This window comes from Mesorhizobium sp. WSM4842 (genome assembly GCF_055901575.1).
This window is the reverse complement of the sequence record NZ_CM148372.1, coordinates 2,910,574-3,025,916: the sequence shown is the minus strand read 5'-3', so window position 1 is coordinate 3,025,916 and position 115,343 is coordinate 2,910,574. Positions and strand designations below refer to the sequence as shown.

97 protein-coding genes and 1 pseudogene (1 of these 98 running past the window's edge) are annotated in these 115,343 nt (G+C 61.6%); 57 read left to right on the top strand and 41 right to left on the bottom strand.

Annotated elements, in window-relative coordinates; all coding sequences use genetic code 11:
- The 3 genes in view from rpe to gph are tightly spaced (at most 22 nt apart) and all read left to right on the top strand, a layout consistent with a single transcriptional unit that may run on beyond the window.
- On the top strand, positions 1-610 hold the 3' portion of the coding sequence (gene rpe, locus AC0NIE_RS14610; protein WP_473485482.1) for a ribulose-phosphate 3-epimerase. Its footprint begins 77 nt before the window's first position; 610 of the gene's 687 nt are visible here — the last part of the coding sequence; its start codon lies off the left edge, out of view; the stop codon is at positions 608-610.
- A 22-nt stretch (positions 611-632) separates the two neighbouring features.
- Positions 633-1,190, top strand: a complete 558-nt coding sequence (locus tag AC0NIE_RS14605; protein WP_123148281.1) for a thioredoxin family protein — start codon at positions 633-635, stop codon at positions 1,188-1,190.
- Positions 1,187-1,888 (top strand): phosphoglycolate phosphatase, encoded by a 702-nt coding sequence (gene gph / locus AC0NIE_RS14600; protein WP_474047108.1) that lies wholly within the window; start codon positions 1,187-1,189, stop codon positions 1,886-1,888. The genes AC0NIE_RS14605 and gph overlap by 4 nt, the downstream gene beginning before the upstream one ends.
- 111 nt (positions 1,889-1,999) lie before the next feature.
- On the opposite strand, the gene AC0NIE_RS14595 is transcribed toward gph, so the two are convergent.
- The gene (locus tag AC0NIE_RS14595; protein ID WP_473485480.1) at positions 2,000-2,380 is read right to left on the bottom strand and encodes a c-type cytochrome; all 381 of its coding nucleotides are present in this window, start codon (positions 2,378-2,380) and stop codon (positions 2,000-2,002) included.
- Between the two features lie 508 nt (positions 2,381-2,888).
- Between AC0NIE_RS14595 and AC0NIE_RS14590 the strand changes: the two genes are divergently transcribed.
- The 8 genes from AC0NIE_RS14590 to AC0NIE_RS14555 all read left to right on the top strand — a co-directional run bounded on the left by AC0NIE_RS14590 (position 2,889) and on the right by AC0NIE_RS14555 (position 10,686).
- Positions 2,889-4,511, top strand: a complete 1,623-nt coding sequence (locus AC0NIE_RS14590; protein WP_473485479.1) for a DUF1254 domain-containing protein — start codon at positions 2,889-2,891, stop codon at positions 4,509-4,511.
- 56 nt (positions 4,512-4,567) lie between these two features.
- The gene (locus AC0NIE_RS14585) at positions 4,568-5,446 is read left to right on the top strand and encodes an alpha/beta fold hydrolase (RefSeq protein WP_473485478.1); all 879 of its coding nucleotides are present in this window, start codon (positions 4,568-4,570) and stop codon (positions 5,444-5,446) included.
- Between the two features lie 469 nt (positions 5,447-5,915).
- Positions 5,916-6,125 carry a hypothetical protein gene (locus tag AC0NIE_RS14580; RefSeq protein WP_473485477.1) on the top strand — a complete coding sequence of 70 codons (210 nt, stop codon included), beginning with the start codon at positions 5,916-5,918 and terminating at the stop codon, positions 6,123-6,125.
- Between the two features lie 39 nt (positions 6,126-6,164).
- A complete protein-coding gene (locus AC0NIE_RS14575; RefSeq protein ID WP_473485476.1) occupies positions 6,165-7,169 on the top strand; it encodes an ABC transporter substrate-binding protein in 1,005 nt (334 codons plus the stop codon).
- Positions 7,166-7,993 carry an ABC transporter permease gene (locus tag AC0NIE_RS14570; protein ID WP_473485475.1) on the top strand — a complete coding sequence of 276 codons (828 nt, stop codon included), beginning with the start codon at positions 7,166-7,168 and terminating at the stop codon, positions 7,991-7,993. The genes AC0NIE_RS14575 and AC0NIE_RS14570 overlap by 4 nt, the downstream gene beginning before the upstream one ends.
- A complete protein-coding gene (locus tag AC0NIE_RS14565; RefSeq protein WP_473485614.1) occupies positions 7,962-8,702 on the top strand; it encodes an ABC transporter ATP-binding protein in 741 nt (246 codons plus the stop codon). Before AC0NIE_RS14570 ends, AC0NIE_RS14565 begins: the two co-directional genes overlap by 32 nt.
- Before the next feature lie 37 nt (positions 8,703-8,739).
- Entirely contained in the window at positions 8,740-9,711 is a 972-nt protein-coding gene (locus tag AC0NIE_RS14560) for a quinoprotein relay system zinc metallohydrolase 2 (protein WP_473485474.1), read from the top strand.
- A gap of 117 nt (positions 9,712-9,828) precedes the next feature.
- A complete protein-coding gene (locus AC0NIE_RS14555; protein ID WP_473485473.1) occupies positions 9,829-10,686 on the top strand; it encodes a quinoprotein dehydrogenase-associated SoxYZ-like carrier in 858 nt (285 codons plus the stop codon).
- Between the two features lie 187 nt (positions 10,687-10,873).
- Here AC0NIE_RS14555 and AC0NIE_RS14550 read toward each other — a convergent pair whose 3' ends face one another.
- Complete coding sequence (locus AC0NIE_RS14550) at positions 10,874-11,227, bottom strand: hypothetical protein (RefSeq protein WP_123148288.1); 354 nt, start codon at positions 11,225-11,227, stop codon at positions 10,874-10,876.
- Between the two features lie 674 nt (positions 11,228-11,901).
- Between AC0NIE_RS14550 and AC0NIE_RS14545 the strand changes: the two genes are divergently transcribed.
- The 4 genes from AC0NIE_RS14545 to AC0NIE_RS14530 all read left to right on the top strand — a co-directional run bounded on the left by AC0NIE_RS14545 (position 11,902) and on the right by AC0NIE_RS14530 (position 15,941).
- Positions 11,902-13,803 carry a methanol/ethanol family PQQ-dependent dehydrogenase gene (locus AC0NIE_RS14545; protein WP_473485472.1) on the top strand — a complete coding sequence of 634 codons (1,902 nt, stop codon included), beginning with the start codon at positions 11,902-11,904 and terminating at the stop codon, positions 13,801-13,803.
- 180 nt (positions 13,804-13,983) lie between these two features.
- Positions 13,984-14,508 (top strand): c-type cytochrome, methanol metabolism-related, encoded by a 525-nt coding sequence (locus tag AC0NIE_RS14540; protein ID WP_473485471.1) that lies wholly within the window; start codon positions 13,984-13,986, stop codon positions 14,506-14,508.
- 1 nt (position 14,509) lies between these two features.
- Entirely contained in the window at positions 14,510-15,373 is an 864-nt protein-coding gene (locus tag AC0NIE_RS14535) for a quinoprotein dehydrogenase-associated putative ABC transporter substrate-binding protein (protein ID WP_473485470.1), read from the top strand.
- A 10-nt stretch (positions 15,374-15,383) separates the two neighbouring features.
- Entirely contained in the window at positions 15,384-15,941 is a 558-nt protein-coding gene (locus AC0NIE_RS14530) for a PQQ-dependent catabolism-associated CXXCW motif protein (RefSeq protein ID WP_473485469.1), read from the top strand.
- Positions 15,942-15,998: 57 nt separating this feature from the next.
- On the opposite strand, the gene AC0NIE_RS14525 is transcribed toward AC0NIE_RS14530, so the two are convergent.
- The gene (locus AC0NIE_RS14525) at positions 15,999-16,136 is read right to left on the bottom strand and encodes a hypothetical protein (RefSeq protein ID WP_165848570.1); all 138 of its coding nucleotides are present in this window, start codon (positions 16,134-16,136) and stop codon (positions 15,999-16,001) included.
- A gap of 220 nt (positions 16,137-16,356) precedes the next feature.
- On the opposite strand from AC0NIE_RS14525, the gene pqqB reads away from it, so the two are divergent.
- From pqqB to pqqE, 4 genes are read left to right on the top strand one after another with little or no spacing between them, the layout of a single operon-like run.
- On the top strand, positions 16,357-17,295 hold the full coding sequence (pqqB, locus tag AC0NIE_RS14520) for a pyrroloquinoline quinone biosynthesis protein PqqB (RefSeq protein WP_473485468.1): 939 nt from the start codon (positions 16,357-16,359) through the stop codon (positions 17,293-17,295).
- Entirely contained in the window at positions 17,292-18,050 is a 759-nt protein-coding gene (pqqC, locus tag AC0NIE_RS14515; RefSeq protein ID WP_473485467.1) for a pyrroloquinoline-quinone synthase PqqC, read from the top strand. Before pqqB ends, pqqC begins: the two co-directional genes overlap by 4 nt.
- Entirely contained in the window at positions 18,047-18,343 is a 297-nt protein-coding gene (gene pqqD, locus AC0NIE_RS14510; RefSeq protein WP_473485466.1) for a pyrroloquinoline quinone biosynthesis peptide chaperone PqqD, read from the top strand. The genes pqqC and pqqD overlap by 4 nt, the downstream gene beginning before the upstream one ends.
- Positions 18,340-19,461, top strand: coding sequence for a pyrroloquinoline quinone biosynthesis protein PqqE (gene pqqE, locus AC0NIE_RS14505; protein WP_473485465.1), 1,122 nt, complete (start codon positions 18,340-18,342; stop codon positions 19,459-19,461). The genes pqqD and pqqE overlap by 4 nt, the downstream gene beginning before the upstream one ends.
- Positions 19,462-19,470: 9 nt before the next feature.
- On the opposite strand, the gene folP is transcribed toward pqqE, so the two are convergent.
- Positions 19,471-20,304, bottom strand: coding sequence for a dihydropteroate synthase (gene folP, locus AC0NIE_RS14500; protein ID WP_473485464.1), 834 nt, complete (start codon positions 20,302-20,304; stop codon positions 19,471-19,473).
- 106 nt (positions 20,305-20,410) lie between these two features.
- Here folP and AC0NIE_RS14495 point away from each other — a divergent pair, with 106 nt between their 5' ends.
- From AC0NIE_RS14495 to AC0NIE_RS14470, 6 genes are all read left to right on the top strand, one after another.
- The gene (locus AC0NIE_RS14495; RefSeq protein ID WP_473485463.1) at positions 20,411-20,887 is read left to right on the top strand and encodes an SRPBCC family protein; all 477 of its coding nucleotides are present in this window, start codon (positions 20,411-20,413) and stop codon (positions 20,885-20,887) included.
- Positions 20,888-20,911: 24 nt separating this feature from the next.
- Positions 20,912-21,328 (top strand): GFA family protein, encoded by a 417-nt coding sequence (locus AC0NIE_RS14490; RefSeq protein WP_473485462.1) that lies wholly within the window; start codon positions 20,912-20,914, stop codon positions 21,326-21,328.
- Positions 21,329-21,718: 390 nt separating this feature from the next.
- The gene (locus AC0NIE_RS14485; RefSeq protein ID WP_473485461.1) at positions 21,719-23,245 is read left to right on the top strand and encodes a Wadjet anti-phage system protein JetA family protein; all 1,527 of its coding nucleotides are present in this window, start codon (positions 21,719-21,721) and stop codon (positions 23,243-23,245) included.
- On the top strand, positions 23,235-23,885 hold the full coding sequence (locus AC0NIE_RS14480; RefSeq protein ID WP_473485460.1) for a DUF4194 domain-containing protein: 651 nt from the start codon (positions 23,235-23,237) through the stop codon (positions 23,883-23,885). The genes AC0NIE_RS14485 and AC0NIE_RS14480 overlap by 11 nt, the downstream gene beginning before the upstream one ends.
- Positions 23,882-27,346, top strand: a complete 3,465-nt coding sequence (locus tag AC0NIE_RS14475) for an SbcC/MukB-like Walker B domain-containing protein (RefSeq protein WP_473485459.1) — start codon at positions 23,882-23,884, stop codon at positions 27,344-27,346. Before AC0NIE_RS14480 ends, AC0NIE_RS14475 begins: the two co-directional genes overlap by 4 nt.
- On the top strand, positions 27,343-28,497 hold the full coding sequence (locus tag AC0NIE_RS14470) for a Wadjet anti-phage system protein JetD domain-containing protein (protein WP_473485458.1): 1,155 nt from the start codon (positions 27,343-27,345) through the stop codon (positions 28,495-28,497). The genes AC0NIE_RS14475 and AC0NIE_RS14470 overlap by 4 nt, the downstream gene beginning before the upstream one ends.
- A gap of 52 nt (positions 28,498-28,549) precedes the next feature.
- On the opposite strand, the gene AC0NIE_RS14465 is transcribed toward AC0NIE_RS14470, so the two are convergent.
- Positions 28,550-29,269 carry a DUF899 domain-containing protein gene (locus AC0NIE_RS14465; RefSeq protein WP_473485457.1) on the bottom strand — a complete coding sequence of 240 codons (720 nt, stop codon included), beginning with the start codon at positions 29,267-29,269 and terminating at the stop codon, positions 28,550-28,552.
- A gap of 454 nt (positions 29,270-29,723) precedes the next feature.
- On the opposite strand from AC0NIE_RS14465, the gene AC0NIE_RS14460 reads away from it, so the two are divergent.
- The gene (locus AC0NIE_RS14460) at positions 29,724-30,308 is read left to right on the top strand and encodes a GNAT family N-acetyltransferase (RefSeq protein WP_473485456.1); all 585 of its coding nucleotides are present in this window, start codon (positions 29,724-29,726) and stop codon (positions 30,306-30,308) included.
- 123 nt (positions 30,309-30,431) lie between these two features.
- Here AC0NIE_RS14460 and AC0NIE_RS14455 read toward each other — a convergent pair whose 3' ends face one another.
- Positions 30,432-31,370: a carbon-nitrogen hydrolase family protein gene (locus AC0NIE_RS14455; protein ID WP_473485455.1), complete on the bottom strand. Its 939-nt coding sequence runs from the start codon at positions 31,368-31,370 to the stop codon at positions 30,432-30,434.
- A gap of 276 nt (positions 31,371-31,646) precedes the next feature.
- Between AC0NIE_RS14455 and AC0NIE_RS14450 the strand changes: the two genes are divergently transcribed.
- The 3 genes from AC0NIE_RS14450 to AC0NIE_RS14440 are packed head-to-tail and all read left to right on the top strand — an operon-like array spanning position 31,647 to position 35,009.
- Positions 31,647-34,205 (top strand): ATP-binding protein, encoded by a 2,559-nt coding sequence (locus AC0NIE_RS14450; RefSeq protein ID WP_473485454.1) that lies wholly within the window; start codon positions 31,647-31,649, stop codon positions 34,203-34,205.
- A 44-nt stretch (positions 34,206-34,249) separates the two neighbouring features.
- Positions 34,250-34,729 carry a hypothetical protein gene (locus tag AC0NIE_RS14445; RefSeq protein ID WP_473485453.1) on the top strand — a complete coding sequence of 160 codons (480 nt, stop codon included), beginning with the start codon at positions 34,250-34,252 and terminating at the stop codon, positions 34,727-34,729.
- Between the two features lie 25 nt (positions 34,730-34,754).
- Complete coding sequence (locus AC0NIE_RS14440; protein ID WP_128180888.1) at positions 34,755-35,009, top strand: nickel-binding protein; 255 nt, start codon at positions 34,755-34,757, stop codon at positions 35,007-35,009.
- 205 nt (positions 35,010-35,214) lie between these two features.
- Here the strand turns inward: AC0NIE_RS14440 and AC0NIE_RS14435 are convergent, their stop codons facing one another.
- Positions 35,215-36,249, bottom strand: a complete 1,035-nt coding sequence (locus tag AC0NIE_RS14435) for an S-adenosylmethionine:tRNA ribosyltransferase-isomerase (RefSeq protein WP_473485452.1) — start codon at positions 36,247-36,249, stop codon at positions 35,215-35,217.
- Complete coding sequence (locus AC0NIE_RS14430; protein WP_473485451.1) at positions 36,246-36,968, bottom strand: SDR family NAD(P)-dependent oxidoreductase; 723 nt, start codon at positions 36,966-36,968, stop codon at positions 36,246-36,248. Before AC0NIE_RS14430 ends, AC0NIE_RS14435 begins: the two co-directional genes overlap by 4 nt.
- 86 nt (positions 36,969-37,054) lie before the next feature.
- Between AC0NIE_RS14430 and soxR the strand changes: the two genes are divergently transcribed.
- Positions 37,055-37,489, top strand: a complete 435-nt coding sequence (soxR, locus tag AC0NIE_RS14425; RefSeq protein WP_029350281.1) for a redox-sensitive transcriptional activator SoxR — start codon at positions 37,055-37,057, stop codon at positions 37,487-37,489.
- Positions 37,490-37,739: 250 nt separating this feature from the next.
- On the opposite strand, the gene AC0NIE_RS14420 is transcribed toward soxR, so the two are convergent.
- From AC0NIE_RS14420 to AC0NIE_RS14395, 6 genes are all read right to left on the bottom strand, one after another.
- The gene (locus tag AC0NIE_RS14420) at positions 37,740-38,576 is read right to left on the bottom strand and encodes a 3-oxoadipate:acetyl-CoA acetyltransferase (RefSeq protein WP_473485450.1); all 837 of its coding nucleotides are present in this window, start codon (positions 38,574-38,576) and stop codon (positions 37,740-37,742) included.
- Between the two features lie 9 nt (positions 38,577-38,585).
- Positions 38,586-39,020, bottom strand: coding sequence for a type II 3-dehydroquinate dehydratase (locus tag AC0NIE_RS14415; RefSeq protein WP_473485449.1), 435 nt, complete (start codon positions 39,018-39,020; stop codon positions 38,586-38,588).
- On the bottom strand, positions 39,017-40,327 hold the full coding sequence (locus tag AC0NIE_RS14410) for a TRAP transporter large permease (RefSeq protein ID WP_473485448.1): 1,311 nt from the start codon (positions 40,325-40,327) through the stop codon (positions 39,017-39,019). Before AC0NIE_RS14410 ends, AC0NIE_RS14415 begins: the two co-directional genes overlap by 4 nt.
- Positions 40,324-40,842: a TRAP transporter small permease gene (locus AC0NIE_RS14405; protein ID WP_473485447.1), complete on the bottom strand. Its 519-nt coding sequence runs from the start codon at positions 40,840-40,842 to the stop codon at positions 40,324-40,326. Before AC0NIE_RS14405 ends, AC0NIE_RS14410 begins: the two co-directional genes overlap by 4 nt.
- An 80-nt stretch (positions 40,843-40,922) precedes the next feature.
- The gene (dctP, locus tag AC0NIE_RS14400) at positions 40,923-41,909 is read right to left on the bottom strand and encodes a TRAP transporter substrate-binding protein DctP (RefSeq protein ID WP_473485446.1); all 987 of its coding nucleotides are present in this window, start codon (positions 41,907-41,909) and stop codon (positions 40,923-40,925) included.
- 48 nt (positions 41,910-41,957) lie between these two features.
- Positions 41,958-42,866 (bottom strand): shikimate dehydrogenase, encoded by a 909-nt coding sequence (locus AC0NIE_RS14395; RefSeq protein ID WP_473485445.1) that lies wholly within the window; start codon positions 42,864-42,866, stop codon positions 41,958-41,960.
- A gap of 177 nt (positions 42,867-43,043) precedes the next feature.
- Between AC0NIE_RS14395 and AC0NIE_RS14390 the strand changes: the two genes are divergently transcribed.
- The 7 genes from AC0NIE_RS14390 to AC0NIE_RS14360 all read left to right on the top strand — a co-directional run bounded on the left by AC0NIE_RS14390 (position 43,044) and on the right by AC0NIE_RS14360 (position 49,339).
- Positions 43,044-43,730 carry a TetR/AcrR family transcriptional regulator gene (locus tag AC0NIE_RS14390; RefSeq protein WP_473485444.1) on the top strand — a complete coding sequence of 229 codons (687 nt, stop codon included), beginning with the start codon at positions 43,044-43,046 and terminating at the stop codon, positions 43,728-43,730.
- Between the two features lie 85 nt (positions 43,731-43,815).
- On the top strand, positions 43,816-45,708 hold the full coding sequence (locus tag AC0NIE_RS14385) for a bifunctional sugar phosphate isomerase/epimerase/4-hydroxyphenylpyruvate dioxygenase family protein (protein ID WP_473485443.1): 1,893 nt from the start codon (positions 43,816-43,818) through the stop codon (positions 45,706-45,708).
- A 5-nt stretch (positions 45,709-45,713) separates the two neighbouring features.
- On the top strand, positions 45,714-46,514 hold the full coding sequence (gene pcaD, locus AC0NIE_RS14380; protein WP_473485613.1) for a 3-oxoadipate enol-lactonase: 801 nt from the start codon (positions 45,714-45,716) through the stop codon (positions 46,512-46,514).
- Positions 46,511-46,915 carry a 4-carboxymuconolactone decarboxylase gene (gene pcaC, locus AC0NIE_RS14375; RefSeq protein ID WP_473485442.1) on the top strand — a complete coding sequence of 135 codons (405 nt, stop codon included), beginning with the start codon at positions 46,511-46,513 and terminating at the stop codon, positions 46,913-46,915. Before pcaD ends, pcaC begins: the two co-directional genes overlap by 4 nt.
- Positions 46,912-47,670 (top strand): protocatechuate 3,4-dioxygenase subunit beta, encoded by a 759-nt coding sequence (pcaH, locus tag AC0NIE_RS14370; RefSeq protein ID WP_473485441.1) that lies wholly within the window; start codon positions 46,912-46,914, stop codon positions 47,668-47,670. The genes pcaC and pcaH overlap by 4 nt, the downstream gene beginning before the upstream one ends.
- Positions 47,670-48,284 (top strand): protocatechuate 3,4-dioxygenase subunit alpha, encoded by a 615-nt coding sequence (gene pcaG, locus AC0NIE_RS14365; protein WP_473485440.1) that lies wholly within the window; start codon positions 47,670-47,672, stop codon positions 48,282-48,284. The genes pcaH and pcaG overlap by 1 nt, the downstream gene beginning before the upstream one ends.
- Positions 48,281-49,339, top strand: a complete 1,059-nt coding sequence (locus AC0NIE_RS14360; RefSeq protein ID WP_473485439.1) for a 3-carboxy-cis,cis-muconate cycloisomerase — start codon at positions 48,281-48,283, stop codon at positions 49,337-49,339. The genes pcaG and AC0NIE_RS14360 overlap by 4 nt, the downstream gene beginning before the upstream one ends.
- A gap of 195 nt (positions 49,340-49,534) precedes the next feature.
- Here the strand turns inward: AC0NIE_RS14360 and AC0NIE_RS14355 are convergent, their stop codons facing one another.
- Entirely contained in the window at positions 49,535-50,659 is a 1,125-nt protein-coding gene (locus tag AC0NIE_RS14355) for a Gfo/Idh/MocA family protein (RefSeq protein WP_473485438.1), read from the bottom strand.
- 9 nt (positions 50,660-50,668) lie between these two features.
- On the bottom strand, positions 50,669-51,346 hold the full coding sequence (locus tag AC0NIE_RS14350) for a GntR family transcriptional regulator (RefSeq protein ID WP_473485612.1): 678 nt from the start codon (positions 51,344-51,346) through the stop codon (positions 50,669-50,671).
- Between the two features lie 139 nt (positions 51,347-51,485).
- On the opposite strand from AC0NIE_RS14350, the gene AC0NIE_RS14345 reads away from it, so the two are divergent.
- Both AC0NIE_RS14345 and AC0NIE_RS14340 read left to right on the top strand, forming a co-directional pair.
- Positions 51,486-52,643, top strand: coding sequence for an LLM class flavin-dependent oxidoreductase (locus AC0NIE_RS14345; protein ID WP_473485437.1), 1,158 nt, complete (start codon positions 51,486-51,488; stop codon positions 52,641-52,643).
- Positions 52,644-52,710: 67 nt separating this feature from the next.
- Positions 52,711-53,256 carry a flavin reductase family protein gene (locus tag AC0NIE_RS14340; protein ID WP_473485436.1) on the top strand — a complete coding sequence of 182 codons (546 nt, stop codon included), beginning with the start codon at positions 52,711-52,713 and terminating at the stop codon, positions 53,254-53,256.
- A 38-nt stretch (positions 53,257-53,294) separates the two neighbouring features.
- Here AC0NIE_RS14340 and AC0NIE_RS14335 read toward each other — a convergent pair whose 3' ends face one another.
- Positions 53,295-54,338 (bottom strand): LacI family DNA-binding transcriptional regulator, encoded by a 1,044-nt coding sequence (locus AC0NIE_RS14335; protein ID WP_473485435.1) that lies wholly within the window; start codon positions 54,336-54,338, stop codon positions 53,295-53,297.
- Between the two features lie 120 nt (positions 54,339-54,458).
- On the opposite strand from AC0NIE_RS14335, the gene bglB reads away from it, so the two are divergent.
- The 8 genes from bglB to AC0NIE_RS14295 all read left to right on the top strand — a co-directional run bounded on the left by bglB (position 54,459) and on the right by AC0NIE_RS14295 (position 66,492).
- Positions 54,459-55,547 carry a beta-galactosidase BglB gene (gene bglB, locus AC0NIE_RS14330; protein ID WP_473485434.1) on the top strand — a complete coding sequence of 363 codons (1,089 nt, stop codon included), beginning with the start codon at positions 54,459-54,461 and terminating at the stop codon, positions 55,545-55,547.
- Entirely contained in the window at positions 55,544-56,380 is an 837-nt protein-coding gene (gene kduI, locus AC0NIE_RS14325; RefSeq protein ID WP_473485433.1) for a 5-dehydro-4-deoxy-D-glucuronate isomerase, read from the top strand. The genes bglB and kduI overlap by 4 nt, the downstream gene beginning before the upstream one ends.
- Complete coding sequence (locus AC0NIE_RS14320) at positions 56,377-58,902, top strand: hypothetical protein (protein ID WP_473485432.1); 2,526 nt, start codon at positions 56,377-56,379, stop codon at positions 58,900-58,902. The genes kduI and AC0NIE_RS14320 overlap by 4 nt, the downstream gene beginning before the upstream one ends.
- A gap of 82 nt (positions 58,903-58,984) precedes the next feature.
- Positions 58,985-60,247, top strand: coding sequence for an ABC transporter substrate-binding protein (locus tag AC0NIE_RS14315; RefSeq protein WP_473485431.1), 1,263 nt, complete (start codon positions 58,985-58,987; stop codon positions 60,245-60,247).
- 15 nt (positions 60,248-60,262) lie between these two features.
- Entirely contained in the window at positions 60,263-61,288 is a 1,026-nt protein-coding gene (locus tag AC0NIE_RS14310) for a carbohydrate ABC transporter permease (protein ID WP_473485430.1), read from the top strand.
- Positions 61,285-62,337, top strand: a complete 1,053-nt coding sequence (locus tag AC0NIE_RS14305; protein WP_473485429.1) for a carbohydrate ABC transporter permease — start codon at positions 61,285-61,287, stop codon at positions 62,335-62,337. The genes AC0NIE_RS14310 and AC0NIE_RS14305 overlap by 4 nt, the downstream gene beginning before the upstream one ends.
- Before the next feature lie 8 nt (positions 62,338-62,345).
- Positions 62,346-63,428 (top strand): ABC transporter ATP-binding protein, encoded by a 1,083-nt coding sequence (locus AC0NIE_RS14300; protein WP_473485428.1) that lies wholly within the window; start codon positions 62,346-62,348, stop codon positions 63,426-63,428.
- A gap of 973 nt (positions 63,429-64,401) precedes the next feature.
- Positions 64,402-66,492 carry a mechanosensitive ion channel family protein gene (locus AC0NIE_RS14295; protein ID WP_473485427.1) on the top strand — a complete coding sequence of 697 codons (2,091 nt, stop codon included), beginning with the start codon at positions 64,402-64,404 and terminating at the stop codon, positions 66,490-66,492.
- A 684-nt stretch (positions 66,493-67,176) separates the two neighbouring features.
- On the opposite strand, the gene AC0NIE_RS14290 is transcribed toward AC0NIE_RS14295, so the two are convergent.
- Complete coding sequence (locus AC0NIE_RS14290; RefSeq protein WP_143747964.1) at positions 67,177-67,332, bottom strand: YjiS-like domain-containing protein; 156 nt, start codon at positions 67,330-67,332, stop codon at positions 67,177-67,179.
- Positions 67,333-67,566: 234 nt separating this feature from the next.
- Between AC0NIE_RS14290 and AC0NIE_RS14285 the strand changes: the two genes are divergently transcribed.
- Both AC0NIE_RS14285 and AC0NIE_RS14280 read left to right on the top strand, forming a co-directional pair.
- Positions 67,567-68,436: a LysR family transcriptional regulator gene (locus AC0NIE_RS14285; RefSeq protein ID WP_473485426.1), complete on the top strand. Its 870-nt coding sequence runs from the start codon at positions 67,567-67,569 to the stop codon at positions 68,434-68,436.
- Positions 68,437-68,696: 260 nt separating this feature from the next.
- Entirely contained in the window at positions 68,697-68,948 is a 252-nt protein-coding gene (locus tag AC0NIE_RS14280) for a DUF6074 family protein (protein WP_473485425.1), read from the top strand.
- Positions 68,949-69,197: 249 nt separating this feature from the next.
- On the opposite strand, the gene AC0NIE_RS14275 is transcribed toward AC0NIE_RS14280, so the two are convergent.
- Complete coding sequence (locus AC0NIE_RS14275) at positions 69,198-70,463, bottom strand: calcium-binding protein (protein ID WP_473485424.1); 1,266 nt, start codon at positions 70,461-70,463, stop codon at positions 69,198-69,200.
- A gap of 1,263 nt (positions 70,464-71,726) precedes the next feature.
- Between AC0NIE_RS14275 and AC0NIE_RS14270 the strand changes: the two genes are divergently transcribed.
- Positions 71,727-72,950 (top strand): glucoamylase family protein, encoded by a 1,224-nt coding sequence (locus tag AC0NIE_RS14270; protein WP_473485423.1) that lies wholly within the window; start codon positions 71,727-71,729, stop codon positions 72,948-72,950.
- Positions 72,947-73,651, top strand: a complete 705-nt coding sequence (locus AC0NIE_RS14265; RefSeq protein WP_473485422.1) for a transglutaminase-like cysteine peptidase — start codon at positions 72,947-72,949, stop codon at positions 73,649-73,651. Before AC0NIE_RS14270 ends, AC0NIE_RS14265 begins: the two co-directional genes overlap by 4 nt.
- A gap of 587 nt (positions 73,652-74,238) precedes the next feature.
- Here the strand turns inward: AC0NIE_RS14265 and AC0NIE_RS14260 are convergent.
- From AC0NIE_RS14260 to AC0NIE_RS14210, 11 genes are all read right to left on the bottom strand, one after another.
- The gene (locus tag AC0NIE_RS14260) at positions 74,239-74,862 is read right to left on the bottom strand and encodes a malonic semialdehyde reductase (RefSeq protein WP_473485421.1); all 624 of its coding nucleotides are present in this window, start codon (positions 74,860-74,862) and stop codon (positions 74,239-74,241) included.
- 183 nt (positions 74,863-75,045) lie between these two features.
- On the bottom strand, positions 75,046-75,639 hold the full coding sequence (locus AC0NIE_RS14255; RefSeq protein ID WP_473485420.1) for a Pycsar system effector family protein: 594 nt from the start codon (positions 75,637-75,639) through the stop codon (positions 75,046-75,048).
- Positions 75,640-75,652: 13 nt separating this feature from the next.
- Entirely contained in the window at positions 75,653-78,748 is a 3,096-nt protein-coding gene (locus AC0NIE_RS14250; protein WP_473485419.1) for an efflux RND transporter permease subunit, read from the bottom strand.
- Positions 78,748-79,830 carry an efflux RND transporter periplasmic adaptor subunit gene (locus AC0NIE_RS14245; protein ID WP_473485418.1) on the bottom strand — a complete coding sequence of 361 codons (1,083 nt, stop codon included), beginning with the start codon at positions 79,828-79,830 and terminating at the stop codon, positions 78,748-78,750. Before AC0NIE_RS14245 ends, AC0NIE_RS14250 begins: the two co-directional genes overlap by 1 nt.
- 500 nt (positions 79,831-80,330) lie before the next feature.
- On the bottom strand, positions 80,331-80,957 hold the full coding sequence (locus AC0NIE_RS14240; RefSeq protein ID WP_473485417.1) for a response regulator transcription factor: 627 nt from the start codon (positions 80,955-80,957) through the stop codon (positions 80,331-80,333).
- Positions 80,958-81,012: 55 nt separating this feature from the next.
- On the bottom strand, positions 81,013-86,973 hold the full coding sequence (locus AC0NIE_RS14235) for an AAA family ATPase (protein ID WP_473485416.1): 5,961 nt from the start codon (positions 86,971-86,973) through the stop codon (positions 81,013-81,015).
- 749 nt (positions 86,974-87,722) lie between these two features.
- The gene (locus AC0NIE_RS14230; protein ID WP_473485415.1) at positions 87,723-88,052 is read right to left on the bottom strand and encodes a hypothetical protein; all 330 of its coding nucleotides are present in this window, start codon (positions 88,050-88,052) and stop codon (positions 87,723-87,725) included.
- A 595-nt stretch (positions 88,053-88,647) separates the two neighbouring features.
- Positions 88,648-89,400: an ATP-binding protein gene (locus tag AC0NIE_RS14225; RefSeq protein ID WP_473485414.1), complete on the bottom strand. Its 753-nt coding sequence runs from the start codon at positions 89,398-89,400 to the stop codon at positions 88,648-88,650.
- A 132-nt stretch (positions 89,401-89,532) separates the two neighbouring features.
- Positions 89,533-90,360 (bottom strand): 3-hydroxybutyrate dehydrogenase, encoded by an 828-nt coding sequence (locus tag AC0NIE_RS14220; RefSeq protein WP_473485413.1) that lies wholly within the window; start codon positions 90,358-90,360, stop codon positions 89,533-89,535.
- Positions 90,344-91,129 (bottom strand): acetoacetate decarboxylase, encoded by a 786-nt coding sequence (locus tag AC0NIE_RS14215; RefSeq protein WP_473485412.1) that lies wholly within the window; start codon positions 91,127-91,129, stop codon positions 90,344-90,346. Before AC0NIE_RS14215 ends, AC0NIE_RS14220 begins: the two co-directional genes overlap by 17 nt.
- Before the next feature lie 88 nt (positions 91,130-91,217).
- Positions 91,218-92,390: a patatin-like phospholipase family protein gene (locus AC0NIE_RS14210; RefSeq protein ID WP_473485411.1), complete on the bottom strand. Its 1,173-nt coding sequence runs from the start codon at positions 92,388-92,390 to the stop codon at positions 91,218-91,220.
- Positions 92,391-92,537: 147 nt separating this feature from the next.
- On the opposite strand from AC0NIE_RS14210, the gene AC0NIE_RS14205 reads away from it, so the two are divergent.
- On the top strand, positions 92,538-93,131 hold the full coding sequence (locus AC0NIE_RS14205) for a TetR/AcrR family transcriptional regulator (RefSeq protein ID WP_473485410.1): 594 nt from the start codon (positions 92,538-92,540) through the stop codon (positions 93,129-93,131).
- 110 nt (positions 93,132-93,241) lie between these two features.
- On the opposite strand, the gene AC0NIE_RS14200 is transcribed toward AC0NIE_RS14205, so the two are convergent.
- Complete coding sequence (locus AC0NIE_RS14200) at positions 93,242-94,264, bottom strand: alcohol dehydrogenase catalytic domain-containing protein (RefSeq protein ID WP_473485409.1); 1,023 nt, start codon at positions 94,262-94,264, stop codon at positions 93,242-93,244.
- Positions 94,265-94,669: 405 nt separating this feature from the next.
- Between AC0NIE_RS14200 and AC0NIE_RS14195 the strand changes: the two genes are divergently transcribed.
- Positions 94,670-94,906, top strand: a complete 237-nt coding sequence (locus tag AC0NIE_RS14195; protein ID WP_473485611.1) for a fumarylacetoacetate hydrolase family protein — start codon at positions 94,670-94,672, stop codon at positions 94,904-94,906.
- 93 nt (positions 94,907-94,999) lie between these two features.
- Here AC0NIE_RS14195 and AC0NIE_RS14190 read toward each other — a convergent pair whose 3' ends face one another.
- Together AC0NIE_RS14190 and AC0NIE_RS14185 are read right to left on the bottom strand one after the other, a co-directional pair.
- The gene (locus AC0NIE_RS14190) at positions 95,000-95,701 is read right to left on the bottom strand and encodes a TetR/AcrR family transcriptional regulator (protein WP_473485408.1); all 702 of its coding nucleotides are present in this window, start codon (positions 95,699-95,701) and stop codon (positions 95,000-95,002) included.
- A gap of 119 nt (positions 95,702-95,820) precedes the next feature.
- Complete coding sequence (locus AC0NIE_RS14185) at positions 95,821-97,008, bottom strand: alpha/beta hydrolase (RefSeq protein ID WP_473485610.1); 1,188 nt, start codon at positions 97,006-97,008, stop codon at positions 95,821-95,823.
- 348 nt (positions 97,009-97,356) lie between these two features.
- On the opposite strand from AC0NIE_RS14185, the gene AC0NIE_RS14180 reads away from it, so the two are divergent.
- On the top strand, positions 97,357-97,533 hold the full coding sequence (locus AC0NIE_RS14180) for a hypothetical protein (RefSeq protein WP_473485407.1): 177 nt from the start codon (positions 97,357-97,359) through the stop codon (positions 97,531-97,533).
- A gap of 339 nt (positions 97,534-97,872) precedes the next feature.
- Here the strand turns inward: AC0NIE_RS14180 and AC0NIE_RS14175 are convergent, their stop codons facing one another.
- A complete protein-coding gene (locus tag AC0NIE_RS14175) occupies positions 97,873-98,574 on the bottom strand; it encodes an alpha/beta fold hydrolase (RefSeq protein ID WP_473485406.1) in 702 nt (233 codons plus the stop codon).
- Positions 98,575-98,761: 187 nt separating this feature from the next.
- Between AC0NIE_RS14175 and AC0NIE_RS14170 the strand changes: the two genes are divergently transcribed.
- Entirely contained in the window at positions 98,762-100,321 is a 1,560-nt protein-coding gene (locus AC0NIE_RS14170; RefSeq protein ID WP_473485405.1) for a winged helix-turn-helix domain-containing tetratricopeptide repeat protein, read from the top strand.
- A gap of 865 nt (positions 100,322-101,186) precedes the next feature.
- Here AC0NIE_RS14170 and AC0NIE_RS14165 read toward each other — a convergent pair.
- The 7 genes and pseudogenes from AC0NIE_RS14165 to AC0NIE_RS14135 form a co-directional block, all read right to left on the bottom strand.
- Entirely contained in the window at positions 101,187-102,179 is a 993-nt protein-coding gene (locus AC0NIE_RS14165; RefSeq protein WP_473485404.1) for an FAD binding domain-containing protein, read from the bottom strand.
- Positions 102,180-102,201: 22 nt separating this feature from the next.
- Positions 102,202-104,610 (bottom strand): xanthine dehydrogenase family protein molybdopterin-binding subunit, encoded by a 2,409-nt coding sequence (locus AC0NIE_RS14160; protein ID WP_473485403.1) that lies wholly within the window; start codon positions 104,608-104,610, stop codon positions 102,202-102,204.
- Positions 104,610-105,269 carry a 2Fe-2S iron-sulfur cluster-binding protein gene (locus AC0NIE_RS14155; protein ID WP_473485402.1) on the bottom strand — a complete coding sequence of 220 codons (660 nt, stop codon included), beginning with the start codon at positions 105,267-105,269 and terminating at the stop codon, positions 104,610-104,612. Before AC0NIE_RS14155 ends, AC0NIE_RS14160 begins: the two co-directional genes overlap by 1 nt.
- 487 nt (positions 105,270-105,756) lie before the next feature.
- Positions 105,757-106,323 (bottom strand): type II toxin-antitoxin system VapC family toxin, encoded by a 567-nt coding sequence (locus AC0NIE_RS14150; protein WP_473485401.1) that lies wholly within the window; start codon positions 106,321-106,323, stop codon positions 105,757-105,759.
- Positions 106,313-106,603, bottom strand: a complete 291-nt coding sequence (locus tag AC0NIE_RS14145; protein WP_473485400.1) for a hypothetical protein — start codon at positions 106,601-106,603, stop codon at positions 106,313-106,315. The genes AC0NIE_RS14150 and AC0NIE_RS14145 overlap by 11 nt, the downstream gene beginning before the upstream one ends.
- A 245-nt stretch (positions 106,604-106,848) precedes the next feature.
- Positions 106,849-109,020 (bottom strand): 2OG-Fe(II) oxygenase, encoded by a 2,172-nt coding sequence (locus AC0NIE_RS14140; protein ID WP_473485399.1) that lies wholly within the window; start codon positions 109,018-109,020, stop codon positions 106,849-106,851.
- A gap of 350 nt (positions 109,021-109,370) precedes the next feature.
- Positions 109,371-109,564, bottom strand: a pseudogene (locus AC0NIE_RS14135) (transposase); the annotation flags it as partial.
- 853 nt (positions 109,565-110,417) lie between these two features.
- Between AC0NIE_RS14135 and AC0NIE_RS14130 the strand changes: the two are divergent.
- Together AC0NIE_RS14130 and AC0NIE_RS14125 are read left to right on the top strand one after the other, a co-directional pair.
- Positions 110,418-111,629: an efflux RND transporter periplasmic adaptor subunit gene (locus AC0NIE_RS14130; RefSeq protein WP_474047073.1), complete on the top strand. Its 1,212-nt coding sequence runs from the start codon at positions 110,418-110,420 to the stop codon at positions 111,627-111,629.
- Positions 111,626-114,808 carry an efflux RND transporter permease subunit gene (locus AC0NIE_RS14125; protein ID WP_473489129.1) on the top strand — a complete coding sequence of 1,061 codons (3,183 nt, stop codon included), beginning with the start codon at positions 111,626-111,628 and terminating at the stop codon, positions 114,806-114,808. Before AC0NIE_RS14130 ends, AC0NIE_RS14125 begins: the two co-directional genes overlap by 4 nt.
- The last annotated feature ends 535 nt before the right edge of the window (positions 114,809-115,343 follow it).

The window sequence follows — 115,343 nt, the reverse complement described above, 5'->3', positions numbered from 1 at the left end:
CGTCCGGGCGGGCGCCGACTGGATCCATCTCGACGTGATGGACGGCCATTTCGTGCCCAACATCACCTTCGGTCCGCCGGTGATCAAGGCGATCCGTGATCGAACGGACAAGATCTTCGACTGCCACCTGATGATCGCGCCGGCCGACGCCTATCTCGCCGCCTTCGCCGATGCCGGCTGCGACATCATCACGGTGCATGCCGAGGCCGGGCCGCATCTCGACCGTTCGCTGCAGGCGATCAGGAATCTCGGCAGGAAGGCCGGCGTGTCGCTGAACCCGTCGACGCCGGAAAGCGTCATCGAATATGTGCTCGACCGGCTCGATCTGGTGCTTCTGATGACCGTCAATCCGGGTTTCGGTGGCCAGGCGTTCATTCCGGCTGTCGTCGACAAGGTCAGGCGGGTCAAGGCACTGATCGGCAGCCGCCCGATCGACATCGAGATCGACGGCGGCGTCACGCCCGAGACCGCTCCGCTGGTCAGCGCGGCCGGCGCCAATGTGCTGGTCGCCGGCTCGGCCATCTTCAAGGGCGGCACCGAAGCTGCCTATCGCGCCAATATCGGCGCGATCAGGCAGGCGGCCGACGGGGCGATCCGGAAAGCCGCGTAAAACCATTTCATCGGAGGAAACCTTGGCGGCAATCCCACCTGTCTGCGATTTCGGCTGGCAAGCCATCGATGCCGTTTTGCCCGGCGTCGACGGCAAATCGCATTCGATCTTCAGCCACGCCGGCCCGAACGGGCTGGTCGTGGCCTTCATCTGCAACCATTGCCCTTATGTGAAGGCGGCGATTTCCCGCATCGTCCGCGATGCCAACGACCTCAAGCCCGAAGGCATCGGCTTTGTCGCGATCAATTCCAACGATGCCGACGCCTATCCGGATGATTCCTTCGACAACATGAAGCTCTTCGCCAGGACGAACGGCTTCACTTTCCCCTACCTCCACGACGAGCGCCAGACGGTGGCACGTGCCTATGGAGCCGTTTGCACTCCGGATTTCTTCGGGCTCAACAGCGACTTGACGCTGCAATATCGCGGCCGGCTGGACGCGGCGCGACGCGACGCCGGACCGCCCGGACTGAGACGCGACCTGTTCGAGGCGATGAAGCAAATTGCCAGAACCGGCGACGGACCGCTGGACCAGATCGCTTCGATCGGCTGCTCGATCAAATGGAAGGACGCCGCATGAACGTCGGCATGAGTAGGCCGTTTCGATCGTCGAAAGCGATCCTGTTCGATCTCGACGGCACGCTGGTCGATTCGGCGCCTGATATAACGGCCGCCGTCAACGAGTTGCTGGCCAGCCGCGATCTGCCGCCGCTGCGCCCGGTGCAGGTTAAGGCGTTGATCGGCGGCGGCGTCAGGAAACTGGTCGAGCGAGCCTTCGCCGCTTCCGGTACGCCGCTCCTCGGCAGCGCGCTTGACGAGGCCAACCGCGCCATGACGCCGATCTACCGCAGACATCTGACCGGCCTGACGACGCTGATGCCTGGCGTCAGGGAGGTTCTCACCCACTTCCACTTGAGCGGAATAGCCATGGGCGTGGTGACCAACAAGCCGCAGTTGGCGGCTCGCGAAATCCTGCTGCATTTTGGGCTGACGGAACATCTCGGCGCGATCGTCGGCGGAGACGCGGTGACATGCCTGAAACCGGCGCCCGACGCTCTGCTGCTGGCGCTCGACCAGCTTCAGGTCGAGCCTCGCGACACGCTGATGGTCGGAGACAGCAGCGCCGACGTGGCCGCCGCCCGCGCCGCCGGCATGCCCGTCATTCTGCTGCGCGGCGGCTACAGCCAAATTGCCGTTGAAGAGCTCGGCGCCGACCTCGTTTGCGATGGCTTGCTCGATCTGCCTTCCGCCATGCGGAGGCTGCAAGACGCCCGTTGACCGGCGGCGCCGGCCATCAGCGCGGGCGCCGGCCGAACGCAGTTAGAACGGCCGGCGAAGTAACGCTACTTCCTGCGGAAGAACCGGGTTACTTCCTGCGGAAGAACCGGGTTACTTGGAGTATTGCTTCAGATAGGCGATGACGTTGGCGAGATCCTCGTCTTTCTTGAGACCGGGAAACGCCATCTTCGTGCCTTTGATCATGGCCTTGGGATCGCGAAGATAGGTCGTCAGCGTGGCTTCGTCCCATTTGACGCCGGATTTACCCGCCTCGGTCATGGGCTTGGAATATTTGAAACCCGGATGCGTGCCGGCCGTCCGGCCGATAACACCGCTCAATGACGGACCGATCTTGTTCTTGTCCTCGTCGACGACGTGGCAGGCCTTGCATTTGGCGAAGACCTTCTCACCCGCGGCGGCATCCTGTGCCTGCGATTGGTTTGTGACAAAGGTCGCAACGGACACGACGGCGAAAAATGCGATTGCACGCATGGCATTTCCTCATTGATCGTCAAGGTGCCCTGGACGATTTGCGCACGCCGTTGTTTTGATCATCGGCATGCGTCGTTTTATGGCAGAGCGAAAGCTTCTCCCTTGTGGAGTTGCGGCGCCTGCATCTTGGAAGCTACCCGGCAGATGAGCGATGTCAACCATGCAGCGGTTCGCAGAACGCAAGACAGGCAATCGCTTCAGACAAATGACGGCGTCCAACCCCATGGTGAAATGACCAATTGTCGATGCCGGCAGGGTGATGACGGGCAGTACAAACCTGAAGCGATTACCGTGTTGCGACCTCGGGTAGTGCCTCAGTTTGAATTTCGGCTCACGACCCAATGTCGACATTCGTCGAGATCAAGAGATGGCAGTCGGACGCGGCTCTTGGATCAAATATGATTCTGCTGCGAGCGTAACTCTCTCTAAGCCGTAGCCTACCGTAATTTACCTTGCCGGCAGTTCGCATATGCCGCAACGTAAGGTGGTACCCCCAGGAGGAACGGCCATGAAGCTCTCAAGACGCACCCGGCTGATGATATTTCTTGCGGCATCCAGTTTCCTCGCCGGCGCGTTTGAGGTTACTGCCCAAACAGCCGCCGAAATTCCACCCTCACTGGTTACTCCCGACAAGGTCGAGTCGCCTCTTGGCACGCTCGACTTCAAGGACGGCGTGCCGAGCAAAGCGACGGCCGAGAAACTCTACGACAACCTCGACTTCACCTACGCCTACCGCTCCTTCATGGACAATCTGCGTGGCGTCAGCATTCAGGGCTTCCGCAAGGGTCTGGAAAGCGTTGGCGTCAAGGACAACGAGGTCATTGTTTTCGAAGAGTTGATGGATGCCAAGTCGCTGTTCCTGACCGCGAATGCCGATACGATCTACGTGATGGGCACCCTCGATCTCAACAAGGGACCGGTGGTGCTGGAGACTCCGCCCAAGTTTCTCGGCGCTGTGCAGGACGCCTGGTTCCGGTGGGTCATCGACCTCGGCGGGCCTGGGCCCGACCGCGGAGAAGGCGGCAAATATCTGATCGTCGGGCCGGACTACACGGGTCCACTGCCGCAAGGCGGATTCTTCGTCGCGCACGCCCGCACCAATTCCATCGTGTGGTTCGGCCGGTCGTTCCTGGAAAACAACGATCCCAAGCCGGCGGTCGAAGTAATCAAGAAGTTCACCAAGGTCTATCCTTACGAAGTCGGCGGTGTCGGCACTCCCGTCGCCGACTTCCTGGCCGGCAAGACCAAGCTCGGCAAGATCGCCCCGCCCCCGCCGACCGTGTTCCACAACGGAAGCGGCAAGGTGATGAACACCCTTCCGCCGAATGATTGGAGCTTCTACGAAATGCTCAACGAGGTTGTGCAGAACGAGCCAGCCACCTCGCTCGACCCGGAGCTGATGGGCCCGATCGCGGCGATCGGCATCGTCAAGGGCAAACCGTTTGCACCCGACGAGCGCATGAAAAAGATCATGACCGAGGCGCTGGCCGTCGCCAACGCAACCTCGCGCAGCCTGTTCATTTCCCCGCGCGATCCCAACTGGTTCTACTATCCCAACTCAGCCTGGATGAATTACTTGTTCCAGACCGGTTACGAGTTCGAGACGCCGATCCCTGAAATAACGCCCGAGGGTGTCAAGCCCTATCCAGCCACCGGCTATCGCACCATGGATGCGCGCACCAATTTCTTCTACGGCATCACCGGCATCACGCCCGGCATGGCTATGCGCCTGACTGGTATCGGGTCGCAGTATCTGTTTGCCTTCACGGATGCCGACAAGAACTACTTTGACGGCGCCAAGACCTACAAGGTGACCTTGCCGAAGGACATTCCGGAAGCAAACTTCTGGTCGTTCACGCTCTACGACAACATGACTCGCTCGATGCTCGACACGCCGCAAGGCTATCCGCGCGCCGGCAGCCAGAGCTTCCCTTCGCCTGCAGCCGAGGCCGCTGCCGACGGCTCCACGACCATCTACTTCGGCCCGACCCAGCCCGACGGCGTCGCTCGGGGCAACTGGATCCAGACCGACCCGAAGAAAGGCTGGTTTACGCTTCTGCGCCTCTACAGCCCGCTTGAGCCATTCTTCACCAAGCAATGGCGGCCGAGTGAGATCGAACTGGTCCAGTGACGGCCGCTGACTGTTGAAGGATCGTATCCCTTAACCCTGCACGGGAGTGTGCTCACATGAACCCGACAAGGCACTTGGCAAAGCTCGCCCTGTTTATCGCCTGGCTGGCGCTACCGATATCGGCAACGGTTGCCCGAGCGCAGACTGTCGAAACGGGCCTCGTCGAGCTGACGGACTCAAAGATCGAGTATTTCAGCCGGGGAGAAGGCGAACCCATAGTCTTGCTGCCGGGCGGAACCCTGACCGTGGGCTACCTGGATGGCCTGGCCGATGCCCTCGCCAAGGCCGGCCATCGGGTGGTCGGCATCAACTTCCGGGGTTCGGGCAAGAGCACGGGTCCAAGCGAGGGTGTCACGCTTCAGACGATGGCGGACGATGTCGCGGGAGTGATCAAGGCCCTCAACCTTGAGCCGGTGAACGTGGCTGGCAACGACTTCGGCAATCGCGTTGCGCGTATGTTGGCCGCGTCTCATCCCGAGCTGACGCGCAGCGTCATTTTGTTGGCCGCTGGCGGGAAGGTCCAACCCGCACCGCCCGCGGCCAAAGCCTTGGGGATTATCTTCAACCCCGCATCCACAGACGCCGATATCCTGGCGGTCTTTCCATACCTGGTTTCCAACCCTGCCGATTCCGCCCGCGTCTGGAAGCTTTTCAAGCCGTCTCTCGATCCGGGAGCGGCGGCTATCGAAAGGGCGGCTGCGGAAAGCACTCCGCTAGACGCTTGGTGGGCGCCTCCGGGAGAAACCAAATATCTGATCCTGCAGGGAGCGGAGGATCAGATCGCGCGCCCTGAAAACGGCGAGCAGCTTCAGAAGGAACTCGGCGACCGGGCGACGCTCGTCAATGTCTCGGGGGCGGCGCACCTCCTGCCCTTGGAACAGCCCGAGGAAGCCGCGTCTCGAATAGTCGACTTCCTCCGAAAACTTGACGGCTAGTGCCATCTATCCTCATGCCGTAGTGCAGTATGCCGGGTGCGTGCGAGGGGATCTTGCGCGCTGACGCTGTGGTCGCTTTTGGCACGAAGCGGAAGTTGGCCAGTGACCGCTTTCGACCCACAGCCGAAATTCAAACTGAGACACTCCCGACCTCGCGATCGATTGCTTTTTGCCGGCACTTATGCTACTAATCTCGACATGGTGCTGATTTGCGCCAACGACCCGCCCCCGAGGCGGGTTTTTTGTTTCAGGCTTCGGCAGCGCCCTTCCCGCGGTTCAGACGAGCTCGGCTCCGGTAGACCCCATTCTTTCGCCTTTATTGACGGCCATCAGGCGAACGCGTAGCCTCAAACCAATCCGGTTTTCCATGGGCACCTCGGGACTCCGGCAGTTGGCGATTTTGTCCAGGCTCGCCGATCGGGCCGGATCTCGCCGAAGCGGGCGTCTTCAAGCGCGCAAGAGGTGCTGAATGGATATGGTCGACCTCATATTGACGGTTTGCCTGATTGCCAATCCGGGCAATTGCCGAGACGAACATCTCTATTTCGAGAGCCGCGGCTCTCTGGTCCAATGTATGATGCTGGCGCCCAGCGAAATCGCGAAATGGTCGCAGCAACACCCGACCCTCACGGTCAAGCGCTGGAAATGCGCTTTCCCGAACAAGGACCGTGCGATCTGATCGGCGCCCCGGTCTATTACGGCCCCGGGAGGAGACATCATGATGATTTCGCGTCGAGCAACGCTCCGGCTGGCAGCTCTTGGAACAGCCGCGGCTCTTGTCCCAAGGCCGTCCTTCGCCACGACCCCCTCCTTCGCAACGGCCAGGGTTCGCATTGGTGTGCTGAAGTTCGGCACCGTGAGCTGGGCGCTTGACACGCTGAAGCAGCACAAGTTCGACACAGCCAACGGCATCGATCTGCAGATCATCGACTTCGCCGGCGAGGATGCAACCAACGTCGCCATGCTGGCCGGCGCGATCGACATCATCGTCTCCGACTGGCTGTGGGTCTCGCGCCAGCGCTCGGAAGGCGTCGACCTAACATTGGTCCCCTATTCGACCGCCGTCGGGGCGATCATGGTGAAGGAGGCGGCGCCGATCCGCACGATCATCGATCTCAAGGGAAAAAAGACCGGCGTCGCCGGCGGGCCTCTCGATAAAAGCTGGCTGCTGATCCAGGCGCTGGCCAGACGCGATCACGGTCTCGACCTGCCGGCAACCAGCGACATCGTCTTTGGCGCGCCGCCGCTGATTTCGGAAAAGGCGATGCAAGGCGAACTCGATGCGGTGCTCAATTTCTGGCATTTTTGCGCCCGGCTCGAGGCCAACGGCTTTCGTCGGCTGATCGGCGCCGATGATGCGGCGAAAGCGCTCGGGGCCTCGGGCGCCGTATCGGCGCTCGGCTATGTCTTTCATGACAAATGGGCGAACGAAAATCCGGCCGCTATCAGGGGCTTCATCAAGGCTTCGGCGCAGTCCAAGGACTTGCTGGCCAGATCCGACGACGAGTGGCTGCGCCTTGCGCCGATTATCCGCGCACAAGGCAAGGAATTGGCCAAACTGCGTGACCGCTATCGCGAGGGCATTCCGAGACGCCCCGTCGCCGAGGATGCGGCCGACGCGGGAAAACTCTACCGCGTGCTGGCCGAGATCGGCGGCGACAAGCTGGTCGGCCGCGCGCCCGAGATGGCGCCCGGCACGTTCTGGCAGGAGCTGCCGAAATGACCGCACCTGACACCGGCGATCGCCCGCCTGGCGCCGCAGCCGACATCTCCAGCCAATCCGGCCTTGCGGCGGCGCTGACACCCGTGCTGACGGTCGCGGTCTCTCTGCTCGGGCTTTGTCTGCTGTGGGGTCTTGCGGCAAATGCCTGGCCGAGCCGGGCCTTTCCTGGGCCGGGGCGGGTCTGGCAGGTGCTGCTCGCAGAGGCGGCGAACGGCGACCTTTTCTACCATCTCGGCGCGACCCTCGGCCGGGTTGCCGCAGCCTATGTCGTCGCGATGGTCGTTGGCTCGGTCATCGGCGTTCTCCTCGGCAGCCACCGCAGGGCAGACCGGTTCTTCAGCCCCTGGCTGGTCCTGTTTCTCAACATTCCCGCGCTGGTCGTCATCGTGCTTGCCTACATCTGGTTCGGCCTCAACGAGGCGGCGGCGATTGGCGCCGTTGCCGTCAACAAGATCCCCAATGTCGTGGTGACGATGCGCGAAGGCGCCAGGGCGCTTGATCCGAGCTACGGCGAAATGGCCGCTGTCTACCGCTTCGGTCCCCTCGAACGCATCCGCCATGTCCTGCTGCCGCAATTGCAGCCCTATCTTGCCGCCGCCTCACGATCCGGCATCGCCCTCATCTGGAAGATCGTCCTCGTGGTCGAACTGCTCGGCCGCTCCAACGGTGTCGGCTTCCAGATCTATCTTTATTTCCAGCTTTTCGACGTCGCCGCCATTCTTGCCTACACGCTGGCTTTCGTTGCGGTGATGCTTGTCATCGAACTCCTTCTGGTGCAGCCCATTGAACGACATGCAACCCGTTGGCGCCGTCGTCCCGCTTAGGGTCGCCATCGCCGAAAAGACCTTCAGGTCCGCGCAAGGCGTCTCGATCACGGCGCTCCAGAACCTTTCCTTCGAGGTCCGGCAAGGCGAATTCGCCTGTCTGCTGGGACCGTCGGGCTGCGGCAAGACCACGACGCTGCGCATCCTGCTTGGATTGGACAAAGACTTTTCCGGCTCATTTCAACTGCCTGAAGGCGGCTCCAACCGGATCGCCGCCGTGTTCCAGGAGCCGATCTTGCTGCCATGGCGGACGGTGGAGCAGAATGTCAGGCTGGCGCTGCCGAAAAGCCTGAGAACGAAGAATCTCGACGGGCTGTTCGACACGCTCGGCCTCGCCGGCATGCGCTCGCTCTATCCGGCGGAGCTTTCGCTCGGCCTTGCGCGCCGGGCAGCACTTGCCAGGGCCTTCGCCACCGAACCGGCGGTGCTTTTCCTGGACGAACCCTTTGCCTCGCTCGACGAACGGACTGCCGAGCGGCTTCGGCACCTGCTTTTGACCGTGTGGTCGGCGCGGCCTACGACCGCCCTGATGGTAACGCACAATCTCCGCGAGGCGCTGATGCTGTCGGACCGCATCATCGTTCTCGCACAGCGGCCAGCCCATGTGCTCGGCATGTTCGACGTAAGGCTGCCGCGGCAATATCGCAATCCACAGGTGATGAGCGACCTTTTGCGGTCGTTCCACCAAAAATTTCCGGGCGTGGCCTGATCGCCTTACAGTTCGGAATGCATATCGGGGGGAAGCCATGCCGATCGATAGGCTACGACGTAAACTTGTGAATGGCTTCGCCTGCACGGCGGTCAGTGCCGCGATGCTGCCCTGTTGCCCCGGGCGGGCCGCTCTCGCCGCTGCCGGCGGCCTTGAATTCAAGCTCAGGAAAATCGCCGACGGCGTCTTCGCTTTCCAGGGCGTCGATGAATTGATGAGCGCCGCCAACCAGGGCGCGATTTCGAACCTGGGCGTCGTCGTCGGGACCGACGCCGTTGCCGTCATCGACAGCGGCGGCAGCCTGATCGAGGCGAACGCCCTCATCGCCGCGATCGAAAAGATAAGCGCCAAGCCGGTTCGCTACCTGATCAACACCCACATGCACCCCGACCACATCTTCGGCAATGCGGCGTTCCGGGAGATCGGCGCGACCATCGTCGGCCATAACAATCTGCCGCGCGCTCTGGAGGCACGCGGCGCGTTCTACCTGCAAAGCTTTCGCGATCAGATCGGCGACGCGCTCATGAAAGGGATCGAGATCATCCCGCCGACGATGCTGGTCGATGATCGCCTGCAACTTGACCTCGGCGGGCGCATGCTCGAATTGCAGGCATGGAAGGCGGCTCACACCGACAACGACCTGACCGTCTTCGACAGCGCGACCCGCACGCTGTTCGCCGGCGATCTCGTGTTCATAGGTTCCTTGCCGACGCTCGACGGATCGCTGCTTGGCTGGCTGCGCCAGATGGATGCGCTGGCCGCGATCGGCGCCGCGCGCGTCGTGCCGGGTCATGGCCCGGTGCCGGCCGACTGGCCTGAGGCACTGACGGCGGAGCGGCGCTATTTCGAAGTTCTGGCGCGCGATATTCGCAAGGCGATCACCGACGGGGTGCCGCTCAGCGAGGCGGTCAAAACCGCCGGCCTGAGAGAACGGGGCAATTGGCAGCTGTTCGACGACTACAACGAGCGCAATGCAACGGCCGCCTTTGCCGAACTCGAATGGGAATAGATCACACCGACAAGCGCTGGACGTGATCAGGTGGACCGATTTGCCAACACATGGTCGAGGGCTTATCCTTCGACATCGGCCTGGGCACCACCTCTCTGACATTGGTGGAGGCATGAAATGCAGAACCACGCTTACACGAGCCGGCAACTCGCCTTGCCGCTCGCAGCCGTCTTCGCCGCGATCATCCTCGGCACGTTCTTTGGCTCCTCCGGAGCCGGCCACGCCCAGCAAACAACCGCATCTTCGGACAGGATCTGGCAGGATTTGAAAGGCGACGTGTTCGGCGATCGGGCAATTCTGGTCGATACCGGCGTCGTCAGGGTCGAGGCGCCGAAGCGGGCGCAGGATGCCGCGATCGTGCCGGTCGACATCTACATCGACCCGGCCAAGGCGCCCGACGGCATCAAATCCGTCACCTTGATCATCGACGTCAATCCAGCACCGGTGGCGGCGACGTTCCAGATCGGCAAGGACGCCGGCGTGACGCATCTATCGACGCGCGTGCGCGTCAACGACTATTCCTATTTGCGCGCCATAGCAGAGACGCAGGGCGGCGAACTCCACATGGCGCAGACCTTCGTCAAGGCGTCAGGCGGATGCTCCGCCCCGGCGGTCAAGAACCAGGACGAGGCGATGGCGACGATGGGGCAGATGAAGCTGCGCCAATTCCCACCGCAAGAGACGATGACAAAGGCGCAGGAATTGCAGCTGATGATCCGGCATCCGAACAATTCGGGCCTGCAGCGGAATCCACAGACCCAGTATTTCATCCCCGCGCATTTTGTTCAGAAACTGTCGATCTCGCAGGCAGACCGGCCGATCCTCTCGATGGAAGGTGGAATATCGATTTCGGAAGATCCCAATTTCCGGTTCGATTTCACCGCGCACGGCACTGGCGACATCCAGGTCGAAGCGATCGATACCGACGGCAAGGTATTTCGCAATCAATGGCCACTGGAGGCTACAGGACTCTGAAGCCTCGAAATCGCATACAGCGGTTGTCTCCCCCGTCGCCGCTCTTACCAGGGCACGCTCTAAAGCGCGTCGCGTTTGACCGGCCTCATGCGACGCGCTTTAGGTTGTTGTTTTATACATGTCGTTATCGCAAAACCGCTGCACACCCTCGGTTCAAGCCCGAGGGCATGCTTTTGCGCGACATGCATTAAAAGCAGCGCACGTCGGCTTCCGCCTGCGCGCGCTTCAGTTCCGTGCTTGCGGCTTTTGCCGGCGCGCTTTCGCGAAACAGTCCCGAACGCTCCCCTGTCGTCAGGGACATGCTCTTGAAGGTCTCGGCCCTTTCATAATCCTCGAATGGAAGGATCGAGGCGATGACGTCGATCGAGCAGGAACAGTTCTCCAGCGCCTGACGTGTCTGGCCATTCGTCTGCATGCAGCCGAGCACATAGTCGACAATCGTCGCCGTCGGATAATCTCCGGCGGCGCCGGCCGGATTTGCGAAGGCCAGGGCCGATGCAAGCAACAGCGGCAAGGTCGAAAAGCCGACATATCTGAGCATGGGGAACCCTCCGATTGGCCTGGACGCGATAGATCGAGCCCGATGGATCGAGACAGGATCACCGCACCAGTTGGCCTCGTGCCACCACGCCCGTCAAGTTCTCATGCTCACCGTATAGTACCAAAGGAGCAGGGCCGCACCGGCCGGCAAAAGGCCTCCCCGACAGCACGAACATCCGCTCCGAATCCTGGTGTTGACCTTCATTTCATGTCTCCTCCACTATCGGTATCCGGAGCGACGCGCGCATACTTAAAGCCATACGCTCCAACGAATATTCCCAAATAAAAATCAATACATTTCGCCCAAAAAATACGCAAAATTCGGCGACTTATATAAATCTCGCTTCATTCACAGTCGAACAATAGCTTTCTGTCTGGGTTTTTTCATATCTATTTCTCTATATTGCAGTGCAACATAGACGGAAGTGATTTTTCTTGCCTTCCGCCTGGGGATGACATAGCTTCATCCTGTTTCCGGCTTCAAGGGCGTCACCGTCATTAGGGAGCGGCGACAGTCTTTCGTAGGCCAAGTGGGATGGGCAGTAACGGTGCCCTCTGCTCATTCGGCTTAGGTCGTGACACGCTGCCGGAAATACTTCCCCCACATGAATCGCTTGGGCAAGCCCTCGTGGGCTCGACGGACGATTCGTCATTGTGAACCCTGGGAGGACTTTGATGCGTGTACTTGCGAAAACTGCCTACCTACTAACGACCGCGGCGCTCATGTCGTTCGGCGCGGTCCACATGACGTCGGCCAATGAAGAACTGATGAAAATGGCCGAAAACCCCAAGGACTGGGTGATGCAGACGGGTGACTACGCCAACACCCGCTTTTCCAAGCTAAACCAGATCACCAAGGACAATGTGAAGAACCTGCAGGCCAAGTGGAGCTTCTCCACTGGCGTGCTGCGCGGCCATGAAGGCGGGCCGCTGATCATCGGCGATGTGATGTACGTCCACGCGCCGTTCCCGAACACCGTCTATGCTCTCGATCTCAACAATGACGGAAAGATCCTCTGGAAATACGAGCCCAAGCAAGACCCGAATGTCATTGGAATCATGTGCTGCGACACGGTCAATCGTGGCGTCGCCTATGGTGATGGCAAGATCATTCTCAACCAGGCCGACACCACCGTCGTCGCACTCGACGCCAAGACCGGCAAGGTCGTTTGGTCAGTCAAGAACGGCGACCAGACCGACGGCGGAAAGGGCGAATCCGGTACGTCAGCACCCGTAGTCGTCAAGGACAAGGTGCTCGTCGGCGTCTCCGGCGCTGAATTCGGCGTTCGCGGCTGGCTGGCCGCCTACAATCTGGCAGATGGCAAGCTCGCCTGGAAAGCCTATTCGGAAGGTCCGGACGCAGAAACCCTGATCGATCCCGAGAAGACCACCCATCTCGGCAAGCCTGTCGGAAAGGATTCCGGCACGAACACCTGGGAAGGCGAGCAGTGGAAGACAGGCGGCGGCACGACATGGGGATGGTATTCCTATGATCCCAAGCTGAACCTGGTTTATTATGGTACCGGCAATCCCTCGACATGGAACCCGGTCCAGCGCCCAGGCGACAATCGCTGGTCGATGACGATCATGGCTCGCGATGCGGATACCGGTGTTGCCAAATGGCTCTACCAGATGACCCCGCATGACGAGTGGGACTTTGACGGCGTCAACGAGATGATTCTCGTCGACGGCATGGAGGTCAACGGCGCCAAGCACGACGTGCTGGTGCATTTCGACCGCAATGGCTTTGCCTACACCATGGATCGCGCCAGTGGCGAACTTCTCGTCGCCAAGAAATACGATCCGGCAGTGAACTGGGCGACGGAAGTCAACATGGACCCCAACAGCGACCAGTATGGCCGCCCGCAGGTCGTGGCCAAATATTCGACCCAGGCGAACGGCGAAGACACCAACTCGACGGGCATCTGCCCGGCAGCGCTTGGAACCAAGGACCAGCAACCGGCGGCCTATTCGCCGAAGACCGGGCTGTTCTACGTGCCGACAAACCATGTCTGCATGGACTATGAGCCTTACAAGGTGAGCTACACTGCCGGCCAGCCTTATGTGGGCGCCACCGTGTCGATGTATCCTCCCCCTGGTGGTGACGGCAACATGGGCAACTTCATTGCCTGGGATGCTGCCAAGGGCGAGATCGTCTGGTCGAAGCCCGAGAAGTTCTCGGTGTGGTCGGGCGCGCTGGCAACCGACGGCGACGTCGTCTTCTACGGCACGCTCGAGGGCTACATCAAGGCGGTCGATCATGACGGGAATGAACTCTACAAGTTCAAGACCCCGTCCGGCATCATCGGCAACATCACGGCCTACGAGCATGGCGGCAAGCAGTACATCGCCGTTCTGTCCGGCGTCGGCGGATGGGCCGGTATCGGTCTGGCAGGTGGACTGCTTTCGCCCGATAACGCCGCTGCCTGGCATGGCGCCGTCGATCAGGGTCGTGAGCAAGGCGACGAGACCGCGGTCGTTGGGACTGCTGGTCTGGGAGCGGTCGGTGGCTACGCAGCACTTGCCGACTACACGACGCTGGGCGGCCAGCTCACCGTCTTCGGTCTCCCGGACTGATACTCGGGAACCTTAGGCACGCCTCGGGTCTTGTGAAAAAGACCAAGGCTTGAAAAGCGAGAGCCCGGATCACCGGGAAGCCAGGACCGGGCTCTCGATTTCGCCGCGCACCCAAAACATCGATCAATGCCGCTTCACGACTGCAAACCCGTGTCCGTGGCAAATGAAGGAAGAGTCTGAATGTCCGTTCGCATTGTAATTGCCGCTCTCGCTCTGGCTCTGCTGCCTCTGGCAAGCTCAAGTCTCGCGCAGGCCTCGGACAGCGCGGAAAAAGCCAAGGCGGTGACGGAAGAGGACGGCAAGCATTTGGATGCGGAGGGTAATCCGACCTACAAGATCGAAAAAGGGACCGTCGATTGGTATACGTTCAGCGGTTACCGCCGGTACCACTCCGATTGCCATGTCTGTCACGGACCGGACGGCACAGGTTCGAGCTATGCGCCGGCCTTGGTCAACAGCCTGAAAACCATGGATTACGCCACGTTCCTCTCGATCGTCGCCGAAGGCCGCAAGAATGTCGGCGGCGGCAAGGAGAATGTCATGCCCGCTTTTGGCGACAACAAGAACGTCTATTGCTACATGGATGATCTCTACGTCTATCTGCGTGCCCGCGCCGACGGTGCGGCGCCCCGCGGCAGGCCGCCGAAGAAATCAAACAAGCCACAGGCAGCGAAGGATGCCGAAGCATCCTGTATGGGTGGATGATATGTTTGGCCGTGATGCGTTGAAGCTGCGTTTTGTCCTGCCGATGCTCGGCGCACTCGCCCTGCTGCCTTCGAACGCCCAGGCGCAGGACGCCGGCCTTGGTGCCGCGGGAGAACTGGTCGACCCCGACATTCTGCGCGTCTGCGCCGATCCTTCGAACATGCCCTTCACCGACGAGAGCGGCGAAGGCTTCGAAAACAGGCTGGCCGAACTGGTTGCCGCAAAAACCGGCCGGAAGTCCGTCGCCTATACATGGTTTCCTGTTGTCGCTGGCTTCGTGCGCAACACGCTGGCGGCCAACCGATGCGACATCATCATGGGTTACGCTCAGGGCGATGAGCTGGTGCAGAACACCAACGCCTACTATCGCTCCTCCTATGTGCTGGTGCACCCGAAGGGCAACGGCATGGAAGGCGTCGAGACGATCGAGGATCCGAAACTCACCGGCAAGAGGATCGGTGTCGTCGAAAGCACGCCGCCGACTGCCAACATGGCCGCCAACAAGCTCTTGCGAACGGCAAAGATCTATCCGCTGGCGGTGGATACGCGCCTCACCGCTTCCATGGGGGAGGTCATGATCAAGGACATGCTCGCCGGCAAGATCGATGCGGCTGTCATGTGGGGACCGATGGCAGGCTACTATGCCAAGGAACTCGGCGCCGATCTCACGATCGTTCCGCTGGTGAAGGAAAAAACCGGCTCGCGCATGTCCTACCGCATCACCATGGGCGTGCGTCCATCCGACCAGGAATGGAAGCGGACACTCAACCGGGTGATCAGGGAAAACCAGGCGGAGATCAACAGAATCCTGCTGGACTACAATGTGCCGCTGATCGACGAACACGATAATCCGATCACGCAATGACGAAACCGTTATGACGGGAAAGGAGACGATTTTGCTGGTCGCTGCGGGCCTTCTGGGTCTGACCCAACCGATGTGGGCTGGCTATGTCGCCGAGCCCGGCGGCTACCGGATGGACGAATATCGGGCGCCGGTGCCGCAGACGCTGCGGGGCGCAAGCGTGGTGACGACGGCAGAGGCGGAGGCGCTGTGGCGGGAGAAGAAGGCGGTGTTCTTCGACGTCATGCCGAACACGCCGAAGCCGGCCAATTTGCCGGCAGGAACGATTTGGAGAGACACGATCAGAAAGGATATCCCAGGCAGCACCTGGCTGGCCAATGTCGGTTACGGCGCTATCTCCGAGGAGACCGCCAGCTATTTTCGCCAAGGCCTCGCGGCGGAAGCCGGTCCCGACAAATCGCGCGCTATTCTGTTCTATTGCATGACGAATTGCTGGATGTCCTGGAATGCCGCGAAACGGGCAGTCGAGTGGGGCTACAGTTCGGTGATCTGGTATCCGCCCGGCGCCGATGGATGGGAGCGTGCAAACCTTCCGCTGGAGGAGAAGAAGCCTTACGTGATCAGCAATTGAAGCATGAGCATTGTTATTTTCGATCGTCTTGTTTTTCGAGTTTCAGAACCTACCGTTTCATTTGTCCATTTTGAGAGCTGATGGACGAGCCATTGCAATGGTGCCCAGCAATGGTTGACTGAGAAAAAGATCGGCCCCTTCGGGCTGGTAGAAGAGGAGAAATGCCATGAAGAAGAGCTGGACGAAACCGACCATGTGCCAGGTTGCTGCGGGCTTCGAAATTTCGCGGTATCTGCCTGCTGAAATTCCTCCCAAGAAGTAGGCCGCAGTGGTGCGTGTCCCTGGCAACGGGGACACGCACTGCGTTGCCGCGCGAGGTTTTCGGGAAAGGCTTTGCCGCGTTCAATACGGGCGCGAAGCCATTCGCGGTCCAAAACTTGTTGTTGGTTGAACAAGCCGCAGAGCGGGCATTGCAATGCGCTTGAAAATCATCGGCTCAGCGGCAGGCGGCGGCTTTCCGCAATGGAATTGCAACTATCGCCTGAGCCGCGCGGCTCGCACCGGGATGGCTTGCGTGCATTCGCGAACCCAATCAAGCATCGCCGCGTCAGTGGATGGGGCCGGCTGGGTGCTCTTCAACGCCTCGCCCGATATTCGCCAGCAGATTGCGCAAACGCCTGAATTGCAGCCCGCGCATGATGCGCCGCTGCGTTCGACGCCTATCCGTGCGGTTGTGCTGACCAATGCCGATGTCGATCATGTCGCCGGCCTGCTCAGCCTGCGTGAGCGGCAGCCTTTTGCCATCTACGCAACGACACAGGTTCTGGCGACGCTGGAGGCGAATTCGATTTTCAATGTTCTCGATCCGGCGCTCGTGCCGCGACGCATCTTGCCGCCGGCGAAAGAACTGGCGATCTGCGATGCAGACGGCAACGAAACCGGCGTGATTGTCGAGAGCTTTCCCGTGCCCGGAAAGATAGCGCTCTATCTCGAGGAAAGAAGCCAGCCGGATGCCAATTTCAGCTCCGAGTCCGGCGACACGATCGGCGTCCGTATCACTGGCGCCGGCAGTCGCGGCTCCGTCTTCTATATCCCGGGCTGCGCGCGCATCGATGCGACCCTGCGCACGCGTCTAGCCGATGCCGCCTGCCTCCTGTTCGACGGCACGGTCTATACCGACGACGAGATGATCGCTGCCGGCGTCGGCCAAAAAACCGGGGCGCGCATGGGGCATCTGGCAATGTCGGGAGACGCGGGTTCGATCGCCGGCTTGGCCGATGTAAGTGTCGGCCGCCGTGTCTTCGTCCACATCAACAACACCAACCCCGTTCTGAACGAGAATTCCACCGAACACGCAGCGGTGAAAGCGGCCGGCTGGGAAGTCGCCCGCGACGGGATGGAGATGGAATTTTGAGTGATTTCCATGACGCGGCCAGGAACGGCCTGTCCTCCAGCGAGCTCGAAGCGGTGCTGCGTCAGGTCGGTGCCGAGCGCTATCACAACCGCCATCCTTTCCATCACAGGATGACGAGCGGTGCGCTGTCGCGGACCGAGATGCAGGCCTGGGCGCTGAACCGCTATTGCTACCAGGCTGTCATCCCGCGCAAGGACGCCATGATCCTCGCACATGCCGAGGACCCGGCGTTTCGCGCCGCCTGGCGCAAACGCATCGAGGACCATGACGGCGAGGACGGCTGGAGCGGCGGTATCGCGCGCTGGCTGCATCTGGCGACCTCGCTCGGCCTCGATGCCGATGCGGTGAAGAGCGAAAGGCTGGCGCTGCCGGCGACACGTTTCGCGGTCGGCGCTTACCTCTCCTTTTGCACGAACCGGACGCTGTTCGAGGCGGTCGCATCGTCGCTGACCGAGATGTTCTCGCCGCTCATCATCGGCGAGCGGGTCCCGGCGATGCTGGCCAAATACGATTACATCACCGAGGATACGCTGGCCTATTTCAGCCGGCGGCCCGAACAGGCCTCGCGCGACGCCGACTTCGCCCTCGCCTACGTGCTCGGCCATGCCGACACGGCGGAACGCCAGCAGCAGGCGATCGATGCGCTGGTGTTCAAATGCGATATACTGTGGGCCATGCTCGACGCGCTTCAACACGCTTATGCCGAGCCGGGAAACATCCCGCCCGGCGCCTTTCGCCCGGAGGCAGCCCGATGATGGCGCTGCGCGAAAGAGCCCTGGTGTCGCCGCAGTCGGTGCCATCGCTGCCGAAGCACGTGCGCATACAATACGACCCCGTGCGGCAGGCGTTCGCCGTGCTTTCGCCGGAAAAGGTATTTTGGCCGAACGGTATCAGCCTCGATATATTGCGCCGCTGCGATGGACGGTCCACGGTCGGCCACATCATTGCCGGCCTTGCCGCGGATTATGACGCCGAACAGGAGGCCGTGGCGACCGACGTCGTCGCCTTCCTGCAGGAATGGTCGGACAAACTGCTGGTGAAGCTATGAGCGAGCCCCTTCTCCCTCCGATCGGCATGCTGGCGGAACTGACGCATCGCTGCCCGCTGCAATGCCCTTATTGCTCCAATCCGCTCGAATTGCTGAAGGCCAATCGCGAACTCGATACACAGACCTGGCTCGACCTGTTCTCGCAGGCGGCCGATCTCGGCGTTCTCCAGGTGCATCTGTCGGGCGGTGAACCGACGCTGCGCCGCGACCTCGAGCAATTGATCGCCGGGCTTTCGGCGCGCGGCGTCTACACCAACCTGATCACGGCCGGCGTCGGCATTGCCGAGGGCCGCATCGAGGCGTTTGCCGAAGCCGGCCTCGACCATCTGCAGCTGAGCTTTCAAGGCGCACGTCCGGCGACCACCGACCGTATCGGCAACCACAAAGGCGGCCACGAAAAGAAGTTGGAGACGGCACGCCGCGCGCGCGCGGCCGGCCTGCCGCTTACCATCAACGCGCCGATCCATCGCCACAACATCGAGGAGGTGCCGGAATTCATCGATCTGGCCCTTTCGCTGGGCGCGGAGCGGCTCGAGATCGCCAACGTGCAGTACGCCGGCTGGGCGCTGACCAATCGCGATCAACTGATGCCCGAGCGTGCTGCGGTCGACCGGCAGGCGGAGATCGTCGCGGCGGCTCGCGAACGGCTCACCGGCATCATGAACATCGATTTCGTCCCGCCGGATTATTTCGCTATCTATCCCAAGCCGTGCATGGGCGGCTGGGCGCGCGACGCGTTCATGGTGACGCCGGACGGCACCGTGCTGCCATGCCATGCCGCACAGACCATCCCGTCGCTCAGCTTTGAGCGTTTCGGACCGCGCACCCTGGCCGAGATCTGGACCGATTCGCCGGCATTCAACGCCTTTCGCGGCACCGACTGGATGCAGCAGCCCTGTCGCAGCTGCGAACGGCGCGAGATCGACTGGGGCGGCTGCCGCTGCCAGGCGATGGCGATCGCCGGCGATGCCGCCGCGACGGACCCGGCTTGCGCGAAATCGCCGATCCATGCGCGCATGGCAATGCTGATCGACGAAGCCCAGCGTGCTGCGGCAGTTCCTTCGCACGACGAACCATTCGTCTACCGGCGCATCGGCGTCGTCACCGAGCCCGCCTGACGCGTTGTTCTATTCCACGGTCTCGCGCTCGCGCACCGCATCGGCGAAAGCCAGTGCATCGCGATTGATCGCGACATTGTGCACGCGGAAGATCGAAGCGCCCTTCAACCGCAGGATGACGCTGGTCGCCGCTGTGCCGACATCCCGCCCCTCGTCAGTTCCGCCGACCAGGTGACGGGCAAGACGCTTGCGTGACGTGCCGACCAGCAATGGAAAACCGAGAGCGCGCAATTCACCGAAGCGAGCCATAAGCTCAAGGTTTTCCTCTCCGTCCTTGGCGAAGGCGAAGCCCGGGTCCAGCACGATCCGGTCGTCCGGGATGCCGGCGTCGCGCGCGATCTCCAGCGATCTGTTCAGGAACAGGAATTGGTCGGCGATCACATCCGCCAGTTTTTCACGGTCGCGCCCGGTGTGCATGATGACGAGGCCGGCGCCGGTTTCCGCCGCGACCTGCGCGATGTCGGGTTCGCGCTGCAGGCCATGCACGTCGTTGACGATATGTGCGCCCGCCGCGACCGCCAGACGCGCCGTCTCGGCTCGATAGGTGTCGACCGAAACCAGGCTGCCGCCGTCGGACGACAGCGCCTCGATGACCGGCAGGATGCGCGCTTGTTCCTCGCGCGCCGAAACGGCGCCGGCGCCGGGCCGGGTGGATTCGCCGCCGACATCGATGATCGCGGCGCCTTCGCCGATCATGCGCCGCGCCTGCTGCAGCGCCCGCTCCGGCCGAGCGAATTCTCCGCCGTCGGAAAAACTGTCCGGCGTGACGTTCAAAATCCCCATCAGCAACGATTTCGCGCCAATGTCGAGATGTCGTCCATGAGCAAGGCGCCAGCGCTTCATGCATCAACCTTTTGTCATATCAGAAGCCATTCGCGACACGATTGTCACTCACACGGGTCCGGTTTCCCCATCTACCTATGCTCGCGAAACATCAAGGAGCGTAGTAATGACCAAGGAAACGATCAGCTTTATCTACACGACCTATATTGTCTCGACACCGGGAAAGGTGTTCGAGGCCATAACGAAACCAGACCTCGCACGGCGCTACTGGGGCCACGAGAACGTCTCCGACTGGAAGCCCGGTTCGAGCTGGGAGCATGTCCGCGCCAATGATGAACGGACCGTCGAACTCGTCGGCAAGGTCGTCGAGGTCTCCCCGCCGACCCGTCTCGTCATCACCTGGGCAAACGCTTCGCAGGCGTCTGATCCGGCGAGCTACAGCCGGGTGACCGTCGAGCTCGAGGAATACGAGGCCATGGTCCGGCTGACCGTCACCCATGACGAACTCGAAGCCGGCAGCGGCATGGCGAACGGCATCAAAAAGGGTTGGCCGATCGTCCTCTCCAGCCTGAAATCCTTCCTCGAAACGGGTCAGGCGATCGATGTCTTCGCCAAGCCGCGCGCGTCCGAACTGGCAGCCTGAACCCGGGAACTAGGAGCCGAGCAGATGAGCACTCTCTACACCGGCGGATGCGCGTGCGGCGCGGTCCGCTACGAGGCAAAGGCAGCCCCGATCTTCGAAAACCACTGCCAATGCCGCGACTGCCAGAAAAGAAGCGGCACCGGTCACGGATCCTATCTGACGTTTCCGTCGCGGGCGGACGTGACGATCACCGGCGTGACGACGGACTGGCGTGTCGCGGCGGACAACGGGAATGAGAAAATCCATTCCTTCTGCCCGGTCTGCGGAACGCCGACACACTTGACATACGCCGCCATGCCGGACGTGATCACGGTCCATGCCGCAAGCCTTGACGATCCGGGCCGGTTCAATCCGACCGTGGTGACCTACGGTATCCGGGCCTTCCCCTGGGACAAGATGGAAACCGGGCTGACGACCTTCGAGAAGATGCCATCAGGGTAACCGGCCGGCGGCAGGGCGGACGCGCACTATCTTCAGGAGGCGGATCTGCGCCCACCGCGGGCACGGGTCGGCCGGTGAGCTAGGCAGACCTCGATGACTGCTCCGCATCACGGTGACAGTGCACTTTTTGCCCCGCTTGGCTGTCGCTGTGTGTGGATTGAAGGCATGGCTCGACTTACAGGCCGCACCGCCGGAGGCAAAACCGACTCCGCTCGTGCTCGCGTACGTGGAGCCGATCTCGGAGCCAATTTGGGACACCGTTTCCGGCTATTCAGTAGAAATGTTCGTTAATAAACCTCCGAGTGTTGCTCTCGACGGCGCGTTTCTCAGGTTGTTCGGTTCGCCAAGCAGTGGCATACAATTCGTGGCAGCTTGGGGTAAACGCCACAGATGGCACTTTTTCGTTATCTTAGTGACGACGCATTTCTGATCTTCTCACGCAAATTCCGGTTCCTCTACGAGGCGGCGTTACTGGACACCTACGAGCGTTTCTTCTCTCGTGGAGCGTCCTTCCCCACCCCCCAGGAGGTCGTCCATGCAATCTACGATCTCATCAAGAGAATGCCCGAGCTTCTTGCCGAGGGCGACGACGTTGGCGAAGGCCTGCCTGACCTAGTGTCCAAGCGTCGTCGGCGCCTGAAGTTCGCTGGCGAGGCGAACGAGGCTGCGGAGGCAGCGTTGCGGGTCGCGAGCGTTGCCTACCAGAAACTGCTCCAGACCGGTTGGCTCGAAGAGGAAGAATATGGGCTAAGGGTGACGGTAGATATGCCCATGGGAGCAAGCTTGGTCATGCAGCTCCTGTCCAGCCTGAAATCCGACGTGAGTCAGCGCTTCGGCGGCGTCGTTGTCAACGTGAAGCAGAGTCTGGAACTAGCGGCGAGACTCCAGCCGGGCTCTTCCGGAAAGGAGGCCGTGGATGCTGCATATGCCGTAGTGCAGGCTAGAGAACAGGCCACCGCCTTTCTTAAAACGCTCAGGGCAATCCTATCCGACCTGAGGCGCATTCGCCGTACCATCATGGAATCGCGGAGCATGCGCGAGAGAGTGGACGCCTATTTTCGAGAATTCATCGGCGAATTGGTTCTGAAGGACTTCCAAGCGATCCACACTTTCAACCACCCCTTTAGGTTCAAGGATCATATCCTCGATCTTGCCCGCGACATTTCTCTCGATCCTGGAACCATGAGGACGATCGCTTCGGGGTATGTTGAGAACGGAATGGCCGATACACTTGAGAATGGGCTCAGAATAGCTGAGACCGATCTTCTATCTATCCAGGAGGTCTTTGATGGGATCGGTGAGATGTTCGATCGAATCGCCGTCTTCCGGCGGCAGTTGGAACAGCGTCTCCGGAACACGGTCAAGTATGCGGAGCAAGGGAGCGGTGGTATTTCAAGCCGGGCCTCGCAACTCGTGCGCCGGCTCCACAAGGTGATGGACCAGCGCCCCGCTCTCTCTGAATTCGCGTGGGTTCCCCTGCCGGTCGAACCGATGCATACGCCGTGGTCGGAAAGGCATCTCGCGCAACCGCGGCAATCCCGCAAGGCCTTGGAGTCAATGGCGGTTCCACCCAAATTGGTGGATCCATTGCTGGCGCTGCGTAAAAGACTCAAGAAGGAGTACATGGAAAGAATCGTTCCGGACGAGAGTCGATTGCTCCAATGGCTGCATGAGAACGTCCCTCTTGCGGTGACGAAAGAGGCGCGCTTCCTTGAGATCGAAGACGTGGACTCATTCATTGCATTCGATGCGATCCGAAGGTTCACCAAGCCGGGCGATATTCCGCCCTCTATCGCGGTGGCGTTTGAGATCGTGGATGACTCTGACGGACCGCAGCACGATAGCGATTGGATCAGGTGCGGGAATTTCCTTATCCGGAGAAGGTCTGTCCCGGCTGGAGGCGTCGATGCTGGCTGAATTCGAAGAAGTAGAGGCCCGATTCGGTGCGGACAAGGGCGCCGATCTTCGCAAGGCGTGCCGATACCTCCTGCGTCATCAGTTCGTGTATTCGGGCGACCGGGGCGTGGCAACAATCTATGATGTAATTATGGATAGTCGCTTCAGAAGACTGATTGACGGATTCTTTGACTGCATCGGCTACCGCGTCCACCGCGAGCAAGAGGAACAGTGGGTGGGGATCGTGCTCTGTGACGAAGAGATGTCGTCAACGCCAAAAATGAAGGCTGATGAGACCATCGTTCTCCTGGTGGCGGCGGCTCACTGGCAGGACGAAGCGAACCAGGGCAACGTCGAGGAGCGCGCGACGGTCTTGACCACGTTCAACGTTCTTTACGAGAAGTACAGGGAAATGGCCGAAAGAGGCACAAAGATACTGGTGCCCCAGTCAAGGTTCCAAGATGTTCTTGAGGATCTTGCTGCACGCAACCTGATCTGGCTTGGAGAGTTCGACCGTGCCCTTCAGGATAGGGAGGTGGTGGTCCGGCCGATAATCAAGCTTGTTTCCGGATCCGACGCGCTGAAGCGAATTGAGGAGCAGGTTGCGCTGGAAGACTATGAGCCTCGCCAGTTAACTCCTGTTGCGGAAAATGCCCAATGATGGAACTCGTGCATCTCGCGCTTGTGAACTGGCATGCGTTCAACGTCGAAGATATCCCGGTTTCTGGCCACGTCGGTTTCCTCGGTGAAAACGCCTCGGGCAAATCAACAATTCTCGACATGATCCAGGTGGTGCTCACCGGCGCTAGCGGACGCTACATGAACCTCAACCCAGTCGCTGGTGAGAGTCGCCGCAGAAGCGGTCCGAGGCGCACGGTACAGGGGTACTGCCTCGGTGCCCATGGAGAGGGTGATTTTCGGCGCGAATTCTGCCTTACCTACGTGACTATCAGTTTTCGCGACGCCGATGGAGTGAAACCCGACTTGACGGTAGGCCTCGCCATGGAGGCGAGGAAGACACAGCCAGCCGAAACTGTACTCGGCCGGTTCGTCGTCCGCGGCAAAATATTGAAGGCGACGGATTTCCTGCGTGAGCGGGAAGGACGGCAAGAATTCGCGCAATGGGAGGAAGTCAGGCAATCCTTGGAGAGAGAATGCGGTGGCGGCTTCGTGAATCATCGCGACAGCGCCACGGACCACATCCGCGAGTACATGCGCGACCTGGTTCCAAGATCGGCGCCGACCTCGGGAAACGCCGCCGCACTTGCAAAGGCAATTGTGAACGGCATGACTCTTAACCAAGGCCTGTCCGCAACTGACTTCGTTAGGAGCTACATCCTCGAGGAGTCGCCCATGAAGATTGGTGAACTGCGAGAGTCACTGAAGACTTACCGGCAAGTCAACCAGACCATCAAGAACATGCGTGAGCGCGCGAGCCGGCTGAAGGTCGTCAAAGCGCGTGCGGAAGAATTTAGGAATTCTCTCAACGAACATGACGAGGAGGATTGGATTAGTCGCAAGGCGAGGTATCTAGCGGCCTCGGCGGCAATGCGGGCACTTGAAGAAGAGATCAAGGAAGCCGAGGCATCTTTGCTAGCCGAGAGCGAGGAAATCATCGACCTGAACCACTCGATGACGGAGGCGAACCAGGATGTGCATCGCATCATAAAGCAGATCGAAGCGATCAAAGCGAGGACGGGCATCGACGATCTGAAGAAGATGGCAGACAGCCATTCCTACTCCGCCACAGATTGCCTCAAGCGGGTTTCCGAGCGAATGAAGCACATGCAGCGGGTCGCCGCGGCGGCCGAAGCACTCGGAAAGGGTGAAGTAAGCTCCCGCGAATTGGCGGCTCATGCCTCCGCGCTGGCCGAGGCCGTCAGGCGTGGCAATACGGAAGCAACGGCGGTCATCGAACAAGCCCTCTTGGCATTGCTCCCCATCATCGCCGAGAGGATTGGGAGAGCGCGCAGCGAGGCGGAAGCGACTTTGCATACCAAAACTGAGGACGTCGGTAAGCTGTCTCGGTCTGTCGGGGCGGCCGCTTCCGGTTCACGGGATTCTCACCTCGGCGACCATACCCGCGAGATGATGAGGCTCTTTCGCATGTCCGGGATGATTCCGAGGGCGCTTTGCGACATCATTGACCTTACCGACAAGGATTGGGCGCAAGCGGCTGAAGGTCTTCTCGGTCGGGACAGGGAGGCGATCTTCGTCGATCGCGATCACATCCACGGGGCAACGACCATCCTGAGGGAAAATAGACGGGAGCTCCGCCAGGCGTCCTTGGTCAGCCTAAACAAGCTGGAGCGATACCAAGGTCCGGCCCAAGCAGGTTGGTTCCCATCTCTTTTCAGGTCCGATGACAAAGACGCGCTCGCCTTCCTGCAGCGCCGATATGGCAATGTGCGGCTGGCCCGCACCATGGATGGATTCAATCAGCCCGGCCGCGCCCTTATGGCTGACGGCCTGTATGATGATGGGCTGGTACGAGGGACCCGACTGGAGGAAGCCTCCCGCCTCAAGATCGGCAAGACGGCCCAGGAGCAGCTGCTCCTCGAGCAGAAGAGGCGTTTGGAGGAATTGCAGGAGGAAATCGAAACCCTGTCCCAGCGCAGGCGCGTCCTTTCCGAGGTTGACCGCTCCGCTGCCATCTTGGCTTCGACTGCGGACGGCGAGACAGTGGTAGGCTTACTTGCAAGGGCGCAGGAGCAGGAGGAGTTGGCACAAGAGGCTCGGTCGAGGTTGGAGGCGGTGGATCAGAGCGACGTCAAGCGCCTTTACGAACTTGAGGAGAAGAAGAAAGTTCAACAGGCCTACATTCAGGCCAGGAACGGCGAGCTCACGTCGATCCAGAAGAGGCAAGGAGCCTATCAGAAACAGGCCGAAACCGCGAGAAAGACACTCGATAGCCTTACGAGCCAAGAGGGATCGCGCCATTCGCGGAACCTCGCCCGCCGCCTGTTCCACTATAGTTGGCGCCTGACGGCCGCAGTGCCCGCCAACCGCAGGTATAGGGAGCGGATGGCGGATAAACAGATCCCAAGCTTTTCATCGAACCGCTACGCAGCATTGGCCGGGATCCATCGTGCGATCGGGCAGCGCGCGGAGGACCGCTCCAAGCAAGCTAGGGACAGAATGATGGAGGCCGATAGAGGTGTGCGGGCCGCTATGAGGAGCTACTTTGACATCGCCCCCTTGAGTTCTCTGGTCGGGGTAGAAAGTGAGATCCTCAAGGACATCCTACCATGGGCAGAAGCCACGATTCGCGACATCGAAGAGAACGAGCTCACACGGCATGAAGCGTTGGCGAATGAAGCTTCCGAGCGGGCCTCATCCATCTTTCGCGGCGAGTTCGTCAACTCCCTCCATTCGCGCGTCTCTAAGCTTAAGAGAGATATCGACGCGCTGAACCATAGCTTGCGTAATCACACGTTCCACGGCGAGCGATATTCGTTCAGCAGGACGCAATTGGCTCAGTATGCGCCCATCCTGAAAGCGGTCGAGATTTACGTGACGTCCGAGGATGCATTGGAACTTCTGTTCAAGGGCGAAATTCCCGAAGACTCCCCCCACAAACCCGTGCTCGATGAGGTGAAGCGCATCCTGGAGCATCCCGACACCGACTTTGACAGTTTTGAGGACTATAGGAACTTCTTCGTATTCGAGATCCATATGGAGAACCTTGATACCGGACACAAGACACGCTGGGAAACTCGTCGCGGAACGGGCTCCGGAGCCGAGCAACAAGTCCCGCTTTACGTTGCCATCGGTGCCTCGCTGGCTTCCGTTTACGGAACCGCCGAGGGGAGATTTGGATCGCGTCTTGGAATGGCCCTTGCCGTCTTCGACGAAGCCTTTGCCAAGCTCGACGGAAAGAACCAGCGGCAGATGATGAGGTTCTATGAGAGCCTTGGCCTGCAGGTGATTGTGGCTGCGCCACCTGAGCGGCGGCCTTCCTTGCTCGGTTACATGCATGCCATCGTCGAGGTAGACAATATTGGCAACGGGCAGTCGGAGACGACAGTAGTTCAAGTGAGGGAAAGGGCCCGCAAGGAGCTGCTGCGGATCAACCCAGAGCTCATGGACGATGAAGCGTTGCGCAGGATGGCAGCGGAGTGAGGTTCACCGATCCGAGTGCCCTTCTCTCTCATCTCCTGGACAGGCACGAGGATGATCGAGCGGGCGCACGCGCTTATCCGGACAACGCTGCTTTTTCGAGCGTAGTTGAGGCCGACCGCTTCCGGAAGAAGTTGGAGGAGGCAAGTCGGGCGGGAGCGGTCGAGCTTCGGATGGATAAGGGGCGGCGAGCCGGCGAGGTCAAATTCGTGCGCATCGCTGACGTGGAGAGACTCTATCGTTTCCTCGAACGAATTCCTTCCGGTGAACGCTCTGCCTCAGCGCTCGATGAACTTTTTCGTCGTGCAGAGCTGTCCACCCCATTCGCAGAGCAGGGTCGAGAAGCTGCGGGGGCCTGGTCCAGGAATCGGAAGTGGGCAGGCATCGCTCCCGGCGACATTGGTTCGCTCGCGCAGGCGCTTATCCTCGCACAAGCGATTCACGCACAACAACATTCCGGACTGGACTATCGCACGTTCTCCAGGCGGACTGTGTCAGACAGTAAGGCATTGGAACGGCTGGAGGCATCGGTCGTAAGGGCCTTGCGTGGCGCGGTTCCAAATATTCCGGAGGGCGCAACTCCCCGCGAGGCGCTGGGCGCTCTCGGACTAGAAAAGGTGTCTCCACCCCTCCTCCTTTCTGGCCCCATCACCTTTGGGGCGCACCAACCGGACGCTTCCTTCCTTGGCTTCCCAGCCGATGCAATCGACACTGTCGACTTCAGCCGCATGCCGGAGTACGTCCTCGTGGTTGAAAACTACACGAGTTTCGTCAGACACGTGACTGAGGCAGACCCGGATCGGCGAGGACTCGTCCTTTACGGAGGCGGCTATCCGTCGGCGGGAATCCAGAAAGCGTTTGGTTTGATTGCCCGCCGCTTACCAGACGAGGTTCCGTTTTACCACTGGTCCGACATTGACCCTGATGGCATCTGGATTTTCCTTACGGTTGAGAGAGCGTTCGGCCGCGGGCTGATCCCGCACCTTATGACCGTTGAGTTGGTAGAAAAGCATGGCAATCCGCCGGTGCAGGTGGCGAGCAGAGTTGCCAAGGCTGACGGATCGATTCTCTTTGAGCTGATCGCATACCTTTCCAAACCTGGTGCAAAACACTTGGAGCAGGAGGAACTCGATCCTATGATCCCGCGTCTATAGGGAACTACACAGCGAGCCCCTGTGACGTAATTCGCGGTCGTGCCCATGACGCTCAGCCATTGCCGTACTCGTCATGGCGGCGCCACCACGCCTGGGGGAACTCGAGCCCGTTCTCGTTCCTTCCCCACGGGGCCAGGTCGAGGAAACGGTAGACCCCCATAAACGCCTCGGTGCCACGGGCGTAGGTCGAGTAGGTGTGGTAGACGGCACCGTCCTGGAGCGCGAAGACGCTCATTCCCTCCTTCTGCGGCTCGGCCCTGTCGACATGCTGATAGTTGTAGTCGGCGCCGTCTCTCTGCTGCTCTTCGGTGAAGGCGGCGCCGAAGTCGTATTTGAAATCGCTCCCGAGCGACGAAACCCACGGGAAGCGCCAGCCCATTTGCTGCTTGTAATCCTGGATCTCCTGCAACGGGGCGATCGATTCGCAAACGAGGGTAATGTCGCGGCCGTTCAAGTGGGGGATGACGCAGTCGAAGTGATCGGCGATCAAGGAGCATCCGGTGCATCCTTGGCGCTCATCGGTGAGCCGGTATCCGTAGCCGAACATGAAATGATAGACGAAGAGTTGCGAGCGCCCTTGGAAAAGGTCGGCGAGCGAGGCGCTTCCCTCCTCGGTCTCGAACAGATACTCCTTATCGATCCGAACCCACGGCAGCTCCTGTCGCTGTCGCGCCAGCTCGTCGCTCTGCCGCATGAGCCGTTTCTCCGCCTCAAGCAGTGCGAGCCGCGCTCCGAGCCACTCCTGGCGTGTTCCGGTCTTGTGTTTCGTCATCGCTCCTGTCTCCTTCCTCGGGTTTCCTTTCCGTTTCTCGAAACAACTTGTTGCGTCAGGAGATAAACTTAACGCCGAAGGCGAAACATGCTAGCCAGATGTGGGGCGGGTTCCCGATGAACTCCCTGATCATGGATGCCAATGATGTCACCTTGGCCTTCGAAGACTACAAGCTGGAAATGGATAGCGCTCCCGCTCGAACACCTCTGCTCGATGCGTTGCGGACCGCAGGCTGAAAAAGAAGGACGGAGTCACAAGGCGAGGGTGCTGATGTTCCCTCGCGGCGGCATTTCCTGCTTGAGACGCACGCCGAACCGGCGCTCTCCCTCATGATGGAGTTCATCAAGCGAACACAGCGGCGCAATTTGCCTGAGGGGACTCCTGCCCGCTTGTTGCGGAGCCAGTTGAGGACGCGGGCGCCTCGTCGAACCACCTGCGTCACTTGGAGGGCAGCATGAAATCGCCGACAGTGAGAGTTATGGCCGCGGCCGATGAAGATCCGGCGGTCGGAACCATCGTGCTGGCGTTTGCAGAGGATCCCATGGCGCGATGGACCTGGCCGCATGCACACCAGTACCTTGCCGCCATGCCGCGACTGGTCCGCGCGTTCGGGGCCAGGGCATTCTCAAACGGTAGCGCCTTTTGCACCGATGGCTACGCCGGGACGGCGCTGTGGCTGTCGCCCGGTGTGCATCCCGACGAGGAAGGGCTTGGTGCGGTTGTCGAGAGCACGGTTGCGCCCTCTCTTGCCCCTGAAGTCGCCGCTATATTCGAGCAGATGGCCAAGTACCATCCGGCCGAACCGCATTGGTACTTGCCCGTGATCGGCGTCGACCCGACGCATCAGGGCGAAGGTCTCGGCGAAGCCTTGATGGCATACGCGCTCGCGCAGTGCGATCGCGATCACGCGCCCGCCTATCTGGAATCCTCGAACCCGCGCAACATTCCGTTCTACCGGCGCCACGGCTTCGAACCGCTCGGCGCGATCCAGATCGGTTCATCGCCGACGCAAGTCCCGATGCTACGGCGACCGCGTTGAGCCAGGTAGGGCAGACGAGCGAAGCGTCAGCCGCCCGGCTAACCGGCCGGCGTCATGGCCGACGCGCTCCACGACATTCCGGCTCCCGGCTTCCGCCCAGCGCCGGCGCAGACGTCAGCCGGCTCAGTCGGTGAACGCGACGGGTGTAAGCGGTTTCCGGCTGATCGACAGCGAGAAAATATCCGGCCGGGAATAGTGCCCGGCGACGTCGAGCGACCGCCGGGCGCGGCCGACCGCCTCCCGATCAATTTCGGCGAACAGGATTCCCTTGTCGCGGTTCAGCGGTCCGGCCGCGATTGCGCCGCCCGGCTTCACGACGACGGCGTCGCCGTCGTTGATCCACTCTTCGGCCTTGAACAGTCGGTCGCGATCGGGAAAGTCGGCCGGCAGATCGCTGCCCTGCATTGCCGTCGCGGTTCCGATGACCCAGCATCCGCCCTCGCGGGCGATGTGACGCAATGTGGCGAGGCAGAGTTCACCATTGTCCCACGTCGGATTGACGAGAATGTCGATGTTCTGGGCGTAGAGAGCGTAGCGCGCAAGCGGCATATAGCTTTCCCAGCAGATCAGGCACCCCAGGCGGCCGACCGGCGTGTCGACAACTCTCAGGCCGCTCGCGTCGCCCGTCCCCCAGACCACGCGCTCGGGGTTGGTCGGCATCAACTTGCGATGTCGGTTTTGCAGCGTGCCATCCGGTCCAATCACGACCACGGTGTTGAACAGCGTTGTGCCCGAGAATCGACTGTCGATCTCGTTCACACCGACGACTATCGTCACCGCACGCTGGCTGGCGGCCTGCTGCAGAGGCTCAAGATCATCTCGCTCGATATCGACGGCGTTGCTGCGCAGCCTGGCGTGAAGCTCGCTTGACAACGCCATATCCGTGCCGGGCTTCAGCCGCCAGACCCACGTCGGATATCCGGGTATCCAGGCTTCTGGGAAGATCACCAGGGCGGCGCCGGCATCGGCGGCTTCGTCGATCGCCTCGACGGCTCTGGCGATGGTCGCCTCGCGATCGAGAAAGACCGGCGGCTTCTGAACGACGGCAATTTTTGCGGGCATGGCGGTTTCCTCTGATGCATGTTCCCACTACACTTCAGCTGCAATGGTTTTCTTGTGAGCGCGGCGACAATCATCTCGCAGGGACTGCCGTCGATCGCGGGACGCCTTCCCGGATTGGGCGGCATTGAATGGTTTTGCCGCGGTTGTCGTTGTCATCGGCTGGCTCCTCAAGGCTGTTTCGCAAGACCGTGTTCACAGCTAAACTTGCCGACGATCGTGGAAGCGCCCGTGGAAACCGGCGTCGAATTATCTCGAGGCAGCGCAGGCAGGCCAGGAATGCAACGTCCGATCCCGCTCCGGGTCCGTCTGCTCGGCGAGCTCCAGCTCGTCGGCGCCGACGGGACGGCCCTTGCCTTGCCCGCCTCCCGCAAAACGCGCGCGCTTCTTGGTTATCTCATTGCCACCGGCCGGGTGTACCGGCGTGAACGGCTCTGCGATCTATTCTGGGACGGACCGGACGATCCGCGCGCCGAGTTGCGCTGGAGCCTCAGCAAGATCCGCGCGCTGCTCGGCGACGGCAGCGGAGCTCGGCTTGTGGCGGATCGTGAGCGGGTCGACATCGAGCTTGGCGATGCGCTGGTCGATCATGCGGTCGTGCGCTCGCTTGCCGCAAGCAGCGTCGCCGCCGCGACCACCGAGGTGCTGACCGAGACTGTGGCGCTGTTTGGAGGCGAGTTCCTCGATGGGCTCGATCTGCCGCTCTGCTACCGCTACCAGGAATGGTGCATAGCGGAGCGGGAGGCGATGAGCCAGCTCCGGTTCAGGGTTCTCGCCGCGCTTATCGCGCGACTGGAAGACGTCCCGACGGATGCTCTGCCCTATGCCTACGCATTTGTTGCGGCCGACCCGCTATCCGAAGCCGGTCATGCTGCGGTGGTCCGGCTGCTTGGGAAGATGGGCCGGACCAACGACGCGCTCGTTCATTGCGAGCGGGCGCATCGCATGTTCGAAGCCGAACTCGGCGCGCCGCCAGGCGAGGAACTGAAGGCGGCGAGGCAGGCGCTGCGACCGAGCCCAATCGCAGGTGCCCGAGCCGCACCTTCCCGTGCAGCCAGGGGAACCCTGGACGACGCTCCGCGGCCTGCGGCTTCCGGGCCCATGGTTGGGCGCGACGCCGAGCTCGCAACCATCGATCGCCTCGTCGGGATGGCAGCCGACAGCGGCCCGGATGTCATCCTCGTGACTGGGGAGCCGGGCATCGGCAAGAGCCACATGCTAGGCTATTTCAGCGAACGGATGGTCGCTGCCGGCGGGCGCGCCTTCAGGGCGCGCGCATTCGAAGCCGAGATGGCACGATCCTATGGCATCTGGATCGATCTCCTGCGCTCGGTCCAGCGGGAGCGACCGCGCCATGGATTGCCGTCGCTTCTCGGCCCGCTGCTCCCCGAACTTGGAGGCGGCGAAGGCGGGGTCGGCGATCGCACTCAGCTGTTCGACACCATTGTCGACGTGTTTTACGGGCTCGCCTCCGACGAGCCGGTGGGTATTGCCCTCGACGACGTCCAGTGGATCGACGACGCGTCGGCGTCGCTGCTTCACTACGTTGCTCGCCGGACGGAGGCAGCCCCGGGTCTTCTCATCGTCTGCGCAGCCCGTTCTGGAGAAGTCGCAGACAATATCGCAGTGTCGCGGGTGCTGCGCTCGCTCGCCCGCGATGGCCGACTGACGGAGATCGAGCTCGATACGTTGAGCGCCGAGCACACGGCAGAGCTCGTCCGGCGGCTCGACCCGGCTCTGGACGCAGCTCAAATCATCGCCGCGAGTGATGGCAATCCGCTGTTCGCGCTTGAACTTGCCCGCGCTCACCTGCGCGGAGATCCCGGCCCCGGCCGTACCGTGAAAGCCCTGATAGAAGGACAACTGGCTGGGCTGACCGACCAGGTGCGCGAAACGCTCGTCTGGGCTGCAGCGCATGGCCGCACCTTCACGCCGCAGGATCTCGCGCGCTTGACGCCGTTTGATGCTGCGGGGCTTGTGATGGCACTGGGGGAGCTTGAGCGGCGCGGGCTGGTGCGGCCGGCAGGCGGCGACGCCTATGACTTCACCCACGACCTCGTCCGGCAAGTCACCTACCGCAGCTTGTCCCATCCCAGGCGCAAGCTGTTGCACCGACATATCGCGCGCGCTCTTCGACCGGCGGCGGAGCGCGGCGGTGACGCTGCGGCCGATCTCGTTCATCACGCGGTGCTCGCCGAGGATGACGAGATGGCCGCACGAGCTTGCATCGCTGCGGGCGAGCGGGCCCTTCGGCTCTTCGCCAATGCCGAGGCCGCCGGCTTGGCCGAGCGAGGGCTACGGCATGTCGCGCGGCTGCCGGAAGCGCCGGAGAAGCTGGTTTCCCGGATTGCGCTGCTCAAGATCCGCGTTCTTGCGGCGACTGGTCCCGGATTGCGATCACTTCCTCCCATTGAAGAGGCGATCGCCGACGCGACCACCGCAGCGGAGGAACAGGGGCTGCAGGCTGCCGCGGCGACAGGGCACTATCTGCTTTCCATTCTCCATCAGCAGGCCGGACAAATAGAGCGGGCCGAGGCAAGCACGCTTCGTGCGGCCGAGATCGGGCGCAACGCTGACCGTAAAATCCAGGCGCATCAGCTCGCCAACACGGCTCGCTGCCTTCTCGAACTGGAGACAGAGGTTGCTCGCGCGCGCGAATTGGTCGCGGAGGCCGGAGATATCGCGCAGTCCCTCGGCATCGAGTTGTGCGAACTGCATTGGCCAGCGGGCTGTTGGAACGATGGGACGGTCGGCAGGATCGAGCCGCCGTGTTTCTTGCTCGCTCTCTTGCTTTGGCGCGCCGACGCGAAGACCGCTGGCGCGAGTACAAATGCCTGACCTGGCTGGCGACACTTCATTTCGAAATGGGACGATATGCCGACATGCACGCCCGCTGTGAGGAGCTACGGTCGGTTGCCGCACGGATTGGGGAGGAGACGCCTTTCGTCGATGCCCTGCAGGCGCTTACTGCCCTCATGACGGCGGATGATGCAGCCGAGAAGGCGCTGGAGAGCGCCTTGGCGCGGCTTCGTGCCGCCGACGATAAGTCCTACCTGGCTTACGCTCTCAACATCGCCGCGAGTTTTTACTGTCGTGCCGGCCGAATGGAACAGGTCCGACTCCACGCCAGTGAGGCACTGACAGTCGCCTCCAAGATCCGCCGGCGCTGCGAGATCGCTATTGCGAGGGCCCTGCTCAGCGCGGCCGCGAACAGTTCTTCGACACTGGAAATCGACGACGATTGGCCGGCATCGATCGAGCTTGAGGATTTCAGCGCGAGGGCTCGAGCAGTTTTGCGCCATCCTGCCGAACCGGCGCGCAGCGTTCCAACGGCGGCACCCACGCCAGGCCTTCAGACTTGAACGAGCCATCGAACAGGAGAGCACCATGCCTCGCATAATCGTCGAGCGGACGTTTGAAGCCCCGTTCACCCAGCAAGAACTCGACGCGGTGGAGGCGCGGATGGCGCCGTGTCTCGACCTCTACGATGTCCGCTGGATCCGTAGTTACTGGTCATCCGACCGGCTGCGCATGATCTGCGAATACGAAGCCGCTGATATCGCCAGCGTTCGAAACGTCCAGCACGAGGCTGAAGCAAGGTTTGAGCGGGCCTGGGCTGCCGATGTGCTGGGCGAGCCGTGAGATCCAGTCGTCAGGCTAGTGCGGGTGAAAGTTGCAAGCCGTCGTTGTGTGTCGGAACCTAGCCAGCAGGCAACCGCTCATCTCTAGATCGAAGTGCGCCTCGCCGAATGCAGCGTCCAGGCGTGCCACCGTGGAGGCGATGGGCCAATCTTCCATGACCGTGATGGACGCATGTGAGGGAGGAGGCGGCCAGGTCCTGTTCGCGCTATAGATGCAGCGGTTGCCGATTGAGCAGCATGGAATCGCCGAATTCATGCGTGCGGTATCGGTACGCGGTGAAGGCTGTGGAGGCCTTGGCGAGCAGAGCATCGTCGGCAAAGGCACGCAGGAGCTCGAAATGGCTTTCGCCGGGCTGGTGGACGCCTGTGAGAATAGCATCGACCACGTGAAGCCGCGTGTCCCGCGCGATGCGCCCTGTCGCAATGGCATTTCCGGCACGCACATTCCCGTCGGGATTGGCGGCCGCCTCAAGCGCGCGCACTACACTCGTGCCGATCGCGATGATGCGGCTGCCGCGGAGCTTCGCCCGCGCAACCTGCGCCGCGATGCGCTCAGGGATGCGGTACGGCTCGTCGAAAGGGAGGCGCAGGTCTAGCGCGGGATCGCCGGTGGAGGAAACGCCCGCGGCATGCGTGACTGTTGCGAAGCCGACGCCGCGCCGACGCCAGGCTTGGAGCGTGCGCCAGTCGAGTGCAAAGCCTGCCGATGGCGCCTCGAACGCGACCGGCCCGGCGGCAATCTTCGTCCAGACATCCCACAGGGCCAGCGGTTCGGGAACATGCGCGTATTGGATCGGCCGGCCGTGCCGCGCCAGGCCTGCAAGCACCACTGTGCGGTTGCCTGGCAAGCGTAGCTCGAGAAGGCGAGGATGGTCGAGAAGGCGCTCTACGACGGCTTCCAGCGGTCCGAGCCGGAGGCGGTCACCTGGTGACAGCGGCGGCGGAGGCAGCCGGTCTTCCGTGCGCGTGCGGTGATCGCCCGCGCCGAAGGCAATAGCCACGAAGCGGGTTGGATCGGGAAGTGACAGCCAACCCGCCAGGCGAATCTCGACAGCCTCGTCGCTGGGGACATGCGTTCCGTGCAAGCTGGCAGGCAAGGTCGCGGCGTCATTGCCGACGACCAGATCGCCGGGATCGAATAGCATCGCGAGTCCAGCGCGCGGCAGGTCGCGCATCGTGCCGTCTGCCTCGACGACGAACAGCCTGGCGGAGCGCCGATCGGGACGGTCGGCGGCAATCATCCGCGTGTCCCGGCGAGAGTCATTGTGCTGACCGGCAACGCGTCGAGCATCTTTTCGATGATCTCGGCAGCAGCCACTTCGGGGCGCTTCAAGGTGGCCGGATCGGCGTCAGGAAGTGCCAGCGCGTGCAGCGGGGTGTCCATATCGCCGGGATCGAGCGCGAGGAGCCGGATGCCGTCGGCTTTCGCCTCCTCGTCCCAGATCGCCGTGAGATGGGCAAGAGCGGCCTTGCTCGCGCCATACGCGCCCCAGCCAGGATAGGCGTTCACCGCCGCGTCGCTGGAGACGTTGATCACCAGCGCGCCACGGCCCTCGCGTGCGGACGCGGCAAGCGCACCGAACAGGGCTTTCGTTAGCCGGAACGCGCCGACGAGATTGACCGCGAGCGCTTTTTCCAACTCCTCGCACTCGGTATCGGCAAGAAGCGCCAGAGGAACAGGTCCAAGGCTCGACGCATTGTTGATCAGAACGTCGAGCCCGCCGAGGCTGGCGGAGACCTGCAACGCGATCGGGTAGATGTCTTCCTTCTTGCCGACGTCGCCGACAATGCCGTGCGCGCCGGTCTCGTCGGCGATGCGTTCGACGTCCGCGGTGGTGCGGGCGACGAAGGCGGCGGACGCACCCTGCTCGGCAAGCTGCCGCACAAGAGCCAGTCCGAGGCCGGACGTGCCGCCCGTGACCGCCACGCGAAGTCCCTGAAGATCGATATTCGTCTGCATTGCCGGTGTTCCTTCAATCTGCACTGCCCGTTGCTACAAGTTCAAGTTAACTTGAAGTCAAGCGAGAATTGTGCTTTCGTTCATGCATGGAATCCATGCTGACCATCACCGATGTGTCGCGGCGCAGCGGCGTCGCCTCATCGGCATTGCGTTTCTACGAGGAGCGCGGGCTGATCGCTTCCGAGCGGGCCGGCTCGGGGCATAGGCGCTATCCGCGCTCGGTGCTGCGCCGGATCGCCTTCATCGTCTTCGCGCAGCGAATTGGGCTGACGCTTGAGGAGATTGGCGCCGAGCTCGCCAAGTTGCCAGCCGATCGCGTGCCGTCACGTCGGGATTGGTCGCGTTTGTCGGGCCGGTGGACCAAGCGCATCGACCAGCGCATCGCCGAGTTGCAGCGTCTGAGGTCCGGGCTTACCGAGTGCATCGGTTGCGGCTGCCTGTCGATCGACCGGTGTAGCCTTGCGAACCCTGCCGATATGGCAGGTCGCAAGGGGCCGGGGCCGAGGTATTGGCTGGGATGAGTTGGCGGTGTGCCTGTCAGAGCCGCTTGTCCCGTGTGATGGGCAGTTCGCGGATGCGTTTGAATTACAGAATTACGGTGACAGTGCACTTTTTGTCGTGCTCGGTGGCAAAAGCCGGCCTTATTGATGTCAGGGTGCGCCAGGATGTCGAGCTTCCTCCTTGTCGCGGATAGCTATGTCTGAAGGATCGACGAGGACGTTGCCAAGGCGCAACAGGTCCGACAACGCGGCGCGAAGCTGCGGCCGGCAATTACGATCCTGACGCCAGACCAAGCGTTTGGCGCGCCTCGTTGACGGTGGCGACACGCCGGCCAAGCCTCTCGACTGAGGCCGCCGCGAGTTCGACGAGCTCGGCGTTGCTGCGCGCCAGGCGTTCCCTAGTGATCCTGATATTATCCTCAAGTCCGGTACGCACTGCGTCTGCTCCGCGCGCCAACGCCCATTGCATCACGATCGTTTGGTTGCGGCCTATTCCGGCCGCTGTCCAGGTGGATTGTGGAAACAGGAGTTTCGCTTCCCTGAGGAGCACGTCGAGCAATCTCTCCTCCGCAGGCAGTGCGTTTTGCACGCCCATGACAAACTGGATGTGCGGGCGCTCACCTATAAGTCCCCCGTCGGCCAGCCGCCTGGCAGTGTGAAGGTGCGACAGGTCGAAGATCTCGATCTCCGGCAGCACGCCATTTGCCTTCATCGCGGCTGCGAGATCACCGATCAGGGCGGGATGGTTCTCGTAGACTATGGATGGGAAGTTGACCGAACCGGTCGAGAGCGAGGCCATGTCCGGCTTCAGATAAAGCGCCGAGCCACGCGCGGCAGGATCACGACCGCGCCCGCCGGTCGAGAACTGGACGATCATCCCGGGGCAGTGCCTACGCACCCCCGCCTGAACGGAAGCGAAGCGCGTTGGTTCAGACGATGAACTCTGATCGTCATTGCGCACGTGGATGTGCACCAGCGACGCACCTGCTTCAAAGGCTTCCTGGGTCGACTCGATCTGTTCGGCCACGCTGATTGGCACCGCAGGATTGTCTTCCTTGCGCGGCAGCGAGCCGGTGATCGCAACGGCGATGATACAGGGTTCAGGCATGGCGATACACTATCGGTCGACCTGGTCCATGAGCCAGCGGATCGCGAGCGGATACCCCTCGGCGCCGAGCCCCGCGATCACGCCGGTGGCGACCTTCGATACCAGCGACCGATGATAGATCTCCTCGCGGCGATGGATGTTCGAGATATGCAGTTCGACGATCGGGCCTGGAAACATTTTGAGCGCATCGAGCACCGGGATCGAAATGAAGCTCAAACCCGCGGGATTGATCAGAATGCCCGCGCCGTCGTCGATCGCCTCATGCACCCAGTTGACGATTTCGCCCTCAATGTTCGACTGGTGAAAACGGATCGGATGGTCGCCGGCGGCGTCACGGCACATCCCCTCGATTTCTGCGAGTGTCGTCCTCCCATAGATCTCCGGCTCGCGCATGCCGAGCCGGTTGAGATTTGGGCCGTTGAGCACGAAGATTGGCTTGGTCATGGTCCTATTCCTTGATAGCCCAGCAGGCGCGGCAGCCACAGCACCAGCGATGGGAAGAAGGTGATCAGCATCAGGGCGGCAATCATGGCGTAGAGAAACGGCATTACGTCGTGCACCAGGTCGCGCAGCGATACCTCTGCGATACGAGTCATGATGAACAGCAGCAACCCGTAGGGCGGGGTGACGAGCCCGAGCATGATGTTGACGACGACCATTACGCCGAAATGCACCATGTCGACGCCGAGCGCCTTCGCCGTCGGAATCAACACCGGCACGATCACCAGCAGGATAGTCGTCCCCTCCAGCACGCAGCCCAGGATCAGCAGCAGGATGTTGACGAGGATCAGGAAACCCATCGGCGAAAGATCCCAGGACTGCAGGATCACCGACAGGGACTGCGGAATGTTCTCAACCGTGACGACGTAGTTGAACACCAGGGCGCCGGCGATGAGCATGCCGATCGAGGCGGTGGTGCGGGCGCTGTTGAGAAGCGCATGGTAGAGCTGACCCGGCGTCACGCTGCGATAGATCGCGACCGAGATGAGCAGCGCGTAGCCGGCGGCGACCGCCGCCGCCTCGGTCGGGGTCATCACGCCGCCCCTTATGCCGACCAGCAGAACGACCGGCAGCATCAGCGCCGGAAATGCGCGCAAGGTGATCCCCGGAAGTTCCCTGAGCGGCACCGGCTTCTCGACCGGAAAGTTTTTCCGGCGCGCGTCGATGGCGACGATGATCATCTGCGTCAGGGCGAGAAGAAGGCCCGGCACGATACCAGCAATGAACAGGTAGCCGATGGATGCATCCGAGATTAGCGCGTAGATGACCAGCGGAATTGACGGAGGAATGATCGGGCCGATGACGGAGGTGACGGCTGTCAGCGCAGCGGCATAGCTCGCCGGGTACTTGCCATCCTTAGTCATGAGTTGCTGCATCATCTTGCCGGTGCCCGCGGCGTCGGCGATGGCCGAGCCGGACATGCCGGCGAAGATGATCGACTGCAGCACGTTGACTTGCGCCAGGCCGCCGCGAAAACGGCCGACGACGGCGTTGCAGAATTGCAGCAGCCGGTCGGTCATTGTTCCGGCGTTCATCAACTCCGCGGCGAGAATGAACATCGGTACGGCAAGCAGAATGTAGCTTGTGTAGAGCCCGTTGAGGAGCTGCTCGGCGGAGGTGCCCATGTCGAGCCCTGCAAGCCAGAGATAGAGGATCGACCCGGCGATCATCGAGTGACCGATCGGCAGGCCAAGCAAGGCCAGCGCTGTGATCGCAACGACTGACAGCGAAAAGGGACTCGCGAGATTCATACGCCGGAGCTCGCTTTCGTGGGGTCAAATTCCGCCGGTGCTTCGCCGCGGAGAGCACGCCACGCCAGCCATAGGTAGCGGGCGATCACGGCGACCACGAAGACGAGATAGATCGAGAACAGCCAGTCGAAGCGTATCTTGAGGTAGGCGGTGCTCTCGACCTTCATGAAGGTCACGTAGTCGAAGACGGCCGGAAAGGACCAGCCATAGAGCGCGACGAGAGCGATTGCGAAGGCAAGCGTCATGACCCGCCTTATGTCCGGACCGACTGTGGCGTAGAGGAGATCAAAACGGATTTCCTCTTCTTCACGAACGACGAACGCTGCGCCGAACAGCACAACCCAGATCCAGAGCACGACGGTGAGCTCGTTGCTCCAGCCCGTCGGCCAGTTGAGAAGATAGCGAAAAACAACCTGCAGCAGAAACGCGGCGAACATGGCGCCGATTGCGATGGCGATGGCGTTCTCGGCGCGCCGGTAGAGCCAGCCGCCGACCTTTCTCAATCCCGGGTTCATGATGCCTCCCTGGCAGGCGTCTGGCTAAACGAGTTTGGGCCAGCCGGTCACAAGCGGACCGGCTGGCGAGTTTTGTCGCGTCAAAGCGCGTTGATCTTGTCGACCATCCCGGCCGGCCATTCCTTGGCCAGGTCGGAGGCAAGATATTGCTCCTGCACATGCTTGCGAAATGCTGCGACATCGGGCTCGTAAATCTTCAAACCCTTGCCCTTGAATGTTTCAACAAGTTCCTTCTCGCGCGTCAGGTGTTTCTCTGTCGAGAAGTCGATCGCCTTGTCCGCCGCGGCCTGGACTTTTGCCTGCTTCTCGGCCCCCATCTCATCCCACACCTTTTTCGAGATGCTGAGAAGGTCGAATCCGACAAGGTGCGAGGTAAGTACGATCTGCGACATGACCTCGTAGAATTTCATGTTCTCCACGTTGGGCAGAGGGTTGTCCTGCCCGTCGATCGCGCCTGTCTGCAGGCCGGTATAGACCTCGGCGTATGCCATTGGCGTAGGGTTCGCGCCGAGCGCCTGGCCGAGGAATTGCCAGGCGTCGCCACCCGGCATGCGCAGCTTGATGCCGGCCATGTCGGCGGGAGTCTTGATTTCCTTGTCTGGCTTCAGGCCGACCTGGCGCAGGCCGAAATAGGTGGGACCAAGCACCCTCACGCCGAGCTGGTCCTCGGTCATCTTCTTCAGCTCCGCACCGGCATCGCTGGCAAAGAAGGCCTTCACGTGCGCGGCGTCACGGAACAGGTAACCGGCGGTGACGATAGACCACTCCGGAATCTGCTTGGAGATGTCCTGCGGGGCAACGTTGCCCATCTCAAGATTGCCGCGCTGGATGGCGACAAGTTCGGTGCCCTGCTTGAACAGGTTGCCGCCGTAATAACCCTCGAAGGCAAAGTCGTCCTTGATGGCGTCGGCGAACATTTTCATCATCTCGGCCCGGATGTCCTGTTCCGAGAACACGGCCGAGAAACGCAGCTTCGGTTTGTCCTGCGCGAAGGCGGGAACGGCGGTCCCGGCGGCGAGTGCGCCGACGGCGACCATAAACAGGCGTCGGTTCATTTCAGCTTTCATGTCGATTTCCTCCCTATGGTCTTCATATGGTTATAGGCGTCATTGCCTTCATGCGGCGGCCTCGAAATGATCTGCCATGGCGCGGCGGTCGGCCTTGCGCCCGGTGAAGAGTTCGAACGCGCGGACGGCCTGATAGATCGCCATGCCGATGCCCGGCAGCGTTCTGCAGCCGATCGTACGGGCCGCGACCAACAACTCTGTTTCGGTCGGAAAGTAGATTATGTCGGCGACCCATTTTTCGGCTGTCAGAAGAGCCGTGTCGAACGGTGTTCCGGGGTATTTCGCCATGCCCACCGGGGTCGTGTTGACGATGCCGTTTGCCATGCACACGGCTGCGGCCGGGTCCGGCCACGTCTCGACGCGACCGCCGAACAAGGCGCCCATGCGCGACGCAAGATCCGAGGCGCGACTGGGTTGGCTGTCGAGGACGAACAGCCGGCCAACGCCCATTTCCATCAGCGCGTTTGCGACTGCGGCGCCCGCTCCGCCGGCGCCAAACATCGCGACACTGCCCATCGATGCGCCTGTCATCGCTTCGCGAAAACTCTCCGCGAAACCCCAGCTGTCGGTGTTGTGGCCTTCCTTGCGTCCGCCAGCGAAGACGACCGTATTTACCGCGCCTATTGCGCGCGCTGCCGGCGACAGCGCATCCAGGACAGGCATAACAGCCTGTTTAAACGGATGAGTGACGTTGAGGCCGTGAAAGCCTGCAATTTCCGCCGCCGCGATCAAGTCGCCGATCGCCGCGTCCGGAAATCCGAGCCGGTCGAAATCGAGCAAAAGGTACGAATAGCCGATGCCGAGGCGCCGGGCTTCACGCTCGTGCATGCCGGGAGTGCGCGAGGACTGAATACCGCGTCCGACAAGGCCAATCACGACCTTTTCGCTGTCGCCGCTGGCGGCGCCCTTATGCTCGTCCGCAAGACGGCAAAGGAGATCGACAAGGCTGTCGTCCATCTCCGAAATTCCTCCCTGTGGCGGGCCGCCTCCCAGCCCAAATGCGGCAATTCCTGGATCGCCCTTGTGTTCACGCCAAACGCGCCGGTAAATGAGTCCGTTCGCGATTTGCGAATGATGTACTAACTGGTTAGTTTAGTCAAATGCCGGCTGCGCCGGGGCGGGAACTCAAACTGCATGGCCGTTATCAAGAAAGAACGAAAGCCGAAGCCGGACGCGAGCACGACGCGTATCCAGGACCCTGAGGGCACGCGCCGCAACATCCTGGAGATCGCCTCCAAGGAGTTTGCCCTGAACGGCTTGTCGGGCGCACGCATAGACGAGATTGCAGCGCGCACGCGCTTCAGCAAACGCATGATCTACTACTACTTCGGCGACAAGGAAGGCCTCTACCTGCGCGCGCTCGAGAACGCCTATCGCCAGGTGCGCGAGGGCGAGGCTCAACTTGATATCGAAGGTCTGCCCCCCGTGGCGGCACTGGCACGCCTAGTGGAGTTCACGTTCGACCACCATCACCGACACGAGGAATTCATCCGCATGGTGATGATCGAGAACATCCATCACGGCCAGTACCTCGAACAATCGGATGCGATCCGCGAACTGAACGTGACTGCGATCGACCATATCTCTCGCATCTATTCACGCGGTGTCGAAGAGGGGGTCTTCCGGCCGGGACTCGACGCGGTCGAACTCCATTGGCAGGTAAGCGCGCTGTGCTTCTTCAACGTTTCCAATCGCACCACCTTTTCGATGATCTTCGGACGCGACTTCGGCGCGCCGGCACAACTCGAGCGGCTCAAACGCAACAGCGTGGAGATGCTGTTGCGTTTTGTCGCGAAGGACGAAGCTCCCGCAGAACGCTGAGCGCGCCGAAACTTGCGGTGCTGCCAGCGTTGCCCTAATTATGTACGAACTGGTTCGTTCACAACAAACCAGGGAGGAGGCGCGTTTGAAGACTTCGATCGCGACGGTGTCGATCGCCGGTGATCTGGCGGAGAAATTCGCGGCAATTTCCGCCGCGGGCTTCGACGGTGTTGAAATCTTCGAGAACGATTTCCTCGCCTTTGACGGCTCACCGCGCGACGTCGGCCGAATGGCTGGTGACGCAGGTCTGACCATAACGCTCTTCCAGCCGTTCAGGGATTTTGAGGGTTTGCCGGAGCCCCAGCGCAACCGCGCCTTTGATCGTGCCGAGCGCAAGTTCGACGTCATGCAGGAACTCGGCACCGACCTGATGCTGGTATGCTCGTCGGTGTCGCCGGTCTCGCTTGGCGGGATCGACCGGGCGGCCATGGATTTTCACGAGCTTGGCGAGCGCGCCGCCAAGCGCGGTCTGCGCGTCGGCTACGAGGCATTGGCCTGGGGGCGTCACGTCAACGATCATCGCGATGCGTGGGAAATCGTGCGCAGGACTGACCATCCGAACGTCGGGCTGGTTCTCGATTCCTTCCACACGCTGGCCCGCAGGATTGAACTCGGCTCCATCCGTTCGATACCCGCTGACAAGATCTTCATCGTCCAACTCGCCGACGCGCCGCTAATCGAAATGGACTTGCTCTATTGGAGCCGGCACTTCCGCAACATGCCAGGCGAAGGCGATCTGCCGGTGCGACAGTTCATGCAGGCGGTCGCGGCAACCGGCTATGACGGCTATCTGTCGCTCGAGATTTTCAACGACCAGTTCCGTGGCGGGTCGGCAAAGGCGATCTCCGTCGACGGGCGGCGTTCGCTCGTATGGTTGATGGATCAGGTGCGGCGTGAAGAACCGGCACTTGACATGGCTATCCCGCCCATGCCCGACCGCATCGGGGTTGGAGGGGTCGAGTTCATCGAGTTCGCGGCCGATCGCCAGGACGCTGGACAGCTTGGATCGCTGTTGCGCATGCTCGGCTTTGTCGAGGCCGGTCGGCACGTCTCGAAGGACGTCACGCTCTACCGCCAGGGTGAGATCAATATTGTCATCAATACCGAGCGGCAGGGCTTTGCCCATTCTTCCTTTGTTGTCCATGGCACTTCGGCATACGCGATGGGCCTGAAGGTCGAGGACGCCGCCGCCACGGTTGCGCGCGCCGAGGCGCTGGGCGCGGAGATCTTTCACCAGCGGGTCGGGCCCGGCGAGTTGTCGATTCCGGCGATCCGCGGCGTCGGCGGCGGACTGATCTACTTCCTCGATGCCAAGACCGACCTGGCAAAGGTCTGGGATATAGAGTTCACGCCGGTCATGCCGGCAAGTTCCGGCAATGGCGTCGGCCTCACCCGCATCGATCATGTCGGGCAGACCATGGCACAGGAGGAGATGCCGAGCTGGCTGCTGTTCTATGTCTCGATCTTCAGGACGACCAAGACCCCGATGGTCGACATCGTCGATCCGGCCGGCCTCGTGCGTAGCCAGGTGATCGAAGGTCTGGACAAGCGCTTCCGCCTCACGCTGAACGGCGCCGAGAGTCGCCGCACCCTGGCCGGCCATTTCATCGCCGAAACCTTTGGTTCCGGCGTCCAGCATCTGGCACTCGCAACGGATGACATCTTTGCGACGGCAGCGAAGCTGCAGGCCAACGGCTTCGAACCGCTTCAGATATCGATGAACTACTACGACGACGTAGAAGCGCGCTTCGGTTTGGATCCGGAGGTCGCCGATCGGTTACGCTCAGCCAACATCCTTTATGACCGCGACGACAACGGCGAGTTTTTCCAGCTCTATGCACCGACATTCGGAGAGGGATTCATTATCGAGTTTGTTGAACGGCGCGGCGCTTATGCAGGATATGGTGCGCCGAACGCACCATTCCGCATCGCCGCGCAAAAACGGCTGATGCGGCCCAAAGGAATGCCAAAGATATGACGGGTATGAACTTTGCTCGCATTAATGGCGCGACGATCCACTACCGGCATCGTCCCACAGCCGGCAGGCCGACGGTCGTCTTCGCGAACTCGCTCGGCACAGATATGCGCATCTGGAACGAGGTCGAGCGAAGGCTCGCCGACGACTGTACGTTCGTTGCGTTTGACAAGCGCGGACACGGCCTGAGCGAACTGGGTGGCGCGCCGCAAACAATCGAGACCCATGCGACGGACCTTGCAGGGCTGCTCGACCATCTTGGCGTAAAGCGCGCGGTGATTTGCGGGCTTTCGATCGGCGGCGTCATTGCGCAATGCCTCTACAAGACGCGGTCGGATTTGATCGAGGCGTTGATCCTTTGCGATACGGCAGCGAAAATTGGTACGGCCGAGATGTGGAACGGGCGCATCAACGCGGCCCTGTCGGAGGGCATCGCGAGCTTTGCCGACGACGTGATGCGAAAATGGTTCACACCGGATTTCCATAAGAATCGCGGCGAGGAACTGGCAGGTTATAAAACGATGCTGACGCGCCAGGATCCGGCCGGCTACGCTGCTGCCTGCGCGGCTATCCGCGACGCCGATTTCACCGCGACGACCGCCGCGATCAAAGTGCCGACACTCTGCATTGTCGGCGATCAGGACGGATCGACGCCGCCTGAACTGGTGGAATCGCTGGCCCGCTCAATCCCCGCCGCACGGTTCGAGGTCATCGCCGGTGCGGGCCACATCCCATGCGTCGAGCAGCCGGAAAGGCTCGCCGGGCTGATCCGTGGCTTCCTGAACGACATGCGAAGAGAGCGCAAATGAGCAAGCCACAAAACGGCGACCGATATGTCGAAGGGATGGCGACGCGCCGTTCGGTGCTGGGTGACGCCCATGTCGACCGCGCCGAGGCGGCCAAGATCGAATTCGACATTCCTTTCCAGGAACTGATCACGGAGGCTGCATGGAGCCACGTCTGGTCGCGGCCGAACATCACCAAGCGCGAGCGTTCCATGATCACTATCGCGCTGCTCGCCGCGCTGAAGCAGGACGAAGAGGTTGCGATGCATATCCGCGCCAGCGTCAATACCGGGGCGACGCGCGACGACATACGCGAGGCGCTGCTGCATGTGGCAATCTATGCCGGGGTACCGGCGGCAAATCATGCGATGAAGATCGCCAGGAAGACGTTCGACGAAATGGACGCTCAAGCCGGCAAATCATGACCAACTCGCGCTTTCCCGCCAATCGCACGCCGGAAATCGGCGCCTTCTTTCAGCGCGACCGCAACTGGCATCCACCGGCCTTCACGCCAGCCTACAAGACTTCCGTGCTGCGCTCGCCGCAACGGCCGCTTCTTTCCCTCGACAACACCCTATCGGAGCTTACGGGGCCGGTCTTCGGCCACAGTATTCTCGGTGAACTGGACGATGACCTCATACACAATTTTGCCGGGCCGGGCGAAAGCGCGATCGGGCCGCGCATCCTCGTCTATGGCCACCTGCTCGACGAGCGCGGCATCGGCGTCGCCGGTGAGTTGCTGGAGGTATGGCAGGCCAACGCCGGCGGACGCTATCGACACAAGAAGGAGACTTATCTCGCGCCACTCGATCCGAACTTCGGCGGCTGCGGCCGCACCATCACCGGCGAGGATGGCTCCTATTGTTTCCGCACGATCCAGCCGGGGCCATATCCCTGGCCCAACGGACCCAACGACTGGCGTCCAGCTCACATCCATTTCTCTATCTTCGGGCACGGCTTCGCGCAGCGCTTGATCACCCAGATGTATTTCGAGGGCGACCCGATGATCTGGAGGTGCCCGATCGTGCGGACCATCAACGACCGCCGCGCTATTGAAGGCCTCACCGCCGCACTCGACATGGAGGCAACGATACCGATGGATGCGCGGGCATACAAATTCGACATTGTACTGCGCGGCCGCCGCTCGACGCTGTTCGAAAACCGCATCGAGGGCAACTGATGGTCCAGGCTCTCGGCCGGATGAAGGAAAGCGCCTCGCAGACCGCGGGACCCTACGTCCATATCGGGCTGACGCCCAACTTCGCCGGTATAGCGGGCGTCTATGAACGCGACCTTGGTACCGCGATGATCAACGACAAGACCAGGGGCGAACGCATCAGGGTCAACATCCGGGTGATCGACGGCGCCGGCTCGCCGCTGAAGGACGCGCTTGTGGAGATCTGGCAGGCGGACGCCGCCGGCATCTACAATTCGCCCTCGGACCTGCGCGGCTCCGCCGACCCGAATTTTACCGGCTGGGGCCGGCTGCCCACCGACATGACGACGGGCGAATGCATGTTCGAAACCATCAAACCCGGTCGCGTGCCCTTTTTTGACGGCCGCAAGATGGCGCCGCATTTGACGGTCTGGATCGTCGCGCGTGGAATCAACATTGGCCTTCACACCCGCATGTATTTCAGCGACGAGGAAACGGCCAACGCCGAGGATCCCGTCCTGATGCGCATTGAGCAAAGAGAGCGCGTGTCAACGCTGGTCGCGCCGCGCGATGGCGACATCTATAGGTTCGACATTCATCTCCAGGGCATCAACGAGACGGTCTTCTTCGACATATGATCGCAGCATTCGACAATCCCCTCCTGTCCGGGCTTCTCGGCGATGAGAAGATGGCGACGCTGCTCGGCGTCGAGGCCGAACTTGCGACGATGCTGCAATTCGAGAAAGCGCTCGCCGACGCACAAGGTGCACTCGGCATCGTCCCGGCGGCTGCAGCAAGCGCAATCGGACGCGTCCTCGACAGCTTCCGGCCGGAAATCCAGGCCCTGAGGGAAGGAACGGCGCGCGACGGCGTCATGGTGCCGGAGCTCGTACGGCAGATCAGGCATGCTGTGGGAGAGCCGCATTCGGAACATGTGCATTTCGGTGCGACTAGTCAGGACGTGATCGACACGGCCATGATCCTGAGAATTCGCGCCTGTATCGACCTATTGGAAGAACGGCTTTCGGCTCTGGTGGTCGCCTTCGCCGATCTCGGCCATCGGTTTGGCGATCGCCCGCTGATGGCCCGAACCCGAATGCAGGCAGCGATTCCGATTTCCGTGGCCGACCGCATCACAAGCTGGCGCGAACCGCTGGTGCGCCACCACGAGCGGCTTCAATCGGTGCGAGGATCGGTTCTCGTCATCCAGTTCGGCGGCGCCGTCGGGACACTCGAGAAGTTCGCAAACAAGGGCGCCGCCATCCGTGCCGCGCTGGCCCGGCGGCTAAGCCTCGGCGACGCGCCGCAATGGCACAGCCAGCGCGACCGCATCGCTGGGCTGGCCAACTGGCTGTCGCTTGTGACGGGCTGCCTCGGCAAGTTCGGGCAGGACATTGCGCTGATGGCGCAGGCAGGCGACGAGCTGCAACGGGCGGGCGGCGGTTCATCGTCCGCCATGGCGCACAAGCGCAATCCCATCGACGCCGAGATGCTGGTGACGCTTGCCCGCTACAACGCAGTCCAATTGTCGGGAATGCATCATGCGCTGATCCATGAGCAAGAGCGCTCTGGTGCAGCCTGGACGCTGGAATGGTTGATCTTGCCGCAGATGCTCATGGCGGCTGGAGCATCGACCTGTGTCGCGGACAGGCTGGTCCGAACCATAGCGGCAATCGGAGGCAAGGTTGACTGATCCCACTAGAGCGGGATGCGTTCAAATTGAACTAGGCATCCTGCTCTATCCATTTGTTTTATCCGCATTTTCTGCGACGCCAAGTGATTCCACTTGGCTGCAAAATGCTCTAGGCGGCTCACGCCGTTGATCTTGCGATTTAGACGTCTCCGCTACCACTTGGTCAGTAAGATCAAGCGCTCACGTGAGTTACCATCAGCCACATTGAGCGCTCTCGCAGGCATCGAGCGGGTTGGAAATGACCGTGCCCTGGTTTGCCGACAATTGTGCGGCCATACCCATGGCGACAGCCTTCCAGCCATCGTCCAGCGTCACCTCGACCGGCCCCTCGCCTCGTAGGGCGGTGCAGAACCGCTGATGCTGATAAAAGGTCGAGCCGTTGTGATCGCCGGCCGTCAACAATTGTGGGTCGACCGGGATCTCGACGGCGTACGGTCCCTGCGGAAAGCGCGGACTGACGATCAATTGCGGCGTCGGCGCCGCGCCGAGATGAGCTGGCCAGAAGCGGCCGGGACCCGGCACCAGGCATTCGACTTTACCGCGCGCACCGACGGCGCTGATCTCCTCCTGATAGCGGCTGCCCTCTGCATACATGCATAGTTCCAGCATGGCGCGCGCGCCGCTGGCGAAATCGACCAGCACGTAGCCGCAATCCCAGATATCGGGTGTCTCGCCATCATAATTTTCGTTGAGATGGTTCACTTCCTGTCCGGCCGACGCCATGATCCTTACCGGTTCCGATTTCAGAATCAGCCGCATGAGATCGAAGAAATGGCAGCATTTTTCGACGAACGTGCCTCCCGATCGACGGCTGAAGCGGTTCCAGTGGGCCACCTTGTCCAGGAACGGGTAGCGATGTTCGCGGATTGTCAGCATCCGGATGCCGCCGGTGGCGTTCTGCGCCTGCTCGATGAATCGAGCGACCGGCGGCATGTAGCGGTATTCCATCGCCACCCAGACTGGCGCGGTATAGGTCGTGGCGAACGCCTTCACCGCGGCTGCGTCGACCGGGTCGGTGAAAAGCGGCTTTTCGACCAGGATAGGCAGCGCACGGATAGCAGCGATTTCCTTTAGCTGCGCGAAATGCACATAGTTCGGACTGGCGATGAGCAAGCAGTCGACGCGCGGATCGGCCGCCACCTCCGCGACCGAGCCGGCGATCGACGCTTGCGGGGTGAGGGCTGCCGCGCGGGCGCGCATCGTCGCGTCGGGCTCGAAGATCGCCGCGACGCCGACATCGGGCAGCAGCGCGATATTGCGAAGATGCTCCTGCCCCATCATGCCGCAGCCGATCATGCCGTAGGAAATGTGCTTCGCCATATCGGTTCCCTATCGCAGCCGTGCGACATAGCGCGCGACGCCATGATCAAACCAGGTCCTGGAAAACTCCGCGCTGGCGCCGTCCTGCATCCACCCGGTACGCTCGATGAAGCCGGCGGCGGCCCCTGGCGCGAGGCCGAATTCAGGCAGCGCCCATCCCGGCACCTGGCCGACCCCGACGCGGTCCTCTGCACGCAAGATCCAGATGCCGAGCGCCTTGCGGTAGTAGAGATAGAGCGAATCCGACAGTTCTTCGATAGCAACCGTCTCCGCACGGGAACCGTCGAGCCAGATCTCCTCCAGCGCCGCCGGCTTGCCGCCGAGGCTCCGCAGCCGCCTTATTCTATGGGCCTCGCCGCTCGACCCGAACACCGGCAGGTTCTTCGGTTTCGCCAGCCGATCGACTGACAGAACGCGCGCCGTCGGCAGCCCGCCTCCCTCCAGCAGTTCCAGCCGGAACATGGAATAGACGCTGGCCACTTCGGGTTGCGAACGTACGTAGTTGCCGGACCCCTGGATGCGGCTGAGCAAGCCCTTGCGCTCTAGATCGCCGAGCGCCCTGCGCAATGTACCGACCGCTATTCCGAGGTCCGCAGCCATGTCGCGCTCCGGCGGAAGCTTCTCGCCCTCGATCATCCGGCCAGCCGCGATCTCGCGAATGAGCATTTCACTGACCTGCTGATGCATCGGAAGCGCGTAGGCGTTTCTGGACGTGCTCAAATTGTCTCCAAACGCAAAATTGATACACTATTGATCTACACAGAAACGAATGATATTCAACAGGGAAAGACAGTCGCGGCAGCAATTGACGAAAGGAGTGCGGACATTGACGGTCGTTCCGGTGACGTCCGCTGATCTCGACGCTGCTGAAGTGTCGTGGTTTTCCGCTTTGTGCTCCGATGATTTCCGCTATCTCGGCGTACCGGATGGCGCGCTGCGGTCGAGTTGGGAGCACTGCTCCGATATCGTCAAGACAGCCGAAGGACTGGGCTTTCGCAATATCCTGTGTCCCTCGTCCTATCAGGTTGGCCAGGATACTCTGTCCTTCGTGGCGGGCTGCGCTCCGATAACCCATTCGATCAACCTTCTCGCGGCGGTGCGTTGCGGCGAAATGCAACCGATCATGCTGGCGCGCACGCTCGCAACGCTTGACCACATGCTAAAGGGCAGATTGACGGTCAACGTCATCTCTTCCGACTTTCCCGGCGAACTCGCCGACAGCCGCTTCCGCTATCAGCGTTCGCGCGAGGTCATCGAGATCCTGCGTCAGGCCTGGACGCGCGACGAAATCAACCATCAGGGCGAAGTCTACCAGTTCGGGAAAGTAACCGCCGACCCCGCAAAGCCTTATCAACAGAATGGCGGGCCGCTACTCTATTTCGGCGGCTATTCGCCCGACGCGCTCGAACTCTGCGGCGCACAGTGTGACGTGTATCTGATGTGGCCGGAGGCGAAGGACGTGTTGGCGCACCGCATGCGTGATGTTCACGAGCGTGCAGCCGCCCATGGCCGCACATTGGATTATGGCCTGCGCGTCCACGTGATTGTGCGCGACACCGAAGCCGAAGCCCGCGAATATGCCGAGGAGTTGGTCTCGAAACTCGATGACGAGCAGGGCAGAGTTATCCGCGCCCGCGCACTGGACGCGACATCCCTGGGCGTCGCGCACCAGGCAAAGAACCGCGCCGGCGCCGACGCGCAAGGCTATGTCGAGCGGCATCTGTGGACCGGCGTTGGCCGCGCACGCTCTGGTTGCGGCGCCGCGATCGTCGGCTCGACCGATCAAGTCATGTGCGAGATCGAGGAATACCGGAAAATGGGCATCCGCGCCTTCATCTTCTCCGGCTATCCGCATATCGACGAGGCCTTGTCCTTCGGCAAGCGCGTGCTGCCGAACATCAACACCTGCTCGCTGCCGCATGCCTATGGCCGGGTGCCGGAAATCACCCCGGCGACGCCGCTCGGAACCGGGGAGCGGCGATGATGATGCTGCGAATGCGCCTCAACGAGATTGAAGCTTCCACCGCAGCCCTTGGCCAGGAGGGCGCCTGATGTACCACTTCCTCAACCCCGAGCAGCAACCGATGAAAAGCTTCGTGCCCGACCCCGACCGCAAGCGCGAGTTCCGCGACGCGCTCGGCCGGTTTGCGACTGGTATCACCGTCGTCACCACGATGACGCCTGATGGTCCCGTCGGCATCACCGCGAACAGCTTTGCATCGGTGTCCCTCGACCCGCCGATCGTGCTCTGGTCGATCGGCCGGCATTCGAGGCGCTTTGCCGCCTTCGCAGGTTGCGAGCATTTCGCGGTTCATGTCTTGGGCGCAGAGCAGATGGAGCTGAGCCAGCGCTTTGCTCGCGTCGGTCAAGCCTTCGACGGCCTCCCGCACGACCTGAACGATGCCGGCGTGCCGCTGCTGGGTGGCTGCCTGTCGCGGTTCGAATGCGTGCGGATCTCCGGGCATGAGGGCGGCGACCATTTGATCGTCGTTGCCCGCGTAACCGCCGCGACCTTGCGAGACGGCGAACCCCTGCTTTTCTTCGGCGGAGGTTACGGGCGCTTCGAAGACGGTTCGAGCGTGACCCCATCGATGTAGTGATGGCCTGGCCCGCACAGCGGTGTGAACCATACGTCTCAGGCGTGAACCGGGCCGGTCGACTGGCGTTGCACGATATGGCAGGCGAATTCGATACGGCGCGGCGGCAGGTCCCCGCCGAGATCGGCGAGCAGGAGGTCGAGCGACGCCGCGCCGATCTCGCGCATCGGGATATGCATCGTCGTGAGGGGCGGGTTTTGGAAAGCCGCCTGCGGAAGGTCATCCATGCCCATGACCGACACGTCGGCAGGCACCTCGTAACCCGACTTGCGGATCGCCATCATCGCGCCGATAGCGAGGCTGTCGCCCGCGGCGAGCACAGCTGTGAAGTCGAGGCCACGAGCCTCAATGCGCCGCGCGATCGCTTCGGCCGCAAGGTCCGGCAGCCAGTCCGCCACCTCCACAGCCAGGTCGCCAGCCGCCAGGCCGCGCTCTCGCAGTGCATCCTGCCAGCCCTCGAAGCGACGCTCGATCGTGCGCCGCCCGCGCCGCATCAGGAACAGGATGCGCCGGTGGCCGAGGTCGAGCAGGTGCTGCGTCGCGAGATGCGCCGCCGAGCGGTTGCATGGCGTCAGGCTCGAATGGTGCATCGCCGGGTCGTCGCCGTTTATGAGCACGATCGGCTTGCCGAAACCGCCGGTCAGCGTCAGCACCGCCTCGTCGTCAAGCGTCAGAAACAGGCAGCCGACGACGCTCTTGTCTTGCCTGGCCTCATTGAGCAGAGCGATCTGCTCACCGGCGTCAGCGATGGAGCGCGACACCAGCTCGACGCCGAGAGTTCGTGCACGCTCGTTCAGTCCGTCGAGCACATAGAAGGTGAACTGGTTGCGCACATAGTCGATCCTGGCAGCGTTGCTTGCGGCGAGGATCACCTTGCGGCCGGCGATCGAAGTCGCAACCGTGTAGTTCAGCTTCTTGGCGGTTTCGATGATCATCGACCGAAGGTCGCCGCGCACGCCCTTGCCGCCGGCAAGCGCCCGCGACGCCGTGCTGACGGAAACGCCACAGCGCGCGGCGATGTCTTCGAGCCGCACGCGCCGGCTGAGCGTGCCGCGCTTCCCGCTTTCGACCTTCACGACCATCGGCTGTTTCCTCACCAGACCTTCATGCTGCAAAAAAATTTCAGATTGCGCAACAAAAATGCCTGTGGCACCCATTTGCCCGGCATCGCGCAAAACCTGGGAGGAGTAGTGGCGTCGTCAATGAGAGATATGCGCTCAAAGCTCGACCTGCTCGTGCGCGGCATGACGGGCCTGCGCCATGACGGCCGTTTCGACGAGCCCAACCTCGACGGCACGGCCGGCGACTACATCAGCTTCGATTCCTGGGAATGGCCGCAGGGTGTGGGGCTCTACGGCCTCGTTTGCCTCTGGCGGCACAATCGCGACCCGAAGCTTCTGAAGACAATCGAGGACTGGTACGAGCGCCATTTAAGGGCGGGCCTGCCGCCGATGAACATCAACACCACCGCTCCGATGATGGCGCTGGCATTGCTCTGGGGCGAGACACGCGATCCGCGTTGGGAAACGCCTCTCGACCAATGGGCCGAAAGGCTGCTTCGCGACATGCCTCGCACGCCCGAGGGCGGGTTCCAGCACAATGTCTCAGACAAGATCAACGACGACGAATTGTGGGACGACACGTTGTTCATGGCTGGCCTGTTCCTCGCTTTCCACGGACGCGCGGCCGGCCGGCAATCTTGCATCGACGAGGCTGTTCGCCAGTTCCTCGTCCATGCTCGCTATCTCGCCGACCCGAAAACAGGCTTGTGGTTCCATGGTTGGACATTTGCCGGCCGACATAATTTTGCCCGCGCTCTCTGGGCCCGCGGCAACGCCTGGATCACGGTCGGCATCCTCGACCTGATCGAAAATGGCGGTATCGGCAAGCCAGTCGAAGCCTATCTGCTCGGCGTGCTGGAAGCGCAGATCGAAGCGTTACTGCGCCTGCAGGCGCCATCGGGAGCATGGCACACTTTGCTCGACGACCCGACCTCCTATGAGGAGATGTCGGCCACCGCCGGCATCGGCTATGGTCTCATGAAAGCTGCGCGCATAGGCTTCGGGCCCAAGGCGTGCGGTCCGGCGGGCAGGCGCGCACTCGACGCGGTGCTGGCCAGCATCGACGAGAACGGCGTGCTCGGAAACGTTTCCTATGGCACCCGCATGGGCCATGATCTTCAGTTCTACCGCGACATCCCGATCCAGCCTACCGGCTACGGCCAGGCCCTGGCGATCCTCTGCCTCACCGAGGGGATGATCCATGCCGAAGCTGCCGAGGCGGCGGCATGACGATGCGCGTTCTCTTCGGCGCCGGTCCGGGCGACATCGATGGCTACGGGACGGAGCGGCTACGCGCCGAGTTTCTGGTGGAGCGGCTGTTCGAGCCCGGCCGCATCGCCTTCGCTTACACCCATGTCGACCGCATGATCGTCGGCGGCGCGTGCCCAACCGGAGAGCCGCTGAGTTTCGGCGATGGCGCGGACGTCGGCACGCCTCATCTGTTCACCGCGCGCGAGATGGGCATCGCCAATCTCGGCGGCGCAGGAACGGTGAGCGTCGACCAGCAGCGCTTCGCGCTCGCCAACCGCGATGTGCTCTATGTCGGGCGCGGCGCTAAACAAGTGACGCTCGAAAGCGACAGCGCCGCGAACCCCGCCTGGTTCTATATGAACTCGGTTCCGGCCGGCGCAGACATCAAGCATCGGCTGATCGCGAAATCCGAGGCGAAGCCGCTTGAACTCGGCGAGGAGCGACGCGCCAACAAGCGCACACTGCGCATGTACATTCATCCGGAAGTCGCGCCTTCCTGTCTGCTGCTGATGGGCATCACGGATCTCGCTCCGGGCAGCGTCTGGAACACCCTGCCCCCTCACCTGCATGAGCGGCGTATGGAAGCCTATCTCTATTTCGATCTCGCGGCGGAAGATCGGGTGATCCATCTGATGGGACGGCCGGACAATACCCGCCATCTGATCGTGGCCAATTGCGACTGTGTCATCTCGCCGGCCTGGTCGATCCATATGGGCAGCGGAACCGGCCCCTACGCCTTCGTCTGGGGCATGACGGGCGAGAACCAGGCTTATAACGACGTGTCGCCCGTGCCTGTTGAGACGCTGCGATGAACACCGTGGAACCGACCAAGCACGATCTTACGCTGCGCCGGCCGCTCGCGCTCGGCGGCCCCGTCGTTTACTGGCTCGTCGGCACGACGTCTGAGCAGCGCTACGATGTTGCAGATCAGCCGATGCAAGGGGAGATGGATCCCTTCTTCTTCCTGACCAAGCACAAGAATTTCATCCCGCACGAATATCCCTGCCGAACCGAGTTTGCCACCGAACGCCGCGGGAAACGGCCTGGGCCGCAGGGAGTGTTCGAGCCGGACCGTGTTTGGCTTCCGTTCGGCTCGCCGCGCGTCGACCTGTCGGGCTTCTGGTTCCGCCCGACCGTGGTCGCCACCTGGGCAAATACCGTGCTCGACGCAGTCTCGGACGGCCGGGCGAGGCTGCGTCTGCGCACCTGCGGCGGCGCCGTTTTGTTCGTCAACGGAATAGAGGCCGGCTGGATGGCGCCCTACGGGCGCAATCTCGAGGCTTCGCAGGATTTCGAGGTCGATCTCGTCGCCGGCGCCAACGAGATCAGCATCTGGTTCGATGATCTCGCCGAGCGTGACGCACGCTACTTCTTCCAACTCGATTATCTGTCGGGCCCAACTGCCGAACAGGTCTTGCCTACGACCGTCAAAGGCGACGTCGCGGCGGCCATGGAAGCCGCTCTCGACGCGATGCATTTCGAGCGCCCATTTTATTCCGGCGGCGAAGTGGCGCTGGTGACGGATGTCGCGCTGCCGGTTGCGGTGGACGTAGCGATCGTGATCGAGGGCGACTTCATGTCGATCGAAGAGCCCGTGATCCTCCGCCGCCGCATCGAAGCGGGGGCAAGACGCATCACTATTGCCGCGACGGAAGACCTTCCCGCCGACTTCCGGCATTTTGCCGTATCGCTCTCATCTAAAGGCTTTGTTGCCCAGCGGGTCTTCGGCGTGGAGATCTGTCATGCGGCGCGTCAGGGCCGCGCTCCTGCCATCCTTGCCGACAGGATCGGCGAAGCCCTGGAACAGGTCTCCAATTTCGCAGAGGCCGATACCGTGCGGGCGCTGGCGAGGCTGGCGACGGGCCGCGGCGGCGCCGAAACCGACGCCATCATTGCTGCTGCACTGCCGGCGATCGAAGATTGCCACGACTGCGCCGATTTCATCCTGGTTCCACTGCTCTGGTGCCGTCGTGCCTATGGCGACTCGATCGCGGCCGGTCTCCGTCACCGCATTGACGAGGCGATCCTCAATTACCGCTATTGGATGGATGAGCCGGGCAACGACGTGCAGTGGTACTTCTCCGAAAACCATGCGCTTCTGTTTCACACCGCGGCTTATCTCGGCGGCCATCTCTTGCCCGATGCCCGCTTTGTCCGCTCGGGGCGCACCGGCGCGGAGCAGTCGACCGTGGGCCTTGCGCGCGTGCGCGCTTGGCTCGATCATTTCGAGGAATGGGAAATGGCGGAATTCAACTCCGCCCCTTATTTCCCGATCGATCTCAAGGGGTTGACGATCCTATACGCGCTTGGGCCAGATGCCGATGTGCGCCGGCGCGCCGGGGCTGCGATCAACCGCCTGCTCGAGATCGTCGCCCGCTCGGCTCAGCAGGGCATGCTTACCGGCGCGCAGGGACGCTCCTACGAACACACGCTGCGCGCCGCCCGTTCGCTGGAACTTTCCGGCATTGCACGCATGCTGTGGGGCAAAGGTTTCTACGGCATGCGCTTCCATGCCCTGCCGCAGCTTGCGCTCTGCCTGCGCGACCATGGCCTCCACGTCCCGCAAGAGCTGACCGGCATCGCTTGCATGGCGGGCGACGACGCACAGGAATGGCGCTTCGCGCAGGGCCAGAACCGGATCGCCAAGCTCTACCACTACAAGACCCGCGATTTCGCCATGGGAAGCGCAGCAGCCTATCGCTGGAACGAATGGGGTTATCAGGAAACGGTGCTGCACCTGCGCCTCGGCGGCAATCCCGACGCGCAGATATGGATCAACCATCCGGGCGAGACAATTCATTCGGGCTATGGTCGGCCGTCCTACTGGGGCGGCTCCGGATCTCTGCCGCGCGTGCATCAATACCGCGACCTGGCCGTTGTGCTGTTCAGCTGCGCTGCCGAGCAACCCGACTTTACCCATGCCTGGTTCCCACAGAGCGCGTTCGATGAAGCGTGGGTCAAGAAAAATATCGCTTCGGCGCGCGGCGGCGATGGGTTCGCGATGCTGAAGGCCGACAGCGCCTTCGAGCTGGTCGGCCGCGGGCCGACAGCTGGAAACGAGTTGCGCGTGCCGGGCCATCAAGCCGCATGGATCATCCGCTTGGGCCGGCGCCGGCAATACGGGTCGCTGGACGAATTCGAGGCGCAGTTTTCTCAGCTCGCGCTCGGCCATGGAAAAAACGACCTTCTGCATGTCAATGACCCGGAATACGGCGACGTGCTGTTCCATCCGGATGGCCGCATGGAGGCTGAGAACCGTGTCATCGATCCGGCCGACTGGCAGGTCACGGGTGAAGCCACGTTCTTCACAGCCGACGCCATCGCAACCAGGTGAGGATCGGATCAAAAGGAGCAGGACAAGCAGCCCGGACAGCGACAATCAAGCGGTGAAAACCGCAAAAGCGGAGGAGTGAACCATGAGAATGAATTCGATAATCCTGGGCCTTTCGGCGGGCCTTCTGTCGTCGACCGCGTTCGCAGGCGACGTTCGCGTGATGTGGTACTCGGACGGCGTCGAGGGCGAGGTTATACAGGACCTGCTCAACCGCTTCATGAAAGACAATCCGGACATCAACGTCATTCTCGACAACGTCGCCTACAAGGTTGTCCAGGAGCAGCTTCCGGTCGAACTCGAGGCGGGACGTGGTCCCGATATCGCCCGCGTCACCAATATCAAGGAACTCGCCGACCATTGGCTCGACCTGACGCCTGTGGTGGCCGATCCAGCATACTGGCAGACGAATTTCGGCGACCAGTTCGACTGGATGCGCCCTGACGGTTCCAAGATCATTCCGGGCTTCATGACCCAGATCACGCTGACCGGCGGCTTCGTCAACAAGACGCTTTTCGAACAGGCCGGCGTGCCGATCCCGGCCGACACCGCAACCTGGGACGAATGGATCGATGCCGCCGGCAAGGTGCAGCAGAGCCAGCAGCTCAACGCTGCCTTTGCCATCGACCGCAGCGGCCATCGTATCTCGGCGCCGAACATCTCTTATGGCGCCAATTACATCGGCGGTGATCGACTGCCGGCGCCGATCGACGCCGGTACGAAAGCTTTCGCCGAAAAGCTGGTCAATTGGGTTGCCGACGGCCGCATGAACAAGGAAATCTGGGTATCGGCGTCGGGCACCACCTATCGCGCCGGGGCCGACGACTTCATCAATGGGCAGATTGCCTACTACTATTCCGGCAGCTGGCAGGTTGCCAACCTCGCCAGCAAGATCGGCAAGAACTTTGACTGGGTGGCGACGGGCTCGCCGTGCGGCCCCGCCGCCTGCACCGGCATGCCGGGCGGCGCCGCGCTGGTCGCCATCAAATACACGAAAAACGCGTCTGAAGTCGGCAAGGTGATGGACTTCCTGGGACGCGAGGACATCATGCGCGAATTCACCGAGCGCACCCTGTTCTTGCCCGCACACAAGGGCGTTCTCGCCGGCAAGATCGATTACAAGACCGATGACGATAACGTCAAGGCGTCGCTCGAAGCCTTCCTGAAGGCGTCGGGCAAGATCGCGCCGAATGCCGCCGCCCTGCCGGCATGGAAATGGGGAACTCCGGTTTATGGCGCGCTGGTGACCCGCATCAGTCAGGTCATGGCCGGCGAGATGAAGCTCGACGAGGCTTTCGTCCGCATCGACGAGGACATCAAGGCAAAGGTGGCCGAGGCATCGAAGTAGCGTCGCGGCAGTGTCATGGGAGACGTCCGAAACGGCATAGCAACCCGCGCCGGCGCCATGATCCTGGCGCCGGTCGGCTGGCTTGCGAATGTTTTCGATGCGCCACTGCGCATGTTGCAACGGCGCACGGGCAGCAATGGCATGGCCGTGTTCTTCCTGGCGCCGAACATGCTGGTGTTCGGCATTTTCGTGCTGTTTCCGCTGGTCATCAACATCCTCTATTCGATGACCGGTGGCGGGGCGCTGTTCCTCGGCGACCGCACCTTCGTCGGCGCCGATCAGTATGGGCGGCTGTTCAGTTGCGGCAGCTATCTCGATCCGAAGAGCTGCACCGAGGACCTGTTCTGGATCGCGGTTTGGAACACCCTGGCCTTCGTTGTGCTGCAAGTGGCGATGATGGTCGCCGTAGCGCTTGTCACCGCACTCGTGCTCAACCGTGAGTTGCGTGCGCGCGGTTTCTGGCGCGCCGTGTTCTTCTTCCCTGTGCTTTTGTCGCCGGTCGTGGTCGGTCTCATCTGGCGCTGGATCCTGCAGCGGCAGGGGCTGCTCAACCTGATGGTGTTCGAGGCGGGCGGAACCCCGGTCAACTGGCTGGTGGAGCGCAACTGGGCCTTCGCGGCCACGATCATGGTGTCGGTATGGGCCCATGTTGGCTTCTATGCGCTGATCCTTCTCGCCGGCCTTCAGGCCATTCCGAAAGACCTCTATGAGGCCGCCGAGATGGACGGCACCCGGCCCATGCGCGTCTTCTGGCGCATAACGCTGCCCTTGCTGGCGCCCAACCTCCTGGTCGTGCTGGTGCTGACGCTCATCCGCGCCGTGCAGATATTCGACGAAGTCTATGTGCTGACCGGCGGCGGTCCCGGGACCAGCACGCTGTTCCTCACGCAGTACATCTACGAGGTCGGCTTCGCCTCGCTGCTGCGCAATCCGGGGCTCGCCTCCGCGGCCTCGATTCTCATGGGAGCGGTGCTGGTCGTGCTGACCTTGATCCAGCTGGGCATCGCAAGGCGCAACGAGCAGCGGGGCAAAACGCGATGAGCAGGGTTGCGGAATTTCTGTTTCGCCGGCGCGGCGGCGCCGGCTGGCACTGGACGGACGTTTTCACCTGGTTCTGGCTGATCGGCGGGCTGATTGTCATGTTCGGCCCGGCGCTCTGGCTGGTCAACTCGTCGTTCAAGACGCCTGCCGCGCTGGCGGAGTTCCCCCCGACTGTTTTGCCCTATGTCACCGCCGAAGCTATCGTGGAAGGATACGAGGAGCCGCTGCAGCTCTTCGAAGTGCGCAATGACGACGGCAGCGTGCGCGTGCTCGCCGAAGTGCGCCGCCTCGGCACCGTCGCGCAGATGGTCGATCCCGCCAACCCGGGCGAGATCATACGCGTCAACATCCGCAACCGTACGCCCAAGCGCAGCATCGCCTTCGCGCTCGACAATTATGTCCAGCCTTTCCTCGCCTTTGACTTCTTCCTCTATCTGCGCAACTCGGTCTTCGTCACCGTGGTCGCCACCCTGATTACACTCCTGACCAATTCGATGGCCGCGTTCGCACTGTCGAAGTACAATTTTCGGGGACGTTCGGCTGTGATGATGCTCATCGTCGCGACGCTGATGGTGCCGCTCTCCGTCATTCTGGTGCCGCTCTATTCGGTCATCTCGGCAATGGGACTATTCAATTCGCTATGGGGCGTGATCCTGCCCACAGTGGCGACGCCCACGGGCGTCTTCATGCTACGCCAGTACATGCTGACTATACCCGACGAGCTGATCGAGGCAGCGCGCATGGACAAAGCGTCCGAATGGCAGATCTACTGGCGCATCATCCTGCCGCTGACCGCCCCCGCGCTGGCGGTACTCGCGATCTTTTCCGTCGTCTGGCGCTGGAACGACTTCCTCTGGCCACTGATCGTTTTGTCGCGCAAGGAGGTCTATACGCTGCAGGTTGGTCTCAACACCTATGCCGGCGAACTCAACGTGCAGTGGCATTACATCCTGGCCATGACCGTCGTCACCATGATCCCGGTCGTGCTGGTGTTCATTTTCCTTCAGCGCTTCATCACCACCGGCATTGCCGGCTCCGGTCTGAAATAGAGGCTAACATGAGCCAGATCACACTCACCGACGTATCGAGGGCATTCGGCAAGGTCGGTGTGCTGCACGACATAAATCTCGATATCCTTGACGGTGAGCTGATCGTCTTCGTCGGCCCCTCCGGCTGCGGCAAGTCCACGCTGCTGCGGCTCATCGCCGGGCTTGATCGGCCGACAGGCGGCGCCATCGCGATCGATGGCAAGGACGTGACCACCGTTCCAGCCGCCGACAGGGGATTGGCGATGGTGTTCCAATCCTACGCGCTTTACCCGCACATGAGCGTGCGCCAGAATCTGGCCTTCGGACTGGAGAACGCCCGTATGGCGCGTGCCGAAATCGATGCGCGCATCGCCGAAGCCGCGCGGATGCTGGAAATCGCGCCGTATCTCGACCGGCGCCCCGGCCAGCTCTCCGGCGGCCAGCGCCAGCGCGTCGCGATCGGCCGCGCCATCGTGCGCAATCCAACCGCTTTCCTGCTTGACGAGCCGCTGTCCAATCTCGACGCGGAGCTGCGCATCTCGACACGCGCCGAACTGGCCGCCCTGCACGAGCGGCTGTCGGCGACGATGGTCTATGTCACGCACGATCAGATCGAGGCGATGACGCTTGCCGACCGCATCGTCGTGCTGCGCGCCGGCCGCATCGAGCAGATTGGCACGCCGCTCGATCTCTACAATCATCCGGCCAATCTGTTCGTCGCCGGTTTCATCGGTGCACCGCGTATGAACCTCCTGCCGGTAAAGCTGGCACCCGGAGGCACTGGCCGGTCAAGCCTCACGCTGGACGGTTCAGCTGGATTCGAGATCGACGGGAACGTCAGGGCGGTGAATGGCGACGTGACGCTCGGGCTGCGGCCGCATCACATCAGCCTCGCCGACGCCGGCAAGGGAGACATTGCGGCGCGCGTCGCGCTGGTGGAAGCCCTCGGCTCCGAGACAATCGTCCACACCAAGACAAGCGGCGGCCAGACCATGCTCGCGGTTGTCGCCGGACAATGCCCGGTGGCTTCAGGCGACACGGTGGATCTGAAGTTCGATACCAGCCATCTGCATCTTTTCGATAGCACCGGCGTGCGCATCGCTGTGAGTTAGAAGTCGGCTAATCCGTCCGGGATGGCGTTGGACGATGACTGGGCGTCCGGCATGAACCTGGACCGCGTTCGTGCGAGAACAATCAAGCTGGGCGCTGTAGGGCTGGCGAAGCGCGATTGGCCCACTTCAGAGCTAAGTTGGCTATAAACCTTGATATTGAAAGATTTTGGCAGGCCCGGAGGACATCCTCTAGATATTGATTTTATTGGTATTTTCGTGGGCCAGAATCAGAAGTCTTGCCCGTGTTGTCCCGTATGGTCCCGCGACCGCCTTAAAGTCGAAGGGAACTCTTGCCTCCTTCGGGTAAATTCCGACGATGGGACCGTCAAAAAGTTATGCTTTTGATTTTAAAGGGAAAGTTGCCGAAAAAACATTTCTTGAGGTTTCGCCGACTATCGGGGTCTGTCGGCCGATTCTTGCACCTCGTGCCGTCCGCCAGCGCCACTCCGTCACGCGGCTGAACATACCGTCAGATGAAGGATCTCGTGCACAATGGCAACCGCGGTGACGCCGGAATAGGTGATTGATCATATGAGCGTCGACCCACTATGGCCTTGGGGTCCTTGTGCCGGGCGTTCTGGGCGGAAGTCGGAATGCCCTGCCCCCGGCGGCTGAATAAACACCGCCAAGTACCCCGGCGCAACGGTCTGGCTCGGAACGATGACGCCTTGCACCGCAACATCGGTTTCTTCAAGGTAGGGCAACGACGGACATAGATGTCGTTGCTTGCCGATTTGACCGGAAGGTTAACAGCACGATGCCACTCATGATTCAACGATTGGGAGCCAGGAATCTGACGCGCGCGGCACGACGTCTCGGAGATCTGACGGCGAAGTTTATCCTGATTGCCAGGCCGCTCTTCTTTGGGATCGCCCTCTTGTTGGCTGGTCAGGCACAGGCACAGGCGCAGGCGCCGGCGCCCGTCCCGCCTGAAAGGGTCAAACAGCTATTCGAGCTTCTCGACGATCCGTCGGTGAAGGCCTGGGTGGCCGAACAACGAAATCAGGGCGCCGGGTCAACCGGAGCGCCTGCCGAGGCAGGAGCTTCGCCGACCGACGCATCGTCCGACGCCGAGGCCGCACCAGGCCAGATGAATACGATGGCATCCTCGGCGCTCGATCGGATCAGGCACCAAATCGAAAGAATCGTGCGAACTTTGCCCCTGCTACCAGGCCAGTTCGCGCGCGTTCGGGCAGAGACCATGGCGGATATGTCCAGCAAGGGGTCTGCCGGCGTACTTATTCTGATTGCGATGTTCATCGCTGCCGGCCTGGCGCTCACTTGGGCAACGTATAAAATCACCCGTCCATTTCGTCTTTGGGTTATCGCGCAGCCGAAGGATACGCCCATCGGGCGAGCCAAGAAGATTGGTGGTCGTACGCTTTATTCCAGCATGCTGATCGTCTCGTTCGCACTGGGCAGCGCCGGCGCGTTCATGTTGTTCGACTGGCCAATGCTTATCCGCGAGATCGTACTGACATTTCTGATGGCGGCGGTCGTTACATGGGGCGTGCGCATGTACGTCATGGCCATGCTCGTCCCTTCCTTCATGAACGTCGAGAACGCCGTCGAGGTTCGTGGTTTGCCGATCACCAACGAAGTGGCAAACCATTGGTCCTATTGGCTACCCCGGATCGTCGGCGTCTTCGCCTTTTTCGGCGCCGCGTTTATCCTCTTGCCGGGTCTTGGCATCGATCAGGACGGAATGATGGTCCTGTCACTGGGCGCCGATTTCGTGCTGCTGTTGCTCATGCTGCTTTCCATTTGGCGCCGGCCAAGAACGCAGCGAGACGGTGTGCGCCACAGCGGTCACACGGAAGCGACATGGTTATTGACTGCTTATTTCGTCGTCCTGTTCCTGCAGCGCATCGCCGGGCTTTATACATACTTCTGGTTTACCTTCGCCGCATTCTTCCTGCCTTTGGCAATCGTGCTGACGCAGCGCGGGGTTAATTTCGTTCTGCGGCCGGGTTCGGAAGATGTCGGCCGGCCTACGATCCCGGCGGTGACGATCGCTGTCATCGATCGCGGTATCCGGATGATCTTGATCCTGGTGGCGGCTTACTTTCTCGCGCGTGTCTGGGGTCTGGACATGCAATCCATGCGGGACAGCGACACGACGACGACGTTCATATTGCGCGGCTTGATCAATGTCGTGGTCATTGCCCTCGCAGCCGATTTTGGCTGGTCGATCATCAAAGCCTTGATCGAACGAAAACTGGGCATCGAAATACCGCACCCTGTGATCAGCGACGAGGACGTTCCGATCCTCGATCCGCAGCAGGCGCGGCTGCACACGCTCTTGCCGATCCTCCAGAACATGCTGCTCGCATTGATCGTCGTGATGGCGGTGCTGATGATGCTCGCCTCTATGGGTATCCAGATCGGCCCGCTGATCGCCGGCGCTGGCGTCGTCGGCGTCGCGGTGGGCTTTGGCGCACAAACCGTCGTCAAGGACATTATTTCAGGCGTGTTTTTTCTGCTCGATGATGCGTTTCGTGTCGGCGAATATATTTCCTCGGGCAATTACAAGGGTACCGTGGAAAGCTTTTCGCTGCGCTCGGTGAAGCTGCGCCACCATCGTGGCCCGCTGTTCACGATACCTTTCGGTGAACTCGGGGCAGTCCAGAACCAGAGCCGTGACTGGGTTATCGACAAATTCAACATCACCGTTGGCTATGACACCGATATCGATTTCGCTCGCAAGCTGATCAAGCGGATCGGCCTCGAACTGGCGGAAGATCCTGAGTTCAAACACTGGGTGCTCGACCCAATCAAGATGCAGGGCGTACAGGAGTTCGGCGAGTACGGCATCGTATTGAGGGTCAAGGCCACAACCAGACCGGGAGGCGCCTTCGGTATGAAACGCAAATTCTATATACGCCTCCGCCAAGTCTTCAAGGAGCAGGGCATCGAACTCCCATTTCCGACCGTCCACGTCCAGGGGCTACAGAACCCACACGGGGCAGAGAATGCGCCGTTGGAGATCACACCCGAGTTGAAAACGGCCGTCGCGCAGTCGCACACCAATCGGCGCAGAAAAAAAGCTAGCACAACGGAGTAGGAAAGCTGTGACACCTGCCGGTCACGGCGCGGCTTTCAGCGCATCGCTTGTGGCAGGGATACTCTTTTATCTGCAACCGTTTAAGACGAAAAAAGTACCATCACGAGCCTCACTGATCCTGACGGCACTTTGAAAAATTCGGCCCGCAGTATGCCGGAGATCCGGCGGGTACTATGGATCACAAGCCTCACGCTAGAGTGTTATGGAACCTTCGACTTTCAGAAGGAGGGGGTTCGAGTCCAAACGTCAAGGCACATATGGTCATAAATATAATAAAATCAACAAGTTAAAGTCATGATGGACCCGGAGGGTGTGCCGGGAATGTCGATTTCACTGGCTTTCTCGTAGGCCAAAATCAGAACTCTTCCCGTATCGTTATAGTTCCGCGACAACCAAACAGTCGAACATAGCGACCCTATTCCTCCCTCGCGCCAACAGCCGCCGATCTTGCCCTCTTGGTGCAACAGGCCGGAGCGTATCGAACACCTCGCCGGCGCGCTCGATCGGATACTCGTTGATATGCAGCAGCGCGACGTCCATACAATCGCGCTGCAGGCGCTGCCTCACCATAGATGGTCACGGCGTCACGCCAGCGCGCGGCGCCACCTGCCGCCCAGGTGCCGATCCCGATGCGCGGTACCGAGCGGCCATCCCAAAGCTCCATCATCTGCATACCCCGCCTCCTCAACGACGCAGGCTGGCGTGGCGGGCATGCTCGCGGATCTCTTCGCGAGAAATGCCGGCATCCGCCAGTGTGCTGTCTGGGGCCTGCCTCAAGCTCGCAAGCGTCTGGCGATAGGCAAGCCAGCGGGCGAAACGGTGTCGAAGTTTATACAACATGATCGTCTCCTTGGCGCGCAGAAAGCCGGCGCGCTTGGGTTGGTCGAAAGCGCAAAGCATCTCTCCGAAGCGCATGCGCGTTTGGCGAGGATGCGTTGGTTTCTTCGCCAGCCGAGGTGCTTGTCACTGTCGCTCCAAGCAGGATTGTCCAACGCCTTCAATGCCTGGATACTTGCGCGTGATGCCCGCTTCGCGCTACAGCCACGGTCGCAAGGAGTTTTTCATTTCTGCAAAATGGATATCGACTGGGACGATCTGAGGTTGTTTCTCGACGTTGCGCGGCTGGGTGGCTTGAGCGCAGCGACGGGAACGACGCGCCTCAGCGCAGCCACCCTTGGACGACGCGTCACCGCGCTCGAGAAGCAGATCGGCGAACCGCTGTTCGTGCGTCAGCAGACGGGCTACCGGCTGACCGCGGTCGGTGAAGAACTGCTGCGCCGCGCCGAAGACGTCGAGGCAGCAATGCAGTCGCTGACCCGCTGGCGTGAGGGGAACCTGCCCGACCGCATTGTCCGCGTCTCGGCCGGGCCATGGACCTCAGCCTTCGTTTCCGCCCATATCGGCGAGATCTGGACGGTCGATGACGGCATAAGGGTGGAACTCGTCACCACCACCGACCGCGTCGACATCGGCCGCCGTGCCGCCGACATCGGCATCCGCAGCGAGCGCCCGACCGAGCAGTGGCTGGCCGGCCGTCAGAGCGGCAAGGTCGCCTACGCCATTTATTCCGGACGCCGCCTGGTCAACGGCATCGCCGCCGGGTTGTTCGTCGGCGTCACCGGCGAAGCGGCAAACATTGCCTCGGCGCGCTGGCTGCAAGCCCATCACGGCGACCGCATCGCCGTGCGCGGCAACAACACCCATTCGGTGCGCGAACTGGTGGCCGCCGGCGCCGGCCTTTCGATCTTTCCGTGCTTCGTCGGTGACAGCGATCCGCGGCTGGTTCGCGTCGCTCAGCCTATCGCAGAACTCGAAACCGACCAATGGATCGTCACCCATCACGAGGAACGTCACGCGCCGCCGGTACGAAAAGTCGCCGACCGGATTGCCGCCTTGATGCGGGCGCACCAGCCGCTGTTTCGCGGCAAGACGCCGATCCGGTAAGCCTCAGGCGTCGATCGGCCGCCAGCTGAGCCGCATGCTGGCACTCATGCCGCACTCCTGCGCCGTCAGGCCTAGGCCGTAATACTTCAACAGGGACTCGAACTCGCCATGCCGCTGCGTCCAGCCGCTATTCGCGGCACCGACCATCGAGCCCAGCGGACGCTTTGTTCCATTGCTGACCACCGTCAAAAAGAGCGCTGTTAACCAAATTTTCTAACCCGCCAATGCTTATTCGCGCGACTGATGGGGTGAGGTGATCGATGTGCGATTCAAACATAAGCGCATTTCCGCTGCATCGGCGGCGGAAATTGGTCGAAGGGATCGCCCGGGTCCTGGAGTCCAAGAACGGGGAGGACGCGAACGCCTTCTGGCGCAACACCGCCAAGGCAATTCTCGTTCAACTGTCCGAATCAGGAATTGCACCCGGGCTGGCCGAACAGGAAGTTGGAACGCTTCTTCATGCTGTCTTGGACGATATAGCCACCCGCAGTGCGGCGAAACTCGCACAATAGCATCGGCCGGCTCACGACGATGGATTGCCGCGTGGCACCACTGCATCCGTCAAATGCAAGGTTTCTCAATGCGAATGAAAAGATCGGCGCGGTTCGTCGAAATCATGCCTCACCGTTGCAGACACCAGCCAGTCGGTCATGAAGGGCTCGGATGAGTCCTGACGCCCCTTACTGCGCAATGGGGAGGGAAATCCTGCGCATAGGCGCGATCACGCCCGGTCTATGTAGCTGCGGCCCACCCATGCGCGCCTATGACACGAAGAAGTCGTCCACTGTGAGGAATGTGCTCGGGTCCAGGGCGGCAAACTTGACAGTCGCCGCTCCTCCTGCCCCGTCCACATCGAACAGCAGATCGCCGGTCTGCTTGTCGTAAATGATGTGGTCGTTGGCATCGACGGCGTGCTTGCCGACGACGAAAACCGCAGCGGAAAGCGAGCCGGCCGACAGCCCGACGAATGCGGAGCTGTCCAGCCAGAACACATCGTCGAGCGCATTGAAGTCTTCTATCCTGTCGTAGTTCGCCGGCCCAAGTGCGTCGAACACGAAGACATCCCTGCCCCCCTCGCCGGCCAGCCGGTCGCGGCCGGCGCCGCCATTGAGGATGTCGTCGCCAGCACCACCTCGCATGTCGTCGGAGCCGGCGCCGCCGTCGAGGACGTCGTCGCCAGTGTCACCGCGGACGCCGTCTGCGCCCTCACCACCGCTGATCTCGTCATCGCCAGCGCCGCCCTTCAGCCAATCGGTGCCCGCGCCTCCAATGATGTCGTCGGCGCCCGCGCCGCCGAACAGCTGGTCGTGGCCGGCACCGCCGTCGAGCGTATCGTTGAACGGGGTGCCGCTGATGCGGTCGCCCCCGCCCAGCGCGGCGACGAGCACGGCATGATCATGGCTTGCGTAGCTCGCGATGTTTTTGGCGTCGGTCAGGGCAATGGATTCGGCCGGCGGAGTGACGGTGATCGTAATCGTCGCCACATTGCTGTTGCCCTGGCCGTCCGTAGCGTAAACCGTAAAGCTGTCGGTGCCAATGAAGCCGGCCTCCGGTGTGTAGTCGAACAGGTTTCCGCTCAGAAAATCCGCATGATAGTGCAGGGTAGTGCCATAATGACCCTGGTGAAACGGGTAGTAGTTACCGTCGAAACTCGTCTCCTGCTCCAGGGTGCCGCTGTCCGGCCCGTCCAAGACGATAAAGTTCAAGAGATCGTAGTCGGCATCTGTCGCGCTGAACTTGACGTCGTCGAGAGATTGCGCCTGCGAAATCGACAAGTCCAGGTCGGCAACGGTGGCCGCGTGACTAACGAAGGTGTCGGACTGAAGCACGCCCCCTTTCAAGATGATCTGGTGCTGACCGTATTGGGTGTTTTCGCCGCCGAAATATTCGTTCGCCCCGATCCATGTCACCGTGAGGTCGTCGGGGCTGTCGGCGCTGATCGAGACGATCTGGACCGACTGGAAGGCCGCCTGGTCGGACACGGTGCGGAGAAAATTGCCTTCGTTGTCGAAGACCTGCGTTTCCACTGTCGTCCAGGTTTCGGTCCTGCCCTCGTGGGTGAAGCTGGTGATGGTGAAGAAGCCGTCGAAGACATCGACCGAAGCTAGTTCGATCCCACCGAAAGGGAAATCCGGCTTTGCGCCTATCGGTCCGATTACGTCGCCGTCTGTTTCCGTAATGCTGAAAAGGACCGAGTTAGGGGTCGGATTGGGATTCTCGGGTTCATTCCATACGATGAGCTCACTGCCATTGCTTAAGGTCGGCATCCTGTCTCTTCCTTGCCTTGCGCCTGGACGTGCCGCGGATGCCCCCAATTCCAACAGTAACATGTTACGCGAGACGGATCGGTGACAAACCCAACCGCCCTTCGCCTTCTTCGAATGTGGTTAATTCTGTTTCTCGGGCGCGGAGTGATCATGCCCAACTGTCTGATTGGATGGAGGAGCGGGGGCTTTCCGCCGACAAAACTCGGGTGGCCTTCACCATCGATGGGCTGATCGCACATTTCGACGCAAATCCTCGTCAGATTGCACCAATTGGCCGGATCATCCGCTTCGCGGCTTCGACGGCGATGCGGCAGGAGGAAATCTGCAGGTGAGTTGGTCGGACCTAGAAAGCCGGACCCGGATCATCCTCACGAGCTGACGGCCCGGAGCCCTGCTCTGCGACAACAAAGTCGCGCCATCTGCCGATGTTCCCGAGGTCTCTCCAAAGCCGACATTCGCTGTACATTTGCCTCGCACGAGGCTGGCAAGCTGTATGCGGACTCGTCGCGTGATCACACCAAAGTATGAGGCTTTTAGACCAATACCTTAGCTCCGCTTACATCCGTACGATCTCCGTCTACTTGCGTACAATGAGTGGTTCGTCGCCGGCAAACTATACTGACCTCAACGGTAAGGACGGCGCGAACCATGTTGCTAAACTACCTCCAGACAGATACTGACCCGATCGCGCCATTCGAAAGCAATGCTCCGCAATCGCTGCAGGAGCGCCAGCCGTTGGCAGGGGATCGGTGCTCTCACTTCAGCAGCAGACAAGTTCAACGCACCGACCCCTTTGGCGACATCTCCAAGGGACAGACATCCCTTTCAACCCCGCACTGCCGCTTGCGGTACACTGCGTCACGCGCGCTCCGTGCGGACCGCAATTGGCCGTCTCCTGACCAGGGACCGAACCCCAGCGGCCGCGGCGGCGGTGGCACGCACGTCGTTCCGGTCGCGAACGAAACGCCGCCCAGGATCTTCATCGGCCGCAAGCACGACGGCGACCCTCGCCCGGACGCGTCTTTGGACGAGATCTTCGATACCGTGCAGCGACAGACGCTCCGATATTTCTGGGAGTTTGGCCATCCGACGAGCGGCCTCGCCCGAGAGCGGAGCAACGCGACACCACATGTCGTCACAACCGGCGGTTCCGGCTTCGGCATCATGGCGATCCTTGCCGGTGTCGAGCGCGGATGGATCGGCCGGCAAGCCGCTCTCGATCGCCTGATTACGATGGTGTGCTTTCTCGGCCAGGCCGAGCGCCACCACGGCGCCTTTCCTCACTGGATGGATGGCGACAACGGTCGAACCATACCCTTCAGTCAGTTCGATAACGGCGGCGACATCGTCGAGACGGCATATCTGATGGTGGGCCTCCTTTCGGCGCGGCAATATTTCAGAGGACCGGAAGCCAAGGAGCGCGCCTTGCGCGGCCTCATCGACGCCCTGTGGTCGGAGGTCGAATGGGACTGGTACACCCGCGGCTCCGACACGCTCCTTTGGCATTGGAGCCCGGTGCACGAATGGGCGATGAGCCTCCCAATCCACGGCTGGAACGAGTGCCTGATCACATTCGTGCTCGCCGCGTCTACGCCACGGCATCCAATCGAGCCGGATGTCTATCACCGCGGCTGGACAGCGGGCCAGGCCTTCGCCAACGGCCGCAGCTTTCATGGCGTACCGCTGCCTCTCGGGGCCGACCATGGCGGCCCTCTTTTCTTCGCGCACTATTCCTTCCTCGGACTCGATGCGAGGTGGCTTCACGACCGCTACGCCGACTACTGGTGGCAGAACGTCGCCTATACGCGCATCAACCGGGCGCACTGCATCCACAATCCCGGGAAATTCGACGGCTATGGCGCCGAGTGCTGGGGGCTGACTGCGAGCGACAGTATTGACGGCTATGTCGCGCACGCTCCTGACCGCGACCTCGGAGTGATCACTCCATCCGGCGCCCTCGGCTCTTTTCCTTATGCCCCGGTGGAATGCGAGCTCGCGCTTCGCCACTTCGCTTCGCGCGGCGACCGGCTGTGGGGCGAGTATGGCTTCAGGGATGCATTCAGCCCTGCGTCGGGTTGGTGCGCGGAATCATATTTGGCGATCGATCAGGGGCCGATCATGGTCATGATCGAGAACTACCGGAGCGGCCTTTTGTGGCGCCTCTTCATGAGCTGTCCGGAGATCCAGATCGGGCTCGCGAGACTCGGCTTTTCCCAGCGCGCGAAAGCCGCCGCGGCCATGTCATGAGGACCGCGTATTCCCCGCCAAAAGCTCGGCGCGCAATCATCCGCTCCGGCATTCTGTTCGGGCTGATCACGGGCGGATGGTCGGCAGGATCGGCCCACGCGTCACCACCGATGTTAACAGGCGGTCTAACCTCTCAGCCGATTGGTCATTACGAATTCTGCAAAGCCAATTCGGCGGAATGCACGATCCGCACCCGTGACCGCGGCCCTCAGCATGTCACCGGCACCGTCTGGAGAAACGTCGCCGCAGTCAATGCGCGGGTCAACAGGTCGGTTCGACCTATGACCGATATCGAAGCTTATGGCAGGGACGAAGTCTGGGCCTATCCGAACGGCGTTGGCGATTGCGAGGACTACGTGCTCGAAAAGCGTCGCGATCTCATGCGTGAGGGTCTTTTGCCTTCCAACCTTCTGATCACGGTCGTGCGAAAGCGGGGCGGCCAAGGCCATGCAGTCCTCACCGTCCGAACAGACAAGGGCGACTTCATCCTCGACAATTTGACGGACGCGATCCGCCATTGGGACCAGACCGGCTATGATTTTCTCAAGCGCCAGTCGAGTGACCACCCCGGCAGCTGGGTCACAATCGGCGAACGCCGGAACCCAATCGTCAGCACGCTAGTGGTCACTCCGGTCGCCAAGCAGCCGAGCGTCTTCGACCCTCAAGTGGGCAAAACTATCGTCAGGCCAACAAAACGGTAACCGAGCGTGACAGCACAGCTGCTTGGTCGTTGGGCTATTCGCTCCGTTCAGTATCGGTTATTCGTGACAACCGGAATCGTCGGCGGCTTTGCGACCTTCTCGACGTTCCTGACAATGCTGACCCGTCCTGCTGCAAGTTGGCCAGGGGAAAGAACGTTCCGCCGGACGCGAGCATGTTCAGGCGGATGACAGACAACGCCCAATTTCCCGCTGAGCCGGCCTGTCGATCGATATGAAAAAAGAGCGAGACGGCCCTTGGCATCGCAAGCCAGTTACAATCTGGCGCGTCCCAGACCCCGGTACTAGCAGTGGATACGACGGCGATGCCGCCACCGCGTGAGGGTAGCCATCGGTTGCCCCGAAGTCGATCGCCGCCGCCGGCGACACCAGCGCCAGGTGGCGTCTATCCTGTTGGCTTTCGGATCGCGAAGCGGGACGTTCGGTTAGAGTGCGTTGCAGTCGCGAACTGGACCGGCTGCCGGCCTCCACGACTATGTCACTGAACGGGGCAACCTGGAACACAAAAAGCGGAGCTGCAGCAGGTTGCGCGTCGCGACTACGTGCGCGATGTCCTTTCGGTTGAAGTCTCAGAGGATGGTCGCCATCTCGTCGAACGAGAACCGCGGACCCCGCGGGAACAGCTTGGCGTCGTTGCCATAGCCGATGTTGATTATGACGTTGGCCTTGATCTTGCCGTAGGGAAAGAACTCTTGCTCGACCTTGGCCGGGTCAAACCCAGTCATTGGACCTGCATCCAAGCCGACGGCGCGCAGCGCGAGAATTAAGTAGGCGACCTGAAGGGTGCCATTCTGCGCAGCACTGTGCGCGGCGAACTCCGGATTGCGGGCAAACCAGCTCTTCGCATCGGCATGCGGGAACAGGAACGGCAGCTGTTCATAAAAGTCGACGGCATGGCCCATGATCGCGACGACCGGTGCAGCCATGGTCTTTTCGGCATTGCCGGGCATGAGCGCCGGACGCAGCCGCTCCTTGGCTTGCGTCGAGCGCAGGAAGAGCGCGCGCAGCGGCTGCTGGTTCGCCGCGGTCGGACCCATCTTGGCAAGGTCGAGCGCTTCGCGCAGAAGCCTGTCAGGAACGGGAAGTTCCCGGAAATGGTGGTGGGTCCGCGCTTCGGTGAAGAGCTGGGCCATGGCGGCGACGCCGAGCGGCTCACCGCGGCCCAGACTCTTTCGGTCGACAGGGATGGTCATTCTAATTTCCTAGGTTGCGATTGGAGGATTCGTTAGGAGGGAGCCGCCGCACTCAGCAGCGCGCGCGTCACAGGGGGCGGTCTTCATGCCATGACCCCGTGGGCGAGGCGGTTGCCCTGCCTCTCGGTTACGTCGGCTCAGCCGGTGGCATCATGGCCTCGTTCAAATTTGTCCTGTTCATCATCAGGCGAGCGCGAAACTTCGAAGAAACTGCTCGCCTCCCAGCACGATGAAAGACACGACCGTCATCATCAGGCCGCGTTGGAAGCGTGCCTGCTTTATGATCCGGACGCGTGACGTTTTCAGCAATTCAATGGCCAGAACCGAGGTCCAGTCCGACCTCAGGGCTTGGTGCATCAGGTCACGGACATCGGCAAAGTAGCTGGGGTCGACATAGTACACCGGTGGGACCTTGGAACCATGAGACGTCTTGCCATTGAATTCCTTTTCCGCGCGTGTCCGGCTCGGATAGAGCACCTGGCCGAACTGAAGGATCGGCATGATGACGATCCCCCAAACGACCGCATAGAACAGCGGCCCGATCGGCGCATGCGTCGGCAAAAGATCGCCGAAGCGCAGCACGAGGTTGAGGGCGAGGATGTAGCCTACGCCAACGATTTGCGCCTTGTTGTCATAGGAACGCGCCACAGTTTGTGTTTCCTGAAGCGCGGCGAGGAGCATCTTGTCGGCATACTCGCGTGTAATCTCACCTGGTCCGGCATACATGCCGGCATCCGATCTCAGAAAGCGGTCGACAAGAGAGGAGGTTTCCGGCATGGCAAGCCCTTTCTCAATGCTGGGGGGCGAGAATGGGCATTGCCGGAACGTCAGACGCTGCTGCCGGTTCATGCTTTTCCCGAATGCCGTTGACCGCGACATAAAGGGCCGGGAGGAAGACGAGCGTCAGTACAGTCGCGACGGCGAGCCCGCCGACAATGGCGTAGGCCATCGGCCCCCAGAACACGTCGTGCATGATCGGGATCATGCCAAGGATGGCTGCAGCCGCGGTCAGCATGATCGGCCGGAACCTGTGCGTGGTCGCGTCGATCACCGCCTTCCAGGGATCGATGCCGCGCCCCCGCTCATGCTCGATCTGGTCGACGAGGATCACGGAGTTGCGGATGATCATCCCTGCAAGCGCGATGATCCCGAGGATGGCGATGAAGCCCATAGGCGTACTCGTGGTCAGCAGCGCGATTGCGACCCCGATGAGACCGAGCGGCGCTACGCTGATCACCATCGCCATCTGGCGGAAGCTGCCGAGCTGAACGATGAGTACGGTCAGCATCAACGTGATCATCAGCGGAAACTGGGCCAGCAGAGCGGCGTTGCTTTGGCCGCTCTTCTCGACCGTGCCGCCGGTTTCTAGCAGAGTGCCGGCCGGCAGTGACTTGGTGTACTCTTCGACCGCGCCTGCGAGTCGCTCGTGAACGGAGGCGGGCTGCAGCCCCGGCAACGGTTCCGCCTGGACTGTGATGGTGGGCAGGCGGCCGCGACGCCAGACATAGCCCTCGTCAAGACCGTACTGGAACTCGGCAAGCTCGCGCAGAGGCACCGATGCGCCTGTCGGAGTGGGGATCTGAAGACTGCGTAAGGCCTCAACGCTTGAGCGCTCACTGTTTTCGGCCCGGGCCACGACATCGACCAGATAGATTGAGTCGCGCAGCTGAGTGACCGTCGAGCCGGTGAGCACGCGGTCGAGCGCCTGGGCCAGCTGTTCGGAGCTTAGGCCAGCCTGACGCACGCGATCCTGATCGACCACGATGCGCAGTTCCTTGTTCTTCTCAGCCCAGTCGTAGTTGACGTTGCGCACGAGTCCGGATGACCGCAATATCTTTGCGAGTTCCTCCGCATGCTCCCTCGCTTCGTCGGTCGTCGGTGCGCTCACCCGGTATTGCACCGGCCAGCCGACCGGCGGCCCGAGTTCCAGGCGCGAGATGCGGGCCTTCACGTCCGGGAAGCTGTCGGTAAACAGCGTCTCGAGCTTCGCCTGAACGCGGTCCCGCGCCTCGAGGTCCTTCGCCACCACCACGGTCTCCGCCATGAAGTCGTTGTCGAGCTGAACGTCGAGCGGCAGGTAGAAGCGGATGGCGCCGCCGCCCACATAGGAAGAGAAACCGGCGATGTCAGGGTCGCTGGCAAGCGTCTCTTCCAGCCGCTTCGTCTCCGTTTCGGTCGCCGCGATCGAGGCATTCTTCGGCAGCGTCATCGTTACCACAAGCTCGGGCCGGTTCGACGCCGGGAAGAACTGCTGCTGCACGAAACCCATGCCGTAGAGGGAGGCACCGAAGGCGGCAAGCGAGGCGGCGATGGTAAGCCAGCGGTGCCGCATGCTGAAGCCGAGCAAGCCAATGAAAGCGCGCATGAAGCGGCCCGGCCCATGAGTGCCATGCGCCTTCATGTGAGAAGGCAGCAGGGACAGCCCGATTACCGGCGCGAAGATCACGGCCACGAACCAGGAGGCCACGAGCGCAACCGCAATGACGGCAAACAGCGAAAACGTATACTGTCCGGTGTTGTTGTCGGCGAAGCCTATTGGCAGGAAGCCGAGGATCGTGATCAGAGTTCCCGATAACATGGGGAAGGCGGTAGAAGTATAGGCGAATGTAGCCGCCTTAACTTTTTCCATGCCTTCCTCGATCTTCGAGATCATCATTTCGATGGTGATCATCGCATCATCCACCAGTAGGCCGAGCGCGATGATGAGCGCGCCGAGCGAGATGCGCTGCAGGCTGATGCCCATCGCTTCCATGGCGATAAAGACGATGGCGAGCACCAGTGGGATCGACAAGGCGACCACGAGCCCGGCCCTGAAGCCGAGGCTGAGGAAGCTGACAGCGAGCACGATGACGATCGCCTCGAACAGCGCCTTGGTGAATTCGCCGATGGCTTCGCGCACGACCTCGGGCTGGTCCGAAACCAGGTTGAGCTCGATGCCGACGGGGAAGCGCTGCATCAGGCGCCCGGCCGCCTCGTGCAGGCCTTCGCCAAAGTCGAGGTTGTTGCCGCCCTCGCGCATGTTCACGCCGATACCGATGGCCGGCTTGCCGTTGACGCGGAACATCTTCGTGGGCGGGTCACCGTAGCCGCGCTGAACCTTAGCGATGTCGGTGAGTTTGTAGAAGCGCCCATCGATCCAGAGATTGAGGCCGGCAACGCTCTCGGGCTTCAGGAGGGAGCCGGTAACGTCGACAAGCATGTTCTCGTGCGGCGTGTTGATGACGCCGGAGGGCACAACCGCGTTCTGCCGCGCGATCGCCGTCAGCACTTCGTCGAGGCTGAGCTTAAGATTGGCGAGCTTCTGGGGTGAGAAGCTGAGATAGACCTTTTCGTCCTGGTCGCCAAAAATCTCGACCTTGCCGACATCGGACGAACGCAGGAACTCGGTCCGCGCCGTCTCGGCGAAGTCGCGCGCCTCGCGCGGCGTGAAGCCGTCGAAGGTGATCCCGTAGATGATGCCGAAAACGTCGCCAAACTCGTCGTTGAAGAAGGGGCCGACCACGCCAGTGGGAAGCGTCGCCTGGACGTCACTGACCTTCTTGCGGACCTGGTACCAGATGTCGTCGAGCTCGCGCTTGGGCGTCGACTCCTTGAGGTAAACGAAAATGGTCGCCTGGCCGGGTTTGGTGTAGCTCTTGATGTAATCGAGCTGGGGAGTCTCCTCGAGCTTCTTCTCGAGCCTGTCGGTCACCTGTGTGAGCATATCGGCCGCGGTGGCCCCGGGCCAAACCGCCTGGACCACCATGGTTTGCACGGTGAAATCCGGATCCTCCTGCCGGCCGAGCCTCTCGTAAGCGCTGATGCCGCCGATGACGCAGACGAGCATGAGGAATACGACGATGGCCCGGTTGTGGACGGCCCATTCCGAAAGATTGAAGCGTGTCATCACTCGACCTCCGTCTCAGCGTTCACCAACTCACCGTCTGCCAGCGAATTGACGCCGGCGGTCACGACCTTCTCTCCTGCCGACAGCCCGTGGCTGACGACGACGGAGTCTGTATCGAATTGAAGCAGCTGGACGTTCCGGCGCTGCACCTTGCCGTCACCGCCAATCACCCAGACCTGCGGCTCGTCTCCGGACTGCAGCAGCGCGGTCGGGGGTAGCGTGGTGACCTCCTGGCCTCCTTCGCTTTCGACGCGGCCTACGACGACTGCACCCAGCCGCATCTCTGGCGGCGGCGAAGCCAGTGCCACCTTCACCTGATAGGTGCCGGTCGTGCTGTCGGCCTCGGGGGAAATCTCGCGGATTGTGCCGGTGACCGCGATGTCCGGCCGGCCCTGGATCGAAACGTTCACCGCCATGCCGAGCTCTGCCCCGGCGATGTCTTCGCCGGCAACAGCGAAGACCGCCTCGCGCGCGTCATTGCGGGAGATCTCGACGACCATCTGGCCCGCGGCCACGACCTGACCAGGGTCCGCGCCAGCCGCCGTCACGATGCCGTCGTCGGGCGCAAGCAGCTGCGTGTAGCCGAGCTGGTTTTCAACGATCCGGAGATTGGCTTCGGCCGCCTGGACGGCGGCTTGTGCGCTCTGCAGCGACTTCAGCGCGTCATCGTAGACGGAACGCGTCGCGAAGCCCTTGGCGAGCAGGATGCGGAAGCGGTCTTCCTGTGCGACGGTCTGGGAAAGCGCTGCCTTGGCTGCAGCGAGGTCGGCCCCGGCGGCGGTCACCCTGTTTTGGTAGTCGACGGCGCTGAGCTCCGCGAGCTTCTGGCCTTTCTTGACGGTTGCGCCCACGTCTACATCGCGTGAGATGACTCGGCCGCCGACCTCGAAGCCAACCTGGCTCACGTAGCGCGACTGGATGCGACCGGCGCCCTGTGCAACCAGGGCGAGTTTATGAGGCGTCACGACGGCGATCCGCACCGGCCGCGGAGCGGCGGGCGCTGCGGCCTCCGGTTCGGAACAGCCAGCGAGACACACGCAGGTGACAAAGGCACAAAGAAACGGACTTGATGGCAAGCGCATGAAAAGCCTCCGCTCGAAACGATCGGGTTGCGTGGAACTGACGATAGGGAGTCGGAGACGTGCTAACCGGCTCTCGTTTTAGACAATTACGTCAAATCGACGATTAGGTCAATACGAGAAATCGCGGTAATTATGCAATTCAAAAAGGCATGCCAATTGGTGTAGATAACCCGGCACAAGGCGGAGACCGGGCGAGAGGCTGGGCAGACGCCCATTCGGCCTCCGCAGCCTAGGGACGGCTCCGAGCTCGCGGTTGACGTATGATTGATGCGTGCAGTGCTTGACGCGTTGAGGGACCGCACAGGGTATCCGCGAAGATTGCAGATACTGGCCTTTTGATCATCTAACCAGCTCCGTCCTTTGGTTGGACAGTAGAGGCGGCTGGCGGTTCAACGCCATTGCCAAGTTGGTCAACTTCCTTAAGGGAAAACGAAAGAGCGCATCCGGCGCATATTCATGCGCACCAGGGCAATTATACGTTGGTATATTTTATAGGACCGCTATTTCACGCGAGTCGGCGTGGTCGTCACACCCAGGCTGTCCGCCATTCGGACCAGATCGACGAGAGATTTCGCCCGCATCTTCTGCATGACGTGCCCGCGATGGACCTTCACGGTCACCTCGCTGAGACCCGCTTGAGCAGCGATCTGCTTGTTGACCCTGCCGGTGACTACCAAGTTCATGATCTCTCGCTCGCGCGGCGTCAAGGAATCGTAGCGCGTCCGAAAATCGGCAATGAGTTCGGCCTTCTGCCGCCGAGTGCGGTCCTGCTCGATCCCGGCGTGAACCGCGTCTAGCAATTCCTGTTCACGCAGCGGCTTCGTCAGGAACTCGATGGCGCCCGATTTCATCGCGCGCACCGAGATCGGAATGTCGCTATGGGCACTGATGAAAATGACGGGAAGTTGAATGCCCAAATTCTGCAGCATACTCTGAAATTCGAGCCCACTCCGCCCCGGCAGCCTCACGTCGAGGATGATGCAGCCTGGAGCATCAGAGCGCTTGCTGTCCAGAAACTCCTGGCTGGACTCGAATGTGTGCACGCCAAGTCCGACCGAGCGCAAGAGTTCGCCGAGGCCCCTCCGAACCGACGCGTCATCATCAATGATGTAGACGAACTCCTCCATCCATGCGCCCCAAGGTTGAGCCGCCGCTAATACGCGGCAGGCCGGACGCTAATTATTATTCCGGTTTCTCCTCAACTGGCAATGTAAACTGGAAAATTGCGCCGCGCGGCTGGTTGGGGACGGCCCAGAGTCGGCCGTTGTGAGACTCGATGATCGAACGACTGATCGTGAGGCCCAGGCCCATGCCCTTGGGTTTGGTGCTGTAAAAGGCCTCGAACATTTCGTCGACCTTCGCGGAGTCGATTGGCGGGCCGCTGTCACGGACCGCTACCAAAGCCGTATGTGGTGCCACTCGTTCGGTGCTTATGACGAGTTCGCGTGATCCTTTTGGAACCGCTGTCATTGCATCCTTGGCGTTCATTATGAGGTTGAGAACGACCTGCTGTATTTGGACCTGGTCGCCCACGATTGGAGGCAGGTTGTCCGACAGCTCGGTGTTCAGCGAGATGGCGCCTCGTTGCAGGTCCGTGGACACCAACGCAATCGTCTCCGAAACAATGTCATTGATGCTCAGCCGATCCCGCCGCTCGGGGGATTTCTTCGCCATCGCCCTGATCCGGTCGATGACCTCGGACGCGCGAAAGGCGTCACTGATCATATGCTCGACGGCCCGACGGGCGGAGATGATGTCGCGCGGATCCGCATCAAGATAGCGAAGACACGCATTGCCGCTGCCGACGAGCCCGGTGAGAGGCTGTCTGACCTCGTGGGCGATCGAAGCCGCAAGCTCTCCCATTGTGGTCATCCTGCTCATATGGGCAAGCTCGGCTTGCGCGAGTTGGAGGGCATTCTCCGCCTGCTTGCGGCTGGTGATGTCGCGCACAAGTGAAAGACGGAACCATTGCTCTCCCTGCTGGAATCGACCGGCGCGAATTTCGACGGGAAATACGCTGCCGTCCTTGCGACAGTGCAGCGTCTCGAACGTCACTGTCTGTCCGGTCTCAACTCGAGCTACCAAGTTGGCGAGCACCTCCTGGTTCAGATCCCCGTCGAACTCGCGCGGGTGCATTCCAATCAGTTCCTCGCGGCTGTAGCCGAGGCTTTCGCAGGCCTGACGGTTAACATCTATGACGGTCAGGTCGTCGGCGTGCAGGAAGAACGCGTCGGTCGCGTGATCGACGAACGTTCGGAAGCGTGACTCGCTCGCTCGTAATTTTTCTTCCGCCCGCTTGCGCTCGGACAGATCCAGTACGAAGGCGACAGTCTGGTTTCCGGTTCCTTCGAAGCTCGCCTCGCCAATCAGCACGGATACGCGGCCACCATCCTTTCGCTGGTACTCCTTTTCGAACGGCTGGACGCTGCCGTTCATCTTCAGCTCGGCCCCAGCCTCGGCGTCACGCTCGCGCCACTCCGGCGGCGTCAGATCTGCGTCGAGCAGGCGACCCGAGGAGAGTTCGTCGCGGCTATAGCCCACCATCCTGACAAACGCCTCGTTGGCTTCGACAATTCGGCCATCGATATCGCGGATGAAAATCCCGATGATGTTGGCCTCGACCAGACGGCCAATCCGGCCTTCGCGTTCTGCGAGGTCGCGGTAAAGACCGGTAATCTCGAGCGCGCTGGCGGCCTGCGAAGCGAGGAGCTTCAGCACCGCACTGCGGGCCGGCGCGAAGACACGACCGGCCAGATTGTTCTCCAGATAGAGCACGCCGATCAGCTTCGCGTGATTGATCAGCGGCAAGCAGAGAATGGATCTGGCCGTGTGGTCACGGATGTAGGGATCGGCCGCAAAGGAGTTTTCGGCAGACGCATCGTCGAGGCTTACAGCTTCCCCCGTACGCAGGACGTAATTGAGAACTGACTCCGGCATCGTTCCCACAGCGGCCGCATCGCGCAGCTCTATGAGCACGGCGTCGCCGCGGGTCGTGGCCTCCGCGGCAATTCGCGGCTCACCACCACGCGACAGGATAAGAAGCCCGCGCTCGGCTCCCGCCTGTTCGATGGCCATTCGCAGCACTGTGTCAATCAGCTTCTCGATGTCGATTTCGCCGGAGACCGCTTGCGACACCTTGATGACGGTGGCGAGGTCGAGACGTTCGACTGGCGCTTCGATGGTGCTCGTCGCAACGGGTGCTGGTTCGTCGTCCCGCAGGCGTGGAGAGAGCTCATCGAGTTGCCGCACCTTGCCCTCAGCTCCCCAACGCAGATAACAGCGACGGGCGTTTTGCAGGTAGAGCTGAGCAATCTGATCGAACCCGCGCCTGCGGTAGAAGGCGGAAGCGCGCTCATACGCGATCGCCTCGTCGTGAGGAAGCGCGTTCGCGTGGGCCAATTGGATGGCCTGTTCATACAAATGCTCGGCATCCAGCGCGTGGTTGCCCAAGCGCGCAGTCTCCGCGTTGATCAACACTGCGCGGCTCGCAAAATTCTCTGGACTGTGCTCGGCCCACTCCTCGATTTGGCGACGGTGAGCGGCCAAGGCCCTCCGATGTTGGGAACTCTCGGTGGCCGATACTTCGTCGCAGAGTGCGGCCAGCGAGAGGCCTGCATAAAAATGGTATTCCGCCCGCTCGAAAATGGCAGGGGTCATCCACAGGAGGCCTTGTACTTTCGCCGCTGCTGCAAGCGCTGCGACGTGGTCGCCGGCGAGAGCGCGTGCCTGCAGCTTGCGGATCCAGTACAAGCAACTACCCGGCTTGCCGTCGGTCTGACGCTCGAATTGCTGCTCGTCGAATCCTGTGTCGTTGAAGCAGCCGAACACCGGCGTCAGGCCGCGAAGCGTTCGAATGAGCTGAAGTTGACCGGCAATGAAGCCGACGACGACACCGAACCCGGCCTGGCGGGCGAAAACCAGACCGGCTTCCGCATCGCGTTGAACCTCAGAGAGGGGCTCGCCACTGGCGAGGAGGTAGGTCAGGAGGTTATTGCGGCTCAAGACAGCATAGGTGAGATCGCCGACCTGCTGCGCCGTTTCAAATACGCGCTGCGCCAGTGGACGGCCCGTCCGGACATGCCGTGGCGAAGATTTTGCAAGGTTGCCGAAGGCGAGGTAGACTCGTGCCTTCAGGCGGTCCATTCCAGGCTGTTCCACCAGGTCCAGCCCGAGCAGGCCGAACCGGAAACCTGCCTCGTAGTTGCCAAAATACAGCCCCAGCACAGTGCCTACCGCGGTGTAGGCGTAGGGCGACGTGTCGCTGTTGCCGTGCCGCAGGCTGACGTTCCCCATTCGCCCGATCACGAGGCAACGCAGATTCTCGTCGGTAAACAAGGCCGGGGTCACGAGCGATGTGAGGACATTCATGGTCGCGAGCGCAACAGGATCTGCCATCGGGGGCGAGTCGAGCAGCGTTTCCATCGGGCGGTTTCCGAGCTGCCGCCAAAGCCGCGCGTATTCCTGCCGCACTTGTTTCCTGGTCGGATGCGCCGACCAGGTGATGCCGACGCGGCGCAGGTAGTCGAGGCCGAAAACGATGGCCTGATCGCTTCGACCCAGGCTCATGAAAAGGTCCACACGCAGCCGAGTGACGCGGGCCAAATCAGTGAGGCTGGCGGCACGGCTTGCCAACTCCGCGAGCCGCGCCTGCGCCTCAGCCGGCGCCCCGGCGAGGAATTCGCATTCGGCCCTGTGCAGATTGAGGCCGAAAGCGAGCTCGTACCGGCGCTCCCACGCATCATCCGGCAAGAGACCCGCACCCGTGGTGGCATAGGTCAGCGCCGACGCGTACGCCGCCGCCGCCTTGGCACGGCGGGCGGCGACCAAGTTCAGATCGGCGAGGCGCTCGCGCTCTTCGCCCGGCGCAATCAGCATGCTGCCGCGGTTGAGCTGGCCGACGATGTCGAAGATACTCTCCTCGAGTGCGTCCGAGGGCGTATGCGTCAGCAGGACGCGGCCAACAGCGAGGTGCGCCACGGCTCGCTCGCTTTCGGGGATCAGCCCGTAGGCGGCCTCTTGAATCCGGTCATGCAAGAACCGGTACGCCCCCTGTTGCCGCAGCACCAGCCCGGTCCGTACCGCAGCCCAAAACACCGTGTGAACCGCTTCTTCATTTTCGCCTCTGATCAGCGTCAAGGTGCCAACTGTCGCTCGACTGCCGAGGCAGGCCAGTACGTTCAAGGCAATCTGGGTCGTGGTTGGCAGGCGCCGCAGCTTGCTCAGCATGAGATCCGCGACGTTATCGGTATAGCCTTTGGCGCGTATGCGCTCGAGGTCCCAATCCCAGCGACCCTGCGCACGATCCAACCAAAGCAGCCCCTCATCCGGCAACGTGCTCAGGAACTGAAGGGCAAAGAACGGATTGCCCGCGCTCTTCTTGTGCACCAGCCGCGCAAGCGGCTGGACGCGACCGCTCCGGCAATGAAGAGCATCGGCGAAAATCCGGACCATTTCTTCCAGCCTGAGCGGCGCCAGTTGGATCTCCCGAACCAGCCCCCCGGCATCGCGAATCGCGGCCAGCCGACGAATCAGCGGATGGGTGGGTGTGACCTCGTTGTCGCGATAAGCGCCAATCAGCAGCAGGTGACGCATATCCCGTTGCGTGCAAATATCCTCAAGCAGGTCGAGCGTCGCGGTGTCCAACCATTGGAGGTCGTCCAGAAACAGCGCCAGCGGATGCTCCGCTCGGGCGAACACTCCGAGCAGTCGCCTGATGATCAAATGGAAGCGGCGCTTTGCATCTTGCGGCGGCAACTCCGCGACCGGCGGCTGTGGACCGATAAGCGCTTCGAGCTCCGGGACGAGCGTTTCCATCAGCCGTCCGCTCGCGCCCAAAGCTTCAATCAAGCCGGCGCGCCAGGGCACAAGCTCAGCTTCGCTCTTGCCCAGCAGGGGCCGGATGAGGCCCTGCAGGGCCTGTGCTAAGCTCGCGTAGGGAGCGTCGCGCTGGTTCTGGTCGAATTTGCCGGATGCAAACAGCCCGCGAGACGGCACGAGAGCACGGTGGAGCTCGTGTACGACCGTGGACTTGCCAGCCCCGGCGTGGCCCGACACCAACACCAGCTGCGGCTCGCCGCCCGCAACAACCCGGTCGAAGGCGGCAAGCAGGACAGCGATCTCACGTTCGCGCCCATAGAGCCGCTCAGGAATCAGCAGCTCGTCGGCCAGATCGTGCGTCCCAAGCGGAAATTCACCGATCCGCCCTCGGCTCTCCCATTCAAGCAGGGCCCGCCGCAGATCGGCCTCCAGCCCGCCGGCCGTCTGGTAGCGCTCCTCGGCGTTCTTGGCGAGCAGCTTCATGAGGATTGCCGAGACAGCGCGGGGCACCTTCTTCATCCGCTCGGACGGTGGCACCGGGCGCTTGGCAATGTGGCAGTGCACCCACTCCATCGGATCGGAAGCGGTGAACGGCAGCTTGCCGGTGAGCGTCTCATAAAGCGTGACGCCGATCGCATAAAGGTCGCTACGGGCGTCGACCGATCGGTTCATGCGGCCGGTTTGTTCGGGCGCCATGTACGCGAGAGTACCGGCAATGACCTCGGGAGGCTCGGACGCCTGGCGCTCCCGAGAAAGACGCGACGCCACGCCGAAGCCTGTGAGCCGAACCTGGCCCTCTGCCTCGTTCACCAGGATGTTCGCCGGCTTGATGTCCCTGTGAACTAGACCACGCTCGTGAACCTTGCCGACCGCCGCGGCGATACCGATGGCAAGACGCAGGAAGAGCGGGAGCTCGGTCGCCATCCCCTGCTTTCGCTCCGCGATCAGCTGGCGGAGGGGCACGCCGCCGCAGTCGTCTAGGATCAGCGCGCTCCGGTTATTTTCGTTGATGAATTCCAGCGGCTTCGCTGCCCACGTACCGTCGAGCTCGTCTCTCAGGCCATATTCGTGCGCCAGTCTGTCGAGGCTGGTGCGGCTGGGGTGCTCGGCCGCAAGCCGCACCACCAAGACAGGCCGCGGCCCCGCCTCCTCGTCCTGGCGTATCTGCCGGGTGAGGATGCGATCGTCGCAATCCCAAGTAGCTTGGAGCGCGTCAGGCCAAGCGAGGGTCGACGTCGCTTGCCAGACAGGAGCGGCTGGGCGCTTCTGTCTGCCTGTGTTTTTCCCGGCGCTCCTCTTCGGCCCGCCTTGGACGGTGTCGTCCATCTTCCATCGCTCGGCTCTACTGCCCGCAACCTTTTTAGAGCGGGCATCGCAGTTCTAGTCAGGCTTCACCCACTTCCCTCTCGTGTCAATGTGCCCACTTCTTGGGGCGCCCAGCAAAGCCGATCACATCTATCGCTGATCTTCATCCCACGCCCAGGTTCCGTTCGCATCCCTTCGAACAGGCCACACGAAACAGGGCCGCGAAAAGCGCTGTTCTGCCTCTTGGAAGGGGCCGCGCCGGCAGGAGGAGGTTTTTGCGGTCAAGAGGCACACCGGCGCGGCAATTCGGCCCCTTGTGGGAGGACGCTGGATTTCAGGGGCCGTTGCAAGGTTTACCCTGTCTCGACTACTCTGGGTATTATGCCGAGGTATAACCGCTTAGCCGTTTCGGCAGAACTCCTGAACCAGTTGCTTACATCCGCCCTGCGCTACCTCATCGGCTGCGTTTCGCACGCCGCAGCATCGCCTCGCTGGAGGATACAGGGGCGATTTGCCTGTTGGCGGACCTGTTTGATATTATCTCATGTTTATTGGCGATCGGTTATATTAGCGGCTCGAACCGGCTCATCTCAACAGTCCGGGGCCGCCTTTTTCTACGGTACGCGCCCCAGACTCGTATGTCGCCGGAGTAACCACGCACTTCGGTTGGCCATCCATTGTGTAGGCACGCCGTCGCGTGGATAGGCCAAGGAGGATGATCCTCAGCTGACCTTCCAGTCTCCTGAAGCTTCGCATCACGCCTAGCCGCCTCATGAGGCCCTGGGCGGGACGAAAAGACAGATCGTCTGGCCCGCATCGAGACCCGCCTGGTGCGCGCACCAATGGTATTCGCCGTCGGGCGAGTCCTTTATGCGCTTGTCTCGGTAACCGACCACCTCACCGGTGGATTGGATGACGTAACCCTGGGGCTTCTCGATAACCGCCGAGGACTGGACCTGCTGGCAATCCATATTGCTGCAGCATGCCCACGGGTACTTCCACCCGGTCGGGGCATCGTGTGCGCTGGCTTGGCTATGCAGGCCGAGGAAAATGAGCGCAAGTAGTGAGCCTGACCGGAGGCGATAGAGAACCGAAATCATCCGACAGAATCCTCCATGATGTGGTTGTTTTGGCGTCTTCCCAGCATATCTGAGAACAGAAGTAGTATCTTGTAGGACGTCTGTGGAATCCAAGATCGCAATTTATGCATATCATCGCCAGCCCTTCTTCAATCGACGTGCTAACGCCACAACAAACATCTATTACAGCACGTACCGGCCTCTATTATATTGTTGTTCGTCGCTCATGTCGCCGTAGTTGCCAGACCCATACCTTTGTATATTGCGGTAATCTGGAGGACCCTGCCAACTAACGCTGACCGATTGGTCGGGGGCGCGATTCCCTCGGGTTGCCGGCCATTACTTGCCGGGGGCGTCAAGTGACCGCCTGCAATATCAGCAGGTTGCGGAATTGCCGCCCCGACGACTCGTGCTACCGGCGCGGGTTGCGCAGGACCGGCAGCACTCGTCGAGATTCGTCCAGCACCGCGCGCCGTGCATATGCCGGGCCAGGGCCACGCATATAGTGAAGTTCCGGTCGATATCGCGGCGCCACGAAGTCGTGAATGGCGGAGAAGCACTGTGTGAGCAGAACGCGGAGTTCCATCGCGATAGTTCCTTTCCTGTCGCCAACAGCTCAGTCGGCTGAGCAGGCCGAGATTGCTGGCAACCACAGGTCGACTGTCGTGCCCCGACGAGCAGTGTTGGTCAGTGTGAGCCCACCCTCCAAGCTCTCCATGAGTTGTTTGACGATCGCCAAAACGAGACTGGTCCTATTGGTCTGGGTCGAGAAGTGTGGATGTCCCACCATGCTCGGCGCCTCTGGAGAGATGCCCCGATTTGCGACCGAAAGGCGGATCATCAGCTTACGCGGTCCAGCCTGGCTGACAGGCGGCAACTCCGGCGCTGCCGCAATGGTGATTTCGCCACCCTCAGGCATCGTGTCGCGCGCATTGAGGACAAGATTGAGGAGGGCGCGCTCCACAAACGGCTGGTCGACAAAAGCCAGCGGAAGGCTATTGGCGATATCAACTTCGAGGCTGATGCTTGATGGCAGAACACTTTCAAGTGCCGCCTCCAAGAGCGAGATCATCTGGTGAATGTCAACCGGTTCCGGCCTTGCCTGACGCGGGCTCGTAAAGTCGAGAAGTTCCCGAGCAAGTATCTTGGCACGAAATGCGCAGTATATCGCACCGTCGAGCTTCCTAAGCTGCCTGGACGTGCCGGCGCGGCGGGCTTGCAGCTCTTCGAGAATGGTCAGGACCGGCGTCAGCAGACTATTGAAATCGTGCACTATGGACGAGAGACACAGGGGCGGTACGGCCGCCGAAAAGGGAGCAACGGGCTCCTCTAGTCTTCGATCACTGGATTGCGAGGACGTGTACCGCACGCTTCTCTCCGTCAAGGCAGTTCAGGGATATTCTTCCCTGCCAAAGTTGTTACTCAGTGGGAAGTTCGATCGCTATTATTCTGAGGTATACGGCTCTAGCCTTTTGACACAGAGAAGCGATTCTCTGGGCCTCTACTGCATGAACCATCCATGGCTGACCACCATCGACTGGCCAGTCAGCGCGTTCGATGGGAAGGCTGCCAGGAACAGCGCTGCTTCCGCAACGTCCTGGACGGTCGTGAACTCGCCGTCGACCGTCTCTTTCAGCATCATGGTCTTGATCACGTCCGCCTCGGAGATCCCAAGCTCGCGCGCCTGCTCCGGGATCTGTTTGTCGACCAGCGGCGTGCGCACAAAGCCGGGGCAGATCACGTTGGCACGCACGCCGTGCGCGGCACCTTCCTTGGCCACGACCTTCGCCAGGCCAACGAGGCCATGTTTGGCGGTGACGTAGGGCGCCTTGAGCGGTGACGCCTCCTTGGAGTGCACGGATCCCATGTAGATGATGCTGCCGCTCTTCTGCCTGTACATCTGCCGCAAGGCGGCACGGGTGGTCAGGAAGGCTCCGTCCAAATGGATGGAAAGCAACTTCTTCCATTTCTCGAACTCGAACTCGACAAGCGGCGCCACGATCTGGACGCCGGCGTTGCTGACCAGGATGTCGAGGCGCCCGAAGGTTTCGATCGCCTGCGCCATTCCGCTTTCCACCTGCTCCTCGTTGCTGACATCCATGCCAACCCCGAGCGCACGTTTGCCCATCGGATCGATCTCGGACGCGGCCTTTTGCGCCGCGCTGTGATCAAGATCCGCAATGACCACTCTTGCCCCCTCGCGAGCGAACATGAGCGCAATTTCTTTGCCGATGCCGCTCGCGGCTCCGGTGATCACTGCCACCTTGTCGAGAAGCCGGCCACCGCCGCTAGCATGCTTGTAAGATGAAGTTTCATTCTGCGAATGCATGGGTTCTTCCTTTCCGATAGCGAGGCTCGGCTTCCGCGAGGTAGTCGTGGACGACCTTCCCGAGCGCGAGCGTGAGATCGGCGACGATGTGAACTGCCGAAACGACTTCCAGCACCGGCAGCTCGGCGACTGGGGCCAGGGCGTGTGACCAAAGGTTCAGGGCTGCCGGGCCGGTCCAGGCGCCCTGCAGATTGATTTCCTCCAAGTGGTATTCCACGAGTTCGCAGATGCGCGGCGTGCCGTCGACGTGAGGGATGATTTTGAGGAGGAAGTTCGGTTCGGCGAGCGAGGCCTTCACGCTCGCGAGGTCGGCGGCTCGGTGCTTGTAGCCCATCGTGCCGGTCGCAACGCGGACCGGGCCGTAGTCGAGCGTGCCCACCAGAGTGTCGGTTTCGGTCCGAAGAGTCGGACTTGCGAGCTTCTTGGGAAAGCCCCACAGCTCGCGTCCCCCGGCAATCGGCGGATGGTCGTTGAGAAACATACAGTGGGTGTAACTGCCCTTGCGTCCGCGGAAGGAGACCGGGATGACTTGCCCGCTTTCCGTGTAGTCGCCGAAGCCGGTCGAGTCCGGCATGCGAATGAATTCGAATTTCACGAGAGGCTCGCGCACCTCCAGCGGCTCCGGCACGAGGTCGCGCAGTTTCTGCGGATCGGTCCGATATGTGACGATCAGATACTCCCGGTTTCGGAAGCGATATGGGCCGGCCGGATAGGCCGGGCTGGTCAGGGGCATGGCGAAAGCCCTCGCCCGGACGGTGTCTTGGTGCATGTCTGAAATTCCTTTGGACTGGATCAAGCGGCTCGTTTTGCGTTCAGGGGCCGCCGCGACAGGGCAGTCGCTTTGCGGCGACCGACCTCTATTCCCGCCCGTCGACGGCAAGGTTATACGTGCTGACCCCGTCCAGATTGTCCGGCCGACTCAGTGCCTCAGGATGGCGCAACGTGCGCACGGCGTCGAAGTAACCAGCCCGCCAATGCTCTTCCATGGACAGCCGCGAGAATTCGTAGTCCTTCGAGTGGGTTTCATACTGCTTCGAGCCATAGATCAGATGGACCAGCTTGTAGACCTTGTGGTCTGCAATTGAGCTCAGCATTCTCGCCTCCTCGCTACCCACAAGGTCCGCGGGCAGTTTTGCCAGAAGGTTCGCGAGCGTGTGTCGGGCGCGCTGGTACAGCTTGAACTGGTCGGTATGGGCGCGCGTTCGGCTCGAATACTGGATTTCCTTTTGCCGCGCCGCGACGTCGGCCAGATTTCGGGGAAGTTCGCCGCGCTCGCTCCAGAGGTCGACCTGGAAGGCAATCGTGTCCTGCCGGGTCCCGTGCTCGACGACCCACTGCAGCGGCGTGTTGGAAACGAGGCCGCCATCCCAGTAGAACTCGCCCTCGATCTCGACCGCCGGAAAACCGGGTGGAAGCGAGCCGCTGGCCATTACGTGCTCGGGCCGGATCGTATGCGTCTCATTGTCGAAGTAGACGAGATTTCCTGTCCGCACGTTCACGGCGCCGACACTGAAACGCATGCCGCCCGCGTTGATCCGGTCGAAGTCCACAAGCCGCTCCAGAGTACTCTTGAGGCGGTTGGTTTCGTAAAAACTCGTGCTTTCAATTGAGCCATTCGGGTACAGCCAGGGAACGGGCTGTCGGAGGCTGAAGAAGCCTGGAGCACCGGCGACGAGCGCGCAGGCTGCACCGAATTGATTGAAGAGCGTGCGCGGCAGATTGCCCTTCGGAGCGAGAGCGTCTGCGGCGGCAGTCCAGTCGAGAAGTGGATTGGCAGTGATCTCCCGCCAGAAGGTCCGCAGTTTCTCAACCCGTTCGGCCGGCTCGTTTCCAGCGATGATCGCGGAGTTGATGGCTCCAATGGAGACGCCGGCAACCCAATCTGGATGAATGTCGGCCTCCGCAAGGGCTTCGTAGACGCCGGCCTGGTAGGCTCCGAGCGCACCGCCGCCTTGCAACACCAACGCAATGCATTCGAAAGGGAGACTCGGTTCCGCCGTCCGGAAATCCTTCTGGGTCTGAAAGTTCATCGACTGCTTTCCTTCTCACCGAGCGACCTCGCGGCCCTTCGCCGTCCGCATGGGGGACCGGCATCAATTTCAATTTGCACTAATATGTCAAAACGACTATATCGTCAATATGAGAATTGCGGTGCGATGCAAAAAGGGCATGAACTAATGGCAAAAGTCGATTTGGCGCGCAGGGCGGAGATCGGGCGTGAGAAGCGGGCGCGAACGCGTGCGCAGATCGTGGAGGCAGGGGCGACGCTCCTTGGGGGGCGTACGCACGAGGCGATCACGGTGGATGCTGTCGTCGAGGCTGCGGGCGTTGCCAAGGGGACTTTCTACTACCACTTCAAGAGCATCGGAGATCTGGCGGCTGCGGTGGGGGCCGGGCTCAGTCAGAGCTTTGATGAGCTGCTGTCGCCTGCCAGGCTCGAGCGGCGGGATCCGGTTGAGCGCCTATCTTTCGCGTTCATGAAATTCCTGGAGAGAGCGAGCGCGGATACGGACTGGGCCCGCCTTGTCATTCAGAGTTCGCAATCACCCATTGAGTTCGGCATGGGGGTCCGCGCGAATCTCAAGGCGGACATCGAGGAAGCGATTGCCCAGGGCCGGGTGAGCGTGCGCGACGTAGAGTTGGCAGCCGACATCGCAATTGGAATATGGCTGGAGGTGACGCGCGGAATTGTTGCGCGAGGTCCCCGGCCCGAAACGACCAGCCAAGCGCTCGACGCGACGCTTCGAGCTCTCGGCCTCGGCCAGCGCTGAATAGGGTTGGATAAAGCATCCCGGCCGGACGCATGTTTTGATGGACAACGCACCTTATGAAAGCCTGAGGTGCGCCCCTTCGCGCTCGTCGCAACGTCTCGACTGTGGTGTCAGGGCAGCAGCAGCACGCGCCCCGGCTGTCTTTTCCTGACGTGGTCGAAAGCCACGCCTGCTCCGGCGAGCGGCTTGCACAGACCGATCGGCAGGCTGACATGGTTGTGTTCGACGAACTGGCGCAAATCATCCAGTGCTGCCTTGTGCGGCTTGAAGAGGACCCATGCGTAATTGCTGGCGCCCTTCGGCAGCGCGCGTCGGTGATGCTTCTTTTGCGAGATTGTCTTTAGCATACCGCGCAGCCAGCCAAGCCGGTCGAAGTTCCCTAACATTGGGTGCACGGTGGTTGCGTGACCGAGCGCACCGTCGCGCAGACAGTCTAGCAATGCGAGATCATCTTCCCAGGTGGCGAAGTTGAGAGTTGCGTCAAAAGTACGCCCCAGGGAGCCGAACAACTTGTCTGTTTGCTCGACCACTTCGGTGGCACCCGCCTCAAGACACACCTTGCTGTTTGACTTCCGGGCAATCGCCGTAACTCTCGCGCCCCATGAGGAGAGCATCTGCGTTGCCAACGTCCCCAGTCCGCCGGCGGCACCGTGGACCAGCACGGTCTTTCCGGGGGCGTTCTCCCGGGTAAGGCCCGCTCCGCGTACAGCGAGCCACATTGTTGTGAAGCTGTAGGGGATTGCAGCGAGCGGGTGAAGGTCAAGGCCTTCAGGAACGGCCAGCACGTGGACGGCCTTGACCAGCACATGGCTGGCGTGGGTTCCTTCGGTTGAAGCAGGCTTTGCTCCATAGACTCGATCGCCGATCTTGAAAGTCGCCACACGGGAGCCCACCGCAGTAACCGTACCCGCAAGATCGTTGCCGAGCACTAGCGGAAACCTGCCGGCTCCGATCAGCGATAGCAGCCTCCGGCCGTAGCCCTCGGAGCGGCGCACATCGATCGGGTTGACCGAAGCGGCGGTCACGGCGACTTCGATTTCATCTGCCGCCGGCCTTCGCCTTGTAAATTGACGAACTGTAAACCCGCCCGAGCCGCCAGGCCCGAGGCACAGAGCTGCAGCGCCTGATGTCATGCCCAAGACCTCCCTGCCTTGCCGAGGTCGGCGCCGACACACTCCAACACCTCCGATTTGAATGCATACCGTCCGAGGGTGATCTTCAACGCAGTTGCGAACCCGTGGCACCGGATACGGAGCACGTGCGACCCTGGAGCTTGAGATACGCTTGTCACTAGCCTTCCTCCTGTCTGGCAAAGGCCCACCGATACTGATATTTGTACAGTATGGTCAAAACGACTAAATAGTCAATATGAATTATGCAGCGGCGTGAATTCAATGGCTGCTCGGCCGCAAGCAGCGCTTCGCGAGATATCCGAATGGCGACCACTCACCCGCTTCGAGTACAAGGGGCGAGCGCAATGAGGCGTTTGTGCTGGGGACACGCATCACGCCGCTTGTGGGTGAAAGCTCCAGTTCGCAATCAAGGGGTCAGTGAGACGGCGCGATAACACTTTCGCTCTCGTGTTCAGGCCTGCCGCGACAATCTCGAAATTGTCTAACGTCGCCAACATCGTTCCGGGAGATATCCTCTTGACCGTCACGCCGGGCGGCTGCGCGCTGCGTGTGCCACCCGCCGCACTTGCAGCGCTTACTTTGCTTCAGCTGCTGCCCGAGCGCCCGTTTTGGAACAGAAGGGCGCCGGCCACACTCTGGTGACCGGATCAACGCAAGGATCTGGCGCCCGCCACAAAGCACCCGATCTCGGCGAACAGATAACGGAAATCGCCGCGTGAGGGCGGCAGTCCAAGATCAGGCCGCGCTGCTCGCCGCACCTGGTCGCTGAGACTTCGGCGGCCTCGGCCCATCAGGCACTGCGCCGTCGGCAGATCCAGGCAAGCGCGCAAGAACCGACTTCGCCTGCCGAGCGTTGAGGCCGATCGCGCGCAGGATCGCGCTGACGGCCGCGTCGCGATCGAGCGATGACAGCCTGCGCTCGCCGAGCGCGCGCATGAGCTGGAGCATGATCCCAACGACGATCTCCAGGTTCAGCTCCGCGGATGCCCCGGCGTCCGGGAAGCTCTTCGAGAACTGTTGCAGGTCTTCGAAAAGCCGGCTGCGGAGGAGCTCGCCACCCTTCGGGGCTGCCGCCGCCATTCTGGCGACAAGGCTGGCCCATCGAGGGTCATTGAGGGCCTTGTCGATGAATGAGGTGCACCCGAACGCAATCCGAAGGGCAGGATCCTCGAGGGAAAGCCGGTCGGCTTGCAGCATTTCGTCGAAAGACTGGACCAGTTCCTCCGCGACCGCCGCCGTTAGAGCGTCCAAACCATCGAAGTGAACGTAGAACGTTCCCTTGGCGACGCCGGCCTCCCTGACCACGTCGTCGACTGTGACCGATTCCACGGCCTGCTTGGCGAACAACGAGTTGGCCGCGGCAACGAGTTCTGCTCGGGTTCGCGCGCGCTTTTCGCGCCCAATTTCGGCTCGACGAATCGGATTGACCTTCGCCATCGCTGATCAGATCTCCAACAACAGATTGTACACTAGGTCATATTGACCAAAACGTCCAGACTATGTTGGCTGGCTTTAATCGCGACTATCGTGACTCTGACACAGTCTACACAGATATCTTAGTACGAGATCTGACCATCAACGATCTGCCCGGTCGAGGTGGTAGACTCACGCTTCAACAATTTGCGTGCCTCGCTGCTATCAACTGGGACGGTAACGGTTTTGCGCGTCGCCGACCGGCCGAGACTACCGGCCGCCGCGGCTAAGCGATCCGCGAACCCAGCCTCGCCTCCGGACACAGATTGCCCGCCCAGGCGCTGTGCCAGCAAACGGATAATCTCAGGGCTGCCGGCAAAGGCATTGTGGCCCAGCGAATCTCCCGACGCTATTGCGCTGGTGTCGATAACCGCAACTCCGAGTTCACCAAGAACCGCCTTATATGGCGTGAGATCGGTACCGCCGACACGCGAAATTCCACCAGATAGCCAGCGGGAGACCTCTAGAGCCTTGTCCCGCGTCGACGTGAAGATTGTGAAACGCGGCTTATTTGGCCCCATCTCGACAAATTGACGGCGAAACACGTCGATGTCGATATCCGGAGACGCCAAGACGACATTCCTGACCTTGGCCGGGATCGACTTTTTGCGCATGGCGACACCGCGTAACGCCTCCGCGGCAAGCCACGTCCCCATCGAATGAGCAAGAATGGTGACGTCGTCGACGTCGGGACTCATGGAGGCCTGGAGGATCAAGTCCTCCAACGCCCGGCGCGAGTAGTTGGCGCTCTCCTTGTCATAGAGATAGTCGAAGACCCTGGCCCGCGATGGCCAAGCGAAGAGAATAGGCGCTGCGTCAGTTCCCGAGTCGTGGACGATCTGAGCGAAACGAAACACGGCGTCGGCATAGGTATTGTTGTAGCCGTGCACGAAAATGAGCACCTGTCGCTTTGCGTTTCGGTTCTTGCGGAACCAATCGAAGACCTGCCTTTCCGTTGCGACTTTGTCGGCCCCGACCATGGCAAACTCCCGATCGGGATCAGGGGGAAGCCGTGAAGGCCACTGGATCTGACCGATCTTTCGGTTTCGATCCGGAGGTATGGTGACAGTGACGCTGTCCAACGAGATCGCCGTTCCGCGCTCGCCTGAATAAAGTCGGCCGGGATCCGTTGACGGCTTGCGCGTTGTGGCGACCAGTAGATTGACCTGCGTGGCCTCGCTGGCGGCGACTGTGGAAGGGCGGAACACGTTTTCCGCTCGGGTCGCGCAACCGTTTGCGAACAAGCAAATGGTCAGTAAAATCGCAAGCACCAAGCGAGAGCTTCTTCGGTCCCCCGGCTGACATCGACAGGCTGGCATTGTCGGATCCGTCCTATTCTGTATGCGCTCCAACGCGGTGCTCATCACCGAAAAACGACCCGCCCCGATACACTGGAAGGTGCGGTCGTCGGCACGCCAGCGCACACTATGGTCAAAACGACTATTTAGTCAATATGAACTTGTGTTCTAAGAGAGCTGCAAACCGTGCGAATTTCCCGCAGTACGAGCACTACGAAGGTCCCCAGAAAGCTCGGAGAGCGCCAACAGGGGCATGAGGGCAGCGCATCGTGAGCTTCGGAGCGCGCAGCTCCTAGTCAAATGTTGCCTTGCGTGCGGTCGATGCCCTTTGGCGATACGTGCCGCCGCGACATTCTCGATCAGGCGCTCGAAACCATCCCATTCGCACGTCATCACCGCCTTTTGCCGCACGCATCGACCAAAGAGCTTTCCAGCGTTGAAATAGCTGCGCTATGTGTGGCGGCACGCAACCCGACCGACGAACAGGAGCAGAAATAGACGGTAGAGACAGGCACAAGATCGCTTCCCCTGCCCTTGGATCGTGGCCAGGCGACAACATTCAATCTGAATACGGCGGGTATAGCGGAGCTCAAGTGGCCCACTTTAGATAGACGTTGGCCATAACTTATTGATATTTAATGACTTTGGTGGGCCCGGAGGATGTATCAAGAACTTTGATTTCATTGTCTTTTTCGTGCGCCAGAATCAGAAATTTTCCCGCATCGTTCCGTATGCTTCTGCGCTTGGTTAGACTGGTCAGCCGGAGACGATACGTTCAGAGCGAGAAAAAAAGGGCCTGGGCGCCGCCGAGCGCCCAGGCAGCCCATCATGGCCGGTTCACTTCTTGCCGACATCGGCGGCCGCCTGCTTGATGAGGTTGGCGACAGCTGCGGGATCGGAGACGTAGACAGCGTGGCTGCCGGGCACCTCGACGGTCGTCGCCTGAGCGCGGCTTGCCATCTGGCGCTGCGCCGGCGGCGGGATCATCTTGTCGTCCTTGGCAACGAGATACCACGAGCGCTTTGCCTTCCAGGCCGGAGCGGTGACCTTGCCTTCGAGTGCCGCCACACCCCACGGCACCTGCGAATCCGCCATGAAGGAGGCGAGCGAGGGACGGACATCGGCGGCGAACGAGGCGGCGAACTTTTCCTTGTCGAGCATCAGGAAGCCGTCGACGGGCGGCAGGATCGGCGGCACCGGCGCTCCGGGCGGCGGGTTGGCGATCAGGGTCGAGACCGACTCGCCGGCGTCTGGCGCGAAGGCCGCGATATAGACGACGGCAGCGACCTTGGGATCGGTGCCGGCTTCCGACACCACGACGCCGCCATAGGAGTGACCGACCAGGATGACCTTGCCCGGAGCGGCGGCGATGGCACGCTTGGTGACAGCGACATCGTCAGCGAGCGAGGTCGTCGGGTTCTGGACGATGATCACATCATAGCCGTCCTTCTTGAGGATCTGGTAGACCCCGTCCCAGCCGGAGCCATCGACGAAGCCGCCATGCACGAGGACGACTGACTTTGCTGCAGTGTTCGACATGTGAGTTCTCCTTTTCAAAACGTTGGTTGAAGCGTTTGTTGCAGGAGGACTATGCGGCAGGGCTGAGGGAAGCGCTTTGAGGCGGCCTTCAGGACCTCTTGATTTTGCATTGAGATCGCTTTGATTTTGCGTCCACGACGCGGCTACAGTGTCGGTCCATTTGCAGCGCGGTCTGGAGCGAGTGATTTTGCCATATCATTTTGAGGATTTTGCTCTGGACGGCGATCGGCGCGAACTGCGTCGCGGCAACGACCTGGTCTCCGTCGAGCCGCAGGTGTTCGACCTGTTGCAATACCTGATCCGCAATCGCGAGCGGGTGGTGAGCAAGGACGATCTGGTCGATGCTGTCTGGCAGGGGCGCATCATTTCTGACGCCACGCTCGCCAGCCGCATCAATGCCGCCCGAAATGCGCTCGGCGACAGCGGCGAGGAGCAACGCCTCATCCGCACCATCCTGCGCAGGGGCCTTCGCTTTGTCGGCACTGTCCGCGAGGAGGTCCAGATGTCGGAAGCAGGGGCGATCGCCGCGATGGAGCAACCGAAGCCTGGCTCTCGCATTCCCGCCCGTCCATCGATCGCGGTGCTGCCCTTCGTTAATCTGAGCGGCGATCCGGATCAGGACTATTTTGCCGATGGCATGGTCGAGGACATCATTACCGGGCTGTCGCGGATCCGATGGCTCTTCGTCATCGCGCGAAATTCCTCCTTCACCTACAAGGGCCGCGCGGTCGACGTGAAGCAGGTCGGGCGCGAGCTCGGCGTGCGCTACGTTCTGGAGGGCAGCGTGCGCAAGGTGGGAAGCCGTGTGCGCATCGCCGGCCAGCTTATCGACGCCGAGGACGGTAGCCATCTGTGGGCCGAACGCTACGACCGCGACCTGACCGACGTGTTCGCGCTGCAGGACGAGATCACCGTCAGCGTGGTCGCGGCAATAGAGCCCAATTTGCGCCGGGCCGAGATCGAACGCGTCCGGCGCCGGCGCCCCGACAGTCTCGATGCTTATGATCTTCTGCTTCGTGCGCTGTCCGATGTCTACACCTTCATGCCGCAGGGGGCGTCCAAGGGTCTGCCCCTGCTCGACCAGGCTTTAGCCATCGAGCCCACCTATGCCCTTGCCCACGGCTTTGCCGCCTGGGCGCATCAGACGCTGTTCATACGCGGCGGCATGCAAGCGGAGCACCGCGAGAAGGCGGCCCGCCATGCCCATGCGGCGATCGAGTACGGTTCGGGCGACGCGATGGCTCTCGCTCTGGCCGGGTTCACCATCGGCCTGGTGGAGCATGACCGCAGGCTGGCCGACGAGGCGTTCGCGGCAGCCCTGGCGCTCAGCGCATCCTGCGCCTTCGTCTATGCCTTCGGCTGCGTGCCGGTGGCCTATGGCGGCGACGCGGCGCGGGCGATCGACTGGGGCGAGCAGGCGATGCGGCTGAGCCCCCTCGACACGATGAGCTGCGTGCCGCAAGGCATCATCGGCTTCGGCAATTTCCTGTCCGGCCGACACGAGCAAGCCGTCATAGCAGGCCGGCGGGCGGTGGAACTGAACCCCGGCTTCAGCATCCTGCACGGATGGCTGGCGGCACCGCTAGCCAGGCTCGGGCAGCTCGACGAGGCAAAAGCCTCGGCTGGGCGGCTGCTCTCGCTCGACCCGCACTTCACCATCGGGCGCTGGTCCGCTGCCGTAGGAATTGCGCCTGATATCATCGATGAAGTCAGCGACGCCATGCGTATGGCAGGTTTGCCGGCATAGGCATAGCCAGTAAAGGCGCATGCCTAAACAGCGCACTTCGGTCGCCGCCTTGACGAAAGAGCCTCGCGGCGACCCTGCGCAAGTCATCGCGACGAGACAATTCCGACTGGATGTCTGGAACGGTTCCGGTTTCGCAGGGCGCTGCGCGGCGATTGGTGGAGTTGCGCCGCCACGCCATGCAAGCCGCGCGGAGGCCGGTACTATTATGGATCACAAACCTCACCATCCGAGTGTTGGGGACCTTCCGACTTTCGGAAGGAGGGGTTCGAGTCCAAAACGCAAGAGCAAAGTGACTCGAAGAACACAACAAAATCAATGGCTTAATATTTTGGTGGGCCTGGATGATGTGTTCAACCTATTGATTTCATTATCTTTTTCGTGGGCCGAAATCAAAAAGCTTCCGGTATCGTTCCGCATGGTTCCGGGATCGATGGCAACGTCGAACCATTCACTTCTGACGGCATGCACACGCTGAATGGGCCGATGGTCGTGACCTCACCAGGTCTAGCGGCTGCAGCGCATATCGCGAATGCTTGTCGTCAAGCCAGCGTGTTTCCACGACAGCTGAATGTCGCTCTCCTTCTCCGCTGATGTCATGAAACTTGATCCTGCTCCGATGGACTCAGGAAGCAGATCCGGGCGCTTATGCATACGTGCGGATGGACGTAGGAATCATCGGGCCCGACGACGCCTGCGGTGGCGGTACACCAGAACGTCGCGGTCGAACTGTAGCCTGCGTCGAAGCTGACGCCGCTCCCATAACCCGTTCCCGGCGCACCCTTGGAGCGCAGCCGTCGGCAGACCATGGGCACCGGGTGCTGCAACTGCGAAGTTTCCAAGCCCATTTTGGACGACCCCGAGACAGCTAGCCCGCGACGGCGGCAGCCAAGATCGTGCGGCGAACGACGATCTCCAGGACAGGCACCTTGTAGCCGTTCTTCGACAGCGGAGTAGCGTCCGCCACGGCAGCATGGGCTGCCTGTCGCGCCAGGTCGTCGGTAAGCCTGTTACCGATGAGGAGACGTTCGCTTTCGATCGCGCGACGAGGTGTTGGCGCGACCCATCCCATGACGATCGAGGCATTTTGCACGGTCTGTCCCTCCATCGTCAAAACCACTGCCACATCGCAGATCGGCCAGTCATAGCTCTCGCGCTCGGTTTGCTTGTGGTAAGCGGCTTTCGCGCCGGCGCTCAACGGCGGAATGGTCACGCGCGTCATGACTTCGCCAGACTCGATCCTGGTGTCGTTGGCGCGTTGCATTTCGGGTGGCAACAAGAAATCCGAGAGCTTCACGACGCGTGAGCCGTTGGAGCCGCCGGCAAGTTCGACGCACGCGTTATAGGCGACCAGCGCCGTCGCCGGCGTGGAGGCGTGGACCATCGCGTTTTTGTCATTGTCGAAAATCGCATGATGCTGGTTCTCGTCAGCGCCGCTGCTCTCCATCTCATCGGCACCTTCGCCATGGAAATGATCATGCCGAAAATACCAGCAGCGCGGCCGCTGCAGCAGATTGCCGCCGATGGTGGCGGCGTTGCGGACCTGCGGCGTCGCCGCATGGGCGGCGGCGTCCGACAGCGCCACGTAGCGCGAGTGGATCCGCGGATCCTTGTCGATGCGATCGAGCGTCACCAGCGCACCGAGCGTCAGCCCGTTTTCCGTGTCGATCTCGTCGAGGCCGCGGATGGTCTTCAGATTGACAAGCCGCGCCGGCGCCAAAATCCCTTCCTTCATCAAGTCGAGAAGGTCAATCCCGCCTGCCTTGGCGATAACGGGTTTTTGCTCAGTGCTTTCGGCAAGCAGATCGGCTGCCTGCTCGACCGTCGTGGCATCGGCCCATTCGAAGCTGTTCATGGCCATGCTGGACTCCTTCTTGCCGATCTCAGGCGCTGAGCGCCGCCAGCACATTTGCCGGATTCATCGGCAAAGTGCGGATCCGCTTTCCGGTGGCGTTGTAGAATGCATTGGCGATCGCGGCGCTGGTCGCCACATTGCTTGCCTCCGCGATGCCTCGCGCGTCGGTCGACGACTGCGCCCCGATCTGCTCGATGAGCAGCACCTCGATCTCCGGAGTCTCGCGTGATCCGACCATCTTGTATTGATCAACGTTGGCGTTGAGCTGATGGCCGCTCGCCGCGTCCATGATGCGGTCCTCGTAAATCGCGTAGCTGACACCCTGGATGATGCCGCCGATCACCTGGCTCTCCACCAGCTTCGGGTTGATCGGTCTGCCGCAATCGCTGGCAGCTACGACGCGCTCGACCTTGACGACGCCGGTCTCGACGTCGACCGCCACCTCGGCGAACTGGACGCCGCCCAGCCCGTGGCGGCTGATGGAGGTCTCGCCGGATAGCGCAAAACCCTCATAATCGTCGTGGCGCTTGGCGAGTTTTGAGATTTCGCCGAACTTGGCTTCCTTGGCTGCTTCCTTGAGCGGCCTTGCGGCTCCCTCGTTGCCGCGGACGCCCACTTTACCGTCAGCGAAAAAAATGTCATCGGGATCGGCATCGTTGAAAAGCGGCGCGAGGCGAGCCGCCAGATCGCGTGCCGCCTCATATGCGGCATTGCGGGCCGGCGCAGTCACGGACGCCGTTACCCGGCTGCCGCCGGACGGCGGCCCCCACGGAAAGCGCGTGTCGCCGATATAAACACCGATGTTCTCGGCATCGAGGCCGAACTCTTCGGCGACGACCTGGGCAAGCACCGTCCGGGTCCCGGTGCCGATATCCTGTGCGCTGTTGTAGACGGAAACCGATCCGTCATCGGCGATCCTTACCTCGACGGTTGTCGGAGGGCTGACGACATACACCCACTGCGCCTGCGCCATTCCCATGCCGCGCTTGACAGGGCCCGCGTCGGAGTTTGGCGGACGTCGTCGGTCCCAGCCGAACCGCTCGGCCGCGATCTTGCGTTCATGTGCGCGGGCAAGCATGTCGTCGGTGGGCTTTGTGTCGATGCGATCGCGCAGCATCAGCGGGTCGAGTTGCAGCCGATCCGCAAGTTCGTCCATCGCCTGCTCGAGCGAGAAGATTCCCTGTACCTGGCCAGGAGCCCGGAAAGCCGCGCACGGACCGGCGTTCGTGAATACGTCATACTGCTCGGTACGCATGTTCGGGCACGGATAGAGCGCGTTGTAGCAGAAGCCAATGCCGGCACCCCCCGCGATGCCACCAGTACCCCAGCTTATGACGTCAATTGCCGTGAGCGTGCCATCTTGTTTGGCGCCGATCCGCACCCTCTGCAGGCTGTTCGGGCGATTGCCCGCCGAAACATGCTCTTCACGGCGGTCCAGCATCATGCGCACGGGCGCGCCGGCCTTTTGCGACAAATGAATGGCAAGGAGGCCGAAATTATTGATCCCATATTTGGCGCCGAACCCGCCGCCGGTGAAGTCGCTGATCACCCGGATCTTGCTCTTGGGCAGATCGAAATATTCCGCAGCCTCGTCGCGCACGCTGTGCGTGTGCTGGGTGGAGGCATAGATAGTCAGTTCGTTGTCCCGCCAATCCGCGACGATGCCATGTGTTTCCATCGGCACATGCGTCTGAACCTGAGTGCGATATTCGGCCTCGATGACGACGTCGGCCTCCGCCAGGCCCTGGTCGATATCGCCCGTGGGAGTCATGCCAGGCATACCGAAGTTGGGGCCGCGCACATTGCCCTTCTGCGGCAAGCCTTCCGGCGCACCGCCGCCGCCGGCCGTCGACGGCTGCTCCACCGGTCCGGGAAAGACAATCGGAGCCTCATCGTCCATTGCAGCCACGAGATCGCTTACGTGCGGCAACCGCTCGTATTCGACCTTGACGAGCTTCGCGGCTTGGTCGGCGATCCGCTGCGTCTCGGCCGCGACGGCGGCAACGGTCTGGCCCGCGAAGCGGACGATCGGATATTTGTTGCTGGCCTCGGCTTCCGAATCGCGAAGTCTGGCAGATTGCAACAGAGTCTCAAGCACATGCACCGCGCGGACGCCGGGGTAACTCTCCGCGGCGGAGGTATCGATCGAAATCACCTTGGCATGCGGCCAAGGGCAGACGACCTGCCGTGCATACAGCATTCCCGGCAACTGAACATCGAATGTATATTTCGCGGTTCCTGTCACCTTCTGCACCGCGTCGAGCCGCCGGATCGGCTTGCCGATGGAGCGCAGTTCGGCGTTCACCGGCAGCTGCGGCGGTTCGTCGGCAGGCACCTGCCGGGTGACTTGCCTCGTCTCCTGCCCGACGATGCCGTAGAGCAAGGACTGGGGGCGCAACGAAGGCTGATCGATCGGTGCCTGGTTGTCGGTAGCCATCAGGTACCCCTCCTTCGATTCTCGTTTGCGACCGCGAGCACCGCCGCAAAGATGTTCGGATAGGTGCCGCAGCGGCAAAGGTGGCCGCTTATCGCGGCCTTCACGTCTTCGATGCCGGCGTCGGGTTTGCGATTTATGAGCGCTGCGCAACTCATAACCATTCCGGGCGTGCAGAACCCGCATTGAAGGGCGTCGTGCTCAACGAACGCCTGCTGCACCGGATGAAGCTTGTCGCCCTCGGCCAGTCCCTCGATCGTGGTGATGCTCCTGCCCCGGGCGTCGAGCGCCAGCGTCATGCAACTGCTGGCCGGCTGACCGTCGAGCCAGACCGTGCAGGCAGAACAGGCTCCACGATCGCAGCCGATTTTGGTGCCGGTGAGGCCGAGGTGATTGCGCAGGATATCAACCAGCGTGGTGGCCGGTTCCGCCTGCACCGGGACTCGTCGTCCGTTTATCGTGAGATCGATTGGGATCGGACCAGGGCCAAGCACTTCGTTGGCATCGTCCTGCATGGAACTATCAACGGCTGCCTGCGCCGCCCCTGCTTCCATCAACGCTGCCCCCACGGCCGACGTGCCGCCGTGCTTCAGGAAAGTCCGACGAGATATGCCCGATCTCGCGAATCCGTCCGTACCGTGACTGCGGCTCGATTCCGCCATGCTGTGCCTCCGGATTTTACTATGGTGGTCACCAAACTATGGTGATCGTCCCATCAAGCTCTGTTTGGATCACAACCAAGCTAGGGGACCGCTCGGTTCCCGCCAGACGCCATCACAACGAAGTGACATCACGAAGATCGAGAGGCCCGCCATGCCGTCGGGTCATGACTCCCGGTTCCGCAAGGGCGCGTCGCGTCGATCGGTTTCGCTGCACCGCCAAGGCAACACGAGCCGCTCACGCCATAGTTAAATTTCGAATGGCGCACTTCAGGGCGAAGTTGCGAAGTTGTCCATAAGGCATTGATATTGAAAGATTTTGGTGATCCCGGAGGACGTGCTCGTAATATTGATTCCATTGACTTTCGTGGGCCAGAATTGGAAATCTTCCCGTATTGTGCCGTACAGTTCCGCGGCTTGCCACGAGACCGAAACTCTCAGCTACTTCTCAGCTGGCAACACATATCGACAACCGATAGGGTCAAATTGGCTACCCCTGCTCGTAGAAAAGAACACGACCCACTGGCAGAAGCTGATCGAAATAGTCGAAGTCGCGCACATTGCGTGTGAGAACGATGCAGCCGCGTTCCAGCGCCTGGAGATATAAGCTCGCATCGTTCAGCAGGGCTGGGCTCTCGCCGCGGGCAGCGCCTGACAGACGCGTCACCAAGCCGGCTAGCATTCCGGCCTCGCCTATGGCGGTCTCCGATGGGGAAAAGAGCCGGTGGCCGGGTATGTCTTCTAGGGTGCGCCGGATTTCGCGTAACACGGTCTTCGTGGCCGGGTGCAACGGATCGAGGCGGCCGAACAGGTGCGTCAGCTCAGCCAGGCAAACGGTGGAGTGATTGACAATCCGGGACTCAAGCAGTTCGTCCACGCTTACGGGAGAGCGCCCTTGGAGTACGTCGATATAGACGCAGGTATCGAGCAACAGCTCAAGGCCAGCTGAAATCGGCTTCCGAAGAATAGGCAGATCGGCGGCCGAGCGGCGTTGGATAGTGTCTGTGGTGCGTTGCGGCTTGATCCGCCGCAGCGCACGGGACAGATCAAAACTCAAGGTCGATTTCTTTCGCGACCCGGCCCTTCCGGCGGACGAACTTCACCCCAAAGTCGTCCTCAAGCGCGACCTTCGCCAAGGCGTATTCCAGTAGCTCTGTATCGGTGGTAATGCCGGACTTTTCCTTGGCAGCCGCTATGAGGTCGCGTCGAATCCGACCGCCGATCCGGCCATTCTCGCCTTCAAGCAGCCCGAGCTGCCGCGCCGTATCAATGACCGTTCGCCGCCGCAGATTTGCCTGAACCGGTGGCGGCTGAGTTTCATGGGACGACTTCAGCATCAAAAATCTCCTTGTCAAACAAAATAGCGATTCTGGCCAACAGATTCAAGATGCGGACTGTTGATCCGCGCTCACCGCCGCGCCTGCAGCAGTTCGGACTGGTTTGAAACCTCCCCTGAAGACTGATCCGGAGCGGCAAGCGCCGCCTCCGCAGCCTCGATGATTCGACTTGCAAGTGGAGTCCGTTTCTTCCGACTCATCGCCCTGTGGCCAGGTTTGCTGTTCCCGCAAACGCAGGTAAGCCTTCATCCCCCCAGCGCCGATACATGTTCCAGATCCTGCCGGCGCTGTTTCGCGCGTCGCTCGTAACTGGCCTGGTTCTTGGTCGCGATCAACGTGTGCGGGCTGCCGCGCCTTTCGGTGGCGAGGTCAAGGTCGCACGCGGCGTTTCGGACGCTCTCCTCGACGTGGGTCCGCCGGTTCTGGGCCGCCCTTAGGCGCCATTGCTGTTGATGAGGGGCAATCAGAAATGCGCCGAGTGCGCGACAGTCGTCGCATGTGCATTTGAGCGGATTGGTACGCGACCAGTCCCGTGGAGCCTCCAGCGGCAGCGCGATGCGACCGCGCAGATGGTCGAGAGCCGCCTCACGCAGCCGGCCGACGGCCGGCCATGCCATGCTCTGCGACCGCTTGGCGAAGGCCAGTGCCGCCGGGACCAGCACCGCGTCCGGCGTGTAGGTCCGGGGCCAGGCCAGCAAGTTCTCGATCGCGCGCGCCGCGAGCCCGGCGTCGATCTTGCTCGTCGCCGTCAGGAGATCGACGACGAAGCCAGGCCGTACGGACGCAGGTCGCGTCCAGGGGTCGAGCTTGGCACGTTTGGCCGGGTCACCCGGCAAGACGTCGATCAAAGCTGCGCCGATCTTCGCGGCGTCGCCAACGGACTCGGTCGGCGCCGCTACGCAACGCAGCAGCAAGTCGCCGCAGGCGCCGAGATGGGCCGCGGTATTGCGTCTGACGATCTCGACCAGCAAGTCCGTGGCCCGCCGTGGCGGAAGAAGTGCGGCGGCTCGCACGATGGCGTCGTTATCGGACGCCGCGTAATGGCCGTTGGAAGAAAGCTCCGCAAGGAGCTCATCGATGCGCGCCGCGTTGCCCAGCCGGACCTGCAGGTCGAGCATCCGACCAGCGGCGGTATCACTCTCCCCGCGCCATGTCTCACGGGGCCAGGAGCGCAGCATCTGTCCCGAAAGCTCATCAGCCTCCCCCCACACCTGTCGCTTGACGGCGATGTCGCTCGTCTCCCAGTGCTTCGCCAGATCTTCGAGATACGGCAGCGTCGCCCCGAGGCCGGCTTGGTTAAGCACCGCGAGCCGCCGCGCGCGCGGCCACAGCACCAGACCGGCGCGGCGATACGTACGGTCGAAAGAGGCGCCCTCGTTGCCCGTCGCCTCATGGAAATGCTGCTCGTCCGGCGCAAGATCTTCGAACGCATCGGGCGGACAGAGCTCCTCCTCATCGAATGGAAAATCCTGAAACCCGATCTCGCCGCCGTCCGGACGCCGCCATGCGGACAGGGTCAGCGAGCTCTCGAAAACTTCGGCGACTTCGAATTCTTCATCGCCCTCGTCGTCTCGATCCCAGCGCCTGCGGCGATAATTGCCGGTGTGTTCGGCGCTGCCGCTCTCCTCGATCGATACCAGGACAAGATGGAGATCGCACTCCGCCGCCGCTGCCGCCTCGATCAACACCGACGCCACGCCCGCATCGGCCCCCTTGAGGGCGTCGAACGACAGCTCCGCCGGCGTGTAGGCATGCTCGAGCGGCACGATCAGCTTGTCGGGCTCGTCCTCGACGCCCGCCCACCCGCGCAGCAGGTCCGCGACGTGCGCCTCGACCGCGCGATAGTCGGGCGCCGGCAGCGAGCGTCTCTTGCCGAGGAAGCGCAAATTATAGACGAGGATCAGGCGATGTCCGGTGATGACCGGGCGCACTTCATGCAAGCAGTCTGCATAGAAGGCGGCGAATCCAATTTCCGACGGATCTTCGGGGTGCAGATCGAACATCACCTCTCGACCCAGGTGCCGCACGACCAGCTCGCCGCCACGATGAGCAGAGGGAAGCACGATCACCAGGGTCGCGAACATGCCGGGCGTCTTTTCGGTGTCCCGGTGATTAAGGAAGAAGCTGCCGGCGTCATAGACAAGAAGCTTGTAGAAGTCCGCCGCGACCGGCTCTTCGACGCCAAGGCCGCGGGCCGCGTCGGTGACGAGCTCGGCCAGCGTCGTCTCCCAACTACGCCCGCCGATCTGGATCCTGCGCGGGTCGATCTGCCAGGTTCTGCGCACGTCGCGATCGAGCACCGTTTCCTCGCCGCGTCCATGGGGTGCGGCCTCGGCTACGGCGACCAGCCGCTCGGCCTGCGCCTCCGGAAGCGGGAAGGCGATCCTGCCCACGCCCTCCACGTCGATCGTCGGCATGAAGATTTCCCGCAGGCCACCGACGCAGAAGTCGCCGGGGCGCTCGACCGAGCGCAGGCAATCAGGCAGGGGCGGCGGCGATCGACGACATGAGTACTCCCGACAGTCTGGAAAATGAACACAGCGTATGGAAAACCTTACCTAGACCCGGCGCGTCGGCCTCTCAAGAAATTTGCACAGCAAAGACACCCGATACTTGTCGTTGCGCTTTATCTGAGAAATGGCCCTCCTCGTTCATCAAAACTCGGATATCAGACTCAGCAGCGCTGTGGAGCGCCCAATGAAGGGCCACGATAGAGAATTTCCGCGGCGCAATGGACGGACAACGGCTTCTGGCAGCTCGCGCAGCCGGCATCGCGGAAGCGACTATGATGCGCCTTCGAGAATGTCGAATGGTCCGGCAAATCGCCTTCCAGGCCGAGCTGGCAAAAGCCACCGCAAGGCCGGTTCAGATGCGCCTCCTACCGAGCCGCCGCTCCGGGCGGATGCCGAAGCAGTAGCCGACGATCAGCATGCGGATCAGCAGCTCCGAGTCGATCGAGGGGTTCGAGTCCAAATCGTGGCGCCAAAGCAAACAAGAAAATCTAGCAAATCAATGAATCAAAGCTTTTGGTGGGCCCGGAGGAGGTTTGGGAACCATGAAAAATCAAGTACTTGGAAATCAGTGGGACTGCCGAGTGTTCAAATCTGCTCCAATGTTTTTTAATGTTTCTGCCCCACTATAGCGATGAACGCCTCGCTCAGGTTCACGCGTGAGCGAGGAAATTCTGCCGGTGTTTCAGTCTCACATGAGGGGTCGCGGTAGCGTCACTTCTCTAATTGCAGAGTGCATCCTTCACGATTGTCACGCCACAGCAGCACGCTTCCGATAAGGTGCTTGTCCGGTTCGACCTCACCCTCGTTCGCGCCATACATGCGCCGCTTATCGACGATCTTTTTTCCAAACTGCAGGAGAGACGAGCGGACGTGCGGTTGTCACGTCCCAGTGCTATGCGGGTGGTGCAATAGCGTTTTCGGAGTGTAGCAAATGTCCAATCTGCCGATTTCATCGAAGCCTATATCGCCGCCTATAACCGCAGAATGAGAAGCAGGTCGGAGCTCTATGCGAGAGCGGCCCTGTTCCTCCCGACAGAACCGCCGCACGTCGGGATGCGCAATGGCTCGTCAGATCCGCTTTAGCTCGAGCGCATGGCGATGCCTACGCAGCGGATAAACGCGAGATGTGCGTTCGCGCTCCCCGGTTAGCCGCTTCCTTGTCAAGGTTGATGATGTTCGATGTTTGTTCTATAGCAAAGCTGTCGGTTGTGGTGGTCAGTTCAAAAAGATTGATTTGTGCGGCACACCCGCTGCCTAGATGTTACGGACTTCGCATGAAAGGCCGATTACGAGGGGTAACCATGGTTCACACTGCACGCCTCCGCCACGATTCTCTGGCCGCCCCCTCCAGCAGAAACGTCCCTGCAAAATGGCTCGCCGCCGCGGCCTTCGCGGCGATCGGCTTGCTCGCGGCCCTGGCCGCACAGGCGCAGGAAGCGCCTCCCGCGCCCGTCGTCACGGTAGCCAAGCCGCTGGTGCGCGATATCGTCGAGGACGATGAGTTCGTCGGCCGTTTCGAAGCCGTCGACCAGGTTTCGCTGCGCTCCCGCGTCGGCGGCTATCTCGACCAGGTCCATTTCCAGGACGGTACGCTGGTCAAGCAGGGCGACCTCCTGTTCACCATCGACCAGCGGCCGTTCAAGGCGGCGCTGAACCAGGCGCAGGCGCAGGTCGACTCGGCCAAGACCCTGGTCGAATTCAGCAAGATGCAGTTCGAGCGCGCCGAGACCCTGTCGCGCGAAGGCAACATACCGGTTTCGACACTGGACGACCGCCGCCGCGAATATCTCGCCGCCCAAGCGCAACTGGACGGCGCGGAGGCGGCACTTGAAAACGCAAGTCTCGATCTCGAATTCACCGAGATCAAGGCGCCGTTTTCAGGCCGGGTCGACCGCCGGCTCATCTCGCCGGGCAATCTGGTGCAGGCCGACCAGACCGTGCTGACCACCATCGTCTCGATCGACCCGATCGACTTCTATTTCGACATCGATGAGCGGACCTACTTCGCTTATGCGCGCGACGCCCGCGAGCGCGGCGGCGTCATGCAGGAGGGCGCCGGCGGCGTCGATGTTGTCGTCCGTGTCGCCGACCGTGATGAAGCGACGTTCAAGGGCAAGCTCGACTTCGCCGAGAACCGTCTGGACGAAGCTACCGGCACGATGCGGGCCAGGGCGCGCTTCGACAACAAGGACGGCGTGCTGCAGCCGGGCATGTTCGGCCGCATCAACGTGCCCGGCTCGCTGCCGCATCCGGGCGTGCTTCTGCCTGACGAGGCGATCGGCGCCGACCAGAACCGCCGCATCGTCTTCGCTGTCGACGAGGCAGGCCTGATCTCGGCCAAGCCGGTCCGCACCGGCCCGCGCATCGACGGCTATCGCGTTATCCGCGAGGGCCTCACCGGCGAAGAGACCGTGGTAATCAACGGGCTGGTGCGAGTGCGGCCGGGCGTCACCGTCAAGTCCGAGATGACCACGTTGCCGCCCAAGGTTGAAGCCGAAGGGCAGACGCAATGAACTTCGCCCATTTCTTCGTCAACCGCCCGATCTTCGCGGCGGTGCTGTCGATCGTGCTCGTGCTCGTCGGCGGCATCGCCTATACGCAGCTTCCGGTCGCGCAATATCCCGAAATCGCGCCACCGACCATCGTGGTGCGCGCCTCCTATCCGGGCGCCGACGCCGAGACGGTCGCCGCGACCGTGGCGACGCCGATCGAACAGGAAATCAACGGCGTCGAGCACATGCTCTACATGTCGTCCTATTCCTCCGGCGAAGGCTCGATGTCGCTCACCATCACCTTCCGCCCCGGCACCGATCTCGACGCGGCGCAGGTGCTGGTCCAGAACCGCGTCTCGATCGCCGAAGCGCGCCTGCCGGAAGAGGTGCGCCGGCTCGGCATCACCACGGCGAAAAGTTCGCCCGACCTGATGATGGTCATCCATATGCTGTCGCCCGACGACACATATGATCAGCTCTACGTCTCGAATTATGCGCGCTCGCGCGTGCGCGACGTCCTGCTGAGACTGGACGGCGTCGGCGACGTGCAGATCTTCGGCGAGCGCGAATATTCGCTGCGCGTCTGGCTCGACCCGGAAAAGCTGTCCGCCTACGGCATGACCGCAGGCGACGTAGTCCAGGCGCTGCGCGACCAGAACGTCCAGGTGTCGGGCGGCTCGATCGGCGCGCCGCCGATTGGCGACGGCTCGGCCTTCCAGTATACGGTCACCACGCAAGGGCGCTTCGAAGACGCGCGCGACTTCCGCTACGTCATAGTGAAGTCGACCGAGGACGGCCGCTTGATCTCCCTGCAGGACGTGGCGCGCATAGAGCTCGGCGCCAGGGACTACGTCACCAATTCCTATCTCAACAACAAGGCGGCGGTGGCGCTCGGCATCTTCCAGCGGCCGGGCACCAATGCCTTGGCCTCGGCGGAAGAAATCCAGGAGACCATCGCGGAGCTTTCGGAGGATTTCCCGGAGGGGCTGGCCTACGAGATCATCTACAATCCGACCGAGTTCATCGCCGAATCTATCAACGAGGTCTATGTCACCATCGCCGAGGCGATCCTGCTGGTGGTGATCGTCATCATCGTGTTCCTGCAGTCGTGGCGCATGGCGATCGTGCCGATCGTGGCGATACCGGTCTCCCTGATCGGCACGCTTGCCGTGCTGCTCGCCTTCGGCTTCTCGCTCAACATGCTCACTCTGTTCGGGCTGGTGCTGGCGGTCGGCATCGTTGTCGACGACGCCATCGTGGTTGTGGAAAATATCGAGCGGAACATCCGGCTGGGGCTCGCTCCGCGCGCCGCTGCGCACAAGACCATGGATGAAGTGGGAAACGCGGTCCTCGCGATCTCGCTGGTGCTGATCTCCGTCTTCGTTCCGGCGGCTTTCATTCCCGGGATTTCCGGCCAGTTCTACCTGCAGTTCGCCATCACCATCGCGGTCTCCACCGCGATCTCCGCATTCAACTCGCTGACGCTTTCGCCGGCTCTCGCTGGCGTGCTTTTCAAGCCGCACAGCGAGGAACATTCGAACTTCTTCCTGGCAAGGTTCGGCCGCGCTCTGGCGAACGGGTTCAACAACGGGTTCGACAGAATGGCGGACGGCTATGCGTGGCTGGTGCACAGACTGGTCGGCACGACTCTGGCGCTTGCCGCCATGCTGCTCGTCTTCGCAGGCCTGCTCTACGCGACCTATCACATGCTGCAGACGGTGCCGCGCGGCTTCATCCCGAACATGGACCAGGGTTATGCGATCGTCGTCGTGCAATTGCCGGAGGGCTCTTCGCTCGCCCGAACGGACGCAGTCATCCAGAAGGCGTCGGATATCATCCGCGAGACGCCGGGTGTCGCCAACGCCGTCGCCTTCGCAGGATTCAACGGCGCGACATTCACCAACGCCAGCAATTCCGGCGTGATCTTCGCGCCATTCAAGAGCTTCGAGGAACGGCTCGAGAGCGGCGATACTTCCGACAAGATCATCGGCACGCTGTTTGGCAGCCTGCAAAGCATCCAGGAGGCCTTCATCATCGCGCTGCCGCCGCCGCCAGTGCGGGGCATCGGCAACTCCGGCGGCTTCAAGATGATGCTCCAGGAGCGCAACAGCGCCGACATGCGGCCGATTCTGGCGCTGGCCAACGAAATCGCCGGCAAGGCCAACCAGACGCCCGGGTTGATGGGCGTCTTCACCACCTTCTCGGCCTCCAGCCCGCAATTCTTCCTGGCGATCGACCGCGACAAGGCGCGCATGCTGAACGTGCCGATCCCCAACATCTTCGAGACGCTGTCGATCAATTTAGGCACCGCCTATGTCAACGATTTCAATGCCTTCGGTCGCGTCTATCAGGTGCGGGCGCAAGCCGACCAGGCTTTCCGCATCGATCGCGACGACATATTGAAGCTGAAGGTGCGCTCGGCGGCCGGCGACCTGGTGCCGCTCGGCACACTGATCGAGATCCGCGACGTCACCGGTCCCTCGCTCGTGCAACGCTACAACATGTATGTCTCCGTGCCGCTTCAGGGCAATGCAGCGCCGGGTGTCGCCACGGGCACGGCGCTCGACCTGATGGAGGGGATCGCAGCCGAATCGCTGCCGCAGGGCACTTCCTTCGAATGGACTGAACTCGCCTTCCAGGAGCGGCAGACCGGCAACACGGCGGTCTTCATCTTCGGCCTGTCGGTTCTGTTCGTCTTTCTGGCGCTCGCCGCGCTATACGAAAGCTGGATTACGCCCTTCGCCATCGTGCTTATCGTCCCGCTCAGCGTGCTGGCCGCCCTCTTGGGCGTCGCCTTCCGCGGTCTCGACAACAACATCCTCGTGCAGATCGGGCTGATCGTGCTCGTCGGCCTGGCGGCGAAGAACGCGATCCTGATCGTCGAGTTCGCGCGCCAAGGTGAGGAGCGCGGCCTTGACGCCGTCGAGGCGGCTGTCGAGGCCTGCCGGCTGCGGCTGCGGCCGATCCTGATGACGGCATTCGCCTTCATCCTGGGCGTGGTGCCGCTAGTGATCGCCAGCGGGCCTGGCGCGGAAATGCGCCAATCGCTCGGCACGGCCGTGTTCTCCGGCATGCTGGGCGTGACGTTGTTCGGCCTCTTCCTGACGCCGGTTTTCTACGTTGCGCTGCGCAGGACATTCCGGCGCAGGCGGCCTGAAGCCGGCCCGACCCTGGCTTCCGAGAGCGGCGCACCCGAGTAGACGCCGAGCCGATGAGGCGCCGGGTTCAGGCTGGAGCCGGACCGGCTGGATCGGCGATCCATCCCTCGAGCGGATCGAGATGTTCCGGCGCGCCGTATCGCTCGCTTCGCATCGTCCACGCCCAGGCCGTCTGGATCGCGCAGAAAAGCGCATCGAGCCGATCGCCGCTGGGGTCATCGGCCGACCGACGAACAGGAGCAAAAATAGAGGATAGAAACAGGCACAAGATCGCTTCTCCTGCCCTTGGATCGTGGTCAGGCGACAACATTCAATCTGAATACGGCGGGTATAGCGGAGCTCAAGTGGCCCACTTTAGATAGACGTCGGCCATAAATTATTGATATTGAGCGACAATGGTGGTGGTGGCAGTCTCTGGCGAACCAGTCTCTGTCCAATTTTCCCTGATAGGCGCCGAAAAACAGTGAATTTCTAGGTTTTTGAGGGCCTGGCCCAATTTTCTCTAAGAAATCTCTGCGCAGATTCAATGCTTTAGCGCAAAATTCCCTGTACGCGCTAACAGGGAATTATTTAGCAG

What these genes read in the sequence shown, in the direction of transcription:
- gph (WP_474047108.1), top strand. Translation starts at nt 1,187, where the DNA reads ATGAACGTCGGCATGAGTAGGCCGTTTCGATCGTCGAAAGCGATCCTG.
- AC0NIE_RS14595 (WP_473485480.1), bottom strand. Translation starts at nt 2,380, where the DNA reads ATGCGTGCAATCGCATTTTTCGCCGTCGTGTCCGTTGCGACCTTTGTC.
- AC0NIE_RS14590 (WP_473485479.1), top strand. Translation starts at nt 2,889, where the DNA reads ATGAAGCTCTCAAGACGCACCCGGCTGATGATATTTCTTGCGGCATCC.
- AC0NIE_RS14585 (WP_473485478.1), top strand. Translation starts at nt 4,568, where the DNA reads ATGAACCCGACAAGGCACTTGGCAAAGCTCGCCCTGTTTATCGCCTGG.
- AC0NIE_RS14580 (WP_473485477.1), top strand. Translation starts at nt 5,916, where the DNA reads ATGGATATGGTCGACCTCATATTGACGGTTTGCCTGATTGCCAATCCG.
- AC0NIE_RS14575 (WP_473485476.1), top strand. Translation starts at nt 6,165, where the DNA reads ATGATGATTTCGCGTCGAGCAACGCTCCGGCTGGCAGCTCTTGGAACA.
- AC0NIE_RS14570 (WP_473485475.1), top strand. Translation starts at nt 7,166, where the DNA reads ATGACCGCACCTGACACCGGCGATCGCCCGCCTGGCGCCGCAGCCGAC.
- AC0NIE_RS14565 (WP_473485614.1), top strand. Translation starts at nt 7,962, where the DNA reads ATGCAACCCGTTGGCGCCGTCGTCCCGCTTAGGGTCGCCATCGCCGAA.
- AC0NIE_RS14560 (WP_473485474.1), top strand. Translation starts at nt 8,740, where the DNA reads ATGCCGATCGATAGGCTACGACGTAAACTTGTGAATGGCTTCGCCTGC.
- AC0NIE_RS14555 (WP_473485473.1), top strand. Translation starts at nt 9,829, where the DNA reads ATGCAGAACCACGCTTACACGAGCCGGCAACTCGCCTTGCCGCTCGCA.
- AC0NIE_RS14550 (WP_123148288.1), bottom strand. Translation starts at nt 11,227, where the DNA reads ATGCTCAGATATGTCGGCTTTTCGACCTTGCCGCTGTTGCTTGCATCG.
- AC0NIE_RS14545 (WP_473485472.1), top strand. Translation starts at nt 11,902, where the DNA reads ATGCGTGTACTTGCGAAAACTGCCTACCTACTAACGACCGCGGCGCTC.
- AC0NIE_RS14540 (WP_473485471.1), top strand. Translation starts at nt 13,984, where the DNA reads ATGTCCGTTCGCATTGTAATTGCCGCTCTCGCTCTGGCTCTGCTGCCT.
- AC0NIE_RS14535 (WP_473485470.1), top strand. Translation starts at nt 14,510, where the DNA reads ATGTTTGGCCGTGATGCGTTGAAGCTGCGTTTTGTCCTGCCGATGCTC.
- AC0NIE_RS14530 (WP_473485469.1), top strand. Translation starts at nt 15,384, where the DNA reads ATGACGGGAAAGGAGACGATTTTGCTGGTCGCTGCGGGCCTTCTGGGT.
- AC0NIE_RS14525 (WP_165848570.1), bottom strand. Translation starts at nt 16,136, where the DNA reads ATGGTCGGTTTCGTCCAGCTCTTCTTCATGGCATTTCTCCTCTTCTAC.
- pqqB (WP_473485468.1), top strand. Translation starts at nt 16,357, where the DNA reads ATGCGCTTGAAAATCATCGGCTCAGCGGCAGGCGGCGGCTTTCCGCAA.
- pqqD (WP_473485466.1), top strand. Translation starts at nt 18,047, where the DNA reads ATGATGGCGCTGCGCGAAAGAGCCCTGGTGTCGCCGCAGTCGGTGCCA.
- pqqE (WP_473485465.1), top strand. Translation starts at nt 18,340, where the DNA reads ATGAGCGAGCCCCTTCTCCCTCCGATCGGCATGCTGGCGGAACTGACG.
- folP (WP_473485464.1), bottom strand. Translation starts at nt 20,304, where the DNA reads ATGAAGCGCTGGCGCCTTGCTCATGGACGACATCTCGACATTGGCGCG.
- AC0NIE_RS14495 (WP_473485463.1), top strand. Translation starts at nt 20,411, where the DNA reads ATGACCAAGGAAACGATCAGCTTTATCTACACGACCTATATTGTCTCG.
- AC0NIE_RS14490 (WP_473485462.1), top strand. Translation starts at nt 20,912, where the DNA reads ATGAGCACTCTCTACACCGGCGGATGCGCGTGCGGCGCGGTCCGCTAC.
- AC0NIE_RS14485 (WP_473485461.1), top strand. Translation starts at nt 21,719, where the DNA reads ATGGCACTTTTTCGTTATCTTAGTGACGACGCATTTCTGATCTTCTCA.
- AC0NIE_RS14480 (WP_473485460.1), top strand. Translation starts at nt 23,235, where the DNA reads ATGCTGGCTGAATTCGAAGAAGTAGAGGCCCGATTCGGTGCGGACAAG.
- AC0NIE_RS14475 (WP_473485459.1), top strand. Translation starts at nt 23,882, where the DNA reads ATGATGGAACTCGTGCATCTCGCGCTTGTGAACTGGCATGCGTTCAAC.
- AC0NIE_RS14465 (WP_473485457.1), bottom strand. Translation starts at nt 29,269, where the DNA reads ATGACGAAACACAAGACCGGAACACGCCAGGAGTGGCTCGGAGCGCGG.
- AC0NIE_RS14460 (WP_473485456.1), top strand. Translation starts at nt 29,724, where the DNA reads ATGAAATCGCCGACAGTGAGAGTTATGGCCGCGGCCGATGAAGATCCG.
- AC0NIE_RS14455 (WP_473485455.1), bottom strand. Translation starts at nt 31,370, where the DNA reads ATGCCCGCAAAAATTGCCGTCGTTCAGAAGCCGCCGGTCTTTCTCGAT.
- AC0NIE_RS14450 (WP_473485454.1), top strand. Translation starts at nt 31,647, where the DNA reads ATGCAACGTCCGATCCCGCTCCGGGTCCGTCTGCTCGGCGAGCTCCAG.
- AC0NIE_RS14445 (WP_473485453.1), top strand. Translation starts at nt 34,250, where the DNA reads ATGCACGCCCGCTGTGAGGAGCTACGGTCGGTTGCCGCACGGATTGGG.
- AC0NIE_RS14440 (WP_128180888.1), top strand. Translation starts at nt 34,755, where the DNA reads ATGCCTCGCATAATCGTCGAGCGGACGTTTGAAGCCCCGTTCACCCAG.
- AC0NIE_RS14435 (WP_473485452.1), bottom strand. Translation starts at nt 36,249, where the DNA reads ATGATTGCCGCCGACCGTCCCGATCGGCGCTCCGCCAGGCTGTTCGTC.
- AC0NIE_RS14430 (WP_473485451.1), bottom strand. Translation starts at nt 36,968, where the DNA reads ATGCAGACGAATATCGATCTTCAGGGACTTCGCGTGGCGGTCACGGGC.
- soxR (WP_029350281.1), top strand. Translation starts at nt 37,055, where the DNA reads ATGGAATCCATGCTGACCATCACCGATGTGTCGCGGCGCAGCGGCGTC.
- AC0NIE_RS14420 (WP_473485450.1), bottom strand. Translation starts at nt 38,576, where the DNA reads ATGCCTGAACCCTGTATCATCGCCGTTGCGATCACCGGCTCGCTGCCG.
- AC0NIE_RS14415 (WP_473485449.1), bottom strand. Translation starts at nt 39,020, where the DNA reads ATGACCAAGCCAATCTTCGTGCTCAACGGCCCAAATCTCAACCGGCTC.
- AC0NIE_RS14410 (WP_473485448.1), bottom strand. Translation starts at nt 40,327, where the DNA reads ATGAATCTCGCGAGTCCCTTTTCGCTGTCAGTCGTTGCGATCACAGCG.
- AC0NIE_RS14405 (WP_473485447.1), bottom strand. Translation starts at nt 40,842, where the DNA reads ATGAACCCGGGATTGAGAAAGGTCGGCGGCTGGCTCTACCGGCGCGCC.
- dctP (WP_473485446.1), bottom strand. Translation starts at nt 41,909, where the DNA reads ATGAAAGCTGAAATGAACCGACGCCTGTTTATGGTCGCCGTCGGCGCA.
- AC0NIE_RS14395 (WP_473485445.1), bottom strand. Translation starts at nt 42,866, where the DNA reads ATGGACGACAGCCTTGTCGATCTCCTTTGCCGTCTTGCGGACGAGCAT.
- AC0NIE_RS14390 (WP_473485444.1), top strand. Translation starts at nt 43,044, where the DNA reads ATGGCCGTTATCAAGAAAGAACGAAAGCCGAAGCCGGACGCGAGCACG.
- pcaD (WP_473485613.1), top strand. Translation starts at nt 45,714, where the DNA reads ATGAACTTTGCTCGCATTAATGGCGCGACGATCCACTACCGGCATCGT.
- pcaC (WP_473485442.1), top strand. Translation starts at nt 46,511, where the DNA reads ATGAGCAAGCCACAAAACGGCGACCGATATGTCGAAGGGATGGCGACG.
- pcaH (WP_473485441.1), top strand. Translation starts at nt 46,912, where the DNA reads ATGACCAACTCGCGCTTTCCCGCCAATCGCACGCCGGAAATCGGCGCC.
- pcaG (WP_473485440.1), top strand. Translation starts at nt 47,670, where the DNA reads ATGGTCCAGGCTCTCGGCCGGATGAAGGAAAGCGCCTCGCAGACCGCG.
- AC0NIE_RS14360 (WP_473485439.1), top strand. Translation starts at nt 48,281, where the DNA reads ATGATCGCAGCATTCGACAATCCCCTCCTGTCCGGGCTTCTCGGCGAT.
- AC0NIE_RS14355 (WP_473485438.1), bottom strand. Translation starts at nt 50,659, where the DNA reads ATGGCGAAGCACATTTCCTACGGCATGATCGGCTGCGGCATGATGGGG.
- AC0NIE_RS14350 (WP_473485612.1), bottom strand. Translation starts at nt 51,346, where the DNA reads ATGCATCAGCAGGTCAGTGAAATGCTCATTCGCGAGATCGCGGCTGGC.
- AC0NIE_RS14340 (WP_473485436.1), top strand. Translation starts at nt 52,711, where the DNA reads ATGTACCACTTCCTCAACCCCGAGCAGCAACCGATGAAAAGCTTCGTG.
- AC0NIE_RS14335 (WP_473485435.1), bottom strand. Translation starts at nt 54,338, where the DNA reads ATGGTCGTGAAGGTCGAAAGCGGGAAGCGCGGCACGCTCAGCCGGCGC.
- bglB (WP_473485434.1), top strand. Translation starts at nt 54,459, where the DNA reads ATGAGAGATATGCGCTCAAAGCTCGACCTGCTCGTGCGCGGCATGACG.
- kduI (WP_473485433.1), top strand. Translation starts at nt 55,544, where the DNA reads ATGACGATGCGCGTTCTCTTCGGCGCCGGTCCGGGCGACATCGATGGC.
- AC0NIE_RS14320 (WP_473485432.1), top strand. Translation starts at nt 56,377, where the DNA reads ATGAACACCGTGGAACCGACCAAGCACGATCTTACGCTGCGCCGGCCG.
- AC0NIE_RS14315 (WP_473485431.1), top strand. Translation starts at nt 58,985, where the DNA reads ATGAGAATGAATTCGATAATCCTGGGCCTTTCGGCGGGCCTTCTGTCG.
- AC0NIE_RS14310 (WP_473485430.1), top strand. Translation starts at nt 60,263, where the DNA reads ATGGGAGACGTCCGAAACGGCATAGCAACCCGCGCCGGCGCCATGATC.
- AC0NIE_RS14305 (WP_473485429.1), top strand. Translation starts at nt 61,285, where the DNA reads ATGAGCAGGGTTGCGGAATTTCTGTTTCGCCGGCGCGGCGGCGCCGGC.
- AC0NIE_RS14300 (WP_473485428.1), top strand. Translation starts at nt 62,346, where the DNA reads ATGAGCCAGATCACACTCACCGACGTATCGAGGGCATTCGGCAAGGTC.
- AC0NIE_RS14290 (WP_143747964.1), bottom strand. Translation starts at nt 67,332, where the DNA reads ATGTTGTATAAACTTCGACACCGTTTCGCCCGCTGGCTTGCCTATCGC.
- AC0NIE_RS14285 (WP_473485426.1), top strand. Translation starts at nt 67,567, where the DNA reads ATGGATATCGACTGGGACGATCTGAGGTTGTTTCTCGACGTTGCGCGG.
- AC0NIE_RS14280 (WP_473485425.1), top strand. Translation starts at nt 68,697, where the DNA reads ATGTGCGATTCAAACATAAGCGCATTTCCGCTGCATCGGCGGCGGAAA.
- AC0NIE_RS14265 (WP_473485422.1), top strand. Translation starts at nt 72,947, where the DNA reads ATGAGGACCGCGTATTCCCCGCCAAAAGCTCGGCGCGCAATCATCCGC.
- AC0NIE_RS14260 (WP_473485421.1), bottom strand. Translation starts at nt 74,862, where the DNA reads ATGACCATCCCTGTCGACCGAAAGAGTCTGGGCCGCGGTGAGCCGCTC.
- AC0NIE_RS14255 (WP_473485420.1), bottom strand. Translation starts at nt 75,639, where the DNA reads ATGCCGGAAACCTCCTCTCTTGTCGACCGCTTTCTGAGATCGGATGCC.
- AC0NIE_RS14250 (WP_473485419.1), bottom strand. Translation starts at nt 78,748, where the DNA reads ATGACACGCTTCAATCTTTCGGAATGGGCCGTCCACAACCGGGCCATC.
- AC0NIE_RS14245 (WP_473485418.1), bottom strand. Translation starts at nt 79,830, where the DNA reads ATGCGCTTGCCATCAAGTCCGTTTCTTTGTGCCTTTGTCACCTGCGTG.
- AC0NIE_RS14240 (WP_473485417.1), bottom strand. Translation starts at nt 80,957, where the DNA reads ATGGAGGAGTTCGTCTACATCATTGATGATGACGCGTCGGTTCGGAGG.
- AC0NIE_RS14235 (WP_473485416.1), bottom strand. Translation starts at nt 86,973, where the DNA reads ATGGACGACACCGTCCAAGGCGGGCCGAAGAGGAGCGCCGGGAAAAAC.
- AC0NIE_RS14230 (WP_473485415.1), bottom strand. Translation starts at nt 88,052, where the DNA reads ATGATTTCGGTTCTCTATCGCCTCCGGTCAGGCTCACTACTTGCGCTC.
- AC0NIE_RS14220 (WP_473485413.1), bottom strand. Translation starts at nt 90,360, where the DNA reads ATGCATTCGCAGAATGAAACTTCATCTTACAAGCATGCTAGCGGCGGT.
- AC0NIE_RS14215 (WP_473485412.1), bottom strand. Translation starts at nt 91,129, where the DNA reads ATGCACCAAGACACCGTCCGGGCGAGGGCTTTCGCCATGCCCCTGACC.
- AC0NIE_RS14210 (WP_473485411.1), bottom strand. Translation starts at nt 92,390, where the DNA reads ATGAACTTTCAGACCCAGAAGGATTTCCGGACGGCGGAACCGAGTCTC.
- AC0NIE_RS14205 (WP_473485410.1), top strand. Translation starts at nt 92,538, where the DNA reads ATGGCAAAAGTCGATTTGGCGCGCAGGGCGGAGATCGGGCGTGAGAAG.
- AC0NIE_RS14200 (WP_473485409.1), bottom strand. Translation starts at nt 94,264, where the DNA reads ATGACATCAGGCGCTGCAGCTCTGTGCCTCGGGCCTGGCGGCTCGGGC.
- AC0NIE_RS14190 (WP_473485408.1), bottom strand. Translation starts at nt 95,701, where the DNA reads ATGGCGAAGGTCAATCCGATTCGTCGAGCCGAAATTGGGCGCGAAAAG.
- AC0NIE_RS14180 (WP_473485407.1), top strand. Translation starts at nt 97,357, where the DNA reads ATGCCCTTTGGCGATACGTGCCGCCGCGACATTCTCGATCAGGCGCTC.
- AC0NIE_RS14175 (WP_473485406.1), bottom strand. Translation starts at nt 98,574, where the DNA reads ATGTCGAACACTGCAGCAAAGTCAGTCGTCCTCGTGCATGGCGGCTTC.
- AC0NIE_RS14165 (WP_473485404.1), bottom strand. Translation starts at nt 102,179, where the DNA reads ATGGCCATGAACAGCTTCGAATGGGCCGATGCCACGACGGTCGAGCAG.
- AC0NIE_RS14160 (WP_473485403.1), bottom strand. Translation starts at nt 104,610, where the DNA reads ATGGCTACCGACAACCAGGCACCGATCGATCAGCCTTCGTTGCGCCCC.
- AC0NIE_RS14155 (WP_473485402.1), bottom strand. Translation starts at nt 105,269, where the DNA reads ATGGCGGAATCGAGCCGCAGTCACGGTACGGACGGATTCGCGAGATCG.
- AC0NIE_RS14145 (WP_473485400.1), bottom strand. Translation starts at nt 106,603, where the DNA reads ATGCTGAAGTCGTCCCATGAAACTCAGCCGCCACCGGTTCAGGCAAAT.
- AC0NIE_RS14140 (WP_473485399.1), bottom strand. Translation starts at nt 109,020, where the DNA reads ATGCCGACGATCGACGTGGAGGGCGTGGGCAGGATCGCCTTCCCGCTT.
- AC0NIE_RS14130 (WP_474047073.1), top strand. Translation starts at nt 110,418, where the DNA reads ATGGTTCACACTGCACGCCTCCGCCACGATTCTCTGGCCGCCCCCTCC.
- AC0NIE_RS14125 (WP_473489129.1), top strand. Translation starts at nt 111,626, where the DNA reads ATGAACTTCGCCCATTTCTTCGTCAACCGCCCGATCTTCGCGGCGGTG.